This window comes from Paenibacillus sp. DS2015 (assembly GCF_050433705.1).
Taxonomy (GTDB): domain Bacteria; phylum Bacillota; class Bacilli; order Paenibacillales; family Paenibacillaceae; genus Paenibacillus_AQ.
In genome coordinates, this window is record NZ_JBNPWS010000017.1 from 1 (window position 1) to 115,343 (window position 115,343).

Here is a 115,343-nt window from a genome sequence, read left to right on the forward strand (position 1 = left end):
ACCATATATTTCTCTCCCCTCGGAGAGTATGTCGGCTATTTGTGGGGAATTTTCAACTGCTGATATTAGGTATTTTACAATTGATGTTCACAATACATCAAGTACCGAGAATTCGTATATAAGGACCTATAGATTCAGGAATTTTTAGATGGATAATTCGAGGAAGACGAATAAATCACCTAACATTGCATTACCACAGCGGTCGCTACGCTCCCTTGGTCACCAAGAGGAAGTTTCGTAGAAGTTAATTCAGGTGACACATCCAACCAGCTAAGTGGCTGAGCCACCCGAACCTACGGTCCTTAAGCCGGTTGGACGTCGTTAATGCGCGAACGTTATGTGTGATTCCTTCAGTGCCAATAACATGTTCCTCATTTGAAATTTATATAAGAATTCTTTGAAAAGCATCATATCAAAAGCTGAGAACAAAAAGGGAGTGAAAATTATGCAAAGAGCATTTATTATATATTTTTCAACTGAAAAGAAAAACAATCTTGATGAATTAAATCAATTATTGTCAGACGGATGGAAGGTACTTAATCAGAAACCAATGAGCAGCAGTAATCAAAGCAATGCTTCAACATCATTGGTAATATTAGAAAAATAAACTTGATAAGTAGAGTTTGAATGTGATTCTTGAATGCAGAATATTATCACTTAGGGTTGATTTAAAACCTGTCAAAAATTATATTTTTATGTAACCCGAGATGGCAGGAACTACACATAGAGTGTTTACGAAAAGCGGAGTCAGGCGGACAACCCTGCGAACTAACTGCGCAGCGGCCGGCACTAAGTGCCTTAAGGTTCTCGGGTTCGTGAATACAAGAACGTTATGCGAAACCTCTGCAGGCTTAATAAAACAATTTTCAGGAGGAATAAATGAATATTAGCGTTATTACTTACAATATTGACGGAGTAACATTTCAACTTAAGGAAGATATTGATTTTAGTTGGCTACAAAAATTAGGTTATGTTTTTGCAGTATTTGATCAACAGGATTCAGGTAATATTTGTTTTGGGGTGGAAAGAGAAGGGCAGAGGAAGTTTGTTAAATACGCTGGAGCCAGAACTGTTGAATATGAAGGAGATCCTACTGAATCAGTATCGAGACTGAAAGGCGCAATTCCAATATATTATGAACTTAAGCATCCAAGTTTAATAGAAATCTTGGATCATTTTAGTGTTGATGGTGGTTATGTTGCGATTTTCAAGTGGTTTACTGGAGAATGCCTTCATTCTCACTGGTCATTTCCACCTCCAGCCAAATACACAAATCCCAATTCTCCTTTTTATAAATATATACACTTATCAATCGAGCAAAGATTAAACTCATTTTGTAAATACTTATCTATTCTGAGATAGTTGTTAGCACACCGTTGGTAAAGTATAGATAATAATCTGATTCACTATCCTTTTCATATACCCACGTACTAGTTGTTCCCCATGAATAAGTATCACTTGATTGACTTTTGTACACTCCCCAAGATAAAGACACCATTTCTGTTGTCATCCCAATACTTATGATCGATTGCTTAATTTCATTCCAATGCTTCTGAGAGAATTTAAATCGTTTAAAAGGGTTGTCATTTTCAACAAAAAAACTTATTCTCGAACCATCATCTTTGATTATTGCTACAAGATTTCTTCCCTTATGGGTCAAATAAACGTTAATGTAATCTGAATCTTCATTTCTTTTCACAGCTGTTACGTCTACCTCTGCTAAATTATCTATACCATCATATATAGGATTTCCTGATAAATCTTCAACATATACATTAGTAGTCCATAGCCACGCCTTTTCTATAATTAAATCTTGGAACTTCTCATAAATGTCATTAATCAAAATCTGTACACTTACTTTATCCGTATTAACAACGATGGATTCTATGTATTGCCTACCCGAATATGAAGTACCATAGTTAACGGAAAGCTCTAACTTAAAAGCGCTCTTCACGAGTTGTAAAGGTATCATTAATCTCCCATCGATAATTTGAGTAGGGATATTAAAAAATTTCTTAACATTATTAATTTTTGCATATTTAGAATTGACCTGTATCTGTACATTTGTACTTAAATAACGTAATGAAATTTCTTTCTTTTCATTTACTAATAACTGTCCACCGATTTCTTTCATAAATTCTGCTGCTGGTATTAAGGTAGTACTTTTGATAATAACACCACTGCTTTTTAATACTGAAGACTTGGCCTGGTCTGCTGATACCATTCCGTTAAAGACAGTGCTAAAAACCATTAAAATTGCAATAATACTAAATATAAACTTCTTCATGGTTACCCCCACTAATAAATTTTCCTAAGCATACCATTATAAGATTAATAGATATATAGAATCTTTGTTAAAAGATGGGGAGTGAGCTATAAGAGCTAGAAGCTTATTAACGGACACAGAAGCTCCTGTTTACCCCCATAATTGGCAAAACACTTAGAATGATGTGAAATAAGATCTATGGTGTCCGTTCAATCGATGTCAAGCACTAATTTTGGTTTGGATCTATTGTTAAAGATAAGAATAAAATTTCTAATTTGCCTTTCTAAAGACCCTACCTTTTATTTAATTTAATCTTGGTTGGGCAAAGCGTTCTTTGATATACTTAAGAATGAAAGGGGATTAGTATGTTCATTCTTATAGGGTTAGTCTTCATCTTGTTATATGGTTTTCTTGTTTTTTATATCGGTTGGAGTGGTTGGAAATGGATGAGGCCGACACTTTCGCTCAAATTCAAAATTCTCTATATCCTCACAATAGTGTTTCTATCCACTTCTTTTATTCTGGCAAGATTCTTTAATAATGTTTATATTAGTGTCATCGGTTCGTATTGGCTAGCTTTATTCAGTTTGCTATTGCTACTATTGCCACTAGTACATATCACAGTTTGGTTGTTGCGACTGACAGTGCTCCCTAGACACCATGTTCAGAAATGGTCTGGATTCATTACTTTAATTGTACTAGTCTCGTTACTTTCATATGGTTCATTTAATGCTTTTAGCCCCATTGTCCGTACCTATGAAATCAACATTACCAAGAAGGTTCAATCCACTCCCTCATTAAATATTGTTATGGCTTCCGATATGCATTTCAATGTTCTCTCAGGGAAGAATCATGCGATTCGAATGGTAGAGGAGATTAACGCATTGAAGCCTGATATAGTTTTATTTCCAGGGGATATCTTTGATGACCAGATTGATCAGTACATTAGCCAAGGTATTGGGCCCATTTTAGCTAAAATACAAGCTCCTTACGGTGTATATGCCTCGTTAGGTAATCATGATAAATACAAAGGTACGATGGCTGAACTCATCGATGTCTTAGAACAAAGTCATATTCAGGTATTATATGATGAAGCCATACAGATCGATGACCGGTTCACCCTTATTGGTAGAAAAGACCACAGTGATCCAGACAGAATCGCACTTTCTGACATTATGCAAGGTCAAGATCCTTCGAAGCCCGTGATCCTTCTAGATCATCAACCTAAAGATTTCGATATTGCACAGCAGCAGGGAATTGATCTTATGGTTTCAGGTCATACACATCATGGACAAATCGCACCGGCGAATCTGATTACTGAGCGCCTGTTTGAGAACGATTGGGGACTTCTCCAGAAAGGTGAATTCCACTCCATCGTAACCTCTGGATACGGGTTTTGGGGTCCTCCCATTCGCATAGGTAGCCGTGCTGAGATCGTACAAATTAACGTTACATTTGGTAAATAATCATCAAGACAGGCAACCATTTCGATAGTGGCTACCTGTGGCATTCCTTCAGTTATGTAGAACAGATCTCCGATGTCCAATCAAAAAGACGACTTTACATTCAAAATTCAAATGTAAAGCCGTCTATTTTAAAAGTTATTAAAAAATGCAGTAGGTTTTTTATTCATGAAGTTTGTAGATTACAGGTTGTCCCATACTAGGAGGCGGAGGATTTACAATTATACGAGCGCGACGCTCATTTAGTTGTGTAAACCTTGAGCAGAAGCCCTCAGATATCTACTTAAGTTTAAAGTATATAAACGACTCTTCATATGGAATACTATAATCTCTATATCTAATTGCAAACAGGCTTTCTTTTCCTTTTAAAACGGGGAGTAACAGTTTACCTGAATATTGATAAGATCTACTTTGTCCGGGATAAAGTTTAACATTGTCACCTAAGATTTTGTCTAGGTTTCTGTCAAGTGAACCATCAAATCCGTAATCAGTTCCTCCAATAATGCTATCTTCACCCTTAACATCTTTAACTCCGAATACAGAAGGCTTCATGAGATTCAAAAATTCATAACCGAATTCTGACTTCTTACCTTTGGTCATAGTAGCATTCTTAACTTTTATACTGAGGTCTAGTAAGACGTAATTGATACCATCTTTGCCGTCAGGTCGTTTGAATCCAAGTTTTTCTACACCCGCATACGAAATGGGTGTAACTTTATTGATTTTCACTGAATACTGAACTTTATAAGAATTGTATTTCTCGTCCTTTAGGTTGTAGATATCAGCATATGTAAACTCCGTTTTTAGCTTGACAGGGTTTGAAAGAGTCCCCTGTTTTTTACTTGAACTAACATTACTTGCTACTACAACACTACTCACCTTTCCAATTTCGCTAACTTTTTCTACATTAGTACTTACTTCCCCGGCCTTGCTCACTTCGGCCCCATAAATAACCGAACTACTACCCACTAAAAATGACAACATCATAGTAACTAATAAAGCCTTCTTACTCAGAAATTTCATAATACACTTCTCCTTACTCTTATTTGATATAAATCTAAGGGTGGTTCCATATAATACAAATTCAACTAGTTGTGTCTAACTTGTAATATATCTTACATAAATACAAATGTAAACCTTAATAATTTGATCTCTGAAGTTTAGCTGAAACTCCTTGAGAGATATGTTAATAGGCATGGTATAACCCTACCGGAACTGTTGTTTCTATATATTGTTATATACTCATTTTTGAATTTAATTTTTAGTGATATAGTAAATGAAACCCAATAATTCGACGCCGACTACAATTTATTAGAAGTCTTCTTTATTAGTGGTTGATTGATCAAGTCCTTTTTATCATTGTACAAGATGAAGGAAAAGAGAGCGCAGTAGTCCTATTATTCTGTTGCGGTATGAAGCTATAAAACATACACTAATATGAAGTGAGAATCTTTAAGTTATAGTATATTTTTGGAGAGAAGAGATGGGTGAATGATACGAGCAGCAGATACAACAATGAAGGGGATAGACATTAGGAGAACAATAATTTTTGTTCTGGGTACATATATTATTTCTACATTATTCTCATTACCGCTGATCTTGGGGAGTATACGGTCGGGAGCTACTTATTATTTTCTTGTTGGACTAGCCAATTTTGGACCTTTTTTTAGTGCTGCGGGAGTAACCTTGTATTTTGAAGGAATACACGGAATAAAGGCTTTATTTAGACGGTTAGTCATGTGGAAATTTTCGATATATCTTTATTTGATTATTATACTCCTGACACCCGTATTGATGATTTCCAGCATATTTTTAGATACTATTTTTATAGGTTCTTTTACAGGTGCATGGATTACTATTCCTGCTACTCTATTAACAGTGATCGTGGCACCATTGGGTGAAGAAATAGGCTGGAGAGGCTTCTTTACGTCCAAATTAATTACATATTTATCTCCTATTACTCTTTCGGTTTTGCTGGGTATAATATGGGCGGGTTGGCATTTGTGGTTATTCTTATTACCAGGACAGTTTGCTATTCATTTACCGTTCCATCTATTCTTATTATCAGCTATCGCAGATACCTTATGGTATACGTGGTTTTTTATGATGGGGAGAGGGAGTGCATTTACTGGATTATTATTTCATACTTCTTATAATTTTAGTTATAGATGTATTAATCTGATGAACGGAAGTTATTTAAATACATATATAATCATGGTAATTATTGAATTGATTGGTGGAATCGTAGTTTGTTTTTATGCAAATAAGAAAAGAAACATACGTCGCTAAGGTGGGACTGAATCAATGATGAGTGATCGAGATTTCCATGATTTTATCATAACGACAATACCCACGGCTCGTGGGAAGGGGCGATGCTAAAAGCATATGCCCAGATCTCTTTTTATATATCAATTCGAGGAGATGTAGCTATGGATTATCGAATGATTAAGAAGGAAACTTTATCAGTATATGATATCGATCGTGGTTTACTGCCGATCAAGAAGAGCAGTTGACAGCCATACCGTAATTTTGATTACTATTCTTAATAGAACTGGGCTTAAGTAAATCTGAATTGCATTATCCCCATACACTAGACAGTGAAAAAGAGTTCATGATATTTTGGACTTAACATTGTTATAATTAACCGATAGACAACATGGGGGGCACGGTGATGGTCAGGAAACTATACAAAAATTATTTTAAAAACAACGTGTTCTTGAAAATGATCCTGCTTTATTCCGGCATTACGATCATTACAATTATTACCTTATCCTATTTGATGTTCCGCTCTATGTCTCAATCTATCGTAGAGAAAGAACTTGATATCCAGAAGAATGCGATGGAGAGTGTGAGTCAGTACCTAGACGCTAAGTATGTCGCTGTAAAAGACATGACGATAGCTACTTACCGCAATGAGTCATTGTCTAGTAATCTGTCGTATTTCTTGACACATCCATTTCAAGAGTATGCTCAACATAAGTTGGATCAATATTATAACGACAATGAAGACAAATCGACGGATGTGCTAGAATTTCTAAAAGGTCAGCTTAACAACGATGCGGATATACGGAACTTAATGTTATATAGTGCGGATCAGCAGAATTTATTCACCTTTGATCAGAATAAGCAATTTAATATGGTTTCGACAAATGCTGCTCATTCGTATATTCCCGATGTTATGGCGCAGGAGAGTAAGCATATTTCTCTGCCCAACGTGTGGGTTCGCAAAGCGATTAACCAGTGGGATTCGCGTCTATTCTCCGTCCGTGTACCGCTAAATGATAAAATGACGTTGAAAAATATAGGTCAATTATTAGTTTTTTATGATGCTGATAAGATTTCGAATGTACTGTCTAGTTATAAAGGTAAATTAAAAGGCAATATTGCAATTATATCGGTTGATGGGGGGGTATTGTATGACTCATCCTCTCAATATTATGAGACAAGTTATCCTTATGCAGATCAATCTGCTCTCTACAGCGACAAAAGTACCAAGCCGGCAGATAAGGAGATGTATATTAATAAGCTAATCTCCAACGAGGGTGGATATATCGTAATTGGTGTTGTACCAAAGAATGTTATTTCACAAGCTTACAATGGGTTGAGGAATACAATTATTATGATCAGTGCAATTTGTATTATCATCTCTATTGTTATTCCATCACTGTTCGTAGCTAATTATGCAAAGCGGACAAATGGAATAATTAAGTTCACACGGAAGGTGAAGAACGGTGATTTGAAGGCTCGAATTGAGGATAATGGTGAAGACGAACTCGGACAAATATCGAAGAGTTTCAACTATATGATGGATGACCTCAATCTCTACATCGATAGGGTATTTAAAGCGGAGATCAAGCAAAAGCATACAGAATTGGCGGCACTACAAGCAAGGATTAACCCTCATTTTCTATATAATACGCTTGAGGTTATCCGTATGCGAGCTATTTCTCAGGGGGCTGGTGATGTGAGTGAAATGATCTACATCCTATCTGTGTTGTTCAAAAGCCTTGTTCAGCAGAAGGAGATTCACTTATTCAAAGATGAACTGGAAGCATGCCGTCTTTATCTAGAACTGTTCCGAATTCGATTTAAGGATAAGTTCTCTTTCCAAATCGAAATCGATCCGATTCAATCCTTGAGAGTCGTTATGAAGATGTCACTGCAACCACTGATTGAAAATTACATCGTACATGGAATTAGAACTGAACGCATGGATAATCATCTATCGATTCGGGTGTTGCAGGAAATAGGATTCATCAAGGTAACTATTGAGGATAACGGACGAGGAATTGATCCGCAAAGGCTTGCACAAATAAAAGATTCACTGGACAAGCCGGAAGAAGAAGGAGGGTCATTCGGATTACGTAGTGTGCATACTCGTCTGAAATTATTATATGGTCCGTCTTATGGGATTGATATACAGAGTGAATTAGACAACGGGACGACGATAATCGTACGGTTTCCCGATATGGAAGGGAAAGGGAATCAGTATGTATAAAGTACTTATTGTTGATGATGAACCATTTATTCTTGAAGGATTGTATAACATTATTAATTGGGAAGATTTCGGAATGGAAATTGTTGGGCATGCAGAGAATGGGCATCTGGCAATGGATATTCTTAGACATACGCCTGTAGATCTGCTAATTTCAGATATCTCCATGCCAGTCATGAATGGGCTCACGTTGATTAGTAGTGCTCGAGAGATCCAACCTAATCTACTTGCGATCATACTTAGTGGGTTCAGTGAATTTAATTATTTGAAAGAGGCTATGAAGCTTGGGATTGAGAATTACTTACTGAAGCCCATAAATATTGAAGAGTTGAAGTCTACACTACAAACTGTGGTAGAGAAGTTGAATCTTTTAGTTGTGGAACAGTGGTTTGATAGTAAGGGCGTGCAAATACTAAAAGATAATATACTACACCGCTGGCTGAAGGGTTATATGGCTACGACGGAGTTCAATGAGCGGGCAGATATTCTTGGGATTCAACTTAAACGCCCTTTGGCTTCGGTGTCAATTATACGGAGTGAGAAGGCAGGCGACGAGGTATTCGACTTGATTGCGAAGTTGCTGGATACCGATGATTCATTCACACCATTTCGTGATATTGACGGGGACATCGTTATTCTTTCCACAATGGAGGTAATGGAAGAAAAGAAGTTGAAAGAACATCTAGAGGATATACATGGGCGTCTTTCTGCGATCAGTCCTGTTCGAATCTCTATGGGTAGTGTAGGATTTTCACTTCAGCATGCTTCTCGAAGTTATGTTGAAGCTAAAAAGGCATTGGAGTATTTCCTTATCTATCCTGAATGCTTGATTATGGATTATAGTGAACTTCCGCTTAGTGAAGGACCATTCAAATCGGTATTTCCTATAGACTGGCCAGAATACGTCAAGCTTATTTTGGCGAAAGAGACGGAATGTCTAGAAGAGCGAATCTGGGAGGATTTCGAAGAGATTCAGAGACTGGAAGGCATGACACCAACCCGTTTACAGGATATCGCTCTTGAAGTGATTATCCGATTCAAAATGGAACTAAAGGGAATTAATCGTAAGGAAGAATCTGAACCATTCACTTTGGGTTTTACGAAGGTTAGGGAAGCGGATAAGGGAACTGATCTGATCAAAGCGATCCAAGAGGTGGCTGTTTCCGTTATCGATGCGTTGGTTAGAGATGTGAAGAACCCGGTTGTTCAGCAGGTGCTGAAGGAAATTCATGAGAACTATGCTGGAGAGTTCTCCCTCAAGACATTAGGCACAGCCTACAATATCCATCCAGTGTATTTAGGTCAGCTGTTCCATAAGGAGACGAACGAGACGTTCACCGGATACATTAATAAATATCGCATAGAAATGGCCAAGGAGCAGCTTAAAACAACCCATTTGAAAGTTCATGAAATAGCTTCGAACGTAGGTTATTTAGAAAGCGGATACTTTTATAAACAATTTAAAAAGTATGTCGGAATTTCTCCGATTGAATATAAAGGGTTACTCTAGTATTTTAATTAAAATATTAGGGTTATAAGGATATATGAGGTACAAATTCAGTTTTATCTTATATTTTCGCGAAAATGGTTGTGCTGTCCTTATAAGGATGGGACAACCGTTTTTTCTTGTAAGAGTACATTATTTTCTTTAATTCCTACACGATTTATTAAGTTTCTCCTCTATTTGAAAGTGCTTACATGGACTAAAGTAAAGATAGCCGTTAAGCAAAGTGTGATATGCGAACAGAGTGTATAAAGATCAGCGAACTTACTGTAATGGCAATGGATGGATTTGTTGAGAAACACTACAGAACAGAGGGGGAACTATAAGATGAAGATGAAAAAGAGCTTTACGATTATGCTTGCCACGTTGATGGCTTGTACATTGACGCTTAGTGCATGTGGAGGGAATAAAGATAATAGTGCTAGTAACGGTGGAAGTGGAAGTGCCGAGAAGCCTGTAGAGCTGATTTGGTATACCATTGGTGCACCACAGAAGGATACAGACCTTGTTCTAGCCGAAGTGAATAAATATACGAAAGAAAAAATAAACGCTACCGTGAAGATGAAAATGATCGACTACGGTGATTATTCCCAAAAAATGCAGGTGATGGCGGCATCTGGTGAGCCAATGGATATTCTATTCACCAGCTCATGGGCCTTCGATTATGTACAGAATGCTAGAAAAGGTGCATTTACGCCTATTGATGATCTCTTGACTAAGCAAGGTAAGGGAATTACCGAAACACTGGATCCAGCATTCCTTGAAGGTTCTAAAGTGGATGGTAAGAACTATGGCGTTCCAGCCAACAAAGAGCTACCAGCATTGGAAGTATGGCGTTTCAACAAGGAACTCGTAGATAAATATAAACTAGATATTAGCGGTGTTAAATCATTAGAGAGTGCAGAGCCACTTCTCAAAACGATCAAAGAAAACGAGCCTAATGTTACGCCATTTGCTATTAACAAGGACTACGTTCCGTTGATGCCTTTCGATTACCTAATCGAGAAAATGCCGATGGCAGTAAAACTGGATACAACAGACTATAAAGTTCTAAACATGTTGGAAACCCCTGAATTGAAAGCTAGCCTTGCTACGATGCATAAGTACTACAAAGCAGGATATGTTTCACCAGAAGCAGCTACAACGACTTCAACAGATGATCTGATCAAGACTGGGAAATGGCTCACGGACCGTGCTTCTACTCAGCCGCTTGCAGATAACCAATGGTCAGCTAGTTATGGCTATCCGGTAGTATCCACTCCAGCGGGAGATTCTATCGTGTTTAACTGGTCCGTTATGGGTTCCATGCAGGCAATCTCAGCAAACTCGAAGAATCCTGAGAAAGCTATGGAATTCCTAAATCTACTGAATACGGATAAGTATCTCCGTAATCTGTTGGATTCCGGTATCGAGAAAGTTCATTATGAAAAAGTCGGCGATAATATGATGAAGAATTTAGCGGAATCTAAAAACTATGATATCCCTACATTCTCAATTGGTAACGTTCTACTTACTTATTTGAACGAGGGTGACCCTGAGAACAAATGGGATGAATTCAAAACGTTTAATGACGCAGGTAAAAATGCACCTTTGCTAGGGTTCAACTTTGACACTTCGAAGATCACAAATGAAGTTGCAGCTGTGATGAACGTTAAAGAAGAGTTCTGGTCCTCGCTAATGACAGGTACCGTTGATCCAGATGTATATTTACCGAAAGCGATGGAGAAATTCAAAGCTGCCGGATTAGACAAAATTATGGTTGAAGCACAAACACAAGTTGACGCATGGGTAGCATCTAAGAAGTAACAAGCACAGGAAGTTTGAATCAAAAAGAACCGGGTGCTTTCTAATTTCACCTGGTTCTTTTTTTTATATCGTTTTAACTCAAGTGGGAGGGATAATTATGATCGGTGGATTTCTAAAGAATCTTTTCAAGAATAAAGTCATGTTGCTTATGGTATTGCCCGGCACACTCTGGTTCCTCTTCTTTGCCTATCTGCCAATGTTAGGAACGATTATTGCCTTTAAGCAGTATCGTTACAGTAAAGACGGATTTTTGGCCAGTATTGTGGAGAGCAAGTGGGTGGGATTGGATAATTTCAAATTCCTGTTCAGTACGAATGATGCTTATATCATTACAAGAAATACGTTACTATATAACGTTGCATTTATTACGTTAGGTCTGATCTTGTCCGTAATTCTTGCTGTGATATTGTCTGAAATTGCGAATAAAAAGCTCGCTAAAGTGTATCAGACAGGGATGTTCCTACCTTACTTCTTATCATGGGTTGTAGTCGGTTATTTTGCATTCAGCTTTCTGAGTATGGACCGGGGGATGCTGAATCAAATTACAGGATGGTTTGGGATGGATCCAATTCAATGGTACTCTGATCCGAAATACTGGCCTTATTTCCTAGTTTTTATCTTTCTATGGAAGGCCGTTGGTTACAATAGCGTCGTCTATTTGGCAGCAATAATGGGGATTGATAGATCACTTTATGAGGCTGCAATGATTGACGGAGCCAGTAAGTGGCAACAAATTCGTAGTATTACGATCCCTATGCTGAAGCCGATCATTACGATCATGACGTTGCTTGCTATCGGGAAAATATTCTATGCCGATTTCGGGTTGTTTTATCAGGTTCCGCGAAATTCAGGTACACTGTACAGCGTGACTAACGTTATTGATACCTATGTATATCGTGGACTTAAAACGACGGGTGAAATCGGAATGAGTACAGCTGCTGGATTATATCAATCTGTTGTTGGTTTCATTCTTGTTATGACTTCGAACTATATTGTACGTAAAGTGGATAAAGATAGCGCCTTATTCTAGCACCTATGGAGGGAGTGAGTACTGTGTCAAAAAGAAAATCAAACGAAAAAGACATCCATCGCCTTAGAGGTACTTGGAATGTAGTATTCAATTTAATCGCCGGCATTTTTGCTTTCCTCTGTATATTTCCCTTTCTGTTTGTTGTCATCATTTCCTTTACAGATGAGGGGGCACTGGCACGAGATGGCTATCGATTGATTCCGTCCCAGTGGAGTCTGGAGGGGTACAGGTACGTATTCCAGAATGGAGAAGCACTGTTGAATTCCTACGGTGTGACAATTTCGGTCACGGTCGTTGGAACCCTGTTGAGTCTCTTTATCACTGCGTTATATGCCTATGCTCTATCTAGAAGAAGCTTCAAATATCGTAATTTTTTCGCCTTTTTTGCTTTCTTTACGATGTTATTTAATGGTGGGTTAGTACCTACTTACATTGTCGCCACTCAATTGTTGGGACTGAAGGATTCGTTTTGGGCCTTAGTTTTACCACTTGCCCTCAATGCGTTCTATATTATTATTTTACGTACCTTTTATACGACTAGTGTACCGGAAGCTCTTGTTGAAGCAGGTAAAATTGATGGGGCAGGAGAATTCCGCATATTCTTGACAATAGTGCTACCGCTTTCCCTACCGGGCCTTGCAACGATAGGGTTATTCAGTACACTTGGTTACTGGAATGATTGGTTCAATGCATTGCTCTATATCGACAACCCAAATCTAGTACCGCTGCAGTCGATGCTGATGCGGATCGAGACGAGTATGCAGTTCATCCTTCAAAATTCACAGAATAGCTCATTAAGTTTGGGTGCTATGCAAAATATGCCTCAGGATACTTCACGAATGGCGATGGTTGTGATTGCGACTGGACCAATTATCTTCGCATATCCTTTCTTCCAACGTTACTTCATTCAAGGTCTGACGATCGGTGCTGTTAAAGAATAAACTTATATATAGAGGAGAGATTGGAGCTATGATCTACCAAGACAGAAGTATTCCAACTGAAGAACGGGTAGAGCATCTACTCGGTCTTATGACTATAAAAGAAAAAGTTGGCCAGCTCATTCAGCCTTTTGGTTGGCAGACTTATGAACATAGTGAAGGTGAAGTTGTTCTCACAGAGGCTTTCAAAGCTCAAGTGGAGGACGGAGGTGTCGGTTCACTGTACGGTGTACTACGCGCTGATCCATGGACAGGTGTTACGCTGGAATCAGGGCTTTCTCCGAGAGAAGGTGCTGAGGCAGTTAATGCGATCCAGAGATATGCTATTGAGCATTCGCGCCTCGGTATTCCCATTCTGATTGGCGAAGAATGTTCACATGGACACATGGCCATTGGAGCAACTGTTTTTCCGGTACCGTTGTCAATCGGCAGTACATGGAACGTGGATTTATACCGTGAAATGTGCCGAGCTGTAGCTAGGGAGACAAGGAGTCAAGGAGGAGCGGTAACTTATTCTCCAGTGCTTGATGTGGTCCGTGATCCAAGATGGGGACGAACGGAAGAATGCTTCGGAGAGGACCCGTACTTGATCAGTGAGTTCGCTGTTGCCTCGGTAGAGGGACTTCAGGGTGAACGTCTGGATAGCGAGGACAGTGTGGTCGCAACATTGAAACACTTCGTTGCTTATGGCAGTTCAGAAGGTGGAAGAAATGCGGGTCCTGTTCATATGGGACTTCGAGAATTACTTGAGGTAGACATGCTACCGTTTAAGAAAGCTGTCGAAGCAGGGGCCCTATCAATTATGCCTGCGTACAACGAAATTGATGGTATTCCTTGTACGGTAAATACGGAATTACTTGAGTCTATTCTCCGCTCGGAATGGGGATTTGATGGTATGCTAATTACCGACTGTGGTGCAATTGACATGTTGGCATCCGGGCACGATACGGCGGAGGATGGTATGGACGCGGCAGTGCGAGCGATTTCAGCCGGAATTGACATGGAGATGTCTGGTGAAATGTTTGGTCGATATTTACTGGAAGCTGTTCGTCAGAATAAACTTGATCCAGCAGTGTTGGATCAGGCTGTACGGCGGGTACTCACACTGAAATTCAAGCTCGGCCTGTTCGAACAACCCTATGCTGATCCAGACAAAGCTGCCAAGATCATCGGTTGTGAGGAGCATGTCAGGCTTGCACGGCAGACGGCTTCGGAAGGGATTATTCTTCTGAAGAATGAAGGGAATACGCTACCTTTATCTAAGTCAGTCGGCAAGATTGCTGTGATCGGACCGAATGCAGACCAGGGATATAATCAACTGGGTGATTATACATCGCCACAGCCGCGTTCCAAAATAGTTACTGTACTGGAGGGCATCAGTAATCATTTACAGAATAATTCTGATCGTCTCTTGTATGCTCCGGGTTGCCGGATTAAAGATGGCTCTAAGGAAGGTTTTGAATATGCACTAACTTGTGCAGGGCAGGCCGACACCGTTGTTATGGTGGTTGGAGGATCAAGCGCTCGCGACTTTGGTGAAGGAAGTATCGACTTGAGGACGGGGGCCTCCAAGGTGACGGAGCATTCTTGGAGCGATATGGAATGCGGTGAAGGTATTGACCGGATGACCCTCGAACTTGCAGGGGTGCAGCTAGAACTGATTCAGGAAATTCATAGACTAGGCAAGCCAGTTGTTATTGTCTATATTAATGGAAGACCCATAGCTGAGCCGTGGGTAGACGATCATGCTCACGCTATTCTGGAGGCGTGGTATCCAGGACAGGAAGGTGGAAACGCCATTGCTGACATATTGTTCGGTGAGGTAAATCCATCGGGTAGGCTCACGATCTCTATTCCTAAACATGTAGGACAGCTTCCCGTTTATTATAACGGCAAGCGTTCACGCGGCAAGCGGTATCTAGAGGCAGATTCGCAGCCTAGGTATCCGTTCGGGTATGGTCTAAGTTACACGGAATTCAGCTATACAAATTTATCAGTAACAGCAGATACAATGACCCCGGAAGGAAGCGTAACCGTTGCAGTTGAATTGACGAATACAGGTCCGGTTGAAGGTTCAGAAGTTGTTCAATTGTATATCACGGATGTCGTCAGTACAGTTACAAGACCAGCAAAAGAGCTGAAGGATTTCTGCAAGGTTGCCCTGCAGCCTGGTGAGTCCCGGACGGTAGAATTCACAATTTCAGCACAGCACTTACAATGTATTGGTATGGATTATAAGCCTGTTGTTGAAGAAGGGTTGTTCCGGATACATGTAGGTAGGAATGTGAATGACACGCTAAGTACTGATCTAATGGTTAGGGAGGTTCTATAATATGGAACGTATTACACGATTTATTCGCGAATTGTCCGAGAATCAATGGCTCGAACAGTCGGAACTCAGTAACTGGGAGATTACCCGGACGACCTACAAACTGCCAGGGGAGTATGAAGATCGTGCTCTATACCCTGAGGGAAATGGATTGACCCATTTTCCTAGTGTGCAGGGGACGACCTACTTCTTTAGACAAGTTGTTGAGCTGTCGGAAGACTGGATGAATGGCGAAGCGGGCTTGTTGTTTGAATCGGGTGGAGAGGGTTTGCTCCGTATAAATGGATTGTCGCGTCAGGGACTTGATCGGAATCATACTTACGTAACGTTAAATCCGATATTACAGCATTCAGAAACCACCGTAAGAACCCTAGAATTAGAAATTGAATTATATGATCCGATTCCCGAACCAGTAGATCCTCTTAATCAGCAGGCCGTTATTCAGCCGCCGATTCGCTCGGTACGTAGTCTGCTTGTATTGCCTAATCTTCCGGTTCAAAGCCTGATGTATACGGTAACAGTGATCCGAGCATCTAGCGTTCTTTTACCAGAACAGGATTTCCGTCGTAATCGACTGATTCAAACGCTGTATGAAGCGATGGACACTTTTGTTGCGATGGACGAGAAGGAAATACGGGAAGGTAGTACAATCATATTGTTAGAAGAGAAATTGAAGCTACGTGTAAACGAGATTGGTGGGAATTCCGAAGGGATTCAGCATATGGTTGGGCAGTCGCATATTGACATTGCCTGGTTGTGGCCGGTTCGAGAGACGGTCCGCAAGACCAGCCGTACATTCTCCACTATTGATGCATTGATGAGCGAATATTCCGATTTCAAGTATGCGCAGAGCCAACCACTGCTCTTTTCTTTTCTCAAAGAGAACGACCCGGAGCTGTATGAACGGGTCAAAGCAAGAATTGCAGAAGGGCGCTGGGAACTCGTTGGTGGGATGTGGGTCGAGCCGGATCTGAATATACCAAGTGGTGAATCACTTATGCGACAGATGCTCTATGGACAACGTTTTTATAAAGAAGAATTCGGGATGACTTCTGATATTGAGTGGCTTCCGGATACGTTCGGATATTGTGCTTCGCTGCCTCAAATCTTGAAGCATGGCGGTGTGAACTATTTCATGACCACCAAACTGGGTTGGAACGACACCAACGTATTTCCATATGATCTGTTTCATTGGGTTGGAATCGATGGAACACCGATGCTTTCATATCTCAATCATGGAGTCAATGAGAATACGATGCCTAAGGATATCCATGATCATTGGCAGTCCTATAGGCAAAAAGATAACCATGATGAACAAATGTTATTGTACGGACACGGTGATGGGGGCGGCGGTGTAACCCGAGAAATGCTTGAATACATAGAGCGTGGTGAGCTGATGGTAGGCCAACCGGAGGTCCGATATAGCACAGCAGCAGATTTCTTCGGCGCGATAACAGAGCAGGATCCAAAGTTGCCACAGTGGCGAGGAGACCTGTACTTGGAGCTTCACCGTGGAACCTACACGACGCATGGACGGAATAAGAGAAGCAATCGTAAGGCTGAAATATTGTATCGTGAAGGGGAAGTTTGGAGTACTTTGGCGGCACCATTGCTGACACAGGCAGAAGAGCGTGAAGTCCAGGGCATCCTTCACGAGGGATGGAAATTGATTTTACTGAATCAATTTCATGATATTATACCAGGCTCCGCTATTACGGAAGCCTACGAAACATCTGAGAAAGAATATACGCAAATTTTCGAAAAAGGAAACAGTGGTCTTCAGTATGGACTAAATAAACTTGTTACTGATATAACAACGGAAGGAACAGGTACCCCATATCTAATCTTCAATAGCTTGGGTTGGGAGAGGGATACTGTTGTTGAGAGCGAAATAACAAGTGATAAAACGTGTGCTACATTCTATAATCATGAAGGTGAACGTCTGGATACTGATATGATACGTGGAGAAAATGGAGACAACGATAAATTGTCGGTCCGTGTATCTGGTATTCCGGCATTTGGATATAAGATAGTATGGCTTAGAGATGAAGAAATGATTGTCTCACCTGAGGCTACGGATCGACCGCTGGTAGATCACTGGGAGACGGCATTCTACAGCGTTCGCTTCAACGATAATGGGGAAATGGTAAGCTTGTTCGACAAGTTGGCCCAGAGGGAAATCGTGAAGGCTGGTGAACTGGCCAATCGTTTTTATTTCTACCATGACAGACCTACACTTTGGGATGCTTGGGATATCGACCCACGATATGAAGAACAGCGAGCAGGCGAAGCGGTGTTGCTTGAGAAGAAGCTGATTATGACCGGAAGTACACAAGATATTCTTAGGTTCCGCTGGCAGCTTCATCAATCTGAAATCACGCAAGATATCGTATTTTACCATCACGATTCTCGCATTGACTTTAAGACGCATGTTCGTTGGAATGAGTCACACAAGCTACTCAAAGTAGGCTTCCCAGTTGACATTGTGACGGAGAAAGCGACGTATGAGATTCCTTTTGGTGCGCTAGAACGACCAACACACCGCAACACGAGCTGGGAGCAGGCGCAGTATGAAGTTTGTGGCCACCGCTTCGCTGACGTGTCGGAAAGAGGATATGGTGTCAGTCTGTTGAATGATTGTAAGTATGGTTATGATGTTCAAGGCAGTACCCTTCGGTTGTCACTATTACGGGCACCTAAGTGGCCTGATATAACCGCTGATTTGGGTGAACATGAATTCACTTACTCGCTATATCCACATGCTGGAGATTGGAGAACTGCCCAGACGGTAAGGAAAGCAGCCGAACTTAATCACGTGATGCCTGTTGTTGTTAGCGAACCAAGGAAGGGAACGCTACCATCTTGCTTATCGTTCATTCCTTTCAAGAGTCAAGAAGTGGTATTGGATACCATTAAACCCGCAGAAGATGGTCATGGTGTCATTCTTCGGTTCTATGAATCTTCGGGTGGACGCGAGAATGTATCACTAAGTTGGCCTTATGCGCTTACGAATGTTTATGTATCGAACGCCCTTGAGGAACAATTTGAAGAACTGGAAATGATCGATGGAACCATTAAACTTCAATTTACCCCATATGAAATTAAGACTTTGAAATTAATCCCTAACTTATCATAAAGGAGTGAGCATGATGGAACAATTCAGACTTCCAACCATCTCAATGCCGAAGTTTCCACTTCCGCAGGCTATTCAAGAAGTTTTGAACGAGGCAGAGGAGAAGCTCGCTCATCGTCCTAAACTGCTACAACTGTTCAAGAACTGTTTCCCGAATACACTAGAGACAACGACCAAGCTCATGGATGACGGAACAACGTTCGTGATTACTGGGGATATCCCAGCTTCATGGCTTCGTGACTCTGTGGAGCAGGTCATGCACTACATCCCGTTTGCCAAGAACGATGCTGATCTTCAACGCATTATTAGTGGGTTAATCAAACGTCATATTCAATATATTCATATCGACCCATACGCGAATGCATTTAATGAGACGGCCAATGATTGGCATTGGAGTACGGCAGATATTACGGAAATGTCCCCGTGGGTATGGGAACGTAAATTCGAGATCGATTCTCTATGTTTCTCTATGCGTCTAGCTCATGCTTATTGGAAAGAAACGGGATTGACTGATATATTCGATGCCGGATTTAAGGCAGCTATGGTTAAGATATTCAACTTGTTTAAAACGGAGCAACGCCATTTTGAATTGTCACCTTACCGTTTTACACGTAATAACGGTATTCCAGAAGACTCGCTACGTAACGACGGAATGGGTATGCCTGTCAACTATACTGGCATGGTATGGTCTGGTTTCCGATCGAGTGATGATGCGTGTGACTTTCATTACAACATTCCAGGAAATATGTTCGCTGTTGTTACGTTGCGTCAGATGCAGGAATTCGCAGAATGGGTATTCCGTGATATTGGCTTGTTGGACGAGCTTAAAGCACTGGAAGAGGATATTGATCATGGGATCCAGCTGTATGGGATTTACCGTCATCCGACATTCGGACCAATCTATGCCTACGAAACCGATGGTTTCGGCAATTACTGCTTAATGGATGATGCCGGAACACCGGGACTTATGTCTATTCCTTATCTAGGTTATGTCACGGCAGACGATGAAATCTATCAGAATACGAGACGTTTTGCCTTAAGCAAAGAGAATCCATTTTATTATGAAGGTACAGCAGCTAAAGGTATCGGTAGTCCGCATACTCCGAAAGGATACATCTGGCATATGGCCTTGTCTATGCAAGGATTGACGGCTTCAACGAAGGAAGAGAAGCTAGAAATGATTGCAATGTTAGAGGCAACAGATGCGGATACTGGATTTATGCATGAAGGTTTCCATGTTGATGATCCGACTATTTTCACTAGAAAATGGTTCGCTTGGTCCAATAGTTTGTTCTCCCAGCTTGTCTACCAAGCGATGAAGGAGGGGCTTCTATGAGTAGACCTATCATCATATTCTACGATTCTGAATTTCCGATGTCTGGTTCAATACCTGATCATGCTCTTGAATCTATGCGTGGATACGGCACAATTGTGGATGGGGGTCACCTTGCAGAAGCACTTCGGGGAACTGAAGGTGGTTGTTTCATCAACCTGCATGCCCCGTATTTTCCGAAATCAGCATGGCCGGACATCCTTGATTATTTGAAAAGAGGCGCTGGGCTGATTAGCATCGGTGGCGCTCCTTTCAAACATCCCGTTCGTTGGGAAGGTGGACAATGGCATGTGGAAGTGGAGCAGACTTCTTATCATCAGGAGCTGTATATCCATGAGGCTCTACGTGTTGATTGTTCACGCATTGAATCGCTGATCGCATCCGATGTAATTCCTTTGCTTAAGGGTCAGGAATCCCTGTTCATGGCGAGTTCCGACACATGGAACCTTGTACCACATACGACGAAGACGAGCGATCTACCACATCAAATGGGTTCCTCGGGTCCGATGAGCACACGAATTTATCCGCTACTAAAGGGAATTGGACAAGATGGCAGGGAAATGGCTGCTCCAGTGGTACTGTGGGAGAATACGCTTGGTTTGTTTGGAGGTTCACGTTGGTTGTTCGTAAATGTCCCCGTGACGGCTTTCTTATGGGAACAAGAAGGTGTATCCGCGATATCCACATGGATTGAATTCTGCGCCAAGGGCGTTACAGAGATGTGGATTAAGCCCAATTACGGTTCCTATGAGTCAGGTGAACGAGCAATGCTGACGCTTCAAATCCAGCAGCTTGAACGGGTGAAGCTATCTTCGCAGAACGAAGAGGCATGGACGTTTACACTTACGGTCGAGCATGAAGAAGATGCGTCCCTGCGATGGGCCCAGAGTTTAGAAATGAAGTCCAATGCTGAACTGAATATGGTTCGTCTCCCTGTTCCTCTGGAAATTAGAAGCGGAATGTACCTGATTGAATGCCGAGCAGAAGCCGTGGATGGCGAAGTTCGCATATTACGTCAAGGGTTCTGGGGACATGCTCCCGAGCTACTGTCAGCAGGGGAACCGGTAACGAGTGGAAGAGATTATTTCATAAAGGACGGGCGTCCGCTTCCAGTCGTAGGTATGACCTATATGACAAGTGATGTAGCACGGAAATTTCTCTTCCTTCCGAACGTCGGCGTATGGGATCGTGATATGGCCCAGATGCGCAAGGCAGGGATTAACTGGATTCGAACGGGTATCTGGACGGCCTATCGTAATATGATGCAAGACGATGGTCATATCTCTGAAGACGTATTACGCGCCATTGATGCATTTATCATGACAGCGAAGAAGCACGATCTTCAAGTGACCTTTACATTCTTCTCTTTCACGCCGGAAACGTGGGGTGGGGTGAATCCTTACCTAGACCCACAAAGTGTGGAAGCCCAGAAACGATTCATTCGTTCTATTGTATCTCGCCATAAAGACACTTCGAATGTTGACTGGGATCTGATTAATGAACCGTCGATGTTTGATCCTGATCGTATTTTCTCAGATGGTCCGAGTTCATGTCATGACCGGTTTGAACAACAAGCTTTCATAGAGTGGCTCCAAGCGAGACATGGCGTAATTGAAGTGCTTCAGGAACGCTGGAACATGACACCAGCACAGCTCCCGAGCTTCGCTTCGGCAGAACTTCCAGAATCAAGAGAGATTAACTTCGATGTGCAGGATATGCACAATGCGAAGAGGGGAACACGCTGGCTGGATTACTGTTTGTTCTCTATGGATATGCACAACCGCTGGGTAAAACAGTTATCCGATACCATTAAGGAACAATGTCCGGGACATATGGTGACGGTTGGTCAGGATGAAGGGTTAGGGGCGCAACGTCCTTCGCCTTTCTTTTATGAAGAGGCAGTTGATTATACTACGGTACATTCCTGGTGGTTTAATGACTATCTGATGTGGGATGGCATCTTTGCCAAGACCCCGAATAAGCCAAACCTTATTCAGGAGACCGGTATCATGTACGTCGAAACGCCAGATGGACGGGCTAAACGTTCGGAGCATGAGCTACGTAGCCTACTGGAACGTAAGTACGCTTACGCCTTTGGGAGTGCTGGTGCTGGAGCTGTGCACTGGATATGGAACACGAATTTCTATATGGATAATGCAAATGAGTCCCACATCGGGGCGCTGAGAGCAGATGGAACGGAGAAGCCAGAGGCAAACGTATCTTATGATTTCGGTCAGTTTATAGAAAGTATCCGTGATGTGTTTGGTGATCGGAAGCTAGAAGAGATTGCAGCGGTGTTCCCTTATTCTAACGATTTCTCGAATCGTAAGTTGGCCTTTGCTGCTACAACGCAGCTTACCCGTATTCTTGCTTATGATCTCAAAATGCCTTTCCGAGGTGCTTCCGAATATCATCTGGATGACTTGGAAAAGAATCCAGTGAAACTTATTATGCTACCGAGCACGCATAACTTCGATGATATAGCGATGGAACAGCTGATTCGTATTGTTGAACAGACCGGAGCGGTGTTACTTGCCACTGGCCCACTTAACATAGATGCATACTGGCGACCATCAGAACGCCTAAGTGATATCCTTGGCAAGCACGAGCAACGAAATGTGCGCCGCGAAGAAGTGCTTGATCTGCAGGGCGAAGCGCTACCTGTCTCATTCGGTCACCGGCGCATTGCTGAGGTGATAAAGGAAGCACCCGTTCACGGTTCACAAGATAACTCCGTAGGAGATTCCGTCGTGAACATTCCACTGGGTAAAGGACGACTTATTTGGAGTCCGCTACCTATTGAACTGAGCGAGCGTAGCGACACGACAGCAGCTATATACCGCTATGCGATAGACGCTGCTGGTGTAGAGCGTGAGCTTGATTGGCTTAGTGGAGGCAACTTGCCTGGTGTTTACGGACGCAAGTTGAGCTTCAATACAGGTGCTCTCTTCACCTTCGTGTCGGAGTATGCTCTGGATGCGAAGATTGAGGTGAAGGACCCTGCAACCGGTAGAACCTACGCGTTTATGCTGGAACAAGAACGTTCTGTGCTGTTTGCAACGGATAAAGCCGGAGATCTGCTCGGCGTGTATCGCCCACTGGAAGTCGAGATCATCGTAACTTAAAAATCTCCATGTATATGCTAACTAACTGTGTATGGAGAATGTAATTCATATAAGGAGGTCTTCACTTTGGAAACAACACCAGGTAAATCGCGGACAGCACACATCATTTCCCATACCCACTGGGACCGGGAATGGTATCTGCCCTATGAGAAGCACCATGTGCGCCTCGTTCAGCTGGTTGATGCATTACTAGATAAGCTGGATGGAGATAGCGAATATAAGAGCTTTTACCTCGACGGACAAACCATAATTCTGGATGATTACCTCCAGGTACGCCCGGAAAATCAGGAGCGTCTGCAGAAATATATTACGGAAGGTCGCCTTCTCATTGGACCGTGGTACATTCTACAAGATGCATTCCTGACAAGCGGGGAAGCGAATGTACGTAATATGCAAATTGGTCATCAGGACTCGAAACGATACGGAGAACCATCGAAGATCGGCTATTTTCCAGATACATTCGGGCTTGTAGGTCAGACGCCGCAGTTAATGCAGCAATCCGGTATCACGAATGCCTTTTTTGGGCGAGGTGTGAAACCAACGGGATTTAATAATACCGTATCCGATGGAGGTTATGAGTCGTCTTTCTCCGAACTCATTTGGGAAGGGCCAGACGGATCCAAAGTGCTGGGAATTCTGTTTGCCAATTGGTATTCGAACGGAAATGAAGTACCTGTGGAGGAAGCTGAAGCGAAAGTGTTCTGGGAGCGGAAGCTTGAAGATGCGGAGAAATTTGCTTCTACAAGTGAGCTATTGTTCATGAACGGTTGCGATCATCAACCCGTCCAGTTGGATTTGCCAGAAGCGATCGAAACGGCAAGGAAGTTATATCCGGATATAACGTTTATTCATTCGAACTTTCCAGATTATCTTAAGGCAGTAGAGGGGGCAATGGATCGTAGTAACTTAACCTCTGTAAAGGGTGAGCTACGCAGCCAGCGGACAGACGGATGGGGTACCCTAGTAAACACGGCATCGGCTCGCGTCTATTTGAAACAGATGAATCAAGAAGGACAGGTTATGCTAGAGAAGTTGGCCGAGCCACTTGCTTCGTTCGCTCAAGTACTGGGCAAGGACTATCCGCATCATCTGTTCACTTATGCGTGGAAGACGCTGATGCAGAATCACCCACATGACAGTATTTGCGGTTGCAGTGTGGATGAAGTACATCGTGAAATGGTTACCCGCTTTGAGAAAAGCCGCCATGTAACGGAGACCATTGTAGATGATAGTAAGCAAGTGATCGCAGAAGCTGTGGATACATCCAATTTTGCTAAATATGGTGGAGACGTGCTTCCGTTTGTAGTCATGAACATGACGGGTTGGAGCCGCACGGGTACGGTGAGCATAGTACTTGACGCGGCGCGTCTGTACTTGAGAGAAGGTTTCTCTCTGGAAGAAACGGCCAACCGTATGAAGGAGGTTGACTTGAATGGTCGTGTACTTGTAGACGAACAAGGGAATATCTTGGCATACACGATGGAGGATTTGGGTCTTCAGTTTGGCTACGACTTGCCGGATGATATGTTCCGCCAGCCGTATATGTGTCGCCGAGTAAAACTTACATTCCAGTCAGCGGAAGTTCCTACGCTCGGTCTTCGCTCATACGCTTGGGTCCGTCGTACAGACGAATTGCCACTAGCGGTTAATTCCTTGATTCACGGAGATCGGGTATTAGAGAATGAGGCACTCAAGGTAGAGATCAAGGATGATGGTTCGTTTACATTATGTGATAAAAACATTGGCAAGACGTACAGAGATCTTGGTATGTACGAGAACACTGGCGATATCGGTAACGAGTACATGTACATGCAGCCAGTGGACGAACAGGCTTTGACGACAAAAGGTCTTAAGGCGAACATTACCATACTGGAAGATACACCTTACCGAGCTTCTGTGGAAATTAAGCATGACTGGGAGATTCCAGCTTCGGCAGATGAATTGCTTGACGATGAGCAGCGTGCACTGGTGTATTATCCTGAGCGTAAAGCACAGCGCAGCAGCCGTACCGTTATTATGAAACTTCGCACGGTAATCAGTATAGAGCTTGGCGGGAAGGGTCTTCACATCGAAACAACGATAGATAACCCTGCCAAGGACCACCGAGTTCGTGTGTTGTTTCCAACAGATATAAATAACACTGTGCATCATGTGGACTCTATGTTCGAAGTTCCTGAGCGAGATATCGAGCCAGCTACTGAGTGGTCTAATCCGAGTAATACGCAACATCAACAGGCCTTTGTCGATATCAGTGATGACAAAGCAGGCCTCACGGTCGCTAACTTTGGATTGAACGAATATGAAGTACTTCGGGATGGTCGTAACACGATTGCGATCACGCTGCTTCGTAGTGTGGGCGAACTCGGAGACTGGGGCTTGTTCCCTACACCGGAAGCGCAATGTCTCGGAAAACATACTGTACGTATGGAGCTTATCCCACACACCGGTAATGGTATGACTTCAGGTGCTTATGCAGAAGCGTACCAATTCCAAATTCCTTGGGTCGTATGTCAAACAGATATTCATGAAGGGGTCATTGCACCGGTATATACGCCATTTGAATGGGAGAACAAGGAACTTGCATTTTCCTCATTAAAAATGAACGAGGCGACTGGAGATATGCTTCTTCGGTGGTATAACATGAGTCAGGAGAAGACAGACCTGAGTTTAAGTTCGGCTATACCTCAGCACCACTTTTACAAAACGACGATATTGGAAGAGGAAAGTCAGCCAATCGCAAGCTCTGCGAACGGTAGTGTATCCTTACAAGTGGGTCCTTGTGAAATTGTAACGGTGGGTATTCGTAGATAGAAAGAGATTAAAATTGTCATTGTATGAGCGAGAATAAATAGGGGCTCAACCAAGTCATTGAAGATGAATTGGTTGAGCCCTTTTGGTATTTGTAATTCTAAAATCTATCTGAATAAAATGCTGAGTAGGTTAGACTTCGTTCCAGATTCGGTTTACGTTATTAAAGGCAATCTGGGTTCCTTTGCGGCATTCTTCCATGCCTTCGTATTCAATAGACATGTAATTGTCGTAACCGGATTGTTTCATGATACGCAGAATTTCATATAAATTGAGATCTCCTTGACCGGCGATTGCTCCGCGTAGGAATTCTCCTCCAGCACTATTGAACCAACCCTCGCCTGGGTTGCGGTAAGATGGACGAATGTAGAAGTCTTTAATATGCACCATCGATGCGTAATTAATATTATTCTTCACAGCGGATATTGGATTTTCATCCACACATACGAAGTTACCGACATCTAGGGTCGTCTTGAAATTCGGACGGTCTACCGCATGAATGAGAGCCTGTACACGGTCGCTGGCTTGTACGTAATAACCGTGATTCTCTACACTTGTCGTAATATCATATTGCTTAGCATGATCAGCAATGCGCTGGCAAGCATGAGCGATGCGGGCTAAATCTTCATTGAATCGAGCAATGGAAGTATCTTGGCGTGAAGCTACATCATGGCGCATTAGTTTTGCTCCAAGGCGATGGACACGATCTACTTCGCTAATGACACGTTGAATCTCCGCCTCATACGCTTCTTCTGTATCCGTGATGAAATTCGCTCCGATGGCATAATTGGAAATCGTGATGCCTACTTCTGTGGCTTTCTCGCGAATTTGATCTTCCAATTCGGGATTACTATCGAAATCAAATCCAATCGGAACGATTTCGATATGCTGAGCGCCAATGTCAGCTACCCAAGCAATAACGTCCTGAATAGACATGTTATCTGTGGCCATAGCTTGATATAAACTATAAGAACTAACTCCTAATTTCATGATGACTGCTCCTTTGTTAATATATTGGCCTTTAACCTCGATATGCTTGGATGAAAGAGACAGCTTTACGTATATCTTCTTCTGGATTCGTTCCGACTTCTCGTTCAATCGTTAAATAGCCGTTGTAACCAATTTCCTGAAGGGCTGCGAAGTAGGCTTTGAAATCAACTTTGCCTTCGCCAAGTGGAACTTCCTCAAAAGCAGCACCGGATGCAGCCATTTCAGCAATTTTGGCATGATCCATTGCACCGTAACCAAGATATCCATACACGTCTCTAGGGTCGACGGTACGTAGACGTTTGCCATCTTTGACATGTGTATGCACAATGTAGTCCTTCAGCGTCTTGACCCCTTCAACTGGATCATCACCAGTGACCATGACCATGTTGGCTGGATCGAAATTGACGGAGACCCCATTGGTATGCAGCGTATCTAGAAAATCTTTCAAATGAGCTGCTGGTTCAGGACCCGTCTCAATCGCGTAATAGGCATTCATGCTCTTCGCGTATATACCCAATTCGTCGCATGCACGTTGCATCGAGTCATAAATACGATCGTTCTTATCGTTAGGTACGATACCGATATGAGTGGTTACGATGGAACTGCCGAGTTCTACAGCCAAATCGAGAATACGTTTAGATTTTTCGATTTTGTCTGGGTTTACCTCGGCATCTTGGAATCCATGACCAGCCAAATCTCCGCAAAGCGCTGAAATTTCCAACCCTAGTCCATCGATATAACTTCGAAGTTCTCTGCGTTTAGCAGCGGTTAATGTAGCGGGGTCCATTTCGCCAGAAACGGCATAGATTTGTACGCCATCCGCACCTACTTCTGTTGCCTTTTTCAGTCCTTCAATAACACCTATACCAAAGCTATCTACAATGACACCGATTTTGTTGTTTAGGGTTAGATTCATCTCATTCTTACCTCCTGCGATTTAGAATTGAATTTCCCGGCCCTCAGCAGCCGATTGATATATGGCATTTAGTATTTTGATCATTTCTACGCCGTCTTCGACGGGACTGTTTGTTTCGATAATCCCTAAGCAACTGTCCACAAAATGATTGATCTCATTCTGGAAACTTCCTTGGAAATCGAATGCAGGTTGAGAGATTTGTGGTTCAATATTGATCATTGTATTGTGCTGTTCTGCCACGATCGATAATCTAGGCTCGACTTCGGCACCACCCTTCGTACCATACAGATTAATTTGGGCCGAATCTTGTTTGGCATGAAGTGAGAAGCTCACATCCACCAATAGGGAAGCGCCATTCTCGAAACGGACCAGTGCATTTGCCATGTCCTCTACGTCATTGCGTGTCGCGTCATAATCAGCGGCTTTATAGAAATCATAATTCTCTATATCTGAGCGGTTGCCGAGTTTGGAGTAAGTGTTACCACTGACTGATTTCACTTTCGGTTTGCCCATCAAGTACCAACATAAATCGATCACATGCACACCGATATCGATAAGAGGTCCTCCGCCCGAACGTTCTTTGTCAGCAAACCAGCCACCCGGATTACCGATACGGCGAATCATGCTGGCCTTGGCGAAGTAGAGTTCACCGAGATCGCCTGCATCGATAAATTTCTTTAATACAGAGATATTAGAAGCATGGCGACGGACATATCCGACCTGAAGCATCTTACCTGTTTCTCGTACAGCTTCTTCTATTCTTAGAGCTTCGTCCACAGTCTTACACAGTGGTTTCTCGCACAATACGTTCTTATCGGCTTCTAGTGCAGCGATACTTATCTCAGCATGTGAATTGTTCCATGTGCAGATGCTGACCGCATCTACTTCCGAGTTGGCAAGGAGTTCATGGTAATTCGTATATACATGAGGGATGTCAAATTTCTCGGCTGCTTTTCTAGCTCTTTCTTCGTTTAAATCGCAGACTGCCCATAGTTTCACTTTCGGGTTGGATTGATAGGCTAATAAGTGGGATTCGGAGATCGATCCACTTCCGATAAGACCAATTTTGATAATATCCATTATTTGCGGTTACATCCCTTCCGTTATCTGTACAATATTGTTATAATTAGCTCGTTGTTGTACATAGATATGTTCTATTTGTTCATCAAAGGTAAATTTAACATAGTTGTTTAAAGGGGAGAATGGTTGGAATGACAAAATATATGGATTATATGATCAGTAATCATCCTATCCGTGTATTTAATCCGATGGTAGATCCGAGTAAAAAGAGAATCAGATCACTAACTGTTGTAAATGCGGGACATTTACCTGCTAGAACACTTCAACGAATCGATGCCGATTTCAAATCTTGGGCTTTCGTGATGATTACGGGCGGAGGAGGTTATTATCAGGTGAACGGAGGCGAGAGACAGATCGTTGAAAAGGGAAGTTGGTTCTGTCTATACCCGGGCGCCGTCTTTAATTATGGTCCGCATAAGGATGGGTATTGGGATGAGTATTATTTCACCATGGAAGGAGCCAGAGTAGCAGAGTGGCTGGAGAATTGGCTTCTTGATCCTGATCTCGTCAAGCAAGCGGACATTGATGAACCGTATATTCATAAGATGGAATTGATGTTCATGCTCATTGATAGTGGTGTTCCGAGCAATCTAGATCGCGCCTCGATGATGCTTGAATCCTTCTTGTATGAACTTGTAGCTCAAGCGGATAAAAGTGAAGCCGGTAACCGAGGGAGCCAAGTTGTGAAAGTCATTGATGATATTTCCCGTTCTTTGCACTTATCACAAGAGCCTGCGGATATGGCGGCTAGGCATCACATTTCAGTGTCGACACTACGCAGAATCATTCATGAGTATACAGGATTTCCCTTAAATGAATTTCTTCACAGGCTCAAGGTCGCGGAAGCGAAGAATATCTTGCTCAACTCAGAGTTGACGGTTAAAGAAGTGGGTGAAGCGCTCGGTTATAAAGATACATTTTATTTCTCTCGGGTATTCAAACGTATAACGGGCCTTTCACCGAGGAACTACCGAGGGAGAGTCGGTCAGTAATGTTTTTTCTTCAATATTATGCAATCAATTTATAGTCAGACAGATGGAGGTAGAGCAATGAGAGTGTATTTTAAAGGATTGACGGCGAGCATGGCACAAGGTGTCGCTCAGTTGGCAGACATGTTGGGATTACAGATTGAGCATGGTGGCATGGTTATTGAGGTTATTCAGGAGGACGGTCCTCTGAGGGTTTCATGTAGCGGCGGTCAAGGAGTCATTCATTATCAGAATAAAATTCACTTCTATCGTGCGCTTGGGTTATTTATAGAACATGCCACAGTGGGTGATTCCTTTGAGATAGCAGAACAACCTAGATTCGATTTCAATGGGACGATGCTGGATGTATCTCGTAACGGGGTCATGCGTGTGAATACCATTAAGCAGTTTATTCGTTATATGGCAGTCATGGGTCTGAATGGGTTGATGATGTACACGGAGGATACTTACGAAATTGAAGAACTCCCGTATTTCGGATACATGCGTGGTCGTTACACAATGGAGGAACTGCGAGAGTTGGACGATTATGCCGATATGTTCGGAATTGAAATGATTGCTTGCATCCAGACGTTAGGTCACCTGCATCATGCGCTGAAATGGGACTATGCTGGACAAATGAAGGATCATCACGACATTCTCCTGCCTGGTGAGCCCAAAACTTATGAATTTATAGAGCAAATGATTACGACAGCGGCAAAGACATTTCGTTCGAAACGAATTCATATCGGAATGGACGAAGCGTTTCAGGTTGGACTTGGACGTTATTTGAGGGAGAACGGCTTTCGTGATCGCTTTGAGATTATGAACGAGCATGTGGGCAAGGTGCTTGCTATTACTACAAAGTATGGACTTCATCCGATGATCTGGAGCGACATGTATTTCAACTTACTTGCGAACGATTATCAAGGACAGTTATATAACATAAATGCCGATTTCTCTGATGATAATATGGATAAAATCCCTAAGGGTGTACAGTTTGTTTATTGGGATTACGGTAAAGGTGACGAAGCAGGTTACGAGAAAATTTATGACATGCATCTTAAGTTCGGGTCGCTCCCTATATTTGCAGGCGGGATTCATATGTGGAATTCCATAGCCCCGAATTACGGAAAAACATGGACAACGAGTCATCCGGCGCTGCGTGCAGCTAAGAACAAAGGGTTGAAAGAAGTGTTCTCCACCGCGTGGGGTGATAATGGTAACGAAACAAATCATTATGTCATTCTTGCTGGCTTGCAGCTATTTGCTGAGCATGGATATGGGGATGAGGTCGATGACGAACGTCTCGGACAGCGTCTAAAAGTTTGCACAGGTCTCGATTTATTTGATCCACTTGTTTCGCTTAAATATATGGATGAAATTCCGGGAGTCGATGAGGGGAATCACTGGATGGCCAATCCTTCGAAGTTCTTATTATGGCAGGATTTGATGACAGGATTGTTCGATGGGCATATCGATGAGGAGAGTGAGAAAGTGCTCCCTAAATACTATGCTGATCTGGAACAGAAATGGTGCACTTACAAGGAATCAATGCCTGCCCCGTTTGATAGTTTGTTCGAAACTTATGAGAAGCTTGCAGGCGTACTTGCCCTGAAATCTACATTAGGTATACGTATTAAACGGAGCTACGATGAAAGACAGAGGGATGAGCTTATGAATATTGTGACGATGGAACTTCCAGAGCTATATCGTCAAGTCGATGCATTGCGTGTTGCCCACCGACGTATGTGGATGATCACATACAAGGCTTTCGGTTGGGAAGTACTCGACATCCGGTATGGCGGCTTAATGGCTCGTATACAGTCAACAGGCGCTCGGATTATGGATTATGTGGAAGGTCAGGTAGAGGGATTGGAGGAGCTGGAAGTACAACGCCTAATCTTTGACCAGAACGGAATACCTAACGCACCACTGAATCTGAATGCGTCATATCAGGTGATCGTTACCGCGTCAGCATTGAATTAACACTAAACAATATTAATTAGATTTAGCATAATGATATGGAAGTCACTCATTGGGTTCTCGAGAAGACTCTAGTAATGATCTGAAGCAATGGGTCCATTTTTGCGGATACCCGTTGCTTCGGATTGTTGAGAGACAACTACCTTTTTTCCATGATGTTGATAGGAGTCGTAATCCCATGGGGAAAGTAAAAGTAATATCCATGAATGTGTAGCAGAAAATGTATACATCCATTACGTTCTCGTCCTATAAGTTTGTTTAACAAGATGATTGTGGTATTTTCGAAGCTATAAAGCTTGATTGGCTTTTTAACATACAATAACATCTCATCGGAGGTCATTATGGGACTATACGTTAAAGAAGCTGGAAATAAGAATGCTCCAATCCTTATATTTTTACATGGCGGGGGAGTCAGTGGCTGGATGTGGGACAAGCAGTTAGATTTTTTTAGTGATGATTACTATGTATTGATTCCTGATCTTCCTAGTCACGGTAAGAGTGGCAGCCAGCAATTTATTTCAATACATACAGTGGCCAAGGATATCATTAATATCATAGCTGAAAGAAAAAACGGTCAAGAGATTACGATTGTTGGATTTTCCCTCGGTGCTCAAATAGCTTTAGAGATTCTAAGTATGAAGGAGGATATCGTTGATCGGGCGATTATTGTGAGTGGGCTTGTAAAGCCTATGAAGGTTTTCAAATCCATTATGAAACCTATAACCCGGCTAATGATGCCGTTAGTTAAGAATAAATATTTTGCCAAGCTTCAAGCTAAAGTGTTATATATCGGTGAAGAATACTTTGATTTATATTACAATGATACTCAACAAATGAGCGTGGATGCGTTACTTAAGATCTTAGAAGAGAATATGTCTTATCAAATAGCAGATGGATTCATACATAGTACTGCAAGGATACTCGTGTTAGTCGGTGATAAAGAGAAATCAATCATGAAAAAGTCAGCTAGCGTTATTGCCCAAAGTAACAACAATTGCCAAGGATATATCCTGCCCAAAGTTGGACACGGCGTTTCTCTTGCTACCCCCAATTTATTCAATACAATAGTTGGAGCATGGATTAATGACAAAGAACTCCCGATGGAGATGAAGTCTATTAAATAATAGGTGAATGATAGTGGAGAAATAAAATACTGGACAAAGGAGGCATCTATATCATGATCATCATGATTAACGGAGCATTTGGATCAGGGAAGACTTCAGCAGCAAAGATGCTGCAACCCTTCATCCCGAATAGTATGATCTTCGATCCTGAGGAGATTGGATACATGGTTAGAAAGATAGCTCCAGAGGAGATAAGACTAGAAGAGGAACAAACAGATGATTTTCAAGATATAGAACTATGGAGAATCTTAACAGTTAACGCTGCAAGGGAAGTGAAACAAAAATATAACAAACATCTTATAGTTCCGATGACTATATATAAATCTATTAATTTCGATTACATATATAATGGATTCCAAGAAATTGACAAGGACCTATTCCATTTCTGTCTGGTTGCTTCTGAAGAGACAATTCAACAACGTTTAACAGCACGTGGGGATACGATAGGCGGATGGACATTTCAACAAATCCAGAAGTGTGTAGATGCCCTTAATGACAGAAGATTTGATGATCATATATATACCGATCACTTGGATACAGCGGAAGTTATTAAATTAATTTTAAATAAGATCACAGATAGATGAAATAATGATAGTCATTCATAAAAATGAAAAATGAATGGGGGCAACATCAAAGGGTGCAGAATAACAATCGGTTAGCCAAAGTATCTCTATACACTGGAATTATCTTGTTTCTGGCTACGTTTTTTTTGTTAGGCATATTTACATATGATAAGAAGGCAAATAGAGATATATTAATAGTTTACGATGAATACAGAGAAATAAAGAACCCACAAGATTATAAGGATCAATATGGAATAGATGATTATGATCAGTATAAATTTATTGTATTTGATCATCAGGATGAGAGATTTCAGATTCAGAGCTACCCAACGTATATTGTTGTTGATTCCAAATATGAAGAAGTGAAATTGGTTTCCAACGATATAAGAAAAGTAAATGAGTTTAATGAATAGTGAGAAGAAGATTTTTTTGAAAAAGGGAACTCAATGATTTGAATACGGATGCTTCTTATATTTACAAGTCGTGTAGGTGGACAAATTCATTTTTATGCAGGTCAAGTGTTTAACATCGGAGGACGAGGAGATTGTTTGATTTGGAAATTAATATTACACTACTTGATAAAAACCAGGACATTCCATACGAGTTGCTATTACTAGCAGATCCTTCGAAAAGTGTGATTGAAAGTTACATCCATAGAGGCATATGTTACTTGGCTTATCATGATAGTTACATTGTAGGGCAGTTTGTATTAATTCATACTCATCCACAAACCTTAGAGATAGTAAACATAGCGGTTAAGGAAGCATACCAGGGAAAAGGGATTGGAAGAAAACTCATAATAAAAGCTATTGAAGAAGCAAAACTATTAAAAGCAACATCAATTGAAATTGGAACAGGTAATTCAAGTATTCAACAATTAGGACTATATCAAAAGTGCGGATTTAGAATAACAGGAATAGATGTTGATTTTTTTATAAGGAACTATGAAGAAGAGATATTTGAAGATGGAATCCAGTGTAAGGATATGATAAGACTTAGGAGAGATTTGTAAACGCACACTTAAGGCGTATAGTGTGGATAAACCAATTTTAGAGGAAAAATATCACTGGATGCGTATAATTTCCGGTGTTTTGCTGCGAAAGTTTGTGAAACTTAAAAGTTTGGTTAGTAGCGATGGTTATATTTACCGATTGATTCACTATGGACACCGTTTTGATAGTGTTTATGTGTCATTTTACAAAGGGATTGGTGGGATTGCAGGAGCGATACTAGCAGGAGACAAAGACTTTACAAATCAATCAAAAGTATGGAAAAGACGGCACGGTGGAGATGTAATTAGCCTGTATCCTTATGTCCTGAGCTCCGAATATTATTTCAAACAGCGTGTACATAAAATGGGACAGTATTATGAAGAAGCCAAGGAATTAGCAGGGTTATATAATCAGTGTCATGGTGTCACGACTATGCCAGCAGAGCCTGTATCGAATATGTTTCACGTACACTTTGAAATGCCTCAAAGGCAGCTCGAGCCTATATTGATCCGGATTTATGAGTTAACAGGTATAGGTTTAATACAATTTCTAAGGGATACCAGTGAAACAAGCTGCTATTGTGAAGTGAACATTGGAGATCGTTATGCTAAAATACCCAAGGAAAAGGTAAAGATAGCATTTCAACGGCTAGCTGAGGAAATGAGAGTATAGCCGACTAAGATGGCCCCTTCACTTGAATAGAGGGACTACGATCTGCAGTGAATGGAAGAACCGGTTCTCTTTTGAGAACCGGTTCTTTTTTAAGTAGATGCAATAAGCACAAACATCGAATCGCACACGTACATTAACCTATAAATAGAACATACAACATGGGAGGAATCACGATGATCCTAATCTCGGGTAACGATAATGCAGAGTTAATAAGTACGTTACAGCTAACGAATTTAGAAAAGGATATTGTAAATAAAAAGAAAAATAGCCCAATCGTCTATCGTTATGATTCCCTAGAAGCATTAGAATTTGAGCTGCACATGAGAACGGAGATCGTGGAGGCAGCCAAAGCTTTGGATGCAAGTGAGGTAAGTTTTGCCACGTTCAAAAACTCCCGCTGCAATAACCAATTATGGTCACGCACAGCAAATGGGGGCTTCAGATTGAAGAATGGGATCTTACCTTCGGATGGCATCAATGATATTTTCAACAATGGACGTCTCTATGCCTTTGAATGTGCAACTGCAATGGTAATTGTTCTGTACAAAGCAACACTCAGCGCTATTCATAAGGACACATTTAATGCTTATTTTAAAAATTTGTACTTAAGAGATTGGGAATATGACAGCGACTTGCAGTTAAAGATGACAGAGCATAGGAATGAAGCTTTCCCTGGAGATATCATGTATTTCAAAAATCCAGACCATACTCCAGAATCGCCGGAATGGCAAGGAGAAAATAGCATTTTGCTAGCGGATAATTTATATTTTGGACATGGTATAGGGATACGAACGTCGGAAGAAATGATTGCATCCCTTAATAGCAAAAGAATTCCAAATAGCCAAACATCGGCCTATCTTTCGGATATCGTGCTATATCCTGATTTTGAATATCTGCGTAAACTATCTACAAGAGGAAATCTAGTCGTAACCCATACGTATATAGACAGTGCGATCGTTGCCAGAATAGGGACGCATATGTATATATGAATGAATACCAAAATATACTTTAGAAGGATCTCCACTAAAGGAAGTGAATGTCACGATGGAGCAAAACGCAGGTTTTTGGATCAGACTAGGTTCAATGTTGTTGGATGGAGTTATTGTAGGAATTGCAACGGCGGTTTTCTTGGGGATTACTCTTGGTGATGGAGACGCTAAAGAAAATGTGACAAAGCTCATCTCGTTCTTGTATTCCCTGACTTTACCAATATTCTGGAATGGATGTACGATTGGAAAACGCATATGTGGCATACGAATAAGAAAGATTGTCGATCTTTCGCCACCTAGCATTGGGACAATGCTTTTACGTAATGTTGTGGCTGGAATTGTATATGGATTGACTTTCGGCATAGGAGTAATTGTGAGTGTATTTATGGTTGCCCTAAGAGAGGATAAGCGGGCTCTTCATGATTTCATCGCGGGAACTGAAGTCGTAAGATCGTTTGAATAATATGACAATAAAATCACGTACACCATAGCTTAAATCATGTACCCTTTTCATTCGTAGCCCCTCCTTTAGAAGGATAGGGCTATTTTTTATTTTTTTGATCATTGTTAGCATTTCGAAGATTTAATTAATTTAAATATGAATGATCGAACATAGACTTTCATGAAATATTCTGAAAAGATTGAAACAATTATGAATTAATGTAAAAAAATGATTACTTTTATAATTTATTGTGCTATTATACCAATACAAACGTTTGCGCAAATGGAATATAACCCTTATTTACTATAATAAGGAATTATTCGGTGCCGCTGAAAGGTTTATAAGGAATAAAATGTATTTTACTAGAAACGCAATTGCTTTTTTATAAGGAGTTGGAGATATGAAAGCATTAGTATGGTCAGAAAGTAATATGTTGAAGCTAAGTCAAATGGATGAACCACAAATAAGTGTGCCTACAGAAATAAAAATAAAGATCCACCTTACAGGAATATGCGGTACTGATCTTGCTGTGATTACTGGAAAAGAGGAGGGAGTCTACGGTGTCACTCGTGGTCATGAGGCTGTGGGTACGGTTGTTGAAGTTGGTGAACAGGTTCAGAGTATTCGAATCGGTGATCGTGTGGTTATTGATCCTAACCAAAGTTGTGACCAATGCTACTTTTGCAATAAGAAACAGCCCCATCTTTGTGTAGGGAAGAATGGGATGGGAATGCCGATTGCAGGGTTGAATTTACAAGGGACCTTTGCTCAATATTTTGTGACAGAGCAACAATTCGTCTATCGAATTCCTGATTCGATGAGTTGGGAGACTGCCGTACTGATAGAGCCACTAGCCTGTGTACTCCATAACTTTCAAGAAGCAGATGTTCAGCAGGATGATTCTGTATTGGTCCTTGGCTCTGGGCCGATGGGTATTCTCTGTCAGTTAGTAAGCAAAAAGTTATCGGGATTTACTGTAGCAACGGAGATTAATCCTTACCGTCTTTTGTTTGCAGAGGGAATTGCTGATTATGCATATACTCCTGAGCAATTAGATGAAGCAAGGATTTCAAACCATATTTTAAAGCGGAAATTCGATGTTATCATCGACACGGTGGGAAATCAATTGGAATATGCGGAACGTTGGATTGAGCGGGGAGGAAGAATTATTCCATTCGGAATCAATGCTACCTATCAATTCACCTTTTCTCCAACAAAATATACGCAGAATGGCATAAAAATTATTGGGGCAGGCGAATATCGTTATATGTTTGAAAAAGCACTGCAATTTGCTGCTGAACTCCCTGAACTGGATTCTATCGTTACCAAAAAATATGAGCTGGATCAGCATGAGACAGCCATCCATGAATTATTAGGTTACAACTTGAATACGAAGGAACGTGTGGGTAACGAGACCTTGAAAACCGTCTTCATTCCATAAAATAATATATTCCATTAAGGAAGAAGTGGAGATTATGAGTGAATCTAAGCAACTGGAGAGAATCTTGCACTTTCTTTCATCCCCCAGTGAAAATGAAGTTCAAACATTTTGGATTCCTGCCCTTTGGAATCAATGTAGTTTCAAATCTATCATAGAAGAAAGCAATCAAGAGATTAAAGTTGATCCTCATTCGTTTTTAGCTGAGCATATTAAGTATATCTATGAGCTGTCCCGAAATTATAAGTTTAATGAGCAAACCGATTTAAATGATAGTGTTATATATTCTTCGCTCGTTCGTTATTCAACGGCATGGGATTACAATCACGACGGTGAAATCGAATCGGGAACATTTCTTCGCTTGATGATTCTACTGCCCCTTCTCAAGGAGATGGGCGTAAATATCCTATATTTGCTCCCTATTAATCAATATAGCAAATTGAACTTAAAAGGCGAGATTGGTTCCCCTTATGCGGTTCAAGATTTATTTAATCTCGACTCAAATTTACATGATTCTTTATTGGACGAGATGGATCATTTGACGATTCATGACGAGATGTCTGCCATGGTTGAAGCTTGTCATTTACTAGATATTAAAGTGGTTCTCGATTTCATCCCTAGAGTGACGGCGAAGAACAGTGTATTCATAGAAGAACATCCGGATTGGGTGTATTGGATTAAAGTGAGTGAACTGGAGGGCTTCGCTCCCCCTAAAATTCCAGAGCTTGGTTTGTTTGAAGAATGTACGCCTGACAAATTGGAAATAGTGTATCGCAGCAAGGAAACGGAGGAGTTTTTAAGCAAATTCTCACATCCTCCGAATGTTGTGAACCCAGATTTGTGGGAGGAACTGAAACAACGAACCGAGAAAACGGGCGAAGAGTTATTAACACTTGTGGAGCAGGAGATGGGAATCACGACATCCCCCGCACATTCCGATTGGATTAACGACGAGCAGCCAGTGTGGACAGATATCACATTCCTTCGTTTATATAAGGATGTCTCACCGCAAGTAACATCCTTTTTACAATCGGGTCAACCGCCGTACGTATTGTTTGATACGATCAAATGCAATTATTATCCGGCAGAGGAACCGAATCAAGAGTTGTGGGACATTCTTGAACAAGCTGTACGCTATAATCTAGAGAATTATGGCATTGATGGGTTTCGCATCGATATAGGCCATGTGTTACCTGTTCCATTGCTAGCGAATCTATTTCGGACGATTAAAGAAATACGGCCGGAGGCACTATTAATCAGTGAGGACTTGTTCAATCGTAATCATGAGAAGGCAGCTAAGACGGGATATAATATTATGTTGGGCAGCGGTTGGGACATCATGACCGATATCACTAGTGATAATCTGAACAACTATTTAAAGGAATTACCAGAATTAAAAATTCACGTATTTGCATGTGCAGAAACGGCGGATACGCCAAGAATTACAAGCCGGGGAGGCGTGAAGCTCGCGCGACTGATGGGCATATTTAATCACTTCTTGCCCAATGCCATTCCATATTTGACAACGGGATTTGAAATGAATGAAGAACAACCTTTGAATTGTGGTTTAGGTGATAACACCAATGGCGCAGTTATCCCGAGAGCTTTTTTTAATGAATTAAACATCAATTGGACGAACTCGAATCCCATGCTTCCGCTGTTAGCACAGTTGAACCAAAGTAAGAAACAATGGCTGCACTTACTTAAGCCGCAGAACTTTTTTATAAATGAGTCGGTAGATGATGTTGTGATTTATGGTTATAGCGATTGTCATGAAGTGCTACTTGGTTGCTTTAATCTGAATAGTGAACTAGCGGTGCAGTTGGAGTTAGATACCATTGTTCTTGGATTCACACAATTCGAAATACAAATTGATTCAGAGTTGGAATCGAAATGGCTTGGAAAGGTGGTGAATTACACAATATTACAACCGAGTCAGGCATTGATCATGTCATACAGAAAGGGAGAGAGATAAATATGATTCAAAAAGAGAAAGAAATCGTGATTTGGCACGAATTTGATGGTCCAGGAGATACATCTATTGAAGTGTTGGAGGAAATTTGCGCCTTGTATTCTGAACGCAATCATATCAAAGTGACGACTAAAGTCATGAGTCTTCACGAATTAACTCAAAAGGTTCGCGAAGTGGGAACAACAGGAGTTAGCCCTCATATGATCATGGTCCCTGAAGATATGGCTACGTATGCGGAAAAAGGATGTTATTCAGAGATGGATAGGAATCTTTTTAAAGATGTTTTATCCGAGGACATGCGCTCTACAATGCAGTATAACGGGGTTCAATACGGTGTACCCATTCTGACTGGTAATCACTTAGTGCTGTATTACAACAAAGAAATAATGGAGAAGGCGCCACAATCATGGGATGACATCGAACGCTTAGCAGACGCTTTGAAATCTAACAATATTATTCCGATCGGTGCTGACTTTAACCAATCATATTGGTTCATTCCGATTCTATCAGCTTTTGGAGGTTGGCCGATCAAGGATGACAAACCGAGTGTAGATACCAAGGAAATGAAGAACGCTATGCAGTTTGTTCGCAATAAGTTAGATGAGAATATAGTTGTAAGCCTTGACGCCTCAACCGAGCTTTTAGAGCAATTTATGGAAGGTAAGATTGGGGCCATTATTACAGGTGAATGGAATTATAACTATCTAAATCAACATATGGGAGAAAGGTTAGGGGTAGGAAGACTACCGGACATTCAAGGAAATCATTCGATTGCTATGACCTCTTCTATTGGTCTATTTTATCTTAATCATTCTTTGGAATCTGAGTATCGAGAGGATTTATTATCTTTTACAGCGTTTATGCTTAGTGAAGAATGCCAGTTAAAATGGGCCAATCAGGTACAGCGTATCCCAGCTAGTCAACGGGTATTGGAAAGTCTTTCGACGACTAGTTCTCCTAACAATAAAGAGATTCTATCGCTTATCCAATATAATCGTCCATTGCCAATCCATGACTCTATGTTTGCTCTTTGGATTGCACTGGATTATGGGCTCGATTTGTTAATTAAGGGTTATAGTATTCCTGATTCGATCAATCAGATAGTGGAGAAGCTGGGCCATCTTAATGTTGAGCCTGCAGAGAAAGTATCCACGTAGAGTAGATATACAATATAGAGAAGATAGGATAGAGAAGACATAGACAAGGGAGAGATAGATATGAAAATAACTGTATTCAGCCAAATATCGATAGACGGTAAATTAACTTTGGGTGCTGGTAATTCAAGTAAAGATTTATTTAGCTTATTAAATGAACAAGACATCGAATTCATCCATAAATTTCGCGGCAAAGTAGATGGGATTGTGGTTGGGAAAAACACCATTTTAACGGACAATCCTTTTCTAACGAATAGATACGAGATCAATAAGAACCCAGTTCGTATCATCCCGACATCAAGCATGGATATTCCCTTGGACAGCAACGTATTGACGGATGATGGGAGAACGATTGTCGTAACCACAGAGAACGGCAAGGATATGGAGAAGATTAAGCAAATACAGGAATTAGGTAAAGAATGCTTGATTTGCGGAACAGATTCAGTGGATTTCAAAGAACTATGTGTTCAATTAGAGAATAAATACGGTATAACAAGCTTGATGGTTGAAGGTGGCGGTTTTTTGAATTGGAAGGTCTTTGATAAGGATCTGGTTGACGAAATTGTTCTCATGCAGTTGCCCATCATTATCGGAGGAGGAACCAACGTCACCTTAGTTGATGGCGAGGGCTATGAAGAACTAACTACGACTAAGAAATTTAAAGTCGTTGAAATGCAACAACAAGAAAATTATACGCTGATGCGCTACTTAAAGGCAGTTTGATTATAGATATGGGAGACATTCGAAATGTTTAAATTAACAGGAGTTTACTCTGCTATTAAAGCGGTCATTTTTGATATGGATGGGGTATTAGTTGATAGCGAACCGATCTATTTTGAGATTGAAAAGAATAGCTTTGCCCATTTTGGCGTAAGGATCGAGGAAGCAGAACATCATTCTTATGTCGGTGTAACGATGGAGAGCATGTGGATACAAATAAAGGATAGGCATCGGCTTCAACCTTCAATAGAAGAATTACTTGCCTACCACCAAGACAATGTCATAGCGAGGATGTTGGATCATTCCAATTTGCAGATGATTTCTAATATAGAACGCTTGATCCTCTCGTTAATCGAACAACAGGTTCAGATCGCAGTTGCTTCATCTTCCTCTAGAGCTTTAATCGAGATTATACTTGCGAAGATTGGTTTGAATAATTATTTTCCGGTTATCGTAAGCGGGGAGGATGTGAACCGAGGAAAACCTGAACCTGATATATTCCTGCATGCTGCTGATATTCTAGACGTTATCCCCTCGTCGTGTTTGGTTATTGAAGATTCACATAACGGCGTCAAGGCAGCTAAGGCCGCAGGGATGTTATGTATCGGGTTTCTAAATGAAAATTCTGGTAAGCAAGATTTGTCCTCTGCGGACCAAACGATCCAAAGTTATGAGGAGTTATGGAAGAATTCTACCAGAGTAGATTAGTCATATATTAAATATGGAGCTGGAGTTGGTCACAAATGGATCCAGATAGAAAAAAAGACTTTTATAAAAATGTGTATAAAATAGCTATCCCTATTACTTTACAAAGCTTGATCATGTCGCTGTTGTTTTTAACCGATCAACTAATGGTGGGGCAGCTCGGGGATACTGCTATCGCTTCCGTAGGTATAGCTACTAAAATTTTTAGTGTTATCTCCGTAGTTCTGGCAGGTATATCAATGGGTGTATCGGTCTATGCGGCACAATTCTGGGGGAATAGGGATACAAAGAGTATTTCACAATTACTAGGGCTGGGTTTGTTCATTGGTTTGATCCTTTCGTTCTTGTTTACGCTACTTGTCTTCTTTAACCCGCAGTACATTGTGGGACTTTTTACTACTGATAAAAGTATTATAGACAATGGTTACATATTTCTACAACTTGTAGCGCTAAGTTATATTCCTACCATGCTTACCATGATGTATTCTTCTATTTTGCGAAGTACCGAGCATGTTAAATTTCCAATGTATGCTAGTGCAGTTACCGTTTGTATTAATGTTTTACTTAACTATTTGTTTATTTTTGGACACCTAGGTTTTCCTGCAATGGGTCTGAAAGGTTCGGCGATAGCTATGGTCATTTCACGTGTTATTGAGTGTATATTGATCATTGGGGCAGTATATAAATTTCGCTTACCGGGTTCAGTTGATTGGAGGAATCTCTTCGGAATCTCCAAACCGCTTACTGTTAAATTTTTCAGTACAACCTATCCCATCGTTTTGACTGAATTAGTATGGGTTCTCGGAGAAACGGTTTATGCTGTTATCTATAGTCGAATGGGTACTGTTGAAATGACTGCTATGACGATTACCTTTCCCTTACAAGGCTTAAGTGTTGGGTTATTATCTGGTTTGGCAAGTGCCGCAGGAGTTATGGTGGGCAATAAGTTGGGTGCAGGTGAAAAAGATGTTGCTATCGATTACGCGAAGAAATTCATACGCTTTGGAATCATAATTTCAATATCTTTAGGAGTCGTTATTGCACTTACCGCTCCACTATATGTGTCAGCATTCAATATCTCTAGTGAAGCCAATCAATTAGGAATTTATATTATTTGGGTATTTGCAGGCTTTTTATGGGTCAAAGTAGCGAATATGATTATAGCTGGCGGGATCTTGCAGAGTGGCGGGGACAGTAAGTTTGTGTTTGCAATGGAGTCGACAGCGACTTGGCTTATTGGGGTTCCTTCGGCTTTGTTATTATCCTTCGTATGGAAGCAACCTATCTTTTGGGTCTATTTAGTTCTCTCTTTGGAGGAGGTTGTTCGCTTCGGACTTGGTTTGACGCGGATCTATTCTAAAAAATGGGTTAAAAACTTAGTTGATGGGATAGCGGCTTAAGGAGTAAAAACGGCTTGAATTTTCTCTCCAAACCCTTTACAGTTACGTAATGACTGTTTATAAAGACAAAATTGTTGGAGGGTTAAGACATGCTTATTAACGTTAAAACGTACATCAACAAATTAGAAGTAACAGAGTTATTATCGTATGCGGTTTTCCCAGATGATAAGTCTTTGAAGGCTGCTATAGAGTTGTATGAAGGTAACGATTCGTTACAATTATATGGTTTTGAGGATGAAGAACTACTTGTAGGTCTAATCGGGTTTGAGATGGATGCTGGCAGAGTCATAACCATTAATCATATTGCTGTATTACCTGAGAACCGTTTGAAGGGATACGGACGTGGCATGTTGCTTGAATTACTTGAAGCTCAAAAACCAACACAAATGATTGCAGAGACAGATGAAGAAGCAGTTGATTTTTATCGCAATATCGGATTTGTGGTATACAGCTTGGGTGAAATTTATCCTGGAGTTGAGCGGTTTCGTTGTGTATATGATGCAGAAGAAGTTGAAGAAGAGGATTAACGAATGCGCATTGTATGGAAAAGGAGCTATTCCGAAGTCTTCATTGACTAGAGGGAAGGCTTCCTTTTTTACACTAGAATAATAGTGATTTTCTTTTTCATTTATTCATGGTAGGATGTATCCAATTGAATACGTTAGATCACTAGGGGTGCTATTTAGCTGAGACGGAAGTGTGATTCCAAACCCTTTGAACCTGATCTGGATTATACCAGCGTAGGGAAGTGAGCTTATACTTTGGTTGAACTATTGTTTGTTTATGTACATATATGTACGTAGGTAGACATTCACTTGGCTATGGATCTAAAGCTCCCTTCTCTATGCAGAAGGGGGCTTTTTTTGTTGTCTTTCTTAGTCATTGGGTTATATGAATTTTCTGCGGGAGAAAACGTGAATCGGATTAAAATCATGTAGGAGGTAGTGTGATGTGTGTGTGATGTCAACCCGAGAGCTACACATAATCTCAAATGGTCAGAATGAATTGGAACGCTTTGTGTGGATCGCAGAGCGAACTCATACTTATGTAACAGCATTTCATTTGCGGGAGAAATTTAGCACAGCGGCTACGTTATGGCATGGGGTTATGGCGTTAAAAGCAGGCGGAGTTCCCATACATAAAGTGATCATTAATGATCGTGTAGATGTGGCATGGGCGGCGCAGACAGGTGGTGTCCAGCTAGCTTATCATAGCTTGCAAGTACAAGAGGTGAGGCGCTCTTTTCCAGGATTGCGCATCGGGTGTTCCGTTCATTCTGTTGAAGAGGCCGATGATATGAGCAAGTATGGTGCTGATTTTCTCCTTTACGGACATATCTTCGCGTCCAATTCTAAGCTTAATCAGGAGCCTAGAGGGATCGCTTTGTTGAAGGAGGTTGTCGATCGTGTTCAAGTTCCCATTATTGCAATTGGTGGTATTCAGCCAGAACACGTGCAACAGGTCATAGGAACGGGAGCAACTGGCATTGCTATATTATCTGGCATTACGTCAGCGCCTGATCCTATACAAGCGGTGAAAGATTATCGAAGAGAGCTAGATGCAGGAGGAGGTAAAGGAAGGTGACGAAGTCTAAGTTCTGGGATGCCATTATTGTGGGTGGAGGAGTAATAGGCAGTTCTATTGCCTATTACATGTCTGCGAGAGGAATGAAAGTAGTTCTTATAGACAGAGATCGATTTGGGCAACAAGCCTCGATTGCGGCAGCAGGGATGCTTGCAGCACAGGCGGAGATTAACGAAGCAGGACCCTTCTTCGATTTAGCAAGGACTAGTCGTGCGTTGTTTCCTCCGTTGGCGAGAGACCTTCAAGCGTTAACAGGAATGGATATCGGCTTCACGCGCAAAGGTCTGCTCCGAGTGGGGATCACTTCTGCGGATGTAGAGGCGCTTCAACAGACCATTGCTTTTCAACACAGTGTAGGAGAACAAGCGGAGTGGTTATCTACGGAACAAGTCATCCAAAGAGAGCCAGAGATTTCTAGGGAACTACGAGGGGCTATGTTGGTGGAAGGAGATGGGCAAGTAGATGCTCCAGTATTATCGATTGCCTATGCGAAGGCGGCAGTAGCTTTAGGTGCAGATATCAAGGAATTTACGGAGGTAAGATCACTTCTTATAGAGCATGGCCGAATAGCTGGAGTGATCACAAGCGAAGAAGTACTTCGTTCTGATCGTGTCATCATAGCCTCGGGAATATGGAGTGGAGCGCTGCTGGAGCAGGTTAGATTGAATTGTCCGATTTATCCGGTGAAGGGGGAGTGCTTCTCTGTGCTGACAGACAAGCCGTTAATTTCTTCTACGATCTTTAGTCATGGGTGCTATTTAGTCCCAAAAAAGGGTGGCAGGATCATTGTTGGAGCAACTAGTAAACTTCATAGTTATGATCGAAAGGTAACCTTAGGTGGAATATCAACACTTTTAGAAGCGGCAAAGAAGCTTGTGCCAAGCATTGTGAATGCCGAATGGGAAAAAGCATGGAGTGGGTTACGTCCACAGACTCTTGATGGCTTACCTTATTTAGGTGAACACGAAACATATAAAGGGTTATATGTAGCTGCGGGTCATTATCGTAATGGCATATTGCTAAGTCCAATTACGGGGAAATGCGTTGCAGATTGGGCAGAAGGGAAGTCGAAGAAACACCTGTCATTAGAACCTTATCGAATTCATCGTCATCAGCACATTTCTCAAGAAAAGGTGGGATTTCCAACATGAAGCTACAAATAAACGGAGAACAGGTGGAAGTTCCTGACACGCAAGTGACTACGATCACTGAGTTACTTACTCATTTTAGATTGGATCATAAAGTGGTCATTGTGGAGTGTAATCAACAAATTCTGGAGAAATCTTCTCACTCAGAGACGTCACTGGCGGATGGAGACCGGATTGAGATCGTACATTTTGTAGGGGGTGGCTGACATGTTAAAGATAGGGTCCTATGAATTCAGCTCAAGGTTATTGCTCGGAACGGGGAAGTTTCCAAGTTTTGAGATTCAGAAGGAAGCGGTAGATGTATCGGAGTCACAGATTCTGACGTTTGCGGTTAGAAGAATGAATATTTATGAGGCGACTCAGCCTAACTTTCTAGAAATGTTGGATATTAGCGAATATACGTTGCTCCCGAATACAGCCGGAGCTAAGACAGCAGAGGAAGCTGTTCGGATTGCTAGACTGGCTAAGGCATCGGGTCTGTGTGACATGATCAAGGTTGAAGTTATAGGCGACTTTAAGACATTGCTACCAGACCCCATTGAGACGTTAAAAGCATCTGAAATGCTGTTAGCTGAAGGATTTATCGTCCTGCCATATACATCGGATGATGTGTTGTTAGCGAAGAGACTTCAGGATTTAGGGGTTCATGCTATTATGCCAGGTGCATCACCCATTGGATCGGGTCAGGGTATTATTAATCCTCTGAATCTAAGCTTTATTATAGAGCAGGCGACAGTACCTGTTATTGTCGATGCCGGGATTGGGAGTCCTGCTGACGCAGCGTTCGCAATGGAGCTTGGCGCGGATGGTGTATTACTAAATACAGCTATTTCGGGAGCTGGCGATCCAGTGAAAATGGCCTTGGCGATGAAGCTTGCGATTGAAGCAGGAAGACTCGGGTACGAAGCTGGAAGAATTCCGAAGAAACGATACGCATCAGCTAGCAGTCCGATGGAAGGCTGGAGTCCTAACTGAATGAGCGATGATTAAGGAAACGGCTGTTATCACCAATAGATTCAGATAGGCAGAACCCATATATATTAAGAATGGATGGACTGGAAAGGAAGAGAAAATGAAGGCAGAACATTCGTCTGAAATAGTAGAGGGCACACTAGACCACCCTTTACTTGAAACAGTTGAGCAAGAACCGATCTATCTGACCGTTGGCGTCGAGGAAAAGCTACCCGTAGGCAAAAATATTCTCTATGGCTTACAGCATGTACTTGTATCTAATGTGTGGCTTGATCCTGTATTTGTAGCTGCGCTCATCGGGTTACCGATGGCGTTAGCTGGTAATATGGTCAATGCGATATTTATCGCGGCTGGATTGGTAACGTTGGTTCAGGCTACGCGCCTTGTCAAGCTTCCTGTCGTGCAGGGCCCATCGGCTGCATTCGACTCTTTGATGATCTCAGCGGGTAGAGATAATGGCTTGGCTGCGGCAGGTGGGGGGATTATTCTCAGCGGAATCATTGTGTTCATATTAGCTATTACTGGAGTTCTAGGTCGTCTGAAGTCAATCTTTACGCCTGTCGTGTCCGGTGCAGTCATTTTCATTGTTGGAGTCGCATTATCCGGCTTTACGTTGTTTGAATTTCTGGGCGGTGAGCCTGGAAGTGAAACCTTTGCTAGCCCTTCAGTGTTGCTTATGTCGATTTCGACGGCACTCATAGTTGTTGTATTAACGGTTTTTGGAAAAGGGATATTACGTTCGTTTGCATTTCTAATCGCCTTACTTGTGGGGGATGTTCTAGCCTTCGGCTTAGGTCAAATTCATTTTTCCTCAGTGGCTGAGAAGAGTTGGTTCGGGATACCGAAATTTCTACCCTATGGTTCTTTAACGTTTGATTGGGTGACGTTTGCCACGTTCTTTTTCGCTTATATGGTAGCGGTTATTGAAGCGATGGGTGTATATCATGCGGCAGCCGATATGGTCGGTGTGAAGCTGGATGCCAAGAAGATTCGTTATGGGTTCTCAGGAGAGGCGGCCGGTTCGATCGCTTCCACACTTATAGGTGGTTTCCCAACGACAGCCTATGCTCAGAATGTGGGACTCCTACGTTTAACGGGTGTGGGTTCACGTCATGCGGTCACGGTAGCAGGTGTGATATTTTTGATCTTGGGATTTGTACCCAAGGCAGGTGCTTTATTGGTCGTTACACCTGCCCCTGTCGTAGGCGGACTTTTTCTGCCAGCAGCGGCTACATTAATTTATTCGGGTATTAGCATTCTTGCGAGAATGGCTAAGAATGAAGCGAATTTCACCATAGCAGGCCTATCCATCTTATTAGCCATTTCATTGCCTCCTATATTTGAAGGTGCGGCTGGCTTTACTGGGAAGTTTCTATCCAACTCCATCCTTGTAGGGGCAATAACTGCCGTCGTACTACAGCTCGTCCTTGTCAATATTCCGCATGGATTTAAGTTATTGCATATGAAGTTGATAAAGTCGAAGGAGTTGGGTGGATGAAGCCGGAATCAACGAGCATCACCAAGGAAATATTGCGATTTATCGAACAGTATGCTGAGCATACCTCAGCTAATTACGGTGAGCATCCAACGATGGAAGCGGACTATAACGAACTGGCATTACGGTTGTTTAACTATCAGTTTCAATTTAATATTCCTTATCGTAAATATTGCCAAGCACGGAGGAAGTCTCCACATTCGGTTAGGCAGTGGCAACAGATTCCTCCCCTTCCTGTGCAAGCTTTTAAAACATTGACTTTATCCTGTGAACCTGAGGAAGAAGCGGAAGCTATATTCATGACAAGTGGGACAACGAATGTCGATCAACGAGGACGAAATATCCATCCATGGCTACAAGTATGGGATGCTTCTATGGCTGCATCATTTAAGAGATTCGTGCTTCCAAGGCAAGACGGGATGACGATATTTGTACTTGTACCTAACAGCGAGCAGAATGCTCAATCCTCGTTGTCTCGTTATGTAAGTAGAGCGGTTCAGTTATATGGGACACCGATCAGTCGGTTCTTTTTTCAAGAGGGTAGTGGAATTGTTATGGAGGAATTAGTCGTAGCACTAATGGATATGGAACAGAGGGGGGAACCTATTCTGCTCATGGGAGCAACCTTCTCATATGTGCATGTCCTTGATTATTTGGAGGAACAGCGGCTTCGATTTACCCTGCCTAAGGGAAGTATTATATTTGATACTGGTGGCTTAAAGGGAGTAGCTCGTGAAATAACGACAGATGAGTTACACAAATCTCTGAGTATGGCTTTTCATGTTGATAGAGAGCAGTATTTGAATATGTATGGCATGACTGAGCTAAGCTCACAGCTATATGATCAGACATTGATTGGACCCACTTCCGATGTCGCGCTTTATGGGAACGACAAAGTTGGTCCTGGATGGATTAGAACACTCATCTTGCATCCAGATACGCTTCTTCCAGTGCAAGAAGGTGAGGTAGGTGTGCTAGCGCATTATGATTTAGCTAACTGGAATTCTAGTCTTGCCGTCCTGACAGAAGATTTAGGTTATTACACTAAGGATGGACTTGTGTTACAAGGTCGTGTGAAAGGCTCTGAGGCGCGCGGATGTTCACGGGTAGCTGGATCAATTAACGTAGGGAAATATAGCTAACAATGTAGAGGGGGGAGCGGATGATGATGAGTAATCAACTAGAATGGGATATTCGTTATCCTGCTTACGTTGTACCAAACGGGATAACATTCCAAGCCTATATAGAACGCATTATCGAGGATCCTGCTGGAAGATGTATTCTTCAATATCCTTGTCTAACGGCAGAGGAAATGACAGAAATAGCAACCCAAGTGACGAAGAATCGTGAGGCATATCTTAGTCAGCTAAGCACAATGGATATTGTCGATACCATACATAGAGCGGTGCAATTATGGCGTAATCCAGACTACGAGTTACGACAGAGAGCAGAGCGCTGGCTCCCCATCCTAACAGGCTACGATAAGGATATGATCTCTATCCAGCTCAAACGATTTATGCGTACCTTTCGCCGGAAAGAATTACTTCGATTTCTTGATGAAGAGTTAGATCCAAGTGCAGTTCTAGATGAATTTCGCCCACGTAAGTCTGGTGGAATGAGTAAGGCATATGGACCCAATCTAATCTATCATATTTTTTCTGGGAATGTCCCGGGGTTACCCATTTGGAGCTTAGTGATGGGGTTGCTAGTAAAGTCCGCGAATATTGGCAAGACATCCTCATCTGAGCCTTTGATGGCGGTATTGTTCACCCAATCGTTAAGAGAAGTAGACGCCCAACTTGCGGATACAATCGCTATCCTGCCATGGAAAGGTGGAGAACGTGATTTAGAGATGGCTGTCATCAAAGCCGCAGAAGCTGTTATTGCCTACGGATCGGATGAAACCGTTAATCAGATTCGCGCACAAGTACCATCCTATAAGCGATTTATTAGCTATGGTCATAAAATAAGCTTCGCAATGGTGGGAAAGGAAGCCTTAACGCCTGATCTTTTTCATGAAACGGTATCAAGGATTGCTGAGGATGTATCCACTTATGATCAACAAGGCTGTGTTTCACCGCATTCTATATTTGTGGAAGAAGGTGGGGCAATCTCATCCCAAGCATTCGCACAGCTTCTCGCTGCTGAGTTGCAACGTTATCAGATCAAGAAACCTCGGGCCGTGTTACTTCCAGAAGAAGCGCAAGCCATTCATACCGTTCGAAATCGATATGAGCTAGAAGGGTTGAATGGAGATGGGACTGCGGTTTATTCTAGTCCATCTGGAACGGAGTGGACGGTTATTTATCATGCCGATCTAGGGTTTGAGACCTCTCCTTTAAATCGGACGGTTCACCTATTTGGATGCAAGAGATTAGAGAGTGTTATTGCGTATCTAGTGCCTCATAGGCAATATTTACAAACTGTCGGTATAGCTGTGGAACCAGAACGGCTTCAGCAACTTGCCAATGCGTTAGGTATAGCAGGGGTGAATCGTATCTGTGCAATCGGACAGATGTCACGAACACCTGCGGGTTGGCATCATGATGGTCGATTCAACTTATTAGACCTTATTCGGTGGACTGATATCGAGTGGCGTGCAGAACAGCTGGCTGAACGATATGACGCTGACGTGGAATAGAGGGGGAGAAATCATGGATTTCAAGGGTAAGGTTGTGCTAGTGACGGGGGCTAGTCGAGGTATTGGAGCAGCTACTGCGAAAGCAATTGGAGCATTGGGTGCAACGGTTATCGTTAATTATTTAACAAGTGAGAAGAAGGCGGCTGGAGTTGTTGCTGACATTCAAGCTAGTGGTGGCGAAGCAATAGCGCTACAAGGAGATGTCACAAATGAGCGAGATGTAGAGCAACTGATATCGCGTATTATAGGGGACTATGGAGTCATTGATGTTGTAGTGAATAATGCGTTACGTCAGTATACATTCAACCCCAAAACACGGGAGACTGCTTGGAGTATTCAGTGGGAGCATTATCAGCAACAGCTTGAGGGCAGTTTAGGAGGAGCTTTTCATGTGTGTAAAGCAGCAATACCTCATATGAAGTGGCAAGGAGATGGGCGGATTATTAATATGGTAACGAATCTGATCGACTTTCCAATTGTACCGTATCATGATTATACGACAGCCAAAGCAGCGTTACTTGGATATAGTCGCAATCTTGCAGCAGAATTAGGCGTATTTGGAATTCGTGTGAACTGTGTTGCTGCAGGATTAACTTATCCAACGGATGCAAGTCGTGATACGACAGAGGATGTGAAGCAGGCAGTTATAGCACTGACCCCCCTTAAACGGATCGCTACGCCTGAGGATATTGCTGGAGGGGTATTAATACTAGCTTCGGATTGGTCCTCTTTTATTACAGGGCAATGTTTGCGAGTAGACGGGGGACTCGTGATGAACTAATGGCGCAGCCAGCGCGTACCGATACTCAATCGGTGCGCGCTCTTTGAGTTTAGCCTGAAACCATTGATAGTTATAAAGTAGATATAATCTTCAACTGCTTAATGTATCTCTGTTTCTGAATTACACTGATTAAGATAAAAATTCTCTGCTTTTAAACTAATTACCAGGTTGGAAGTCTTCCTCAATTACAAAAAAATGGTATATGTTGATTTCAAATATATGATGATATAATGTGTTTAGGATACTTTGGAACAATTTGGAATACAAGGGAAATTAACAAGACCTCTCAAAATAGGAGTCCTTAATAAGGTGGTGTAGCAATGAGCGATATGTTATTGGCCATGCTGGTGTGGGATGTGAAGGCGACTAATTTGAAATCACATCTTAAAAAACAAAAAATTAAGGGATACTTGGAAAGTGTATCAGACAATTTAATAGCAGTAGCTTCTAAAGAAATCACTGACAACGGTGAGAGTATGAGCCTTAGAACCTCAATCGAATTACAGACGCGCACGGTTTTATTAGTTCACACTGAAGATTATGGATGGGGGTTTAACGGTTATTTTAAAGGTGAGCAAACCGGTTCCTTTTTCCTGAAATATGATGCTCCTGCTGATCAAAACTTAGCAGAAAATACGTTACTTGATTTTGCAGCGAATCCTAGAAAGATAGTAGAGTTGTCAAACTGCTTGAATTCTGCACATGAGGAATCTATTTATGAAAATAGTTGGAACCTGTTCGCAGAAGTTCTTGGGATTGAAATTAGCAATGATTTTAATTTTGATTCTCTGGAAGGGCTCCCGGAAGGAATTCTCATACAATGCGGTATTGAGATTTCCACCCCCAAAAAATCATTTCTAAAAAAACTGATAAAAAAACATATGGAACCATCTCTGACGGAAAGTGGGTTCATATCAAATTCTACTACCATGTTGCCCTGTGATTTTGCGTACTTTAAGAATGTAGATGGTTTTTTTACAGGCATCATGATTAACAAAGATGAAGATAGTATTAATTCGCATCTGAAAACATTATATGGGGATGTACCTCTATTTTCTCCTGGCGAAAGATACTTCAAGAACGAGGATGAACTTGTCATTATTCTACAAGAGACGTCTTGTCAGTTTGAGAGAAAGTTAGATGAATACAAGGATCAAATGAGCTTTGATATTTTTGACTGTGGGGAGATATTTAAAGAGTATATGAATGACTATTTATTGACTAAAGGGTACCGAATGATTGAATCAAGTATTGATCAGTTGTCCGGAGGTAAGGTACTGTACAGGAGAATTGATGAAGATCATGATATCTCGTTCAGCCATTCGCTGTATTATTTAGGACTGGTCGCATCTTACAGCAAGGGGGATAATAAAACGAAAATTTATATGCGTGACGAAGCTGGGAATTATCTGAGTCGCAACTTCAAAAACCAAGCTGAGTATATTGAAATTTTAGAAAAATATAAATTAGCCTTAGACAAGCTGGAGCATTTAGCTTTTTAACGATAATCCTGTAGAGATAAAGACTGTTAAGTCGACTATATCTAGCAAATCCGCTAAGGATTTCAATGCGATATTTAGCTTAGGCTCCCAAATATTAAAGCGTGGTAATTACAAGTTAGAACAGAAAACCCGGCATTGATATAACCGGGTTTTCTGCTATTTTATTCAGGGAGGTGTCCTATGAGTGAATTAACAACGGCTATTCTAGTGCACAACCTAGAACTGTCGATTCTCGAGCAATGGGTACGTAAGAAGAAAAAAGAAGCCTTTCTGACTCAAGTGAACCAGGAATGGATCGGTTTGTTTATCGAGAATGATCTGCGGGCCGCAAATAAATGGGCTGGAAAGGTATCGGCAGAGTTAAAAAAAAAGGTGCTTTTTTTCGGCAACTACGACGAGTGGGGGTGGAGAGCCGACTTTTGGGAAGACGGAGTCCTTAAGGTTCATATAGATATCCCCTTTGAGCAACCGAAGAAAATGAAGCTTGAACCGTTACAAACGGAGGCCTGGCTTCCTTTTGCCGCAAACCGCGAATCGCTAATCCTTTTACATTCTTTACTTAAAACCAATCCGCTCGACCCGAATGGAGACAATCATTTTAAGCAGGCGTTTGCGTTGGAAAACCTAACCTTTATGTCTTTTGACTATATCAAAATGCTTGGTGACAACAAGCTACAGGAACAAGGAATCATTAGGGTCAATGGGAACAAAGCAAAATGGAGAGTGAATGAAGTCATCCTGGAAGTGTTAAAGGAACCACTGGAGAAGCACGGATATACTCTCCTGCCGGCCTCTAAAGGCGCCGATTTGGAAAAGGATGTTACTTTTCACAAGGTTATAGACTCCTATCGATACATGATTAGGATCGATAAAGTTGAAAATATAATCAGTAAAGAGATAAGGCTATTTTATTATCCTCCCTACTATATATGGGATATTCAGGTCTGGATGCAAGAGCATGGATATAAGCTGGAGTTTTCGTACGATAATGAAAGTGAACTCCGAACATCCCTACTGGAAATGCTACAGCACGTATTAACTAAGGGGATTCCGTGGCTGGAGTCTCTGCGGATCGAGAAATTCAACTTACAGGAGGTCTATCGCAATGTTCTTAATCCTTTTATGAATAAACACGGTTTTTATTTAAGGGAAGAAGGCGAGACAGCGGATAAGGAACAACAAGAGTTTATCTATCAGACAGCAGATCAAAAGTGGCGAATCTTGTTTCAGCATCAGAAGAATAGGCCCAAAGTTCATACTTACATGAAAAGGTATAATGAGATTATTAATAATACTTTGTATTATCCAGAGTCAAAGAACAGAAGTGATGGAGGAGACTTTTACTATAGAACATCACAGGAGCTAGGCGAGCAACTCATTGGAGCCGCAGGTGCATTTTTAAACTTACTTCAATATGAATCTACATTAGAATATAGTACAAATCTACGAGGGCAATTTTTTTAATGGCATTTAAGTATGTATTAAGCAAGTAAAATAAAGAGAAGCTCCTATATGACGTGGTGAATTTAAAGTTAACACAGAAAGCCGGGCATTGTTATAACCGGGTTTTCTGCTATTTTACGGATCTCAGCTTTTTGGACAACCGAAGATGGTAAATATTCTAAAGGTGACACATCCTCAGTTTTTATAATTGAAGTGAAGCTAACCCTTCTTCATTAACAGAAGATGTTGATATTGCCAAGTGTGTTCATTCGCAATAGCGTTACTCCTTGCACCCATGCGCGACCTGCCTCGATAGCTTTTCTGGGCTGATCATCTTGAGGGTACTTTTGTTCAAATTAAATGAACGATATGTTCAACACAGTCCGTAGCTTCGGCAGTAGTCCATAATCATTACATGAGTTTACTCTTTTGTACAACCATCGAATCCAAATAAATAACATCGTAACTGAAGCACGGAACAGTAGGGTTTGCCTTATTTTTTTTGTACTTTTTTTGTCATGAAAAGAGGAGGAATTTATTTATCTCGTATTCTAATAAAACCAATACAATGAGAAAATACATAGAATTTGCTGTATTCGAGGGTGGGAGCGTTGAAGTAACTGATGAAGATACAACTTCTCTGCTTTTAAACTAATTACCAGGTTGGAAGTCTTCCTCAATTACAAAAAAATGGTATATGTTGATTTCAAATATATGATGATATAATGTGTTTAGGATACTTTGGAACAATTTGGAATACAAGGGAAATTAACAAGACCTCTCAAAATAGGAGTCCTTAATAAGGTGGTGTAGCAATGAGCGATATGTTATTGGCCATGCTGGTGTGGGATGTGAAGGCGACTAATTTGAAATCACATCTTAAAAAACAAAAAATTAAGGGATACTTGGAAAGTGTATCAGACAATTTAATAGCAGTAGCTTCTAAAGAAATCACTGACAACGGTGAGAGTATGAGCCTTAGAACCTCAATCGAATTACAGACGCGCACGGTTTTATTAGTTCACACTGAAGATTATGGATGGGGGTTTAACGGTTATTTTAAAGGTGAGCAGACCGGGTCCTTTTTTCTGAAGTATGATGCTCCTGCTGATCAAAACTTAGCAGAAAATACGTTATTTGACTTTGCAGCGAATCCTAGAAAGATAGTAGAGTTGTCAAACTGCTTGAATTCTGCACATGAGGAATCTATTTATGAAAATAGTTGGAACCTGTTCGAAGAAGTTCTTGGGATTGAAATTAGCAATGATTTTAATTTTGATTCTCTAGAAGGGCTCCCGGAAGGAATTCTCATTCAATGCGGTATCGAGATTTCCACCCCCAAAAGATCATTTCTAAAAAAAATGATAAAAAAACATATGGAACCATCTCTGACGGAAAGTGGGTTCATATCAAATACTACTACAATGTTGCCCTGTGATTTTGCTTACTTTAAGAATGTGGATGGTTTTTTTACAGGCATCATGATTATCAAAGATGAAGATAGTATTAATTCGTATCTGAAAACATTATATGGGAATATACCTCTATTTTCTCCTGGCGAAAGATACTTCAAGAACGAGGATGAACTTGTCCTTATTCTACAAGAGACGTCTTGTCAGTTTGAGAGAAAGTTAGATGAATACAAGGATCAAATGAGCTTTGATGTATTTGACTGCGGGAAGATATTTAAAGAGTATATGAATGACTATTTATTGACTAAAGGGTATCGAATGATTGAATCAAGTATTGAACAGTTGTCCGGAGGTGAGATACTGTACAGGAGAATTGATGAAGATCATGATATAAGTTTCAGTCATTCGCAGTATTATTTAGGATTGGTAGCTTCTTATATCAAGGGGGAATTTGAAACAGTAATCCATATTCATGATGAAGCCGGGAATTCTGTGAGTCGTAACTTCAAAAACCAAGAAGAGTATATTGAAATTTTAGAAAAATATAAAATAGCGTTGGACAAGCTGGAGCATTTAGCTTAAATAGCATTGAATTAAACAACAACAAACCGGAAGCCGAACGTATCCAACGACAAAAAAAGTGCCAACATAAAAAAGGAAAAGCCCGTTAATGGATCATACCCTCTGTTAAGTAGACAAATAAAAAAAGCTATTCCTTCAGCGCGTGCCGATATTCAATCGGCGCGCGCTGTTTGAGTTTAGCCTGAAATTTCACTACCAGGATCTTGAACTCATCTGTATACTGCTGAGATATTTGTCCTCTTTTAACCATGAAAATATCCCCTCCAAGTTCACACTTATCCACATGACATGGGCCAGCGTATGTACTATTCCATATTCATGAACGTTTGATAATAGGCTCTACGAAAGTCTGTTGGCGTCATTCCCTCATATGCTTTGAATAATTTCATGAAATACTTCTCGTCAGAAATACCAACCTCATGGGATATTTGCTGTACCGTTAGATTACTTCGTGAGAGAAGCTCCTTTGCTTTTAACAGCTTTTGACGATGAATATACTCTTGTAAATTTATTCCCGTATGTTGCTTGAAGAAGCGGGACAAATAGTCACGGTTATAGTTGAAATAATTCGCCACATCCTGCACATGTATCTTTTCTAGGGCATGGACACGTGTCCACTCCATAATGTTTGATATTTGATGCTCCTGTTTCCCTCCTTGCTGTACACCTCTCAGATGTTGCAAAGCTTGTTCTGAAACTTCGATTAAAAGGGACGTAAGCAAATAATGTGTTGCATAGACGTTGTAGTCAGGTGAGTTTGCTACGTGCATGAGTTGACGAAATTGAATGTGGATTCGATCTATAATAGGCGGTGTAAAAAAGAAGGGTATGTAAATAAAAGTATTCTCGAGTGTATGTAGTGAATTTAGAGAATGACCAACTGCAGTTTCTTGCATCACAGCTTCTTCATCAACGATTTCTATCGATTCCTGACAGCAGAAATGTAACCAATCAAAGGCTAAACCTGGGTCGCATGCTTGATATCCTTCATGGGGACGATGAGGTTCAAGAAGCATAATCTGGCCAGGCGTGACTTCATAGCGTTCCTGCTCCTGTTGCATATATAGCGTTTCTTTTGTGCCAATAATCAGTTCATAAGTATCGATAATACGTTTCGCATGGCTCCAAGGTTGATCGGAGTGGAATTGCCCGCCTAGTGTGAATTGAAGTGGAGTAGAGATATCTATTTTTAGAAACCGCAAGTGAGTCACCTCTCTCATTATCGTTATATAAAGTCAATTTTGTCTACCTAAAGTATTACTGGGACTACCGACAAAGTCAATCCCTATATGATAGGATTTGATTATATATAATAGAGAGGAAGCGTGATTCCTAGTGGCGATGAAGTATAATTATGTACCTTTAAAAAATGTAAGGATTGAAGACTCTTTCTGGTCTGGATATGACAAGCTCGTTCGTGATGTTGTGATCCCTTACCAGTGGGAAGCGTTAAATGATCGGATTGAGGATGCAGAACCTAGTTTTGCGATTCGTAATTTTCGGATTGCTGCAGGGAAAGAGGAAGGGAATTTCGAAGGTTTTGTATTCCAAGATAGTGATTTAGCGAAGTGGCTCGAAGCTGTAGCTTATTCGCTTACGAGGCATAGTGACCCATCACTTGAAGCCATTGCTGACGAGGCGATTGATTTAATTGGTGAGGCCCAACAAGCAGATGGATATATCAACACTTATTTTACGATTGAAGCACCCGATAAGCGCTGGACCAATCTAACCGAGTGCCACGAATTATATGTAGCAGGACATTTAATAGAGGCGGCTGTGGCTTATTACAATGCCACGGGTAAAGTTAAATTTCTAGATATCGTTAGCCGGTTTGTTGACTATATAGGTAACGTATTCGGTACAGAGCAGGGGCAAATTCAAGGCTATGATGGTCATCAGGAGATTGAGCTTGCGTTAGTGAAGTTATATAAGGCAACGGGTGAGGCAAAGTACTTGCAGCTTAGTCAATATTTCTTAGACCAACGTGGGCAAGAGCCAAGTTTCTTCGTGGAAGAATGGGAGAAGAGAGGACGAAGTTCATACTGGCAACCGGAATTGACAGGAGAGAAATCACGGCCTGATTTGAAATACACTCAGAGCCATGCTCCCGTCCGTGAACAAAAAGAAGCTCATGGGCATGCTGTTCGTGCAGTATATATGTATACAGCCATGGCTGATATAGCGGCACAGTCTGGGGACGCAGGCATGCTGGCTGCCTGTCATATATTATGGGACAATATGGTTCACAAACAAATGTATATTACAGGCGGAATCGGATCGACTCATCATGGTGAAGCTTTTACGTTTGATTATGATCTACCCAATGATACGGTCTATGCAGAGACATGCGCTTCCATCGGATTGATTTTCTTTGCCCAGCGGATGTTGCAAATAGAGCCTAACAGTGAGTATGCGGATGTAATTGAAAGAGCTCTGTATAACAATGTAATTGGGAGTATGTCACTGGATGGTAAACACTACTTCTATGTCAATCCATTAGAGGTGTGGCCACAAGCGTCAGAGGGGAATCCGGGTAAACATCACGTTAAATCAGTTAGACAGAAATGGTTCGGTTGTTCTTGTTGTCCACCTAACGTCGCACGTCTAGTGGCTTCTCTAGGAGAATATTTGTATACAGTTAGTGAGTCTGAGCTATATGTTCATCAATATATTGGGGGAACAGCGAGCGCTAGTATTGCTGGACAGCATGTAGAGCTTCGTCAAGAGACGAATTATCCTTGGGATGGAAAGATCGACATCCATGTCTCTCCTGAGCGAGCAAGTTCATTTACACTTGGACTTCGTATTCCAGGTTGGTGTCAAAGTGCCACCCTTCGTATTAATGGTGAAGAGATCGTTCTGGGAGAAGTCGTACACAATGGTTACGCTCGAATGGAGCGAACATGGAGGAAGGGGGATATCGTACAACTTGAACTGAATATGGATATTCAGCTGATCCAATCCCATCCTGAGCTTCGGGCAAATGCAGGTAAAGTAGCGATCCAACGAGGCCCTCTCGTATATTGTGTGGAGGAGATCGATAATGGGGCACCTCTAGCTTCAATGACATTAACTACGAATAGTCAATTAACAGCAAGATTTGACCCTAATCTCCTTGGAGGTCGGATGGTTATTGAAGGAGAAGGTATGGTAGATGAACCCAATGACTGGGGAAACTGTTTATATCGTCCATTGAGTGCTTCATCTACATCCAAGCCCGTCAAACTAGTGGCTGTTCCTTATAATAGTTGGGGAAATCGCGAGCCAGGGGAAATGACAGTATGGATTAGAACTGCGAATACGAATACAATTTGAGAGGGTAACATCCTCCAAAACGGAACGCTGTTTCCACTACATTTTATTGTCAACGTAGATCACTTTCTTACATTTGCTCATCAGGGATGTAAGTGAGTGATTTTTTTTATCGTTAGGTTAATATTCGGAATTGACACAATTAACCAACTGGAATATAGTTCTATTACGGAATAATGGTTTGAGTGGTGAACTATTCTATCGTAAAACTATTTGAGTGGTGAACTATTGAAGTGGGAAAGGTGTGGCTAGAGAAGTGGAACATGAATCAAGGCATTGGATTGAACGATATATGACAGCATCGATGATTATGACTAAACGTTTTCAAGGAGAAATTAGTGGAGTGATTGGTCAGGAATTAACAAGTGATCAGTATCAACTTTTACGCTTAATCTATCTGGAGGGTGCAAACTGCACATCTACAGTTCTAGCAGAACAATTCTATGTAGGCAAAAGCTCCATTACAGCCATGACCAATCGTCTTGTTGAGTACGGTATGATTGAGCGGACAAGAGATGAATCAGATCGTCGGCAAGTTTATTTATCTTTGAGTAAGTATGGGCATAAGATTTATACGGAGGCAGAGTCACAGGTACAGAAGATGGTGTCGGACTATCTTGTTCATTTCACACAGCAAGATATTGAGACGTTTATTACCTTATATGAGCGGCTGGCGCATTTGGTTCAAGATACAGGGACAGGAGGAGAGAATAAAATATGAAAACCATACTTAAGGCTAGATGGGGAATTGTTGTACTATGGTTAATTGTAGCTGTAGTGCTGGTACTTACGGCACCACCGGTAAGTGATTTGATCCGTGAGAATGGACAAATCGATGTTCCGAATGGCTATTCTTCTACAGAAGCTACACGGATTATGGATGAGGTAGCTAAGGAGAGTGGGGGTAGTAAGGAAACTCAAATAGCTCTTGTGTTCCATGATGTGAAGGGGCTTGATGCTGCCGCTACACAAGCGATTAAGCAGGCGCTAGGTGATCTTGAGAACAACAAGGAGAACCTGAGCATTGAGTCGATTATTAATCCTTTTGAACAACCTGAGATTGCTAGCAAATTAATAGCCAAGAACGGCAATACCATCATGACTTCTATTACTGTGGACTTAAGTACGATGTCTATGAAAGAAATAGAAGCGGGATTACATACAGCTTTAGAATCGGTTAGTGTGCCTCATTATTTGACAGGTAAAGATCAGATCAGTGAGGATAGTATTGTAAGTTCACAAGCGGGACTAAAGAAATCGGAGTACATTACAGTTGTTTTTATACTCATCATATTGTTTGCCGTATTCCGTTCTTTTGTCGCACCTTTTGTGCCTCTTTTAACGGTTGGTATTAGCTATATTGTGTCACAATCCATCGTTGCTTTTTTGGTGGAATGGTTTGGTTTTCCAATCTCGACCTTTACTCAAATCTTCATGGTGGCTGTGATGTTTGGAATAGGGACGGATTATTGTATTTTATTAATTAGTCGTTTTAAGGAAGAGTTAAGTCAGCAAGATGATATACGCGCAGCGATAACGGAGACCTATAGGACAGCAGGAAAGACGGTATTCTTCTCTGGTCTTGCAGTGTTGGTAGGATTTCTTGCCATTGGTTTAGCGAAGTTTTCATTGTATCAATCGGCTGTGGCTGTAGCCGTTGGGGTCGCGGTGATGATGGTTGCTTTAGTGACCATTGTTCCTTTCTTTATGGCCGTGTTAGGTCGTACATTATTCTGGCCTATGAAGAAATCGATTGAGCATAAGGAGAATCAACTATGGGGGGCAGCTGGTAAATTCTCTCTGAAGCGTCCATGGGCAGCACTGCTCATTGTAGCTATTGTCGTTACACCTTTTCTAGTCACATATGACGGAAAGCTATCATTTAATAGTCTTGATGAAATTGGAGATCATTATGAATCCGTTGAAGCCTTTAATATTATCTCAGATAGCTTCGGACCAGGAGAATCCCTTCCAGGTCAAATTGTAATCAAGAATGATGATCGGATGGATACTACAGAATATATGGCTCTTGCAGAAGAGATTAGCCGTGAAGTCGAGAAGGTAAGTGGAGTTGCCGGGGTACGTAGTTTAACTCGACCTACAGGAGATGTCATTGAAGATTTCCAAATCCCTAAGCAGCTTGGAACATTGTCCAATGGTTTGGGTGAAGGTGGTAAAGGGATAGATCAGATCCAGACGGGTCTTGCTGAAGCAAGTCGTCAATTGAGTGATAATGAACCCAAACTGCAAGAGGCCGTTTCAAGTACAGGGAAATTGTCTGAGGGTACAGGTAAGCTTAAGGATGGTATTCGTGAGCTTGGTGTGGGACTTAGTAAGATTCAAAACGGGATTAAGGACGGCTCCATGGGAGCTGGAGAACTGAAGAAGGGCTTAGAAACAGCTAAGGAAAGTGCAGTTCAGCTAGCAAAAGCCAATGAACAGTTACTAGCTAGCTACGGTACAATAGAGAAAGGCATAAGCGCATTTGACGATGGTCTGAAACAAATAGAACAGCAAATGAATGGTGTAGCCTTTGGATTAAACCAACTAGATGCATCATTTACCAGCTTGGAGGTCAGTTATCCAGAACTGCTTCAGGACACAGATTATCTTACAATTAAGGGAACCGTAACGGAAACGGGTAAGGGTGCTCTAGCACTATCTGCTGGGATAACAAAAATGAGCAGTCAATTTGAGCAAGTGACCGCAGGATTGATTAAAGCGAATCAAGGATATGCGGAAGTATCTGCAGGGCAAACAGCGCTCTCTAAAGGATTCGATCAATTCATTAGCGGTATGGGCAAGCTTGAATCAGGATTAATTCAAGCTGCCGACGGCCAAGGAGAAATCGTTGGGCAAGTGCCTCAACTAGAGAAAGGGTTATCTGATTTACAGAATGGACAGGAGCAATTACAAGATGGATTCGGTCAATTAACAGGACAGATTAGTGAGTTAACGGAGGGACTTGATCAGAGTGCTGAAGGACTATCTCAAATCTCAGGTGGTATCACGACTGCGCAACAATTTCTAACACAGATTGAAGATGCTCCAGATCAAGAGTTCAGTGGATGGTATATTCCGGAAGAAATATTGAAGAATGCAGACTTCACACAGGTATTTGATACCTATCTATCTCCGCAACGTAAGGTTATGACTCTTGATGTTATATTTGCAGAGAATCCTTATGGTACGGAAGCTATCGGTAGTATAGAAGAGATTCATAACGCAGTAAATAGAGCCGTTGTTGGGACTAAATTAGAGAATGCTGAGATCGCTATTCATGGTGTGACAAGTACTTTCGCAGATTTACAACAAATATCGAATGAAGATTACAAGCGGACGGTTACCTTGATGCTTGTAGGAATTTTCATTATTCTTGTGATTATGTTGAGATCTATTATTATGCCGTTATATCTTATAGGTTCGTTAGTGCTTACCTACTTCACGGCACTAGGTGTGACAGAAGCGATCTTCGTAAATATGCTGGGTTACACGGGTATTAGCTGGGTAACGCCGTTCTTCGGGTTTGTAATGTTAATGGCGCTTGGGGTTGACTATAGTATCTTCCTGATGGATCGGTTTAATGAGAATAAAAGTTGGAATGTTCAAGATTCGATTCTTCATGCCATGCGGAATATGGGGACTGTCATTCTATCTGCAGCTGTTATATTAAGTGGCACATTTGCTTCTATGTATCCATCGGGCGTACTGTCAATGCTACAAATAGCAACAGTCGTTCTTGTAGGACTGGGGTTATACTCACTGCTGATGCTTCCGTTCTTCGTACCTGTCATGGTGAAGATATTCGGACGAGCAAATTGGTGGCCATTCCATAATAAACAAGAAGAGAGTTCCGAGAATAGATCGATTCATATGTAGATAGATATTAGATATATAAATAGAATAGATCTAGATAAATGATAACCAGAAGAGGCTCCCTTTGTTAGGGTAGCCTCTTTGGTATTTATTTTGAAAATAAATAATTTCAGTATGTTCGATTGTCCGTAACGAGAAACATCTATTATTCATAAATTAATAGTGCAAGGTTTACATGAACGAAAGTGAGTAAAATCAATTCGAGGGGGGATCAAAGATGGTGTACCATTACACGGCTATCGGTGATTCTTTAACAGTTGGGTATGGGGCTTTGCCTGGCAATGGATTCGTACCCACATATCGAAGACTTGCCGAGTATCATCTTCAAACTTCGGTAACTTATGATAATTTGGGAGTTATTGGGTTGACTACCCAAGGGCAATACGATCTGATAAGTCGAAACTTAACCTTTAGGCAATCGTTACAACAGGCAAATATTATTACATTGTCAATTGGTGGGAATGATCTAATCAGAGCCGCTAGAACAACAGGTGTAACATCTCAACATTTCAACAAAGCACTTGCTCACTGTCAGACGAATTTCGAGCATATTATCAAAGGGTTACATCAGATAAAGAGAAACGGGAATCAGCGCTATATCATTCGAGTCATTGGTTTATATAACCCTCTTCCCCAAATAGAAGAAGCGTCTTATTATGTTCAGAGGTTCAACCAATATATAGAGCGGTTTCAGAGCGCGACGTTAGAAGTGGCTAATATATACCCTCTTTTTTATGGAAGAGAAAGAGAGCTATTATCGCTAGACCATATTCACCCTAATAGTCGTGGCTATCGTATCATTGCAGATCAATTAAATCGTTTGGGATATAGACCCTTGAGTTAAGCGGTCTATATTTCAGTGATTTCAGACCACTAGGTCAATTTTCTCAAAAGACTCAGAACGGCCCATTTGCGTTCTTGACGTTTTTTATACTTCGGAAGCGTACGGTAGATATCAATAGATTCTTGAAATGCAGATTTGGCATCTTCTTTACGATCTAATGCTTTATACATCATACCTAACAGATAACATGCCTCGCTTGAAGAAGATTGAATCGTTTGGAATTGCCGGACATAATGCTGAGCTTTATCACGATCTTGATTCTGATAGACTCCTGCTAATCTGAGATAAGGTTCCCCATACTTGACTTTAGGGTTAATATCTAGCCCTTTAAGAATGTAGACTTCACCCTGATCGATAGACCCTAAATTTAACAACACCGTGCCTAGATCGCTCCAGTATTCAGCAGAATGTTCATAGGGTTCTTGAATCTTCTCCAATATGGGCAATGCTTCTTTGTATTTTTTGCGCTCCATGAGTAATCGAGCTAGCTGATATTTAGAAGAAACGTCGTTGTAATTTAGAGCAATTTCACTACGGAGTTTGGAAATCTTACTCATCCGCTTAAAGGGCTTTGTGATACTGGGAAACACCCCGACATAGCGACGGTCCAGGAGATAAACAACTACAAGAATAACAAGTAACGCTAGAAATGGATTCCCTAACAATCGCCATAATAAGAAAAAACCAATAAATTTCATGAATTCCCTCCATAATGATATTAGTAAAATAGCTCTCTTGACTGACTATAGTTGAGATAAGGCATTCCTGACACTAAGAATATACTTAGATGATTCGAGCGGATTTACTCCTCGTCTTGTGCGGCTAATGGTCGTATCTTCTGGACATTCCTTGTATCCTGCAAAAGAACAAACCATGATGCCTTTACCTCCAGTCATAGAACGTAGCTTTATTGGATATTCAAGTGAGGAAGCTACGGGGACAACGCCTTCCACCATGAATCTTCCCTGAAGAACAGAGGGGGCTTCGAAATCTGCTCGCATGTGTACTAGATCGCTAAGTATTTTACCACTGTAGTCTTCGGGTGTAGTGATTCGAAAGTGCAACATAGGTTCTAGCAAAGTAGTCCCCGTGTGATCAAGTCCGTTCATGATCCCCATAGGCGTGGCAACCACAAAATCAAGCGGATGTGTGTGCCATACATGATGTTGTCCTTCTGTTAATGTGATCTTTAGGTCAGTTACTTCCCAACCCTGGAGACCTTGCTGCAGAACTTCTGGAATGCGTCTTTCTACTTCATTCTGATATCTAAGTAGAAGATCATCACTACGAACCTGTGAGCTATAGATCAGGCCACTTCCACGGGGTAAGGGCTCGATGGTGAAACGAAGGATGGCCCAACAGGGTTTAGGCATAGTATAGGCAATATATCCCTCGCCTCGCTGACTTGGAGTTTCCTTATAAATGACAGAGGGTTGGTCGAATATGATGTGCAGACCGAATCTACTTGCGAGCAGACTGGTTAGAATCTCTAGTTGAATAGCACCCATTACTTTCAGATGAAGTTCACGTTCTTCCGGATACCATTGTAGATCAAGTAAAGGATCTTCATCTGTTAATTCTTGCAACGCTTCTACCAAAGCGGGATAACGTGTCGGATCTTGTTCATGGACCTGAACGGTTAGCAAGGGCACGGCCATAGATGGAGAGGGAGGGACGCCATGTGAACTACCCAGAATATCACCGATATTGGACTGGCTAAGTCCGTAGACTGCTGCAATGTCACCGGAACTTATTTGTCCTATATCTACAAACTTACGGCCGTCGAGCTTACGTATTTGGGTGATTTTCTCCTGTACATTTTGGGTTATGTTGTGTACGGAATCTCGATTTCTTAACTTTCCATTATATAAGCGTACGAAAGAGGTACGTCCCATCGTCTTATCGCGTTCTATTTTGAAAATAACCCCGGCTAACTCTGCCTCATCATCACCGGCCGCGGCAGGAAGATACTGAACAATCGCATTCAGTAGTTCAGTAACACCAATGCTTCGCTCAGAGGCCCCAAAGCAGATAGGAAATAGCTGAGCCTTTTGACTGAGATCTTGAAATTTGCTTAAAATCTCATGCTCAGGAATCACTTCACCGTCGAGATAGCGAAGCATGAGTTGTTCATCTTGTTCAATGACAGACTCCATTACGCTTTGATTAGACATTCCAAATCGAGAGATCTCAGTTAGATTAGTAAACAAAGAATTAATTTCAGTAAATTGCTCCCCCTCTCCTTGAGGTACATTTAAAGGAACGGCAAAAGGTGTAATCAGATGCTGGATCTGTTTCATAATATTCATGACATCTACGCCAATCCTATCCATTTTATTTACATAGATGAGGGTTGGAATTCCAAGTTGCTTCAGCGCCTGCCAGATCGTCTCCGTCTGAGATTGAATGCCTTCAGCCGCGGATACGATTAATATAGCTCCGTCCATGACACGTAGTGAGCGTTCCACTTCGGATAAGAAGTCGACATGTCCCGGTGTATCCACTAAATTAATATATACATCCTGCCAGACTATGGAGGTTGTGGCTGATCGGACTGAAATTCCCCGCTGCCGTTCCACTTCTAGGTTATCGGTCTGTGTCGTTCCCCGATCTACACTTCCTAAACTTCGGATCACACCACTTGTGTAGAGCATATGCTCGGTAGTTGTTGTTTTCCCTGCATCAACATGTGCAAATATACCGACGTTTCTTCTAGATTGAATAGTCATGTAAGCAGCTCCGTTAGAAAACAATTATAGTAATTTTTATTATATCATAGGCTCATATAGGTTGTTATTAGAATCAGGTTATTTACCATATCATTAGAATTGATCCATGAGCTAAGTAAAATTTAGTTCCTTATAGTAATATGAAGATTGTTGAAAAAATTCTACATAGGAAGTTATATATCGTATATAGTAGCTTTACTGTATGGATTAGAAACGAGGGGGAGTCTCATTGGATCTTCATTTAACGAAACAAATTGAGTTTATTCGCGAAGTAGATCGTCTCAAAACTATTTTTCGGCAGTCATATATTATGGATAAGTCTAGACATGAGAACGATGCTGAGCATTCTTGGCACATCACATTGATGGCTTGGGTGCTACAAACCCATACCTTGGATCGCGAGGTGAATCTTCTTCATGTTATGAAAATGCTCCTTATTCATGATCTCGTAGAGATTGATGCTGGCGATACCTTCGCCTATGATGTGGCAGGGCAGGTAGGGAAGTTTGAGCGTGAAAGGGATGCAGCTATAAGAATCTTTGGATTACTGCCAGAAGAGCAGTCCAACGAGATGATGTCACTATGGCTTGAATTTGAAGAAGCCAATACATCCGAAGCTTGTTATGCTGTAGCGATGGATCGTATTCAGCCATTGCTACATAATTATTACACGCAAGGTAAAGCTTGGAGGGAACATGAGGTCACTGCGGACCGTGTGCTTGCACGAATTCAATTTCTACGTGACAATATGCCAGGGTTATATCAAATGACCGAAGAGCTCATTCATGATGCAGTTGAGAAGGGGTATCTGTTACCCGCTAGTCTATAAGAGGTTGTTCAAAAAGACATCTTTTGATCACGAAGCATATCAAGAGGCCTAATCGACGTCGAATATTGAATTCAGCCGGTCTTTCCGGTGCTCACGTAGGTACTGCCTACGCTCCGCTCCTCACTCCCTTGCTTCATCCAATCTTCTCGGTGCTGAAAAGTCGACTTTTTGAACTCGCACTATAAGAAACACAACTCAGGCATATTCCACATCGAGTGGAATATGCCTGAGTTGTGAGCTGTGATCGGAATATAAAGTTGTAGTTAAATGCACGAAAGCTGCCTCCTGTTAGATTAGGCAGCTTTCTGAGCACTACATTTATTTCACTTCTAGAATTTGAACACCACGACCTGCAATTTGAACGGTTCCTGTAAGGTCCGTCTCTGTCAGGAGGTCACGGAATTGAAGTGAACCTAGCTCAACCGCTTGTTCCTCCGCATTGTGATTCATGACGAATAAGAAGTCTTGACCATCTTTGGAACGACGACTTACCTCAACCCCAGCAGGTGTTACCAGTAAAGGCGTAATTCCTTTGGCATCACATATGGATTTCAAGAGCCCATCTATGAAGTTATCTTCTGGGTCAGATGCAACATACCATGCTTCCCCTTTACCAAACTTATTGCGAGTTAATACAGGCATCCCCTGGTAGAAATCTTCTCCGTACTCCGCTAATATGTCTGCACCTTCACTATGCAACAAATCACATAATAGTCCACAGCTGTAGTCTCCTTGAAGGTCCCCTAAACTGTCTTTCATTACAATCTTATTGCGTTTGTCTGGGAATAAGGCATCGATCTCTTCTACCCAGATGCCTAGCATCTTACGAAGCTCTCCCGGATAACCACCAAGCGTGACTAGATCGTTCTCGTTAACGACACCACTGAAGAAGGTTGTTAAGAAAGATCCTCCCGCTTGTACGAAGTCTTCCAATTTCTTAGCTAAGCCTGGTTTAACCATGTATAGGACAGGAGCTATGACGATGTCATATTTACTAAGGTCACTATCTACACTAATAATGTCTGTGGAGATGTTACGACGGAACAGAGCCGCATAATATTTGTGTACTTGATCTAAATAATTGAGTGCAACGGTCGGACCGCTAGATTTCTCCATAGCCCACCAGTTATCCCAATCGAATAAAATTCCGACTTTAGATTCAGTTACAGCATCCAATGTCTTGTCACCAAGCAGTTGTAATTCTCTGCCTACTTCTGCTACTTCACGGAATACACGTGTATGCTCGTGTCCAACGTGCTCAATAACTGCCCCATGATACTTCTCACAAGCACCTGCTGAGCGGCGCATTTGGAAGAACATAATGGTATCAGCACCATGGGCTACGGCTTGATAGCTCCATAAGCGCATAACGCCTGGACGCTTCAGTGAATTATATGCCTGCCAGTTCTGCTGGCTTGGTGTCTGTTCCATCAGCATGAAAGGTTGTCCGTCTTTCAGCCCACGCATAAGATCATGTGCCATAGCTGTGAAGCTTACTGGAGTATCTAGGCCTGGGTAGCTGTCCCACGATACGATATCCATATGCTTTGCCCACTTGAAGTAGTCTAGAGGTTTATAAGCACCCATTAGATTCGTAGTAACGATGGAATCGGGAATAATAGCTTTAATAGCATCATGTTCCAAGCGGTAGCCGTGCAGAATGTTATCTGAATTAAAGCGTGAATAGTCTAAGGAAATTCCTTGGAACGTAGAACTGTTATTACCCCAATGCTCACTTAGGTTTGTAGGAGGTACAATTTCTTCCCAATCGTAGAAAGTATGTCCCCAGAAGTTGGTGTTCCAAGCTTTGTTAAGATTGTCTAGTGTACTATATTTTTCTTGTAGCCATATGCGGAAGCCAGCAGCACAGTTATCACAATAACATTCACCACCGTATTCATTAGATACGTGCCACACCAGAATGGCGGGATGGTCTTTATAACGTTCTGCTAGTTTGTGAGCAATACGCTCGGAGTATTTCAAGTATGTGGGGCTGCTAGGACAAGAATTATGACGTCCACCGAATTTACGGCGTTGTCCGTTGGTATCGACGCGCAGTACATCAGGATATTTGGTCGCCATCCATGCTGGATGTGCTGCGGTACTTGTAGCCAAGCATACATATACACCGCTTTCGTACAAGCTGTCTATGAGTTGATCAAGCCATGTAAAATTGTAAGTATCTTCATTAGGCTGATTAAGTGCCCAAGAGAATACATTGATCGTAGCTATATCGATTCCTGCTAATTTAAACATACGTAAATCTTCCAAGTGAGTAGCATGGTCGTACTGCTCAGGATTATAGTCCCCACCGTAGAACATTTTAGGGAGTTTGTTGCTAATCATGTCCTTCACCTCTTCATATAAGAATAATACTATAATATATCATTTATATTCCCTTTAAAATATAATAATAGTATGTTCATATATAATAATACGGAAGTAGGTGGTGTCATCATTGAGTCCATAGATAATATTCACATGCATGCGCAGCATCGTCGATTTTTTGCAACCTCACGAGAACAACAACTTCCACTTTATATGGAGAGTATCGGATTTAATCCAGCCCAAGAAAGATTCAGCAGACCCCGTGGATATTTATACTATCATTGGTTACAAACGATTCGTGGGGAAGGGAAATTTACTTTTGGAGGAACTACGTTACTGATGAAAGAAAATACAGGTGTCCTCTTATTGCCTAACGAACCCCATCAATACGAACCTGTATCCGAAGTATGGGAAACGATGTATATTACTTTCTTAGGTCCACAGGTAGCTGCTATATTATCATCGTTGGGATTGAATCTTTCATCCTATTATCAGTGGGATCAACCTAGTGAACTTACAACATATGCCTCAGAGGTGTTAAATTCTATGGCAAGTGATCGAGATGTGTCGGGGCTTGATGCCTCTGGAGATTTATATCGATTCCTTATTGTTCTGAAGAAGCATGGAAGAATTAATAATCTTCCGTCCGTTTCTCATGCGGTTGAGCGGCTTATGCCTGTTCTTGCTTTAATGGAACAAGGATTTGATGATCCAAATCTGGGATTGGATGATATGGCGATAGAGGTAGGCCTTAGTGCAAGGCACTTAAACACACTGTTCAAACAAACCTTTGGAATGACGGCCTATGCGTACTTTATTCTATACAGAATTCGAAAAGCGAAGGAATTGATGACGGCTTACTCAGATATAACGGGTAAAGAAATCGCTCAACGCGTTGGCTTTCGTGATGTTAGCCACTTTGTAGCCACATTCAGGCGAATTGAGGGAGTAACACCCGAACAATTCCGTAATCTTTATTAACATGGAATAGAGAGGTGAATCCAAAATGATCAATAGATAACTTTTTGAAGAACCTCTTTTATAGAGTAAAAGGTAGCCCGTCCTCTTCCGAGGAACGAGCTACCTTTTTAGTTTTCTATTGAGTGCCACACTCTCAGATTAAATCATGAATGAGACGAGAGCGTTATTGTTCTCTCCGAGGTAGGTCACGCCGTTGTTTGGTCAGCAAGTGATAGCGGTGAAGGATACGAACCATATTTTTGCATCTGTGCAAGCCGAAATGGGGAGCTTAATCAACCAACTAGGATCTGTAACGGCATCCATTGAGGGGTTGAGTCAATCCCAAGAGATATAGGGAGGATTAGAGAGCGCGGAGGACGTGGGAATACTAGATTTCAGTTGTATTCTTCTGAATTATTTACACTAAATGGAATTTATTAAGGCTGTGTACTGTTTCTACCCTTATGGTAGAATGGAAATGATTTCATGCATTTACCTGAGGATGTAACGAGAGGATGTTTATTTATGACTATACCCTTATGGTCTGACTATGTTTCCTATCTTGAACACAATAGTGGGGGCAAGCCCTATTTAACACCTTACCTTATTGAAGGAAGTTCAAGTGCTATGATCATTTGTCCTGGGGGAGGTTATCAGCATTTAGCTAACCATGAAGGAGAACCTGTGGCAAAATGGCTAAATGATCACAATATTTCTGCCTTTGTGCTAACTTATCGTATTGCGCCTCATCATGAACCAGCTCCACAGATGGATGCTAGAAGGGCAGTAAGATATGTGCGAAGACATGCCGACGAATACGGGATAGATCGTAATAAGATTGGTATTCTCGGATTCTCAGCAGGTGGGCATGTGGCTGCGATGACAGGGATTGTGTTTGAATCGGGGGATCCTGAAAGTGATGACCCAGTGGAGAGAGAAAGTTCACGTCCTGACTTGATGGTACTCTGCTATCCTGTTATTACTATGAAGGATTTTGGACATCGGGGTTCCTGTGAGCAGTTGCTTGGAATATCGCCTAGTGAGGATAAAATTATACAATATAGTGCGGAAATGCAAGTGACTGCCGACACACCACCAACCTTCATATGGCATACGGCTGATGATGGAGCTGTTCCTGTTGAGAATAGCCTTCAGCTAGCGTTATCTTTGAGTCATTCCAATATTCCATATGCGCTTCACATATTTCCAAAAGGTAAACATGGATTGGGACTAGCGACTGATATTCTTGATGTATCTGTCTGGCCTAGTTTGTGCATGACGTGGCTTAAGAATCAAGGAATGTAATTTGTGTTCATAACATTTAAGTACTTATATAACTAGGAGATGAATTTATTATGCAACTTAGCAAGCAAGATACGCTTTTATTTATTGGAGACTCGATTACGGATGGCGGGCGTACCTTTCCTGTAGGAGAGGGTGGATTTGGACAGTTAGGTTATGGGTATGTGACTCAAGTGGATGCTTTATTAAATGCGGTATATCCAGAGCTCTCTATTCGCACATTGAATACAGGTATAGGTGGAGATACCATACGTCATTTGAAAGCGCGTTGGGCAAAAGACGTAGTGGATCTTAGTCCAGATTGGTTATCGATCATGATAGGAACGAATGATGTGTGGCGTCAGTTCGACAATCCACTAAATACGGAGGAGCATATTTATCTGGATGAATATGAACAGACACTTCGCGAGCTTGTTGAGGGCATCCGTCCTTCTTTGAAAGGGTTAGTTCTTATGACTCCGTACTATCTTGAAGCTAACTTGAATGACCCTATGAGAGCTACAATGGATGTATATGGGGGCGTAGTTAAGAAAATTGCTCATGAATATGAGGCTATCGTTGTCGATACGCAGAGTGCCTTTGATGCACTTTCGGAACATGTATACTTGTCATCATTAGCTAACAATTGGGATAGAGTACATCCTGGGCAACGAGGCCACATGACAATTGCACGTGAATTTCTACAGGCCGTTGGATTTTCCTGGGATGGAGATAATAACTAAATTGTGATGTGAGGAGCTGTATGCATGATGATGGGGTCGCTCGAAGTCGTATTCGATGCTAAAGCTATTCTAGGTGAAGGACCAAGTTGGGATGCCATTAATAATAGGCTCTTATGGGTTGATATTGAAGGTCACCAATTGCATATTCATTACCCAGAGAACGGGCATAATGAGGTATACACCCTGAATGAGCAGATTGGAGCAGTGGTTCCTTTCCTTCAAGATGAGGTTATAGTGGCGTTGTATACAGGATTCCATAAGTATCAATTATCCACTGGAACACTAACGTTGATCTCTAATCCAGAGGGACACCTACCGAACAATCGATTTAATGATGGTAAATGTGACCCGCAAGGTCGTTTCTGGGCGGGTACGATGAGTCAGGATGGAAGTATAGCTGCAGGGTTCTTATATTGTCTTGATCATGATCTTACAGTTCGTAAAGTCTTAGAGGGTATTTCTACATCTAATGGATTAGGTTGGAGTGCTGATGGCACTCATATGTATTACATAGATACACCTACTAGGCAGGTGGATATTCTTGACTATAATCAAGAGACTGGATCGGTCAGTAATCGCAGGATGGCTTTTAAGCTTCCAGCGGGAGCGGGTTACCCAGATGGGATGACTATGGATATAGAAGGGATGCTCTGGATCGCTGAATGGGATGGGGGACGGGTCGGTCGTTGGAATCCACAAACGGGAGAATTACTGGGTTCCATTGCCATTCCGGCGGGTCATGTCACTTCATGTGTATTCGGTGGGGGATTTTTGGACGAGTTATTCATCACTACAGCGCGTATTGGACTTAATAATGAAATTCTTGATGAACTTCCGTTGTCAGGATCGCTTTTTCGAATTAAACTTGGCGTGAAAGGTCAACCTACATATCCCTATATATCCTATTAATGGGTTTTTTTCATAAGATTATTTATCGGAGTATATAAAAATGAAGTTTCATCCGATAAATATCTTGAGGTGATCGATTTGGCCAAGAAAGGGCAGACGTTTAATTCCTATAGTTTTGATATCAAAAAGAAGGCTATTGAAATGCGATTGCAGGGTAAGACTAAGAAGGAAGTTGCTGCAGCGCTAGATATCGCGGATATCGGAAGATTGAAGGTATGGATGAGGAGATATCGCGAACAAGGAGATTCTGGTCTTGTGGATCAAAGAAAACGAGTTCAGAACATACAGGAGTTATAATCTGTTTAATGTGTGGAATAGGCAGTACATATGAAGCCCTGAATAAGGGCTTTTTTCTTTTGAGGAAATGAGAGAAATTGGGGTAATGACTAGACCAATGGAGTTCGTTGTGACATATCTTAAAATATGCTAAAGGGAAAGGAGGAACTGGAATGAGCGAAGTAGCGGGTTATGGTTATGCCCCAAATCCTTTTACATCTACAGGTGCAATTTTAGTTCTGTTTATCTTGTTGGTTATTATTTCCAGTACGTTTCTTTACTAAAAAATAATAAATCGCGTATTCCTTTAATAGAAAGGAGGGCATCTCATGGGTGGATGTGTTGGCGGCGTAGGAGTTTCACCTTTTAGTTCCACAGGAGCTATCTTGGTACTCTATATTTTGTTGGTTATTATCTTAGCAGGATTAGGAAAAGGATTCTGTTAATAACTTGTACTAAGGAGCTGGAAGCATTGATATGCTTCCGGTTTTTTGTGATGAATATAAAGCTCCAGAATGCCCATCTTTCTTAGAATGGGTTGAAGCTTAAGCGGAGAGGTGGTAGCATGATCCAGGAATATGACAATGAACGGAGGGTAATGATGGGGACTTTTAAGATTGTTAATGAGTTCGTGAATGAACAAGTTAGAGGTGAACAAGCGAATCCTCAGGATACTGAGGAGGTTATGGAGCTACTTATTCTCACGGCGAAATGGTTACATAGTCAAGGGTCTAGGCAATGGAGCGGATTATTGGAAGGACAAGATAGTCATAATATGGCAGGTTGTATATCTCAGGGTGAAGTATTCTCGTTTAGACAAAATAATGAATTAGTCGGAGTCGTTATTCTGATGCAACAGCCTAGCCCATGGGATATTGATCTTTGGGGGGAGAGCGCCTTAGACTCTCGAATATCTATATATTTACATAGATTAGCTATCAAACGGACTTCTGCGGGGCAAGGACTAGGAAAAGATATTCTCCACTGGGTTGAAAAGGATATTGAATATAATAATAAAGATCGTATTCGTCTTGACTGTATTGCTGATAATGAAACACTGAATCGTTTTTATCAACGAAATGGTTATACCTATATAGGAGAGGTTAAGGGATACAACAAGTATGAGACTCTGCTCAATAAGAATATTTAAAAACAATCAAGAACAATCAGGAACATATATTTTATAAATTGTGGGAAACCTAAATTAACTAATGTGCTCAACAGAGCCAATAGCTTAGGGATAGGTATAGGAGTTGCCGATGAAATAGGTGGCGTGTTACGATGAGGGTGCGTTCCATACTGTTGATATTGGGTCAAGAATAGGACGATTTAAGAAAAGTTTAGATATTCCCACTATAATAATGATGAGGTGACCTGATGAAAGACGAATTAGCAAAAGCATTAAACGAACAGATGAATTTTGAGTTTTATTCAGCTCATGTATATCTTGCTATGGCTGCCTACTGTTCAGCGGAAAGTTTGGATGGATTCTCCAATTTTTTCACTGTGCAGGCAGAAGAAGAACGGTTCCATGCAATGAAAATATACAAGTTCCTCAATGATCGAAGACATCGCGCAACAATAAGTGCTTTGCAAGAACCTAAGAATGAATATTCTTCGATGCTTGATGTTTTTGAACATGGGTATTCACACGAGAAGCAGAACACTAAGAAATTCTACCATTTAGCAGATTTGGCTACGAATGAACGTGAACATGCTATGATATACTTTTTGAAATGGTTTATTGATGAACAGGTTGAAGAGGAATCATTGTTTGATAATATTATTCAGAAACTTAAGCGTATCGAAAAAGACAGTAACGCATTCTACATGCTCGATGCAGAATTCGCGAAACGTTCATTTACACCTCCAGCAGAATAAGAGAACTATATATGCAAAATGCCAAACAACTTCCTTACTTAAGGGAGTTGTTTGGTTTATTTCTATATAATAACCAAATTCCGTTGTTTGGTGAGTTCATCGGATGAAAGTTGGACTATTTTAACTGAATTTTAGTTGTTTACCGGATAGCCCTCCCCATAGTCAGAATTCAACATAAGCTAGGGTGTACTCTAAACCAAAGGAGGAATGATTGATGAGTGAGAATGGTTGTTGTGGGAATGTTGTTAGCAACAATAATGTTGCAGGATATGGTGGTGGCTGTGGTGTTGGAGGATTTGGAACTACAGGTGCAGTTCTAGTTCTGTTTATATTGCTAGTTATTATTATAAGTGCATTCTGTATCTAATTCATTCAATCAAATGACCGAACTCTAAAGCTCCGCGGGTTACTTACCTTGCGGGGGTTTACTCTATTTATGGTAATGAATTCTTTGGAATGCTTAGAAATAAAGTTCTATGAATGTTTTTTTTGGAATCGTATACATTATTTTTGGGTTCTATATTATATTCTTTGGATATCATCTATAATGATTAAATCATAATACTAAATTTATAAAAATAATGCACTTTTATAAATCAGACACGGGGGATTTTAACAAATGATCAATGTTACACAGATCAGACTAGAGCAGTTAGATTACATAGGATTAACGGAGGCAGAACTGCAGATATTATCCGCAAATCATGATGTTTTTGTAAAAGTAGTGGATGAAGTAGTTAATCGTTTCTATGAACATATTGAGAAAAAACCGGATCTTCAAAGGGTCATTGATCAAGCCACATCTCTTGAAAGATTAAAAGAAACTCAGCGTGAGTATTGGATGTCTCTGACAACTGGCGTAATAGACGAAGCCTATATCCAAAAGAGAATTGCTATTGGCCTGGTACATTCTCGAATAGGCTTGTCCTCAAATTATTATCTCGGTACTTATATGGTGTATTTAGATATAGCAACAGACATTCTACGTCAGATTTTGCCTGATCAATGGATAACGGTTACACATGCCCTCAGCAAGATGTTTAATCTGGATTCTCAGTTAGTCCTTGAGGCTTATAATAAGAAGGAGCAAGAGAAGCTCTATAACTTAGCGGATCAACAGGATCAGATTCTTCAAACGGTCACGGAAGTGGCGCAAGAGTTAACAGGTATGATTGCAGAATTGTATGGCAACGCAGGCTCCATTGCCGAAACGGCTAAAGTGGCATTGGATTCTCAAGAAATGGCACATGACTTGATGGTGCAATTAGGTACAGAGGTGGGTCAGATTGAGGATATGGGTGTATTGATCCGTGAAATTTCTAATCAAAGTCATCTACTTGGGTTGAATGCAGCTATCGAAGCGGCACATGCAGGCGAATTTGGACGGGGGTTCAATATCGTAGCTGATGAAGTTCGCAAATTAGCCTCTACTTCCCGCAGCGCCCAAGAGCAGATCCAGACGAGGGTGGAAGCTATTATGCACAAACTTAGTAGTGTTCGTCTTGTATCGGATAACACGTTGGACAACATGAAGATGCAAGCAGCAAGTTCAGAGGAACTTGCGACCTTTGTAAAAATGATAGAAAAGGTTGCTGAAGATTTGGAAATGCTTCAGTCTAAAAGAAGTGGAATCTAAATGCTAATATTGAATCGTGGAATGAGAAAAAGCCTCGAAATATATCGAGGCTTTTTCTCATTCCATAAACAATCATATTGAAGTTATTGGGTCTACATAGGGTCTACATTTTCATGTCTGTTATCGAATAATAATGTCGATATTATTGAAGAAAAACTTATGTACCAAGAGTTTATGATAGGAAAAAATTTGGACGCCCCTTGCAGGGCGTCCTCATGGGAGAGGAGAAACCGGTCGAAGAGCTATGGGGAAACGTAATTCTTCTCCACGGTTGTCTACGACATTCTTTGGATGTCGATAATTAAAGCATGCCCGTGGAGAATCCTTTTTATACATAATATTTCTAAATAACGACGCGAAATGGCAGTTCATTTTTCATTATCCATCATAATGTGGTACGATATCGTCATAAAAATGCTGAGTCAAGCATTGGATCTTAAGCATAGGATGGGTGAAAAGGCTAGTGAGAGTTGTATCGGGAAGTGCGAAGGGAAGAACCTTGCAAAGTGTTCCCGGATTGGGAACAAGACCAACGACAGATAAAGTTAAGGAAGCTGTATTCAGCATGATAGGTCCTTATTTTGAGGGTGGAACGGTACTTGATTTATTTGCTGGCACAGGTGGTTTGGGAATTGAAGCATTGAGTCGTGGAATGGAACATGCCATATTTGTAGATATGGACCCCAAGAGTATTGAGACTATAAGAGCTAATCTCAAGAAAACAGGAATGGAGAATCAAAGCGAAGTTTATCGAAACGATGCGGCGCGAGCACTGAAGGTGCTGGAGAAACGCGGTGTTGCTGTGGATGCTATATTTCTAGATCCCCCGTATCGGATGACGCAGGCGGACGAGCTTATGCAACAGATGCACGAAAGAGGACTTCTTCAGGTTAATGCAACGATCGTCGTTGAGCATGATTCGAAATATCAGTACCCAGATGAATTGAATCACTTCATATGTATTCGTAAAGCTCTTTATGGGGAGACAGCAATCACGATATACCGATACCAACTAGAGATGAATCGAATCGAGGAGGAACAACATGAATCAACAGAATAATTATCCACGCATTGCAGTGTATCCCGGAAGTTTTGACCCCGTTACCTTGGGGCATATGGACATTATCATGCGCGCCTCTAAGCAATTCGATATACTCATCGTTGCTGTGCTGAACAATCTTAGTAAGAATGCTTTGTTTTCCGTTGAGGAGCGCAAAGAATTATTGAAGCAAGTGACAGCTGATATTCCTAATGTACAGGTGGACAGTTTTCGAGATTTATTGGCGAATTATGTTCGGGGGAAAGATGCCCGTGTGATTGTCCGCGGAATTCGTACAGTTACGGATTTCGAATATGAGCTACAGCTTGCTTCAACGAATCATAAATTAAATCCAGATGCTGAAACAATTTTTATGATGACTAATCCTAAATATTCCTATCTGAGTTCAAGTCTAGTGAAAGAAATTGCACACTTCAATGGTGATTTGACCGAATGGGTATGCCCCGCAGTAGGTCAAGCGCTACATGCCAAGTTTAACGGGAACGAGCAGAAGTAAATAAGGTTATCATCAGTGAGGCTGTAAGTAAGCATCCTAGTATTAGCCCTTGCCACTCTATGAGTAAGGGTATTTTTGCCCACATATTAGGAAGTTCTAATGAATGTCGGGGGACATCTGAGGTTGTAACAAATGTAGGTTGAATATCCCTGTTTAATTGTTCCAAAGTTCTCCATACAACGAGAGTAACTACAAATGCGTATCCCCCATGTAGCAACTTGGCAACGGTGTAGGTTAACCATCCGATTCCGGCTTTTTTAAGTAGGGAGACAGACTGGAGTATGGCGCATAGACCGCTCCAACCTATGAAGGCTGAGAGAAGAGACCACTTTAGGATAGGCGAAAGGATGGAGTCTGTACTGAGCGCTTTGGCACCTAAGTGGACTTCAAATAATCCAGCTACGTAATAGGGTGGAATTTGGGGTAGTATAAATAAGCTGACAATATGAACGATGACTGCAAATATAATGATATACCCACCAACAATCATAAGAGTCTGAACGGCGTGTGCGACAGCTTCTCCTAGTAATTTACCGAAGCTACGACCATCGCGGATACGGGCCTGTTCCATGGCTGTTATGACACGGCTAATGAGTGGAGGACGAGACGGATTCTTCATGGAATTTGGGGATATTGAGCTACTCGTTGCAGTGCCACGCTCGCTTCGACTGAACATTCTTAACGTAAGAAAAGCAAGGATACCCGCTAGCCAATGAATTGCGAGCAGCCAATAACCGGCAAGAGGATTTCCAATTAGTCCTATACCAATGACTACGATTATCGTCATAGGATTGCAGAAGTGTGATAACATAGCGGATTTACCAGCCTCATTATGGCTTAGTTCGCCTTGTTCAACTAATTGCATAGTTGCCTGTGCACCACCAGGGTATCCTGTTGTTAACCCCATGACCAGTGGCCATCCAGTTGCGCCAGGAAGACCGAATACTTTTCTCATTAGTGGTTCAAGCAACACGCCCATACCGTGTGCCCAACCATATGCGATCAATATCTCGGATAGAACGAGAAAGGGAAGTAGAGCGGGAAATACGATATGCCACCATAGGGAAAGTCCTTGAAGTGAAGCCTGAAAAGTGGGCTCTGGGGAACTGACAATGGCAATAACGAGTAGGATGGAAAGTGCACCTAACATCAATGTGACGACTGGAGCAGAGAATAGATATCGGAGACTTCTTATCATGAGCATCACCTCTTTAAATGAACAATATATATAAATACAGAACAAGCTATCGTTCATTTCATTTTATGCAGATAAGAGTCACATAAGACCAGCATGGTGTGTTAGTCATGGAAGGGAGAATAAGATGAATAAATTTAGAGACTCGTTTGTGTTTAAGTTATTCTTATACATAGTGATGGTTGTGATGCTAGTCTACTTAGTTGTATTTATGCCAACGCCGTATATCATATATCAGCCAGGAAGTGCGGAAGAAGTACAACCCATGATCAATGTAAAAGATGGGGATACGACGGAGCAGGGAACGTTTATGATGACCACGGTATCCGCTAGATATGCCAATATTGCGTTACTAGCCGTTGCGTCCTTTAACTCTAACGCAGAGATCGACAAGAAAGAGTCAAGATTAGGTGAAAAAAGTGAAGCTGAATATGCTGCGGAACAAGTCTTCTATATGAGCAATTCGCAATCATCCGCAATGGAAGCGGCTTATAAGGAAGCTAAGGTTGCCTATAAGATTTTACCTGAATATCTATTTGTGTTCTCTGTACCGAAAGAAGCGGATAATAGTAAGTATTTCAATCCGGGTGACAGAATCACTGAGGTGGATGGAGAACCTATTTCTGATAACGTTGCGCTGACTACCCTGCTAACCAACAAAAAAGTGGGGGATATTGTATCCATTAAGTTGAATCGTGGTGGGGAGTCTTTGGTTGAAAATGTACCCTTAGTTTCCATTAAGGATGGATCTGAGACTCGTCCAGGTCTAGGAATTATTATCGCTACAATGCAGAAAGTAACGACCGATGATCCTGGTAAACAAGTGGAGTTTGTAAATACTCAAGTTGGAGGGCCTTCTGCTGGACTAATGTTTACAATGGAAATTTATAATCAGCTAACAGAAGGCGACTTGACCCAAGGATACCGCGTAGCAGGTACGGGGACAATCGTCGAGGATGGAACGGTAGGACCAATCGGTGGGGTTAAACACAAGATTGTTGCTGCAGATAGACAGAATGCTGAAATCTTTTTTGTGCCAAAGGATAACTATGAAGAGGCTAAGGCAAGAGCAGATAAGATTCACACGACCATGAAGTTAATTCCAGTCTCTACTGTAGAAGATGCGTTAAGCTATATGAACAATCTCGAAGCTAGACCCTGATGGGTGGTTCGAAGAAATCACGGAATGTTTCCCGATTATTCAGATGATGGTAGGCATTGGCATATACGGCTGACGCCTGTAGATCACGTTCTAAGTGACTGTGGCTATGATTAGATGGTTTTACTACAATCGGTAGTGAAGCCGTCTTTTTCATTTGTTTAAGCAGTTGTTGTCCGTTATGGTTAAAGCCCAGCATTCGTAAATATTGAGGTCCTTTGGCTAGTGAGTTCGAGGACATTTCCTGTTTCGTATGATGGAGCAGAATGTGAGCAAGCATCCGTTGAAGCTTGGTATGCGTGTAGCGTTTTGTTTTTAAGCTATGTAGCAGGTCTCTGACGGTGAGATTTACAACACTGGGTAGTAACTTCTTAATACGGTATTCTAGGCCCTCTGTGACCTCATGGAACTGTACTAATTCAGATGTACTTTGTGTAAGTAACTGATGCATCAGTGGTTGCCTGAATGATTCCCAACTGATAGGACCACGGCCAGCATCAAATTCTTTACGCATAGTGTCAATGGTATATGAGGGTACGTAAGGAGCAGCGGCTTGGAAGTCTTGTTCTAATACAAGGCGTCTTATTGCAGTAGCACTAGCAATGCTGGAATTCGAAGGTGTGGAGTCATGATAACCAGCACTCTCTCGTGGGATTGTGTAGGGAACGATATCGCTCCGTAATCGCTGAAGTGCAATCAGATAATGTAGACCAAGGGTGTGATTGGGCTGTTGTAATAAGGAGATGATATCCTCCTGTTCGAATGGATCATTAGAGAGGTTGCCAGCTGCTACACTATACGCTGTGGGATAATTCATTCCCAGGTTAAGAAGCCTGGATATCTCCTGCTTCAAGGACTCGCTTTCAGTAGCTAGTTTACGTGATAGGGGGAGCAGCAGCTCCAGTGTCCCGCTCTCAGTCCCGAAGCATAGGCTATCAACAACCCCAGTCGCCTCTAGCAGGGATACAGCTCCGAATGCGAACCACTCTGCAGGTTGCACCGCATATACTGTTGGAAGCTCAATCACGAGGTCTACTCCCATGGCTAATGCCATGTCTGTCCGGGCATACTTACTTATGAGTGCGGGTTCACCACGTTGCAGGAAAGGACCACTTAGAATAGCAATCGTATGTTCGGCACCCGTAATTTCTTTGGCTCTGTTATAATGGTGTACATGACCGTTGTGTAATGGATTGTATTCTACAATGATGCCTACAGTACTCAATTAATGCTCAACTCCTCATAACAGATGTGGTGTGATAATATTACTACAAGGCTTTCTTTTAGAAATATAACACAAATTCGGTCTATTTTCGAAAAATAATGCTACAACATATTGGTGTTACCTGTTGACAAACATCCACATATCTCGGTATAATAAATTTTGTTTGTTTGGAGTGATAATGATGCATTTTGAATTTCGTCAAATGGTTAAGATGGAAGGGCCCCTACAGATCCACGAAACAGTGGACATAGATCGCGCAGTGGAAGGCCGAAGAGATATTATAGCTGCATCACCCGTTCATGCGGACTTGCAAGCTACCTTTTTAGGCACTGACCTGATAGATAGTATGGTAGAGGTTCAAGGTAAGCTCACTGGACATGTTGACATGGTGTGTTCACGCTGTTTGACATCAGTCCACGAACAATTAGAGATTCCGTTTCATGAACATTTCAAGCTGGTGAAGCAGTCGGAAGAGCTTCAGGATGAAGATGACGAGACCATTTACGTGGATCATGATATGGTGGATCTTATCCCATTTGTGGAAGAAACTTTTCTATTGTATTTACCACTGATTCCACTCTGTAAATCTTCCTGCAAAGGATTATGCCAGACATGTGGAACAGACTTGAACCAAAGCAGCTGCAACTGCGACACGAGAGTAGTTGATCCACGGCTTGCAGGGCTGAAAGATCTATTTTTTAAATGATGTAAACATTCATCCCAATAATGGGTTGATTGAAATAAGGAGGTGTTAACATGGCAGTACCTCAACGGAGAACTTCCAAAACCCGTCGTGACAAACGTCGTACGCACTTTAAATTGACGGTGCCGGGTATGGTGAAATGTGAACAATGCGGAGAACTAAAACTTTCTCATCACGTATGCAAAGTTTGCGGAACATACAAAGCAAGAGAAATTATCTCGCAATAATTTACAAACAAGTAGTACTTCATCTATGGTGAGGTGCTATTTTTTTTGAATTCATTTGGAGTAATCACCTGGGGTGATGCAATTCTCAGGAGAGGACTTTCTTTTTTGCGCAGCATGATTTATACTTAATATTAGTACCTGGTTCTAAGATGCAAATGTGTATTGGAAATATTAGAAAGCTCTTAACTTCACTATTCACTATTTAATATTTTATCGGTAAACGAATGCCTTCCTTTGGGCAGGTTGAGTCGTTTATCTTATATAAAGCCTTTCTTAATCACATCTGAATCGTAAGGAGGTGTACCGTCATAGAACGTTTATCCAAAAAACAGCGCCATCAAGAGTTACTTTTACTCATCGAAGCGAACCCGTTTGTTACGGACCGTGAGCTGACGCGAGAACTGAAAGTGAGCATTCAGACGATCCGTCTAGATCGAATGGAGCTTGGAATACCAGAACTTCGGGAGCGGATTAAACAGATGGCGGAGCATTCGTACGACCAAGTCCGCTCATTGCCTCTGAATGAAGTTGTGGGAGAAATTGTGGATTTACAGCTAGATAAGAGTGGCATCTCTTTGTTTGAGATTGGTGAAGAGCATGTGTTCTCAAGAACACTTATCGCACGTGGTCATGATATTTTTGGCCAAGCTAACTCCCTTGCGGTAGCTGTTATTAATGATGAGATCGCATTAACAGCTTCAGCAGATATCCGCTTCTTGCGATCCGTACATCTAGGCGAGAAATGTATCGCTAAAGCATATGTGAGGTCTATGGCAGGTCAAAAGGGGAAAGCTAAAGTCGAAGTATTCACCTATGTGGGTGAAGAAATGGTCTTTCAAGGCAATTTCCTAATCTATAGATCTGCGGGAGAAGACAACATTGAGGGAGGAATGCAGCATGAAGATCGCCATTGATGCTATGGGTGGGGACCATGCTCCTCATTGTAACGTAGAAGGAGCACTTGCAGCCGCCGCTGAGTGGAAAGATATACATATTATATTAGTTGGGGACCAGAGTCAGATAGATCCTCTGCTAAAAGGTAAGGAAGTACCTTCTAATCTCAGTGTTCACCACGCTAGTGAAACGATTGATTCTGAGGATGAACCCGTTAAAGCCGTTCGTCGTAAGAAGGATGCTTCTATGGTGGTGGCTGGTCGGATGCTAAAAGAAGGTACGGCGGATGCTATGATATCTGCTGGAAATACAGGTGCTCTCATGACCACTGGTTTACTAGTGGTGGGTCGTATGGAGGGTATTGAACGTCCGGCACTAGCACCTATGATCCCTACGTTAGATGAGCGTGGTGTACTAGCTTTAGATTTGGGTGCCAATATGGACTCTAAAGCACTACACCTAGCACAGTTTGGCTTGATGGGTAGTTTATATCGCCAGAAGGTACAGGGGATCGCTAAGCCTCGTGTGGGTCTTTTGAATGTGGGGACTGAACCGGGAAAAGGAAATGAGTTAACGAAGGAAGCATTTCCACTTTTACAAGAAATGCCGATTCATTTCATAGGCAACGTTGAGGCTCGCGATATTATGTCCGGTAGTCATTGCGATGTACTTGTTTGCGACGGTTTCGCGGGTAATATCTTATTGAAGACGCTAGAAGGTACGGCTGGTAGCATGTTTACTTTGCTCAAAGAACAGTTCAGTCAAACATGGAGAAGCAAGATCGGAGCCGCGTTGTTGATGCCTCAATTGAGAGGGCTGAAGAAGAAGCTTGATTATAAGGAACATGGGGCAGCGCCCCTGCTGGGTTTACGTAGTCTCGTGATGAAGAGCCATGGCTCTTCTGATGGTAATGCTATTAAGAATGCTGTTCGCCAGACAAGAGTTGCACTAGAGAATGAGCTAGTTCAAAGTATATCTAAGGAAATTACTAGGAAATGAGTGACGTTATGAGTAATCTTAGACCCGTAGGTATTATTGGTACAGGGAAGTATGTTCCAGAGAAAATATTGACTAACAGTGATTTAGAGAAGATGGTAGATACGAATGATGAGTGGATTGTTAGTCGCACAGGGATCCGTGAACGACATATTGCGGCACCTGATCAGGCGACTTCCGACTTGGCTTATGAAGCAGCTTTGAAGGCACTAGAATCTGCGGGTATGACTGCAGATCAGCTAGATCTAATTATCATAGCTACAGTGACACCGGATACTATTTTTCCATCAACAGCATGTATTGTACAAGAGAAACTAGGTGCCAAAAAAGCAGCGGCCTTCGACCTCTCGGCAGCTTGTTCAGGATTCGTGTATAGCCTAGCTACGGCTACTAACTTTATCCGGACAGGAATGTATAATAACGCACTGATTATCGGTGCTGATTGTTTGTCTAGAATTACAGATTACACGGATCGTAATACCTGTGTATTATTCGGTGATGGAGCGGGAGCTGTTGTCATTGGAGAAGTGCCTGAAGGACGTGGATTCCTCTCGTTTGATCTAGGTGCTGAAGGTGCTGGAGGTGGCTTACTTAAACTTGAAGCTGGTGGATCTAGATTACCTGCATCAACAGCAACGATTGAAGATAAGCAACATTTCATATACATGAATGGACGCGAAGTATTCAAATTTGCGGTACGAATCATGGGATCTGCGACAGAGTCTGTATTGAGCAAAGCTGGGAAGACCAAAGAAGATATTGATTTGTTTGTACCGCATCAAGCTAATATTCGAATTATTCAATCCGCTATGCAGCGCTTGGATTTACCCCCAGAGAAATGTGTAATTAACGTCGATAAATATGCCAATACTTCGGCTGCATCCATTCCGCTTGCGCTTGTTGAAGCAGCTGAGGAAGGGCGGATGAAAGAAGGAGATACCGTCTTAATGGTTGGATTTGGTGGCGGATTGACATGGGGAGCTTCGGTATTAGTCTGGTAGCAACACGATAGACTCGGTGAGGAGATGTACAATGGGGAAAGTAGCGTTGGTGTTTCCAGGGCAAGGTGCACAATCGGTAGGTATGGGCAAAGATATTTATGATACTGTAGCAGAAGCTCGGCAAGTCTTTGAATTAGCCGATCGTTCTCTAGGATTTTCGCTAACTTCGATGATTTTTGAGGGACCTGACAGTGAGTTGAAGAAGACTTTTAATACACAGCCTGCTTTGCTGGCTACAAGTATTGCTTATTTGGAGGCTCTTCGAGGTAAGGGCATCCAAGCTGACTTTGTAGCAGGACATAGCTTGGGTGAGTACAGCGCACTTGTAGCGTCGGGCGTTCTTTCGTTAGAAGAGGCAGTATCTATTGTGAGAGCACGTGGTCAATACATGGAGGAAGCTGTTCCAGAAGGACAAGGTGCGATGGCTGCTGTTCTTGGTGCAGATCGGGAAAGTCTGACGAGTCTTTGTGCAAGCATTACCGAGACAGGACATGTTGTGGAGCTTGCGAATATCAACTGCCCAGGGCAGATTGTTATTTCTGGTTCACAAGAAGGTGTCGCTGCTGCATGTGAACGGGTGAAAGAAGCCGGTGGTAAAAAGGCGATCCTCCTTGAAGTGAGTGGTCCTTTTCACTCTTCCATGATGAAGGAGGCCGCTGAGCAGCTTGAAGTTAGACTGAGCTCTGTACAGTTTAATGACACAACAATTCCGCTTGTCGCTAATGTGACTGCACAGCAAGTTAGAAGTGGTTCAGACATTCGAGATCTGTTAGTGAAACAAGTGTTTTCGCCTGTTCTGTGGGAGGATAGCATTAACTATCTGATCCAGCAAGGTGTGGATACGTTTATCGAGATTGGTCCGGGGAAAGTATTGACAGGACTTATCAAGAAAATCGATAAAACCGTTACAGTGATTAACATCAATAATTTGGAAAGTATTGAATGAAATTAGTCGTATACTTGGGGAAAGGAGGAATTTGTAATGTCCAAACCTTTAAGTGGACAGGTTGCACTTGTGACTGGAGCATCCCGTGGAATAGGCCGTAGCATTGCTCTAACTCTAGCTGGAGATGGAGCTAACATCATCGTGAATTATTCTGGAAATGAATCCGCAGCACAAGAAGTGGTGGCAGAGATCCAAGCTATGGGCGTAGAAGCTATTGCCTTACAAGCAAATGTTGGCAAAAGTGAACAAGCTGAGAATTTGGTGAAAGAATCCATCAACGCCTGGGGACGTCTAGACATCTTAGTGAATAATGCTGGGATTACTAGAGATAATTTGATTATGCGTATGAAAGAAGAAGAGTTCGATCAAGTGATTGAAACCAATCTCAAAGGTGTATTTAATTGTTTGAAGGCAGTCACACGGCCCATGATGAAACAACGTTATGGTCGAATTATTAATATCTCATCTGTAGTAGGTGTTCTGGGGAATGCTGGGCAAGCTAATTATGTAGCAGCGAAGGCTGGTGTAATTGGTCTTACCAAGTCATCCGCTCGGGAGCTTGCATCACGGGGTATTACAGTCAATTGTGTGGCTCCTGGATTTATCGATACTGATATGACTAAGGAATTATCAGAGGAAGTACGTACTAAGCTCTCAGCGGATATCCCGTTGGCAAGACTGGGTCAACCAGAAGAAATTGCGAAAGTAGTTGCTTTTTTAGCGTCTGATGGTGCATCATACATGACGGGCCAGACACTACATGTGGATGGCGGAATGGTAATGTAGCATTTTGAAAAGAATTCTCGTATAATACCAAAGAGGAGGTGAACCGGATGTCCGATGTATTGGAGCGTGTAAAACGCATCGTTGTCGATCGTTTAGGTGCTGACGAAGCTGAAGTTACGCTAGAATCATCTTTTAAAGATGATCTTGGCGCTGATTCTTTAGACGTTGTTGAATTGGTTATGGAATTAGAAGATGAATTTGATATTGAAATCTCTGATGAAGATGCAGAGAAAATTACAAGTGTGGGTGAAGTTGTTAACTACATACAATCTCATACCTAATTGAACCATAGTAAGTCCCGTACCTGATTACATATAGGCGGGGCTTTCTCCTCATTTTGTGAAGTACAATAATATGGCATATGCAGTTTATATAGAGGTGGGTGTATTTTGAAACATAGAGTCGTGATAACAGGTATGGGTGTCATGACATCATTGGGTAAAGATTTAGATACATTGTGGGACAACCTGATGGCAGGGAACTCCGGTGTGTCCCAAATTGAGGCCTTTGATGTTAGTGACTACGCTACACAAATTGCTGCTTCGGTGAAAGATTTCAACCCAGAGGAATACGTTGATCGTAAGGAAGCTCGTAAAATGGATCGTTATGTTCAGTTTGCGGTGGCTGCCGGTTTGAGCGCAATAAAGAATAGTGGTCTTGATATTAAGAGTGAGGCTGACCCTAGTCGCATTGGTGTCATTATAGGTTCTGGAATTGGGGGCCTAGGGACTTTTGAAGATCAGCACAATGTGCTGTTACAGAAAGGACCCAAACGTGTAAGTCCATTCTTTATCCCAATGATGATAGCAAACATGGCTTCAGGTCATTTGTCTATTCTTGTTGGAGCTAAGGGTCCTAACACGACTACCGTAACCGCTTGTGCATCAGGTTCTCATGCTATTGGGGATTCATTCAATTGGATTCAGAATGGTGAAGCTGATGTCATGATCTGTGGTGGTGCGGAAGCAACGATTCGCCCGACGGGAGTAGCGGGGTTCTGCGCTATGCGTGCTATGTCAACTCGCAATGATGATCCAAGTAAGGCGAGTCGTCCGTTTGACAAGGGACGTGATGGGTTCGTCATGGGAGAAGGGGCTGGAGTTATAGTTCTTGAATCCCTGGAACATGCGCAGAAGCGCGGTGCACACATCGTGGCTGAAGTGATTGGTTATGGCCTTAGTGCTGATGCTCATCATATGACAGAACCGGATCCTGATGGTCCAGCTCGTTGTATGAAGATGGCTATCCGTAATGCGGGCATTAAGCCAGAAGATATTGATTATATTAATGCGCATGGGACATCAACACCGGTAGGTGACAAATCGGAAACGAAAGGCATTAAGATGGCACTTGGTGATCATGCCTACAAGGTAGCCGTTAGTTCAACAAAGTCAATGACGGGTCACTTGCTCGGAGCTGCTGGGGGAGTAGAAGCGATCATCTGTGCTCTTTCGATACAGAACCAGACGCTGGTGCCTACCATGAACTTGGATGACCCGGACCCGGAATGTGATCTAGACTACGTTCCTAATGTACCGAGACAAGCTGATATCCAAGTTGCTATGTCTAACTCATTTGGATTTGGTGGTCATAATGCGACTATCATTTTGAAAAAATATGATGTTTAAGGAGACGGTCTGTTGAGTGGAGATCTGAAACAATTACAGCAGCAACTTCATATTCAATTCCACAATAAGTTGCTATTGAAGAAGGCCTTTACCCACGCGTCTTATGTCAATGAGCACCGTTTCAGTCAGCATCAGGATAACGAGCGGTTAGAGTTTCTGGGAGATGCGGTATTGGAGTTAACAGTATCGGAGTATTTGTACAATCTCTTTCCAACCCGTCCTGAAGGTGAACTTACGAAGCTTCGTGCCGCGATTGTATGCGAGCCGTCCCTTGTTAAGTTTGCGGTGGCTCTAGATTTTGGACAATATGTATTGCTAGGTAAAGGTGAAGAACTCACGGGTGGTCGTACTAGACCAGCGCTATTAGCAGATGTGTTTGAAGCTTTTATTGGAGCGTTGTATCTTGATCAAGGTCTTGAAGCTGCACGGAGCTTCTTGGAACTTTATGTGTTCCCTGAAGTATCTGCGAGTGGAAAGCAGCAAATGAGCGATTACAAAACAGAACTTCAAGAACTGACACAGCAACATAATATGGGGCTGATTGAGTATCGGATCGTTGAAGAGCGTGGTCCTGCTCATGAGCGTGAATTTGTTTCTGAAGTGTATATGGGAACAGAGTGTCTTGGAAGAGGTAGCGGACGTTCGAAGAAAGAGGCTGAGCAGCAAGCTGCGGCAGTTGCGCTTGGTCAGTTGAAGCTTAAGGAATTCTGATGATTAAGTGCATTAGTTATTTCTAACTAAAGAGCAAAGAGTAGTCTCAAACCAGGGATGAATGCCTGTGTCCACAGACCACTCTTTGCTCTTTATTATGAATATGAATATATGATTTCTAGATAGTATTTTCAGAAGAAGAACTTATGGTATTATAGGATTTAGAGGTGATTTAGGGAATATGTTTCTGAAACGGATTGAATTGACGGGTTTCAAATCTTTTGCCGATAAAACTGAAATGGAATTTGTCAGAGGTATTACGGCAGTGGTGGGTCCGAACGGCAGCGGCAAAAGTAATATTTCCGACGGCATCCGTTGGGTGCTAGGGGAGCAAAGTGCTAAATCTTTACGTGGCGGCAAAATGGAAGACATTATTTTTGCAGGTAGTGATGCGCGCAAAGCGGTCAATTTCGGCGAGGTGTCTCTAACACTAGATAATGAGGATCATGTACTCCCTCTTGATTTCAGTGAAGTAACCGTTACGCGCCGGGTTCACCGTAATGGAGATAGTGAATATTTAATTAATAAGCATTCCTGTCGTCTGAAAGATATTACGGAATTATTCATGGATACCGGTATTGGTAAAGAGGCGTACTCTATTATTGGTCAAGGACGAATTGAAGAAATTTTAAGCACACGCTCAGAGGATCGCAGAGGGATATTTGAAGAGGCTTCTGGGATCGTGAAATATAAATCGCGTAAAAAAGATGCTATGCGTAAGTTGGATGAAACGGAGCAAAATTTACTTCGGATTCATGATTTAGTGACTGAATTAGAGGATCAAATAGGTCCGCTGAAGGAACAGTCCGAGAAGGCAGTTCATTATAAACATCTTCGGGATCAGTTGAAAAACAAAGAAATCTCGATGTATGTATATCAAATTGAACAAATTCATAGTAGCTGGAGTGATGCCAATGCGAAACTCTCCGTGTTACAGGAACAACAGTTACAGGTATCTACCGTAGTTTCCGCGCATGATGCGAAACTGGAAAGTGAACGCTCAGAACTACGCAAGCTTGAACAAAAAGTAGAAACGCTTCAAAGTGATTTATTGCAATTTAGTGAATCTTACGAGAAGAGTGAAGGTTATGGAGAAGTTCTTAGGGAACGTAAGCGAAACCTTGAGGCGAATCGGGAGCAGTTGGCGGACACTTTAAATACGGGTGATGAACGTTTTGAAGGTAAGAAAGCAGAGTTAGCTCTTTTACAGGATAAGTTAGAAGCGTTACAAGAAGAACTTAAACAACTTCGTATTCAGTTATCAGGGGAGGAAGCTAAGCTTACTTCAGTTACAGGTGGAATTAGCCAGCATGAAGAAGAAACCTTAAAGGGCTCTTTGCTGGATCTGATGAACGAAATGGCTCAAGCTCGTAATGAAATTCGTTATGCGGACCAGCAGAAGGAGACCCTTTCTCGCCGAATGAATAGGGCAGTGGAAGAGACCGACAAATGGACTTTGCAGAAGGATGAATTATTACAACGTAAGAAACAAATGGATTCATCCATAGAGAAGCTCGCGAATGAAATTAGGGAACTACGCGGAGGTTATATTACTGCGAGTGAACGCTATCAATCCGTGCAACGATTGCTTGAAGAGAGTCAAGGTGCACTACGTAAATGGGAACAGAAGCGAGAAGCGCAAACTTCGCGCAGGGATACCATGAAGGAAATGCAAGAGGATTTTGAAGGCTTCATGTTGGGTGTTAAAGAAGTATTGAAGGCTTCACGCAAATCCATTCTTAGTGGTGTACATGGTGCGGTAGCTGAGTTAATTACGGTTCCAGAGAAACTGGAGCTCGCGATGGAGACCGCGATGGGGGCTTCACTTCAGCACGTCGTGATGGATAATGAAGCCGTATCCCGACAGGCGATTGCATTCCTGAAGCAACGTCAGCTCGGTAGAGCAACTTTTTTACCTCTAGATGTTATGCGGGCTCGCAATATTTCAGCAAGTGATCGTTCAATTATTGAGGGAGCAGAGGGATTTGTTGGCATTGGAGCAGATTTGGTTCAGTATGATGCTAAGTATGCTCCAGTTGTAGGGAGTTTACTTGGAAATGTTATTATTGCTGAATCACTTGAGGATGCTAATAAGATTGCCTCGCGTTGTCAATATAGATATCGAGTGGTAACCCTTGAGGGGGATGTCGTTAACGCTGGTGGTTCCATGACAGGGGGGAGCCAGCACAAGAAGAATAACAGTTTGCTTAGTCGTAAACGTCAATTGGATCAACTAGATGAAGAAATTAATGAGACAGAGAAGCAACTGATTAAACTTCAAGAGAGTATTCAGCAATTGAAGATCCAGATGACACAAACGCAGACACAATTGGACGAACTGCGGCAATCTGGTGATGAGAAGCGGATGGAAGAGCAACAAGCTGCTGGAGATTTGAAGCAACTAGAGCATGAACTTCGTCATGTTATGGAACAGGTCGAGATGGCAGGACAAGAGAAGAAGAGTTTCTCACAAGAAGAGCAAGAACTTGCACTTAGCCGTGAAGAAGCGGTGAAGAAGCTTAAACAACTCGAGGAACAAGAGCAGGCTACTCATCAAGCTATACATGCGGCTGAATTCGCTCGCAAAGCTAGTGAGTCAGCTAAAGATGAGCTTCAAGGTCAGTTGACTCAGATGAAAGTACGAGAAGGGAAACTGGATCAAGAGTGTTTCTCAATTGAAGAGCAACTTCGTAGGCTGAAATCTGATTTTAACTCGCAAGATAAAGATTTACGTCAGACCAAAGCGATTCTTGCGACAATTGAAGCCGATCTGATCACGAATGCTAAAGAATCTTCTCAGCAAATTCAGGATTTAAATCATTATAAATTGAATAAAGAAAGATCCTCTGAACAACTTGACTTCGCAAGAGCTTCACGTCTGCAACTTTCCAAGAAACTAGAGATGGAAGAGAATGAGACGAGAGAGCAGCGTAATCAGCTTCGAGGGATAGAAGATCAGCTTCGTCAGACCGAGATCAGTGTTAACCGTCTAGATGTGGAACTGGACAACATTCTGAAGAAGCTCAGTGAAGATTATGAACTGAGCTACGAGCTAGCCAAGCAGCGTTATCCTATCCCTGATGATGTTCCAGCTGTTCAGAATGAGGTTCGGGAGTTAAAACGTGCAATTTCATCTCTTGGAGAGGTTAATCTGGGTGCGATTGAGGAATATCAGCGCGTAAATGAACGATACCTATTCTTAACTGAGCAGAAGGATGACTTAATTGGCGCGAAGACAACGCTATATGAAGTCATTCGTGAAATGGATGATGAGATGTCCAAAAAATTCAAATTTACATTCGATGCTATTCGTCGTGAATTCGGTACCGTATTCTCCAAGTTATTTGGAGGAGGAAGAGCTGACCTAGTGTTGATCGATCCGGAGCATATGTTGGACACGGGGATTGATATTGTGGCTCAGCCGCCAGGGAAGAAGCTGCAGAACCTTCAACTACTCTCTGGGGGTGAACGTGCGCTAACTGCAATGGCACTTCTATTCGCGATACTACAGGTGAAGCCTGTACCTTTCTGTGTACTGGATGAAGTAGAGGCCGCACTTGACGAAGCCAATGTTGTTCGTTTTGCTCAATATTTACGTGAGTTCTCTGAACAGACGCAGTTCATTGTTGTTACCCATCGGAAAGGTACAATGGAGGAAGCAGATGTACTCTACGGCGTTACGATGGAAGAGGGCGGAGTCTCTAAGCTGGTATCGGTTAAATTAGAGAATGAAGAAGCTGAGATTGCTTGATTAGGTAGAGTATAGAGATGGAGGGAATATATGAGCTTTTTTAAAAGGTTAAAAGAAAATATTTCAAACAAAACGGAATCAGTTACGAAGCAATTCCGAGACGGACTTGAGAAAACCCGCAAGGGCTTTGTTGAGAAAGTATCTGATCTTATGATTCGTCGCAAAAAAATAGATGAAGAATTCTATGAAGAGTTAGAAGAAATTCTAATTGGTGCAGATGTAGGGATCAACACGGTCATGAAATTAATTGATGAGCTAAGAGTTGAAGTGAAAAAGCAAAAGATAGAGAATGCGATGGAGCTTCAGCCTATTTTATCTCAGAAGTTGATGGAACTGCTACGTGGGGATAACGACAATAAGATGAACGTGAATACGGATGGTATCACCGTTATTCTGTTCGTAGGCGTAAATGGTGTGGGTAAGACGACCACCATTGGCAAAATGGCATATCACTTCAAGCAAGAAGGTAAAAAAGTGTTGCTGGCTGCTGGAGATACTTTTCGTGCAGGGGCTATTGAACAGCTTGAAGTGTGGGGACAACGTGCGGGTGTAGATGTGATCAAGCAGCAAGCAGGGTCAGATCCCGCAGCCGTTATGTTTGATGCGATTCAAGCGGCTAAACAACGTCAAGCCGATGTGCTAATCTGTGATACAGCAGGGCGGTTACAGAATAAATCGAATTTAATGGATGAACTTAATAAGATCTTCCGAGTGATTCAACGGGAGATTCCAGGTGCTCCACATGAAGTATTGATGGTATTGGACGCAACAACCGGTCAGAATGCACTAAGCCAAGCGAAGTTGTTCGGTGAGAAAAGTGGTGTGACAGGGCTTGTGCTCACGAAGCTAGACGGTACGGCTAAAGGTGGAATCGTAGTGGCCATTCGTCAAGAATTGAATATCCCTGTGAAATGGGTAGGTCTAGGCGAGAAAATGGAAGACTTACAACCCTTCGATTCAGAACAATTCGTGCATGCATTATTTGCAGGGATGATTCAAGAGAGTGAATCTGAAGAAGAATCGGACGAGGACTCTAAGTAGAGATAACTAAATTACACAAAGTAAGAGAGAAGGCATTCGCGGAGTATACAGCGGATGCCTTTTTTGAATAGTAGATGTCCCTTTAAAGCGGGAATCGAGGTTAGTGCTTCATTTTTCGTCGAGTGGAAATTCTAGGTATAAGAGGTGTATAATTTAATTATCTAGAGAAGAAAAGAGAGGATTTTGTTTATGGCAAATACACATGTTTACACTCGCCGTGAGGAAGTGGCTAATGCAATCACCCATGGGATTGGAACGGTCCTTAGTATTGCGGCGCTCGTCCTGCTAATTGTCTTTTCAAGTATTAAAGGTACGCCATGGCATGTTGTGAGCTTTACGATCTATGGTGTTACCATGCTTTTGTTATATTTAAACTCAACGCTTGTACACAGCTTAAAAGAGGGCAAAACCAAAGATTTATTTGAGTTTTTTGATCATTCATCAATTTATCTTTATATAGCTGGGTCGTATACTCCGTTTATGTTAGTTGCGATTCGTGGTTCTTTAGGTTGGACGTTGTTTGGGATTGTGTGGGGGTTTGCAATTTTAGGATGTTTGTTCAAAGCATTCTTCGTCAAAAAATTTCTGTTTATGTCCACCATTTTTTATATCATTATGGGTTGGATGATCGTCATCGCTTGGGTACCTCTTACTGCTGCTGTTCCTACAGGCGGAATGGCACTGCTGGCTCTGGGGGGAATCATGTATACGCTCGGGACTGTGTTTTACGTGTGGAGAGGGTTTCCATTTCACCATGCCGTCTGGCATTTGTTTGTATTAGCAGGAAGTGTACTACATTTTCTAGCCGTATTCTTATACCTTTTACCTAATCAATAAAGGGTTACTAAGGCATATACATTCTTGTTTAATGTGAAGTTTAGATCATACCCATGCAGTTTGAAAGATGACAAGGATAATCACTTGACATCTTTCTTTCTTTTATGTATGATTAGTGACGTTGAAGATCTGTAAAGTGTTTTTCCTTGACGAAGGGAGTGCCCCTATGATGAGTCAAGATGATCGGCTCGAGAAGACAAACCGAATTAATCAGTTGTTTGATTTCTATGAACACCTACTTACAGATAAACAACAGATGTTTCTGAAATATTATTTCCATGATGATTTTTCCCTTGGGGAAATTGCAGCTGAGTTCAATATTAGTCGGCAAGCAATCTATGAACACATTAAACGTGCGGAACATGTTCTTGAGATGTATGAAGAGAAATTAAGTCTTCTACAGAAATATGAACGCCGCAATCAAGAGCTGGATAAGCTTCGCGAGATACTTAAAGATTGTGATCTTAACCAGGAACACACATTAAAGATAACTCAGATTTTAGATCAATTACAGATCTATGAATAAAGCGTAAGGGAGGTGGCAGCGAATGGCATTTGAAGGATTAACCAATCGATTACAGAACGTGTTCAGTAAACTTCGCGGCAAAGGTAAAGTGTCAGAGGATGATGTGAACGAGGCGATGCGTGAAGTACGCCTTGCTCTTTTGGAAGCGGACGTTAATTTCAAAGTGGTGAAAGAATTCGTTGCCAAGGTCAAAGAGAAGTCCATTGGTAAAGAAGTGATGGACAGCTTCACACCGGGCATGGTCATTATCGATATCGTGAATAAGGAAATGACCGAACTTATGGGTGGCACTCAGGCCAAGCTTGCTAAGTCTAATAAGCCACCAACGGTTATTATGATGGTCGGTCTCCAAGGTGCGGGTAAGACAACTACTTCAGGTAAGTTGGCTAAGCTCCTTCAGAAACAGAATTCTCGTCCATTGCTCGTTGCAGGTGATATTTATCGTCCTGCTGCTATCAAACAGTTAGAAGTTCTAGGTTCACAGATTAATGTTCCTGTTTTTTCATTAGGTGATCAAGTGAGTCCTGTTGAAATTGCTAAGCAAGGCTTGAAATTTGCTGAGGATAACGGACATGACTATGTGATTATGGATACGGCTGGACGGTTACACATTGATGAAGAGTTGATGGAAGAATTACGTCTGATTCATGTAGCCATTAGTCCTGATGAAGTACTGCTTGTTGTAGATGCAATGACAGGGCAAGATGCTGTGAATGTAGCTGAGAATTTCAATACACAATTAGCGCTTACAGGTGTTGTTCTTACTAAGCTTGATGGAGATACACGTGGGGGTGCCGCACTTTCTGTCAAAGCTGTTACGGGTTGTCCTATTAAATTCGCAGCAACGGGTGAGAAAATCGATGCTTTAGAACCCTTCTATCCAGATCGGATGTCTTCTCGGATATTAGGTATGGGCGATATGCTCTCGCTAATTGAGAAAGCTCAATCTAATATCGATGTTGAGAAAGCAAAGGAAATGGAACGTAAAATGCGTAATGCAGAATTTACGTTTGATGATTTCCTAGAGCAAATGGATCAAGTGAAGAAGCTTGGACCATTAGATCAAATTATGGATATGATCCCTGGTATGGGGAAAATGAAACAAGCTAAAGATATTAAAGTTGATGATAAGCAGATGGGTCGAATTGAAGCTATTGTCTTCTCAATGACGAAGCAAGAAAAACAGAACCCCAATATGATTGATCATAATCGTCGTAAACGGATTGCAACAGGTAGTGGTACAAATATTGCTGAAGTGAATCGCCTGATCAAACAGTTCGATGAAATGCGTCGTATGATGAAGCAATTCTCGGATATGATGGGACCTAAAGGCCCCAAAGGAAAAGGAATGAAACAGCTGAAGGGCTTAGCTGGTAAAGGCGGTATGAAGTTTCCGTTCCGTTAAGCATAACTATTTAATTTATTGAAGGAGGTGAATTTCATGGCAGTTCGTATTCGTCTTAAACGCATTGGAGCACATAAAGCGCCATTCTACCGTATCGTGGTATCCGATTCTCGGTCCCCGCGTGATGGTCGTTTTATCGAAGAAATTGGTTACTACAATCCGATCGAACAACCGGCAGTAGTTAAAATCGATGAAGATAAAGCATTGACTTGGCTTCAAAACGGTGCGCAAGCATCCGATACAGTTCGTAACTTGCTTAGTAAAGCAGGAGTAATGCAAAAATTCCATGACCTTAAGTTACAGAAATAATAACTGATTGTGAGGGTATCTATGGAAGAATTAGTTAGTGTTATTGCTAAGGCTTTGGTGGATCATCCTGAAGATGTGACCGTCAAGACGGTGGAGAAGGATCATCTTGTTGTCTATGAATTGTCTGTTCATCCTGATGACGTAGGCAAAGTCATAGGGAAGCAGGGTAGGATTGCTAAGGCACTGCGCACGGTCGTCACATCTGCAGCAGTTAAAATGGAAAAACGTATAACCGTGGATATTATATCTTAAGATATACAAAAGTGGGTTAGGATGCATGTCCTAACCCTTTTTCGTACATGCTGAAGATGATACAATAGGTTTAGAGTGCAATATTTGCGCTTTGTCTTTCATTATAGAGACCTCATTTATGGGTCCAGTTAAATATTGGGTATAGACTTTGAAGTATAGTCTCCACTTGGTGGAGTTATTTTAGGAGGGTCATATGTCAGAGGAATTATTAACGGTTGGCAAACTTGTCAACACTCACGGAATTAAAGGCGAAATCAAGGTATTATCCCATACAGATTTTCCTGAGCAACGCTTTGCTAAAGGGAAACGATTGTTGCTTATTCCGACGGTAGGTAACTCTTTTTGGATTACCATCGATTCTGTACGTGTTCATAAGGAAATGTACATTCTGAAAGTAGAAGGATTCAACAACATTAATGAAGTAGAGAAATACAAGGGTAGTGTTCTTAAGGTATCCAAAGATGATGTAGTGGAATTACCAGAGAATGAGTACTATTTCCACGAGATTATTGGCTGTACCGTATATACAGATGAGGACCAAGATAAGCCGCTGGGTGTGATTAAGGAAATCCTTACACCAGGTGCAAATGATGTATGGGTCATTAAGACATCAACAGGTTCTGATATTCTGATTCCTGTTATTGATGAAGTTGTACTGGATGTTGATGTGAAGAATCAAAAGGTTAAGGTTCACCTCATGGAAGGATTGTTGTAATCATGAAGGTAGATGTCTTGACCTTGTTTCCTGAAATGTTCACAGGTGTGTTCGGCAGTAGTATTTTAGGTAAAGCGAATGATAAGGGGATCGTGTCGTTGAATGCGATTAACTTCCGAGACTATTCGCTTAGTAAGCATCATACAGTAGATGATACGCCTTATGGCGGAGGCGGAGGCATGGTGCTGAAGCCCGAGCCTATTTTTGCTGCGGTTGAAGACCTGCTCACGAACAGCCTGAAACGTCCAAGAGTCATTTTGATGTGCCCGCAGGGAGAAACGTTCACCCAGCAAAAGGCGGAAGAATTATCACAGGAGGAACATCTGATCTTTGTGTGTGGTCATTACGAAGGGTACGATGAACGTATACGGGAGCATCTGGTGACAGATGAGTTATCCATTGGAGATTATGTGCTTACAGGTGGTGAACTTCCTGCCATGACCGTTATTGATTCCGTGGTGAGACTTCTACCTGGTGTACTGGGAAATGAGACGTCAGCGATGACTGATTCCTTCAGTACAGGATTACTTGAATATCCGCATTATACACGCCCCGCAGAGTTTCGTGGGTGGAAAGTGCCTGATATGTTATTAAGTGGGCATCATGCTAATATAGAAGTATGGCGTAGAGAACAGGCTTTGAAGCGGACTTTTACACGTCGCCCCGATCTACTTAAGAAGTTGACACTTAGTAAACAAGATCATAAATATCTCGAGCAACTAGCAAAAGAATCTGAGTGAGTAAAAGATTCTTCATCATAAGAGGAGGATAACAATGGATTATCAAACTTATTTTCACGACTTAAGAGAGCAACATCTAGAGGAACTTAAACAATGGTTATCGATTCCAAGTATCTCCGCATTGTCTGAACACAAACCTGATATGATTCGGGCGGCTGACTGGTTGGCGGATGCACTAACTCAAGCAGGTCTCGAGAATGTGGTTATTCATCAAACAGAAGGTCATCCGATTGTATATGCGGATCATTTACATGCCCCGGGCAAACCTACGGTATTAGTCTATGGACATTATGACGTACAACCTGTGGATCCACTGCACTTGTGGGAGACGCCTCCGTTTGAACCTACGATCCGTGGAGATAAAATCTATGCTCGCGGAGCAACGGATGATAAGGGTCAAGTTTTTCTACATATTAAAGCGGTGGAAGCGATCCTTAAACAAGAGAAAGAGCTTCCTGTTAATATTAAGTTCTGTATCGAAGGGGAGGAAGAAGTAACCAGTCCGAACTTGCCTTCATTCTTAGAATCACGCCGTGAGGAAATGGCAGCAGATGTGGTGTTGATCTCTGATACGTCGTTACTTGAAAAAGGTAAACCTGCCATTTGTGTGGGATTACGTGGACTTTGTTCTCTAGATGTTCAGATCACGACAGCCAATACGGATCTTCATTCGGGTTCCTTTGGCGGGGGCGTTCCTAATGCATTACATGCGATTGTTTCCCTGCTGTCTACTCTTCACGATGATCAAGGTCGAGTGAGTGTAGAAGGATTCTATGAGGATGTGCCTGCACTTTCCCCTGAAATGAAAGCTGAGTTTGTGAAACAAGCGATAGATGAAAATAAACTTCAGCAGGATTTGGGTCTTGATGCTCTCTATGGCGAAGAAGGTTATTCTTTTGTTGAAAGAACGGGAGCTCGTCCAACACTTGAATTAAACGGGGTGTATGGTGGTTTTCAAGGAGAAGGATCGAAAACGGTTGTTCCCAAAGAGGCACATGCCAAGATTACTTGTCGTCTTGTAGGATATCAGAAGCCGCAAGATATTCTGGATAAAATTGAACGTCATATTCTTGCCAATGTTCCAGTAGGGGCTAAGGTATCGGTTACACAACGTGAAAAAGGTAATCCGTTCACGATTGATCCATCTACACCGATGTTGCAGACGGCTGCAAATGCCTTCAATCAGGTATACGGGGTTCGTCCTGTGTTTACTAAAGATGGGGGATCTATCCCTATTGTTGAGACCTTTGGACGCTTGTTAAATGTTCCAGTTGTATTAATGGGGTTCGGACTGCCGGATGAGAATCTACACGCACCGAATGAGCATTTCAATCTGGATAACTTCGATAAAGGACTTCTTACGATTGTGGAGTTTTTGAAACAAGTCTAAGTGATAAGTGCGGTATAGGTATGGCTTATATGATAGTCAGCCGGTACGACGAACGCGGGAGTTGCACAGGTAGTATATGAACATAAGAGCCACGGGAGTCAGATGTGATATTCACATCTGACTCCCGTGGCTTTCTATAGTGTTAAGATATGATTCTCAGGAGGACTTGTTATTGTCATCTGGGATTTTAACGATAGACGTGAAGATATCGTACCGTTCTTGTGCTTCACTCTTCTTGTTCTGATACTTGGTATGAAATTCGTTAATCCATTCAAGAAATTCATCGGCTTGCTCAGCCGTTAAGTAGACTTCGGAATTCGCTAATTGTCCATAAGGTTTATCGACATTACTCAAGCTAAGAAACTTATTTTTACTTTTGGTATAGATATCTTCAAGTAACTGTTGAGCCTCTGATATAAATACATGCTGCACAGCTTGATCAATTTCACTACGTTTAATGCTAATATTACCTTGAAAAGGTAGATAATATTTAGCTGTAATACCGTTGATTTGTCTGGTATGGTCAAGTGTAAGCAGGCCAATGCTTATTAGTTTTTTGGCATGGTAGTATACTTTAGCCGGGACTTCTCCCATGAGATCAGCAATTTCCTTGACTGTCGCGGGTCTGTCTATTTTCTGAAATTCATTCATGATATTCAACCTGTAAGGGTCCGAATATATTCTGATCTCCTCAAGGGTTTTTAGTGTTATTGTGTTCAACCACGTGCACCTCAGTCATAAGATCCTGTATTTATGCATACTCTGCACGTATTCATTATAATCTGCGGATGGATAAAGCACAAAGAGTTAATCCTATCAAATGTTCATGAAATCCTTCTGTCTCACTAAATAAATAGCTGGAATCATAAGGATACTTCCTAAAACGAAATATAGCATATGCACAGGTATGTATTCTGCAATAATTCCTGCTAAGAGACTTCCTACAGGAATAGCACAGGTGCAGACCATATTGAATAGCGACCCTACTCTGCCAAGCATTTCTTTCGGTGTAACTTCCAACAAATAAGTGGCTGTTGGTGTGCTTACGAGGGGGACAGCGATGCCCATGCCGAAGCTGAAGATCGCAGCCGAGTAAAGGGGATAGATAGGGAAGGTAACCGGAATAAATAATAGGGCGTAATTGACGCCTAGAATAATGAACCCACACACAATTAGACTACTCTTCTTAAAGGATGAACCTTTGATACTAAGCCATAGTCCACTAACAATCATCCCTGTGATCAGAGAAACACCTAATATAGATAGTCCAATAGGTCCTGCGTGAAGTAATTCCTTCACATATACGGTGTTCAGGACATTAAACGGGGTAAGGCACAAGTTAACAAAGGTAGCTACACACATAATGATAAGTAAAAGTTTATGAGCTGTAATGAATTTGAATCCGATTTTGAATTCCTCGAAATAGGTTGTTGGTTGTGTGCTCAATGTGTTCGACTGAGAAGTGGGGTCGGCGGGTACTGCGACACAACTGATAAGTAATGCCGAAATAATGAAGGTTAATCCATCTATGATAAGGGCCCCAGATACACCAACGAATCCGATAAGAGCACCAGCGGCAGCAAGTCCGGCTAATTCGGCAATCCGCGCAGAAGTGGAAGAAAATGAGTTTCCCCTGAGTAGATGATGTTTAGGTAGAATGCGAGGGACTAGAGACATTTCTGCAGGAGTAGCAAAACATTCGAATGTTGAATTGATAAAGGTGAACATAAATAAATGCCAAGGTTGTAGAATACCTTGCCAATATAGCAAGCCTGTAATGATTACTACAAAACCTCTACTTGCATCGGCGATCATGACAATCAACTTTGGATTCCAACGATCTACGAGTACACCTGTAAAAAGGCTGAATAGTATTCCAGGTACAAAATTAATGGCAAATAATGTACCCATGAGAACCTTGGATCCAGTGAGCAAATAGACCATCCAACTATAGGCAATAGAATCAATGGAATCACCAAAGCGCGAAATGATCTTGGCAGCAAGAAGGTACATAAAAGGTGTGTTCTTTTTTAAATCGCGTAACCCTGTTTGCTGGGCTAAAGAAACGTCTGGCATGGGATCACTCCTATAAAATTTAGTTAACGTTAAAATTATTTTATCGTTATGTTTATTTTAATGACAATCAAATTATTGTCAATACTTTTTGTTGTTTCTTTCAAATGTCATTCTATTAGGTAGGGTAAGAATAATTCTTGCATGAGGTGAGAAACTTATGTTATAATTACTCCTGTTGTGTATGACTACGGTGGTCCTCTGTTAATAATGAAAGAGAATTAATTTCTCTGGAAGAGGCAAGAACACCTGTATGGAAGGAGGGAATTCTAATATGAATATCCTACAAGCGATTACTCAAGAACAACTTCGCACTGATTTGCCAAACTTTCGCCCTGGAGATACTTTGAAAGTACATGTAAAAGTTATCGAGGGATCTCGTGAGCGTGTCCAATTATTCGAAGGTGTTGTAATTCAACGTCGTGGTGGCGGAATCGGTGAAACTTTTACAGTACGTAAAGTTTCTTACGGTGTTGGTGTGGAAAGAACTTTCCCACTTAACTCGCCTAAACTCGAGAAAATTGAAGTGGCTCGTCGCGGTAAAGTACGTCGCGCTAAACTCTTCTATCTTCGCGAACTACGCGGTAAAGCAGCGAGAATTAAAGAAATTCGCCGTTAAAAAGCGAACAACCTTAAGGGGCTTGATTTCAAGTCCCTTTCGTTTTAGGATAATAAGGGCATACAATGATTTATGCCCCTCATTTATTTGAATTTTCAGCTCCGATGAGGAGCTTTTCTTTTCGGTATAGCCCCTATACCTTGTCGTAATAATGAGGATCAGGAGAGGGTGGTGCACGCAATGCAACAGGATATTGAAATTCAACAAACACAAGATGATATAAAAGATCATGAGGATAAGGATAAACCAACCAAAAAAAGGAATAATGAAGTCATAGAGTGGCTCAAGGCTATTATCATCGCGGTGGTATTAGTTGTTCTCATCCGTTGGTTGCTTTTTAAACCATTTATTGTGGATGGTCCTTCCATGCAACCTAATTTTCATACGGGTGAACGTGTGATTGTGAATGAGATTCTATATGACATTCGTGAACCTAAACATGGGGAAGTGATTGTTTTTCATGTTCCTTCGGAAGGCAGAGATTTCATTAAGAGAGTAATTGCGGTTGCTGGGGATACAGTTAAGGTGGAAGGCGATACGGTACTTGTGAATGGTGTACCTGTTAATGAAACCTACATACAAGGTGCGATTGATGAAGCCCATCAGCAGAATAAATTATATAATGATAAGGATTTCCCGAATGATGAAATTCCAGAGAATATAGTGCCCGAGGGCTACGTATTTGCTATGGGGGATAATCGTTCAGATAGTAAAGATAGTCGAATGATTGGATACGTTCCTCTAAGTGATATTGTAGGCCGAGCAGATGTTATTTTCTGGCCAGTAAAAGATATCGAATGGATAAACCATTAACACCTGTGGAAACATAGGCTAGTTGTGGCTAAGAATATGAGGTGAAGACGGTGACGACGATTCAGTGGTTTCCAGGTCATATGACCAGAGCACGCCGCCAGATTCAAGATAAATTAAAGCTAATTGATTGTGTTATAGAGCTTATCGATGCACGTCTTCCACTATCGAGTCGTAATCCGATGATTGATGAGATTCTCTTGGGTAAGCCAAGACTTATTATCATGAATAAAGCGGATTTAGCCGATTTAGAAGTTACGAGAAAGTGGCTAGATTATTTCAAAAAGCAAGGACATGTAGCGTTTCCTGTCGATGCTTCTACGGGAACTGGCGTGAAAGAGATTCCGGCTCAACTTAAATTGTTGATGAAAGCAAAAATAGATAAACAAATTTCTAAAGGTATGAATCCAAGATCTATTCGTGCGCTTATCGTAGGGATACCGAATGTGGGTAAATCGACGTTGATCAACAAGCTCGCGGGTCGGAGTATTGCCATTACTGGTGACCGTCCAGGCGTAACGAAAGGTCAACAATGGATCAAAGTAGGCAAAGAAATGGAGTTGTTAGATACTCCTGGGATATTGTGGCCGAAATTTGAGGATATGAATGTAGGATATCGTCTAGCGGTTACAGGTGCCATTAAAGAAGAAATTATGAATTTGGAAGACATAGCTTTCTTTGCTGTCAAATATCTCTCTAAATATTATTGGGAACCGATGAAAGAGCGGTTCGGTCTTCAGAACGAAACTCCGATTGATCCAGAGAGTTCCGATGAGATTATCAAGGTATTAGAAGATATAGGGCGCAAACGTGGCTGTTTAATGAGTGGTGGCAGAGTCGATATCGAGAAGGCTTCGCGTATCTTACTTCATGATTTACGTGCAGGAAAAATGGGCAGATTCTCTATGGAAGAACCCTTTTGATCAAAGTTATGAAGCCACCGTTGATTCGGTGGTTTTTTTGTTATAGAAAAGATTGAATTTCGCTTGCAGAAGAGAGGCTTGTTAAGGATGTGCAGGTACTTCTTGATATGGTAAGCTAGATGTTAATAGAGTTTAAGAGGTTACACTTTAGTGCTGAAAAGCCGACTTTTTGAACACGCACTTTGAGCGGCTTCTAGACTAATATCAAAGGTAGTAGATTATAGAAATGGTTACAACAATGATTGTGGACTTATGGAGGGATAATCGTGCGCAAGATAGTAGAGAAGGAAAGTGAAAGTATTGTTATTGATATGTTACAACATGAGAAAAAATGTATGGAACAGTCTTATCGACACGTTGCAGGTATAGATGAGGTGGGAAGAGGTTGTCTCTTTGGTGATGTGATTGCAGCTGCGGTCATTCTTCCCGAAGGGTTATTGATTGAAGGTGTGGATGACTCGAAGAAGTTAAATGAGAAGAAACGTGAGTATCTTTATGATGTCATCAAGGAGAATGCTTTGGCCGTGGGAGTGGGTTACGCGGATGCCGCCACTATTGATCTTATTAATATTAAACAGGCATCACGTCTAGCCATGAAGAGAGCACTTGAGAGTTTGTCGCTAGTACCCGATTATTTATTAGTTGATGCGGAGAAGGTAGATGTGGATATCCCACAACTTTCTATCATTAAGGGTGATGCTAATAGTCAATCCATAGCAGCCGCATCTATCATCGCGAAAGTAACACGGGATCGTCTGTGTCAAGGGACATGGGAAGCGATGTTTCCTGAGTATGGTATTGCGGTACATAAAGGGTATGCAACTAAATTTCATCGTCAGCAAATTATGGAGCTTGGACCTACGAAGATGCATCGACGAAGTTTCCTGAAAAATTTAGAAGTAGAGCAACAAACGTTATTTTGAATAAAGAAACTTAAGCTAAGTCTGTTTAGCACCGATATAGAGAGAAAGAAGCGATAGGGAACGGAGGACGTATTGTGAACATCGGATCAATGATGCGCGGGCTGCTTGGAGATAGTAAGGTCGGAGATGTTAAACAATTAGAAATGAAGACGGGACAAGTGGTTAGAGGTGTTGTTCTCAGTGTCTCTGAGGATGGGCAGGATGCTGTCTTACAGATCCAAGGAGTCAAGGTTCAAGCTAAGCTGGAAACGCCTTTACAGCAAGGACAGGCTACCTTGTTGCAGGTGCAGCCACCGGGAGAGGATGGCATGGTGGTTATGAAGCCATTAAGCCAATCGCCATATACGGCAATTCCTGCTAGTTCTATAGGTGATGTACTCAAGTCTGTTGGATTATCAGATACAAAGGCTAATCGCGAAATGATACAGACCCTTCAGGCTAGCGGTGTGCCTATAACCAAGGAGAATGCAGTTCTGTTTAGCGGTGTGTTAATGGCGAAGCCCGTAGCTGTTCCTGTTGAGCAATGGATTCAATCTGCGGCGATTGCGTTCCAGCGGGGGTTACCTATGACGGGTGAAAGTGTAAAAGGATTGCAACAAGCTGTATTTGGCCCTCCTTTGCATCAATTGCTTTCGGGTCTTGGAGAGCAGCTTGCTGCGCTAGTATCCAATTCGCAAGGGATAACTAATGGTATGAATGCTGATTTGGCTACCGTTGCTGCTGCGAAGTCACAGACCGGTGTAGCAGCCCAAGTCGTTGCCGAATCGACATCTGCTGCCGTTAGCAAAGAGGGAGCTACGGTTGCGGCGCCGGTGAGTAGCGCCGCAAGTTCCACGCTGCAGCCGCTGTTAGCGAAGCTGCAGGATGTGCTGCAACAGCTGCGTGGCACACAGCAGCTGAGTGCAACAGCCCCGGCGGCGGAAGCCGCGCCAGGGCAGGGGTCCACCCCCGCCGCGGCTGCGCCCAGCGGCGGCAGTTCGCCCGGCGCTGCGCAGCAGCCGGGCACGGCAGCCGGCGTGGTGGCTACGCCGCCGGCAAGTGCAAGTGCTGCCGCTCCCTCCGGGATAGCGGCAGGCACAGTGCCGCCGACTACGACTACGGCGGCACCTCTTGGCGAAGGCGCTGCGCCTTCGCCTGCATCCGCCCCAAGCACCCACGAAGATACACCGTGGGTGGGGCGGATGCTGAAGCTGCTCGGTGCGGAGCACGAGCAGCAGGCTGTCCGCGGCGGCGCGAGCATGCCGCCGCAAGCCCCAGCTGCCGCGGCGGGGAACGCGCGGCCAGGTAGCGTAGCTGTGGGGCTTGCATCAACGCCGGAAACGGCGCCAACGCAAGCGCAGCCAGCGACAAGCAGTGCACAGGCGTCAGGTGCAGGTACTACACCAGCATCTGTGCCAGCTCAACCAACGACAGCTTCGCCGTCGCAAGCATCGGTAACAGGCAATACAACCGCATCTGTTCCAGTGAGCGGGAATGCAGCCGTGCCCGCATCAGCTCAAGCAATCCCAGCTACGCAACCTCAAGGAAATCAGGCACTGACTACGGAAGCAGGAATAGCTGGAGCTACACCGACAAATCCTGCACAGGAAGCGATAAATCGTGTGATTACGCCCTTGTCTTCGCAAGGAAATCCAACATTGGGATCTGAAGCGATGGTGCGACCTAATGTGGAGGCATCGAGCTTAAATCAGGATACGTTAAAAGGGCTTTTATTACATGTGCTGGAAAGAAATGATGTTCCGGTAGCTCTAAAAGAAGCTGCACAGCAGCTAATACAGCATATGACAGGTCAGCAGTTGCTACTGAATACCGATCGAACGGCCCCCTTTGCGCAAGTGACGATGTTTATACCTTTTACTGGAGAGGATGGTCAGGAGACGGCTTCTGTTCATATTCAGTCTAGACGAGGCAAAAAAGGCGAACTAGATGCATCCAACTGCCATCTATGGTTCGATTTAGATATGAAAAATTTAGGCACAACACTTATTGATGTACAGGTAGTTGATAAAATAGTCAGCCTAAAAGTACACAACGACAACACTTGGATAACTTCCTTAATTGAGGATCGAAGAGAAGAAATTTCAGAAGCGATTGAATCGGTTGGATATCAGCTATTAAGTCTTAAATCCGAACCTCTCCCTGTACCAACTATCGAACAAATAGATGGTAAACAGAGTAGTGTAACAACTGAATTTACTCCTCCAACATATAAAGGAGTGGACATAAAGATATGAGTGAAAAGGCGCAGGAAGAGCCGAAGATATCTATGAAAAAGGCAGTAGCATTAAAGTATACCCCAGGCGAATCGGAGGCGCCGATTGTGGTGGCTAAAGGTCGAGGGAAATTGGCAGATACGATTCTTGAAAGGGCAAAGGAACATGGCGTCCCCGTACAAGAAGATGCTGCTTTAGTTGAAGTTCTTTCGCAGCTGGATTTGGATCAGCAAATACCGGCCGAGCTGTACCAGCTAGTGGCTGAAGTACTATCGTATATTTACCGTGCAGATAGTTTGGCTAGGGAAGGAAGATTCTAGCTCATGGATGAACAAGATCATACAAATACTCGCAAGCAAAAAGGAGCCGCGGCTGAAGAAGCGGCTGCACGCCATTTAATCGTCGAAGGATATCACATTCTAGACCGCAATTGGCGTTGTCGTAGTGGTGAGCTGGATATAGTAGCTTGTAAAAACAATGTGATTGTTATAGTGGAAGTTCGCAGTCGGACGGGGGATAATACACAGTTTGGTACACCAGCAGAGTCTGTGAATGCTCGTAAAATAAACCAAGTTCGTAAAACGGCAGAAGTCTATTTGTACTATAAACAAGTCGAAACACAGGATATTCGTTTCGATGTTATGGCAGTAAATTTGAATAAAGATATGACGGTACTGAAGCTGGAGCATATCCTTCATGCATTTTAAAAGGGCGATTATTTACTTACATAAGATGCCAGATTAAAGCTGGTGATATCGATGTCATTTTGCGGAGAATGTCATGACTTACAGTGTGTTTAACCCTAGATGACACCAACATGAACGGTGCGCATAGTCTGACTGCTAACACGGTAAATAGACCTCTGTTTCGTTCGTTAGTAAAGTTAGGATTACAGTTTCATCCCTTTCCTTCATATTTATTAAATTAATCTTCTATAAAAACTGAATCTGGAGAGGTCCTATTCGTATAAAGGACCTCTCCAGATTCAGTTTTTTGCCTTCTTGTAATGTTATCTAATCCTGTTCAATCGTTTATTTTAAATTTCAGATGGTTAATAAGGAATTACAATTGAAGGAGGTTATGAACAAATGACTCAATTAATCATAGGCGTATTTACGACGAAACAGGATGTTTCTCTAGCCATTCAGAATCTTAAGGAATGGGGAATTGATGAAAAACGAGATATTTCTGTTCTTTCTCAAGACATAAGAGAACTTAACGTGGTTAGCGAAGACGTAGGTACAAAGGAGCCACAAGCTGGGTTAGGCAACAGTGGCTTATTATCAGGAGTAAAGGACCTCGCCTCTGACTTAGATATTGTGCCCCATGAAATCGCAGTGAGCGGACCTGCAGCTTCGAAGTTAGCGGGAGCTAGTATGGGTGCAGATACAGATGATTTCGTAGTAAGACTTATGGATATCGGCATTCCTAACAAGGATGCACAGAAATATGAAGATTGTCTTCTGCAAGGAAATATTATACTGCTTATTACTGGCGATTCTGTGATAACGGAAGAGGTTGAGTCGATTCTAATATCCCATCATTCCCTGCCTATATAAAGAATAAGAAGGGCTATTTACATTGACCTTTCCTCCATATTAAGCTGTTGTCTGTCTAGATTACGATACTGTATGGCTTCTGCAACATGATAGGCTTCAATATTAGCCTTGCCTTCAAGATCTGCAATGGTGCGTGATAGTTTAATGATTCGATCATATGCACGCATACTGAGGCCTAAGGCTTCAAGAGTCTGCTGAAGCATGTCAGCTGTGTCTGTTCGAAGTGAGGCCTGCTCACGTAATTGACTACCCGATAACTCGCTATTCCATGAGAAAGGGAACCCTTTGTACCTCGAGAGCTGAATAGCATGTGCTGCCACGACCTGATCTTTCATTTCTTGTGAGGAAAGGCCAAATTTCTCGCGGCTCCATTCTTTGGGTCTTGGAACATCCACTTGGAGATCTATTCGATCGAGGAGGGGACCGGATATTTTGGAACGATACTGCGTTATGCGTGCTTCACTACAAGTACATCGATGTTCCGGATGATCGCTTCCAAGATAGCCGCATGGACAAGGATTCATTGACGCAGCCAGCATGAAATGAACAGGAAATGTGATGACAGCCTTCGCTCTGCTAATCGTTACAGATCGTTCTTCTAAAGGCTGACGTAATACTTCAAGTACATGGCGTGAAAATTCAGGTAATTCATCTAGAAAAAGAATGCCGCGGTGAGCAAGACTAACTTCACCTGGCTTGGGGATGCTTCCGTCACCAGGTGTTATGATATAGGTGGTGGCTTTATTTACTACAGTAATCAGTATTTATCTTTTTCATATCTCCTGTTTATCTCTCTAAATATAACATGAAGCTGGTTCACAGCATTGGTTATCTCCTGTATTATATCCTCATAAATCTCTTGTTTTAGTTTGATTTCTTTATGCTCATATATTTTATCTTCATAAGGGAAAGCTGCAGAAACAAACTCTCCAATATCTGTAGTTTGGTTATCGTAAAAATCAGGTATTTCAATGATTAATGGTTCCTTGTAATTGTCGAGGAAATCTCCATATAACTGTATGTTCTCATAATAATCCACAATCATATTGTCAATATTAGTTAGCTCATCGAGATGGTGATCCATGAATTTATATGGATTAGGATATTCATAATGGAATCTCCCTTCTTCGGGGTTTTCATAAGTTTCAAATCCTTTATTTCCATAACAATGTCTAAGTGCATGTTCAAAATTATTTAGAATAATGTTTTTAGCAATTGGGTAGTGCTTTATCTTATTAAATTCTTCGACTAAACCTGTTACTCTCTTCAAGTTCTCTTTTAATTTTTTTGGTAAGAAGACATAAGGACTTTCTAATAGTTGATCAATGACTGGAAACTCAAACTTTTTATTCAAACTGCTCCAATTAGACTTTTTTGTATTTTGGTTTAATAATTGATTTAGTTCATTTGTAATAGGAATATAAATTTCCTTTTTTCTTTCTAATGCAGACTTCTGTTTTGAGTTATATGTATTCACATTAAGAGTTACGAATACCGTTAGCAGACCCCCTAAAACAGTACTTATCAATGTTTTGAATAAATCGGATTGGGACTGTTCGGGCAGTTGGAAATAAAGATATACGAAAATACCTAGAACAATAGGAAGCAAATACAAGATATATCTAAGTGATTTTAACATTAACAACACCTCATAATGATCTAATTTTATCACAGGTATACATTCTGCAGAAATCGACAAAATCCCTTCTTTAAAGGGTTCTCTAAGTATATTATCGAAGTTCTTAATGTAACGGTACAAATGTATATAAGAAACAGGTTAGACCGACCAACGCACCCATTCGGATGAACACCTAAGGGGCTAATATTATAAACCCGCAGTCAGATCAATTATATGGAATATTAGAAGGTGATCTGAGCTTGTTCCTATTGCGGGAGACTCCAATTATTATTCGATGGGAAGCATATAGTGGGATTAAAAATGAGGCATATTGGTATTGGTCAGCAAATGAATCAAGGGGAGAAAAGTTATCTGCGATACTGTCCGATGCTATCCGGAAAGAATCCGGGAAGCAAAAGGAGCATTTGCCCCAATTTTGTACACGACCTGTCCATTTGCGAGTAACATCCATCGTGGCCAAGCAGAGCATTTTGAGTAAGGAATCATCCGTGGGGAAGCAAATAAATACGGCGGCGTACTTCTTAACAGTAACATTAAAATGAAGACATAAAAGTAACAGCATACTAAATAATGGAGTTCAATGAGGGGTGAATCAATGAGAGTATTCACAAGATTTGGAATTGAAAGAACTAATTCAGAAGGAGTTATAATTTCAACAAGTTACAATTTAAAAAAAGCAGAAGATTTTTATTATGTTCTTGTTGGCTTAGAACTATTAGATTTAAAAAGTTTTTTGAGTGATATGGAAATTAATATTCAAAATCAAAAAGAGTATATGCTTAAACATGATTCAAATGCATTTGAGTTTCTGAGTTCAAACGATTTTAACTATGCACATAGAGTAGATGTTCGTTACCCGTATTTACTAAGAAATTCAGCCTTTATTAGTACTTACAGTTTATTGGAAAGTGCTTTGAATGATATTTGCAATCATTATAAACAAAAAAAATACGTTCATACGGATATTAATAAATTCAGAGGTGCAATTATTGATAAAGCTAAAAAGTTTATAAATATTGATATAGGTATTCCAACAAAACAAATTGAATGGAAAAAAATGGATCATTATAGGCAAATACGTAATTC

Annotated in this window: 105 protein-coding genes, 3 pseudogenes and 1 riboswitch (1 of these 109 running past the window's edge); of the genes and pseudogenes, 92 read left to right on the forward strand and 16 right to left on the reverse strand. The window is 41.8% G+C overall.

Features of this window, described 5'->3' with window-relative positions; all coding sequences use genetic code 11:
• Positions 1-445 precede the first annotated feature (445 nt).
• Positions 446-607 (forward strand): hypothetical protein, encoded by a 162-nt coding sequence (locus tag J2T13_RS15230; protein ID WP_429372707.1) that lies wholly within the window; start codon positions 446-448, stop codon positions 605-607.
• 272 nt (positions 608-879) lie between these two features.
• Positions 880-1,332: pseudogene (locus J2T13_RS15235) on the forward strand (serine/threonine protein kinase); the annotation flags it as partial.
• Between the two features lie 16 nt (positions 1,333-1,348).
• Here J2T13_RS15235 and J2T13_RS15240 read toward each other — a convergent pair.
• Positions 1,349-2,287, reverse strand: coding sequence for a stalk domain-containing protein (locus J2T13_RS15240; RefSeq protein WP_429372709.1), 939 nt, complete (start codon positions 2,285-2,287; stop codon positions 1,349-1,351).
• Positions 2,288-2,631: 344 nt separating this feature from the next.
• Here J2T13_RS15240 and J2T13_RS15245 point away from each other — a divergent pair, with 344 nt between their 5' ends.
• Positions 2,632-3,732, forward strand: a complete 1,101-nt coding sequence (locus tag J2T13_RS15245) for a metallophosphoesterase (protein WP_429372711.1) — start codon at positions 2,632-2,634, stop codon at positions 3,730-3,732.
• Between the two features lie 276 nt (positions 3,733-4,008).
• Here the strand turns inward: J2T13_RS15245 and J2T13_RS15250 are convergent, their stop codons facing one another.
• A complete protein-coding gene (locus J2T13_RS15250; protein ID WP_429372713.1) occupies positions 4,009-4,752 on the reverse strand; it encodes a hypothetical protein in 744 nt (247 codons plus the stop codon).
• A 468-nt stretch (positions 4,753-5,220) separates the two neighbouring features.
• Between J2T13_RS15250 and J2T13_RS15255 the strand changes: the two genes are divergently transcribed.
• From J2T13_RS15255 to J2T13_RS15310, 12 genes are all read left to right on the forward strand, one after another.
• Positions 5,221-6,018 carry a CPBP family intramembrane glutamic endopeptidase gene (locus J2T13_RS15255; protein ID WP_429372715.1) on the forward strand — a complete coding sequence of 266 codons (798 nt, stop codon included), beginning with the start codon at positions 5,221-5,223 and terminating at the stop codon, positions 6,016-6,018.
• A gap of 83 nt (positions 6,019-6,101) precedes the next feature.
• A complete protein-coding gene (locus J2T13_RS15260) occupies positions 6,102-6,242 on the forward strand; it encodes a hypothetical protein (RefSeq protein ID WP_429372717.1) in 141 nt (46 codons plus the stop codon).
• 158 nt (positions 6,243-6,400) lie between these two features.
• Positions 6,401-8,227, forward strand: a complete 1,827-nt coding sequence (locus J2T13_RS15265) for a sensor histidine kinase (RefSeq protein ID WP_429372719.1) — start codon at positions 6,401-6,403, stop codon at positions 8,225-8,227.
• Positions 8,220-9,734 carry a response regulator gene (locus J2T13_RS15270; RefSeq protein ID WP_429372721.1) on the forward strand — a complete coding sequence of 505 codons (1,515 nt, stop codon included), beginning with the start codon at positions 8,220-8,222 and terminating at the stop codon, positions 9,732-9,734. The genes J2T13_RS15265 and J2T13_RS15270 overlap by 8 nt, the downstream gene beginning before the upstream one ends.
• A gap of 321 nt (positions 9,735-10,055) precedes the next feature.
• The gene (locus J2T13_RS15275) at positions 10,056-11,534 is read left to right on the forward strand and encodes an ABC transporter substrate-binding protein (protein WP_429372722.1); all 1,479 of its coding nucleotides are present in this window, start codon (positions 10,056-10,058) and stop codon (positions 11,532-11,534) included.
• Between the two features lie 97 nt (positions 11,535-11,631).
• Positions 11,632-12,564 (forward strand): ABC transporter permease, encoded by a 933-nt coding sequence (locus J2T13_RS15280; RefSeq protein WP_429372724.1) that lies wholly within the window; start codon positions 11,632-11,634, stop codon positions 12,562-12,564.
• A gap of 5 nt (positions 12,565-12,569) precedes the next feature.
• The gene (locus tag J2T13_RS15285) at positions 12,570-13,505 is read left to right on the forward strand and encodes a carbohydrate ABC transporter permease (protein ID WP_429372726.1); all 936 of its coding nucleotides are present in this window, start codon (positions 12,570-12,572) and stop codon (positions 13,503-13,505) included.
• A 28-nt stretch (positions 13,506-13,533) separates the two neighbouring features.
• Positions 13,534-15,834, forward strand: coding sequence for a glycoside hydrolase family 3 N-terminal domain-containing protein (locus J2T13_RS15290; protein ID WP_429372728.1), 2,301 nt, complete (start codon positions 13,534-13,536; stop codon positions 15,832-15,834).
• A 1-nt stretch (position 15,835) separates the two neighbouring features.
• A complete protein-coding gene (locus J2T13_RS15295; protein WP_429372730.1) occupies positions 15,836-18,967 on the forward strand; it encodes an alpha-mannosidase in 3,132 nt (1,043 codons plus the stop codon).
• Positions 18,968-18,980: 13 nt separating this feature from the next.
• Positions 18,981-20,300: a glycoside hydrolase family 125 protein gene (locus tag J2T13_RS15300; protein ID WP_429372895.1), complete on the forward strand. Its 1,320-nt coding sequence runs from the start codon at positions 18,981-18,983 to the stop codon at positions 20,298-20,300.
• Positions 20,297-23,422 carry a beta-galactosidase gene (locus J2T13_RS15305; protein WP_429372732.1) on the forward strand — a complete coding sequence of 1,042 codons (3,126 nt, stop codon included), beginning with the start codon at positions 20,297-20,299 and terminating at the stop codon, positions 23,420-23,422. Before J2T13_RS15300 ends, J2T13_RS15305 begins: the two co-directional genes overlap by 4 nt.
• 66 nt (positions 23,423-23,488) lie before the next feature.
• Entirely contained in the window at positions 23,489-26,233 is a 2,745-nt protein-coding gene (locus J2T13_RS15310; protein ID WP_429372734.1) for an alpha-mannosidase, read from the forward strand.
• A 129-nt stretch (positions 26,234-26,362) separates the two neighbouring features.
• On the opposite strand, the gene J2T13_RS15315 is transcribed toward J2T13_RS15310, so the two are convergent.
• Genes J2T13_RS15315 through J2T13_RS15325 form a run of 3 tightly spaced genes read right to left on the reverse strand, consistent with a single transcriptional unit; the run spans position 26,363 to position 29,216 of the window.
• A complete protein-coding gene (locus J2T13_RS15315; protein ID WP_429372736.1) occupies positions 26,363-27,220 on the reverse strand; it encodes a sugar phosphate isomerase/epimerase family protein in 858 nt (285 codons plus the stop codon).
• Positions 27,221-27,251: 31 nt separating this feature from the next.
• Positions 27,252-28,136: a sugar phosphate isomerase/epimerase family protein gene (locus J2T13_RS15320; protein ID WP_429372738.1), complete on the reverse strand. Its 885-nt coding sequence runs from the start codon at positions 28,134-28,136 to the stop codon at positions 27,252-27,254.
• Positions 28,137-28,157: 21 nt separating this feature from the next.
• Positions 28,158-29,216, reverse strand: a complete 1,059-nt coding sequence (locus tag J2T13_RS15325) for a Gfo/Idh/MocA family protein (protein WP_429372740.1) — start codon at positions 29,214-29,216, stop codon at positions 28,158-28,160.
• A 131-nt stretch (positions 29,217-29,347) separates the two neighbouring features.
• On the opposite strand from J2T13_RS15325, the gene J2T13_RS15330 reads away from it, so the two are divergent.
• The 27 genes and pseudogenes from J2T13_RS15330 to J2T13_RS15460 all read left to right on the forward strand — a co-directional run bounded on the left by J2T13_RS15330 (position 29,348) and on the right by J2T13_RS15460 (position 57,898).
• Positions 29,348-30,208, forward strand: a complete 861-nt coding sequence (locus J2T13_RS15330) for an AraC family transcriptional regulator (protein ID WP_429372742.1) — start codon at positions 29,348-29,350, stop codon at positions 30,206-30,208.
• A 57-nt stretch (positions 30,209-30,265) separates the two neighbouring features.
• Positions 30,266-32,170, forward strand: coding sequence for a beta-N-acetylhexosaminidase (locus J2T13_RS15335; protein ID WP_429372744.1), 1,905 nt, complete (start codon positions 30,266-30,268; stop codon positions 32,168-32,170).
• Positions 32,171-32,508: 338 nt separating this feature from the next.
• Positions 32,509-33,291, forward strand: coding sequence for an alpha/beta fold hydrolase (locus J2T13_RS15340; protein WP_429372746.1), 783 nt, complete (start codon positions 32,509-32,511; stop codon positions 33,289-33,291).
• A gap of 53 nt (positions 33,292-33,344) precedes the next feature.
• Positions 33,345-33,875 (forward strand): AAA family ATPase, encoded by a 531-nt coding sequence (locus J2T13_RS15345; RefSeq protein WP_429372748.1) that lies wholly within the window; start codon positions 33,345-33,347, stop codon positions 33,873-33,875.
• A gap of 23 nt (positions 33,876-33,898) precedes the next feature.
• Complete coding sequence (locus J2T13_RS15350) at positions 33,899-34,267, forward strand: hypothetical protein (protein ID WP_429372750.1); 369 nt, start codon at positions 33,899-33,901, stop codon at positions 34,265-34,267.
• 146 nt (positions 34,268-34,413) lie between these two features.
• Entirely contained in the window at positions 34,414-34,866 is a 453-nt protein-coding gene (locus J2T13_RS15355) for a GNAT family N-acetyltransferase (protein ID WP_429372897.1), read from the forward strand.
• A 160-nt stretch (positions 34,867-35,026) separates the two neighbouring features.
• Positions 35,027-35,518: pseudogene (locus tag J2T13_RS15360) on the forward strand (low specificity L-threonine aldolase); the annotation flags it as partial.
• Positions 35,519-35,691: 173 nt separating this feature from the next.
• The gene (locus tag J2T13_RS15365) at positions 35,692-36,507 is read left to right on the forward strand and encodes a protein-glutamine gamma-glutamyltransferase (RefSeq protein WP_429372752.1); all 816 of its coding nucleotides are present in this window, start codon (positions 35,692-35,694) and stop codon (positions 36,505-36,507) included.
• 55 nt (positions 36,508-36,562) lie between these two features.
• On the forward strand, positions 36,563-36,970 hold the full coding sequence (locus J2T13_RS15370) for an RDD family protein (RefSeq protein ID WP_429372754.1): 408 nt from the start codon (positions 36,563-36,565) through the stop codon (positions 36,968-36,970).
• Between the two features lie 379 nt (positions 36,971-37,349).
• Entirely contained in the window at positions 37,350-38,390 is a 1,041-nt protein-coding gene (locus J2T13_RS15375; protein ID WP_429372756.1) for a zinc-dependent alcohol dehydrogenase, read from the forward strand.
• A 34-nt stretch (positions 38,391-38,424) separates the two neighbouring features.
• Positions 38,425-40,362 (forward strand): alpha-amylase, encoded by a 1,938-nt coding sequence (locus tag J2T13_RS15380; RefSeq protein WP_429372758.1) that lies wholly within the window; start codon positions 38,425-38,427, stop codon positions 40,360-40,362.
• 2 nt (positions 40,363-40,364) lie between these two features.
• Positions 40,365-41,516 carry a sugar ABC transporter substrate-binding protein gene (locus J2T13_RS15385; protein ID WP_429372760.1) on the forward strand — a complete coding sequence of 384 codons (1,152 nt, stop codon included), beginning with the start codon at positions 40,365-40,367 and terminating at the stop codon, positions 41,514-41,516.
• A 60-nt stretch (positions 41,517-41,576) separates the two neighbouring features.
• On the forward strand, positions 41,577-42,236 hold the full coding sequence (locus J2T13_RS15390; RefSeq protein ID WP_429372762.1) for a dihydrofolate reductase family protein: 660 nt from the start codon (positions 41,577-41,579) through the stop codon (positions 42,234-42,236).
• A 24-nt stretch (positions 42,237-42,260) separates the two neighbouring features.
• Positions 42,261-42,941, forward strand: coding sequence for an HAD family hydrolase (locus tag J2T13_RS15395; protein ID WP_429372764.1), 681 nt, complete (start codon positions 42,261-42,263; stop codon positions 42,939-42,941).
• A gap of 35 nt (positions 42,942-42,976) precedes the next feature.
• Positions 42,977-44,338: an MATE family efflux transporter gene (locus J2T13_RS15400; protein WP_429372766.1), complete on the forward strand. Its 1,362-nt coding sequence runs from the start codon at positions 42,977-42,979 to the stop codon at positions 44,336-44,338.
• An 89-nt stretch (positions 44,339-44,427) separates the two neighbouring features.
• Entirely contained in the window at positions 44,428-44,865 is a 438-nt protein-coding gene (locus J2T13_RS15405; RefSeq protein WP_429372768.1) for a GNAT family N-acetyltransferase, read from the forward strand.
• A 134-nt stretch (positions 44,866-44,999) separates the two neighbouring features.
• A riboswitch (TPP riboswitch) is annotated at positions 45,000-45,102 on the forward strand.
• 196 nt (positions 45,103-45,298) lie between these two features.
• On the forward strand, positions 45,299-45,922 hold the full coding sequence (locus J2T13_RS15410) for a thiamine phosphate synthase (RefSeq protein ID WP_429372899.1): 624 nt from the start codon (positions 45,299-45,301) through the stop codon (positions 45,920-45,922).
• Positions 45,919-47,073, forward strand: coding sequence for a glycine oxidase ThiO (gene thiO / locus J2T13_RS15415; protein WP_429372770.1), 1,155 nt, complete (start codon positions 45,919-45,921; stop codon positions 47,071-47,073). The genes J2T13_RS15410 and thiO overlap by 4 nt, the downstream gene beginning before the upstream one ends.
• Positions 47,070-47,276 carry a sulfur carrier protein ThiS gene (thiS, locus tag J2T13_RS15420; RefSeq protein WP_429372772.1) on the forward strand — a complete coding sequence of 69 codons (207 nt, stop codon included), beginning with the start codon at positions 47,070-47,072 and terminating at the stop codon, positions 47,274-47,276. Before thiO ends, thiS begins: the two co-directional genes overlap by 4 nt.
• A 1-nt stretch (position 47,277) precedes the next feature.
• The gene (locus J2T13_RS15425; protein ID WP_429372774.1) at positions 47,278-48,045 is read left to right on the forward strand and encodes a thiazole synthase; all 768 of its coding nucleotides are present in this window, start codon (positions 47,278-47,280) and stop codon (positions 48,043-48,045) included.
• Positions 48,046-48,142: 97 nt separating this feature from the next.
• A complete protein-coding gene (locus J2T13_RS15430) occupies positions 48,143-49,540 on the forward strand; it encodes a solute carrier family 23 protein (RefSeq protein WP_429372776.1) in 1,398 nt (465 codons plus the stop codon).
• A complete protein-coding gene (locus tag J2T13_RS15435) occupies positions 49,537-50,679 on the forward strand; it encodes a CoF synthetase (protein ID WP_429372778.1) in 1,143 nt (380 codons plus the stop codon). Before J2T13_RS15430 ends, J2T13_RS15435 begins: the two co-directional genes overlap by 4 nt.
• A gap of 20 nt (positions 50,680-50,699) precedes the next feature.
• The gene (locus J2T13_RS15440; protein ID WP_429372780.1) at positions 50,700-52,178 is read left to right on the forward strand and encodes an acyl-CoA reductase; all 1,479 of its coding nucleotides are present in this window, start codon (positions 50,700-50,702) and stop codon (positions 52,176-52,178) included.
• Positions 52,179-52,191: 13 nt separating this feature from the next.
• Positions 52,192-52,959, forward strand: coding sequence for a 3-oxoacyl-ACP reductase (locus J2T13_RS15445; protein ID WP_429372782.1), 768 nt, complete (start codon positions 52,192-52,194; stop codon positions 52,957-52,959).
• Positions 52,960-53,279: 320 nt separating this feature from the next.
• Positions 53,280-54,461, forward strand: a complete 1,182-nt coding sequence (locus J2T13_RS15450) for a hypothetical protein (RefSeq protein ID WP_429372784.1) — start codon at positions 53,280-53,282, stop codon at positions 54,459-54,461.
• Positions 54,462-54,641: 180 nt separating this feature from the next.
• Entirely contained in the window at positions 54,642-55,925 is a 1,284-nt protein-coding gene (locus J2T13_RS15455) for a hypothetical protein (RefSeq protein ID WP_429372786.1), read from the forward strand.
• 803 nt (positions 55,926-56,728) lie between these two features.
• A complete protein-coding gene (locus J2T13_RS15460; protein ID WP_429372788.1) occupies positions 56,729-57,898 on the forward strand; it encodes a hypothetical protein in 1,170 nt (389 codons plus the stop codon).
• A gap of 127 nt (positions 57,899-58,025) precedes the next feature.
• Here the strand turns inward: J2T13_RS15460 and J2T13_RS15465 are convergent, their stop codons facing one another.
• Together J2T13_RS15465 and J2T13_RS15470 are read right to left on the reverse strand one after the other, a co-directional pair.
• The gene (locus J2T13_RS15465) at positions 58,026-58,148 is read right to left on the reverse strand and encodes a hypothetical protein (protein WP_429372790.1); all 123 of its coding nucleotides are present in this window, start codon (positions 58,146-58,148) and stop codon (positions 58,026-58,028) included.
• A 55-nt stretch (positions 58,149-58,203) separates the two neighbouring features.
• Positions 58,204-59,100, reverse strand: a complete 897-nt coding sequence (locus J2T13_RS15470) for an AraC family transcriptional regulator (RefSeq protein WP_429372792.1) — start codon at positions 59,098-59,100, stop codon at positions 58,204-58,206.
• A 139-nt stretch (positions 59,101-59,239) separates the two neighbouring features.
• Between J2T13_RS15470 and J2T13_RS15475 the strand changes: the two genes are divergently transcribed.
• From J2T13_RS15475 to J2T13_RS15490, 4 genes are all read left to right on the forward strand, one after another.
• Positions 59,240-61,216 carry a glycoside hydrolase family 127 protein gene (locus J2T13_RS15475; protein WP_429372901.1) on the forward strand — a complete coding sequence of 659 codons (1,977 nt, stop codon included), beginning with the start codon at positions 59,240-59,242 and terminating at the stop codon, positions 61,214-61,216.
• Positions 61,217-61,457: 241 nt separating this feature from the next.
• Complete coding sequence (locus tag J2T13_RS15480) at positions 61,458-61,934, forward strand: MarR family winged helix-turn-helix transcriptional regulator (RefSeq protein WP_429372794.1); 477 nt, start codon at positions 61,458-61,460, stop codon at positions 61,932-61,934.
• Positions 61,931-65,092: an MMPL family transporter gene (locus tag J2T13_RS15485; protein WP_429372796.1), complete on the forward strand. Its 3,162-nt coding sequence runs from the start codon at positions 61,931-61,933 to the stop codon at positions 65,090-65,092. The genes J2T13_RS15480 and J2T13_RS15485 overlap by 4 nt, the downstream gene beginning before the upstream one ends.
• A 214-nt stretch (positions 65,093-65,306) precedes the next feature.
• On the forward strand, positions 65,307-65,933 hold the full coding sequence (locus J2T13_RS15490) for a GDSL-type esterase/lipase family protein (protein ID WP_429372798.1): 627 nt from the start codon (positions 65,307-65,309) through the stop codon (positions 65,931-65,933).
• A gap of 29 nt (positions 65,934-65,962) precedes the next feature.
• On the opposite strand, the gene J2T13_RS15495 is transcribed toward J2T13_RS15490, so the two are convergent.
• Together J2T13_RS15495 and J2T13_RS15500 are read right to left on the reverse strand one after the other, a co-directional pair.
• On the reverse strand, positions 65,963-66,631 hold the full coding sequence (locus J2T13_RS15495; RefSeq protein WP_429372800.1) for a tetratricopeptide repeat protein: 669 nt from the start codon (positions 66,629-66,631) through the stop codon (positions 65,963-65,965).
• Between the two features lie 45 nt (positions 66,632-66,676).
• Positions 66,677-68,662 (reverse strand): GTP-binding protein, encoded by a 1,986-nt coding sequence (locus J2T13_RS15500; RefSeq protein ID WP_429372802.1) that lies wholly within the window; start codon positions 68,660-68,662, stop codon positions 66,677-66,679.
• 229 nt (positions 68,663-68,891) lie between these two features.
• Here J2T13_RS15500 and J2T13_RS15505 point away from each other — a divergent pair, with 229 nt between their 5' ends.
• Positions 68,892-69,491, forward strand: a complete 600-nt coding sequence (locus tag J2T13_RS15505) for an HD domain-containing protein (RefSeq protein WP_429372804.1) — start codon at positions 68,892-68,894, stop codon at positions 69,489-69,491.
• Between the two features lie 318 nt (positions 69,492-69,809).
• On the opposite strand, the gene J2T13_RS15510 is transcribed toward J2T13_RS15505, so the two are convergent.
• A complete protein-coding gene (locus J2T13_RS15510; RefSeq protein ID WP_429372806.1) occupies positions 69,810-71,837 on the reverse strand; it encodes a beta-galactosidase in 2,028 nt (675 codons plus the stop codon).
• A gap of 129 nt (positions 71,838-71,966) precedes the next feature.
• On the opposite strand from J2T13_RS15510, the gene J2T13_RS15515 reads away from it, so the two are divergent.
• From J2T13_RS15515 to coaD, 14 genes are all read left to right on the forward strand, one after another.
• A complete protein-coding gene (locus J2T13_RS15515) occupies positions 71,967-72,800 on the forward strand; it encodes an AraC family transcriptional regulator (protein WP_429372903.1) in 834 nt (277 codons plus the stop codon).
• Positions 72,801-72,993: 193 nt separating this feature from the next.
• Complete coding sequence (locus J2T13_RS15520; RefSeq protein ID WP_429372808.1) at positions 72,994-73,134, forward strand: hypothetical protein; 141 nt, start codon at positions 72,994-72,996, stop codon at positions 73,132-73,134.
• A gap of 170 nt (positions 73,135-73,304) precedes the next feature.
• Positions 73,305-74,084 (forward strand): alpha/beta hydrolase, encoded by a 780-nt coding sequence (locus tag J2T13_RS15525; RefSeq protein WP_429372810.1) that lies wholly within the window; start codon positions 73,305-73,307, stop codon positions 74,082-74,084.
• Between the two features lie 50 nt (positions 74,085-74,134).
• Positions 74,135-74,803 carry an SGNH/GDSL hydrolase family protein gene (locus tag J2T13_RS15530; protein WP_429372812.1) on the forward strand — a complete coding sequence of 223 codons (669 nt, stop codon included), beginning with the start codon at positions 74,135-74,137 and terminating at the stop codon, positions 74,801-74,803.
• Positions 74,804-74,827: 24 nt separating this feature from the next.
• Positions 74,828-75,712 carry an SMP-30/gluconolactonase/LRE family protein gene (locus J2T13_RS15535; protein ID WP_429372814.1) on the forward strand — a complete coding sequence of 295 codons (885 nt, stop codon included), beginning with the start codon at positions 74,828-74,830 and terminating at the stop codon, positions 75,710-75,712.
• 69 nt (positions 75,713-75,781) lie between these two features.
• Positions 75,782-76,009 (forward strand): helix-turn-helix domain-containing protein, encoded by a 228-nt coding sequence (locus tag J2T13_RS15540; RefSeq protein ID WP_429372816.1) that lies wholly within the window; start codon positions 75,782-75,784, stop codon positions 76,007-76,009.
• A gap of 152 nt (positions 76,010-76,161) precedes the next feature.
• A complete protein-coding gene (locus J2T13_RS15545) occupies positions 76,162-76,272 on the forward strand; it encodes a YjcZ family sporulation protein (RefSeq protein WP_429372818.1) in 111 nt (36 codons plus the stop codon).
• A gap of 45 nt (positions 76,273-76,317) precedes the next feature.
• Positions 76,318-76,434: a YjcZ family sporulation protein gene (locus J2T13_RS15550; protein WP_429372820.1), complete on the forward strand. Its 117-nt coding sequence runs from the start codon at positions 76,318-76,320 to the stop codon at positions 76,432-76,434.
• 119 nt (positions 76,435-76,553) lie between these two features.
• Positions 76,554-77,138: a GNAT family N-acetyltransferase gene (locus J2T13_RS15555; RefSeq protein WP_429372822.1), complete on the forward strand. Its 585-nt coding sequence runs from the start codon at positions 76,554-76,556 to the stop codon at positions 77,136-77,138.
• Positions 77,139-77,365: 227 nt separating this feature from the next.
• Entirely contained in the window at positions 77,366-77,869 is a 504-nt protein-coding gene (locus J2T13_RS15560) for a ferritin (protein WP_429372824.1), read from the forward strand.
• Between the two features lie 214 nt (positions 77,870-78,083).
• Entirely contained in the window at positions 78,084-78,236 is a 153-nt protein-coding gene (locus J2T13_RS15565) for a YjcZ family sporulation protein (protein ID WP_429372826.1), read from the forward strand.
• A gap of 252 nt (positions 78,237-78,488) precedes the next feature.
• Positions 78,489-79,505 (forward strand): protoglobin domain-containing protein, encoded by a 1,017-nt coding sequence (locus J2T13_RS15570; protein ID WP_429372828.1) that lies wholly within the window; start codon positions 78,489-78,491, stop codon positions 79,503-79,505.
• 463 nt (positions 79,506-79,968) lie between these two features.
• Positions 79,969-80,565, forward strand: coding sequence for a 16S rRNA (guanine(966)-N(2))-methyltransferase RsmD (rsmD, locus tag J2T13_RS15575; RefSeq protein WP_429372830.1), 597 nt, complete (start codon positions 79,969-79,971; stop codon positions 80,563-80,565).
• A complete protein-coding gene (gene coaD, locus J2T13_RS15580) occupies positions 80,549-81,061 on the forward strand; it encodes a pantetheine-phosphate adenylyltransferase (RefSeq protein WP_429372832.1) in 513 nt (170 codons plus the stop codon). The genes rsmD and coaD overlap by 17 nt, the downstream gene beginning before the upstream one ends.
• Here coaD and J2T13_RS15585 read toward each other — a convergent pair.
• A complete protein-coding gene (locus J2T13_RS15585; RefSeq protein ID WP_429372834.1) occupies positions 81,039-82,259 on the reverse strand; it encodes a nucleoside recognition domain-containing protein in 1,221 nt (406 codons plus the stop codon). The genes coaD and J2T13_RS15585 overlap by 23 nt on opposite strands.
• Before the next feature lie 124 nt (positions 82,260-82,383).
• Between J2T13_RS15585 and J2T13_RS15590 the strand changes: the two genes are divergently transcribed.
• Entirely contained in the window at positions 82,384-83,418 is a 1,035-nt protein-coding gene (locus J2T13_RS15590; protein WP_429372836.1) for a SepM family pheromone-processing serine protease, read from the forward strand.
• Here J2T13_RS15590 and J2T13_RS15595 read toward each other — a convergent pair.
• Positions 83,408-84,640, reverse strand: coding sequence for a nucleotidyltransferase (locus J2T13_RS15595; protein WP_429372837.1), 1,233 nt, complete (start codon positions 84,638-84,640; stop codon positions 83,408-83,410). The genes J2T13_RS15590 and J2T13_RS15595 overlap by 11 nt on opposite strands.
• 178 nt (positions 84,641-84,818) lie before the next feature.
• Between J2T13_RS15595 and J2T13_RS15600 the strand changes: the two genes are divergently transcribed.
• The 20 genes from J2T13_RS15600 (at position 84,819) to J2T13_RS15695 (ending at position 103,498) form a co-directional block, all read left to right on the forward strand.
• Entirely contained in the window at positions 84,819-85,346 is a 528-nt protein-coding gene (locus tag J2T13_RS15600; RefSeq protein WP_429372839.1) for a YceD family protein, read from the forward strand.
• 50 nt (positions 85,347-85,396) lie between these two features.
• Entirely contained in the window at positions 85,397-85,570 is a 174-nt protein-coding gene (gene rpmF / locus J2T13_RS15605) for a 50S ribosomal protein L32 (RefSeq protein WP_429372841.1), read from the forward strand.
• A 308-nt stretch (positions 85,571-85,878) separates the two neighbouring features.
• Entirely contained in the window at positions 85,879-86,484 is a 606-nt protein-coding gene (fapR, locus tag J2T13_RS15610) for a transcription factor FapR (RefSeq protein WP_429372905.1), read from the forward strand.
• Positions 86,468-87,463: a phosphate acyltransferase PlsX gene (gene plsX / locus J2T13_RS15615; RefSeq protein WP_429372843.1), complete on the forward strand. Its 996-nt coding sequence runs from the start codon at positions 86,468-86,470 to the stop codon at positions 87,461-87,463. Before fapR ends, plsX begins: the two co-directional genes overlap by 17 nt.
• A gap of 8 nt (positions 87,464-87,471) precedes the next feature.
• Positions 87,472-88,461, forward strand: coding sequence for a beta-ketoacyl-ACP synthase III (locus tag J2T13_RS15620; protein ID WP_429372907.1), 990 nt, complete (start codon positions 87,472-87,474; stop codon positions 88,459-88,461).
• Positions 88,462-88,492: 31 nt separating this feature from the next.
• Complete coding sequence (fabD, locus tag J2T13_RS15625) at positions 88,493-89,407, forward strand: ACP S-malonyltransferase (protein ID WP_429372845.1); 915 nt, start codon at positions 88,493-88,495, stop codon at positions 89,405-89,407.
• Between the two features lie 36 nt (positions 89,408-89,443).
• The gene (fabG, locus tag J2T13_RS15630) at positions 89,444-90,193 is read left to right on the forward strand and encodes a 3-oxoacyl-[acyl-carrier-protein] reductase (RefSeq protein WP_429372847.1); all 750 of its coding nucleotides are present in this window, start codon (positions 89,444-89,446) and stop codon (positions 90,191-90,193) included.
• A gap of 47 nt (positions 90,194-90,240) precedes the next feature.
• Complete coding sequence (gene acpP, locus J2T13_RS15635; protein WP_044877691.1) at positions 90,241-90,474, forward strand: acyl carrier protein; 234 nt, start codon at positions 90,241-90,243, stop codon at positions 90,472-90,474.
• Between the two features lie 108 nt (positions 90,475-90,582).
• Positions 90,583-91,821, forward strand: coding sequence for a beta-ketoacyl-ACP synthase II (gene fabF, locus J2T13_RS15640; protein WP_429372849.1), 1,239 nt, complete (start codon positions 90,583-90,585; stop codon positions 91,819-91,821).
• A gap of 12 nt (positions 91,822-91,833) precedes the next feature.
• Positions 91,834-92,532, forward strand: coding sequence for a ribonuclease III (rnc, locus tag J2T13_RS15645; protein WP_429372851.1), 699 nt, complete (start codon positions 91,834-91,836; stop codon positions 92,530-92,532).
• 181 nt (positions 92,533-92,713) lie between these two features.
• On the forward strand, positions 92,714-96,283 hold the full coding sequence (gene smc / locus J2T13_RS15650) for a chromosome segregation protein SMC (RefSeq protein ID WP_429372853.1): 3,570 nt from the start codon (positions 92,714-92,716) through the stop codon (positions 96,281-96,283).
• A 30-nt stretch (positions 96,284-96,313) separates the two neighbouring features.
• Positions 96,314-97,324: a signal recognition particle-docking protein FtsY gene (gene ftsY / locus J2T13_RS15655; RefSeq protein ID WP_429372855.1), complete on the forward strand. Its 1,011-nt coding sequence runs from the start codon at positions 96,314-96,316 to the stop codon at positions 97,322-97,324.
• 189 nt (positions 97,325-97,513) lie between these two features.
• Positions 97,514-98,161, forward strand: a complete 648-nt coding sequence (gene trhA, locus J2T13_RS15660; RefSeq protein ID WP_429372857.1) for a PAQR family membrane homeostasis protein TrhA — start codon at positions 97,514-97,516, stop codon at positions 98,159-98,161.
• Between the two features lie 169 nt (positions 98,162-98,330).
• On the forward strand, positions 98,331-98,687 hold the full coding sequence (locus J2T13_RS15665; RefSeq protein WP_429372909.1) for a putative DNA-binding protein: 357 nt from the start codon (positions 98,331-98,333) through the stop codon (positions 98,685-98,687).
• A 22-nt stretch (positions 98,688-98,709) separates the two neighbouring features.
• Entirely contained in the window at positions 98,710-100,092 is a 1,383-nt protein-coding gene (gene ffh, locus J2T13_RS15670) for a signal recognition particle protein (protein WP_429372859.1), read from the forward strand.
• A 36-nt stretch (positions 100,093-100,128) separates the two neighbouring features.
• Positions 100,129-100,401 (forward strand): 30S ribosomal protein S16, encoded by a 273-nt coding sequence (gene rpsP / locus J2T13_RS15675; protein WP_429372861.1) that lies wholly within the window; start codon positions 100,129-100,131, stop codon positions 100,399-100,401.
• A 21-nt stretch (positions 100,402-100,422) separates the two neighbouring features.
• The gene (locus J2T13_RS15680) at positions 100,423-100,653 is read left to right on the forward strand and encodes a KH domain-containing protein (protein WP_429372863.1); all 231 of its coding nucleotides are present in this window, start codon (positions 100,423-100,425) and stop codon (positions 100,651-100,653) included.
• Between the two features lie 193 nt (positions 100,654-100,846).
• The gene (rimM, locus tag J2T13_RS15685; RefSeq protein WP_429372865.1) at positions 100,847-101,368 is read left to right on the forward strand and encodes a ribosome maturation factor RimM; all 522 of its coding nucleotides are present in this window, start codon (positions 100,847-100,849) and stop codon (positions 101,366-101,368) included.
• 2 nt (positions 101,369-101,370) lie between these two features.
• Positions 101,371-102,108 (forward strand): tRNA (guanosine(37)-N1)-methyltransferase TrmD, encoded by a 738-nt coding sequence (gene trmD, locus J2T13_RS15690; RefSeq protein ID WP_429372867.1) that lies wholly within the window; start codon positions 101,371-101,373, stop codon positions 102,106-102,108.
• 34 nt (positions 102,109-102,142) lie between these two features.
• Positions 102,143-103,498 carry a dipeptidase gene (locus J2T13_RS15695; RefSeq protein ID WP_429372869.1) on the forward strand — a complete coding sequence of 452 codons (1,356 nt, stop codon included), beginning with the start codon at positions 102,143-102,145 and terminating at the stop codon, positions 103,496-103,498.
• Between the two features lie 156 nt (positions 103,499-103,654).
• On the opposite strand, the gene J2T13_RS15700 is transcribed toward J2T13_RS15695, so the two are convergent.
• The gene (locus J2T13_RS15700; RefSeq protein WP_429372871.1) at positions 103,655-104,218 is read right to left on the reverse strand and encodes a helix-turn-helix domain-containing protein; all 564 of its coding nucleotides are present in this window, start codon (positions 104,216-104,218) and stop codon (positions 103,655-103,657) included.
• 96 nt (positions 104,219-104,314) lie between these two features.
• Positions 104,315-105,574 (reverse strand): MFS transporter, encoded by a 1,260-nt coding sequence (locus tag J2T13_RS15705; RefSeq protein ID WP_429372873.1) that lies wholly within the window; start codon positions 105,572-105,574, stop codon positions 104,315-104,317.
• Between the two features lie 271 nt (positions 105,575-105,845).
• On the opposite strand from J2T13_RS15705, the gene rplS reads away from it, so the two are divergent.
• The 8 genes from rplS to J2T13_RS15745 all read left to right on the forward strand — a co-directional run bounded on the left by rplS (position 105,846) and on the right by J2T13_RS15745 (position 112,618).
• The gene (gene rplS, locus J2T13_RS15710; protein WP_429372875.1) at positions 105,846-106,190 is read left to right on the forward strand and encodes a 50S ribosomal protein L19; all 345 of its coding nucleotides are present in this window, start codon (positions 105,846-105,848) and stop codon (positions 106,188-106,190) included.
• 192 nt (positions 106,191-106,382) lie between these two features.
• Entirely contained in the window at positions 106,383-107,003 is a 621-nt protein-coding gene (gene lepB / locus J2T13_RS15715) for a signal peptidase I (RefSeq protein ID WP_429372911.1), read from the forward strand.
• 50 nt (positions 107,004-107,053) lie between these two features.
• Positions 107,054-107,923 carry a ribosome biogenesis GTPase YlqF gene (gene ylqF / locus J2T13_RS15720; RefSeq protein ID WP_429372877.1) on the forward strand — a complete coding sequence of 290 codons (870 nt, stop codon included), beginning with the start codon at positions 107,054-107,056 and terminating at the stop codon, positions 107,921-107,923.
• Between the two features lie 266 nt (positions 107,924-108,189).
• Entirely contained in the window at positions 108,190-108,846 is a 657-nt protein-coding gene (locus J2T13_RS15725; protein ID WP_429372879.1) for a ribonuclease HII, read from the forward strand.
• Between the two features lie 74 nt (positions 108,847-108,920).
• Entirely contained in the window at positions 108,921-111,080 is a 2,160-nt protein-coding gene (locus J2T13_RS15730; protein WP_429372881.1) for a hypothetical protein, read from the forward strand.
• Positions 111,077-111,379, forward strand: a complete 303-nt coding sequence (locus tag J2T13_RS15735; protein ID WP_429372883.1) for an EscU/YscU/HrcU family type III secretion system export apparatus switch protein — start codon at positions 111,077-111,079, stop codon at positions 111,377-111,379. Before J2T13_RS15730 ends, J2T13_RS15735 begins: the two co-directional genes overlap by 4 nt.
• Positions 111,380-111,382: 3 nt before the next feature.
• Positions 111,383-111,766 carry a YraN family protein gene (locus tag J2T13_RS15740; protein ID WP_429372885.1) on the forward strand — a complete coding sequence of 128 codons (384 nt, stop codon included), beginning with the start codon at positions 111,383-111,385 and terminating at the stop codon, positions 111,764-111,766.
• A 381-nt stretch (positions 111,767-112,147) separates the two neighbouring features.
• A complete protein-coding gene (locus J2T13_RS15745) occupies positions 112,148-112,618 on the forward strand; it encodes a hypothetical protein (RefSeq protein ID WP_429372887.1) in 471 nt (156 codons plus the stop codon).
• Positions 112,619-112,635: 17 nt separating this feature from the next.
• Here J2T13_RS15745 and J2T13_RS15750 read toward each other — a convergent pair.
• Positions 112,636-113,334: pseudogene (locus J2T13_RS15750) on the reverse strand (ATP-binding protein); the annotation flags it as partial.
• A 41-nt stretch (positions 113,335-113,375) separates the two neighbouring features.
• Positions 113,376-114,290 carry a hypothetical protein gene (locus tag J2T13_RS15755; protein ID WP_429372889.1) on the reverse strand — a complete coding sequence of 305 codons (915 nt, stop codon included), beginning with the start codon at positions 114,288-114,290 and terminating at the stop codon, positions 113,376-113,378.
• Between the two features lie 206 nt (positions 114,291-114,496).
• Between J2T13_RS15755 and J2T13_RS15760 the strand changes: the two genes are divergently transcribed.
• Positions 114,497-114,799 (forward strand): hypothetical protein, encoded by a 303-nt coding sequence (locus J2T13_RS15760; protein WP_429372913.1) that lies wholly within the window; start codon positions 114,497-114,499, stop codon positions 114,797-114,799.
• A 53-nt stretch (positions 114,800-114,852) separates the two neighbouring features.
• On the forward strand, positions 114,853-115,343 hold the 5' portion of the coding sequence (locus J2T13_RS15765; RefSeq protein ID WP_429372891.1) for a hypothetical protein. It continues 205 nt past the right edge of the window; the window shows 491 of its 696 coding nt (coding positions 1-491); it begins with the start codon at positions 114,853-114,855; its stop codon lies off the right edge, out of view.

Bases quoted from the DNA above. Each gene is read 5' to 3' on its own strand.
- J2T13_RS15305 (WP_429372732.1), top strand. From the start codon at position 20,297: ATGAGTAGACCTATCATCATATTCTACGATTCTGAATTTCCGATGTCT.
- J2T13_RS15445 (WP_429372782.1), top strand. From the start codon at position 52,192: ATGGATTTCAAGGGTAAGGTTGTGCTAGTGACGGGGGCTAGTCGAGGT.
- J2T13_RS15740 (WP_429372885.1), top strand. From the start codon at position 111,383: ATGGATGAACAAGATCATACAAATACTCGCAAGCAAAAAGGAGCCGCG.
- J2T13_RS15590 (WP_429372836.1), top strand. From the start codon at position 82,384: ATGAATAAATTTAGAGACTCGTTTGTGTTTAAGTTATTCTTATACATA.
- J2T13_RS15585 (WP_429372834.1), bottom strand. From the start codon at position 82,259: ATGATAAGAAGTCTCCGATATCTATTCTCTGCTCCAGTCGTCACATTG.
- J2T13_RS15500 (WP_429372802.1), bottom strand. From the start codon at position 68,662: ATGACTATTCAATCTAGAAGAAACGTCGGTATATTTGCACATGTTGAT.
- J2T13_RS15280 (WP_429372724.1), top strand. From the start codon at position 11,632: ATGATCGGTGGATTTCTAAAGAATCTTTTCAAGAATAAAGTCATGTTG.
- plsX (WP_429372843.1), top strand. From the start codon at position 86,468: ATGAAGATCGCCATTGATGCTATGGGTGGGGACCATGCTCCTCATTGT.
- rplS (WP_429372875.1), top strand. From the start codon at position 105,846: ATGAATATCCTACAAGCGATTACTCAAGAACAACTTCGCACTGATTTG.
- J2T13_RS15525 (WP_429372810.1), top strand. From the start codon at position 73,305: ATGACTATACCCTTATGGTCTGACTATGTTTCCTATCTTGAACACAAT.
- J2T13_RS15265 (WP_429372719.1), top strand. From the start codon at position 6,401: ATGGTCAGGAAACTATACAAAAATTATTTTAAAAACAACGTGTTCTTG.
- J2T13_RS15465 (WP_429372790.1), bottom strand. From the start codon at position 58,148: ATGGTTAAAAGAGGACAAATATCTCAGCAGTATACAGATGAGTTCAAG.
- J2T13_RS15370 (WP_429372754.1), top strand. From the start codon at position 36,563: ATGGAGCAAAACGCAGGTTTTTGGATCAGACTAGGTTCAATGTTGTTG.
- thiS (WP_429372772.1), top strand. From the start codon at position 47,070: ATGAAGCTACAAATAAACGGAGAACAGGTGGAAGTTCCTGACACGCAA.
- J2T13_RS15385 (WP_429372760.1), top strand. From the start codon at position 40,365: ATGATTCAAAAAGAGAAAGAAATCGTGATTTGGCACGAATTTGATGGT.
- J2T13_RS15555 (WP_429372822.1), top strand. From the start codon at position 76,554: ATGATCCAGGAATATGACAATGAACGGAGGGTAATGATGGGGACTTTT.
- J2T13_RS15380 (WP_429372758.1), top strand. From the start codon at position 38,425: ATGAGTGAATCTAAGCAACTGGAGAGAATCTTGCACTTTCTTTCATCC.
- J2T13_RS15330 (WP_429372742.1), top strand. From the start codon at position 29,348: ATGACAAAATATATGGATTATATGATCAGTAATCATCCTATCCGTGTA.
- rpsP (WP_429372861.1), top strand. From the start codon at position 100,129: ATGGCAGTTCGTATTCGTCTTAAACGCATTGGAGCACATAAAGCGCCA.
- trmD (WP_429372867.1), top strand. From the start codon at position 101,371: ATGAAGGTAGATGTCTTGACCTTGTTTCCTGAAATGTTCACAGGTGTG.
- coaD (WP_429372832.1), top strand. From the start codon at position 80,549: ATGAATCAACAGAATAATTATCCACGCATTGCAGTGTATCCCGGAAGT.
- J2T13_RS15400 (WP_429372766.1), top strand. From the start codon at position 42,977: ATGGATCCAGATAGAAAAAAAGACTTTTATAAAAATGTGTATAAAATA.
- J2T13_RS15315 (WP_429372736.1), bottom strand. From the start codon at position 27,220: ATGAAATTAGGAGTTAGTTCTTATAGTTTATATCAAGCTATGGCCACA.
- fabD (WP_429372845.1), top strand. From the start codon at position 88,493: ATGGGGAAAGTAGCGTTGGTGTTTCCAGGGCAAGGTGCACAATCGGTA.
- J2T13_RS15350 (WP_429372750.1), top strand. From the start codon at position 33,899: ATGAAAAATGAATGGGGGCAACATCAAAGGGTGCAGAATAACAATCGG.
- J2T13_RS15300 (WP_429372895.1), top strand. From the start codon at position 18,981: ATGGAACAATTCAGACTTCCAACCATCTCAATGCCGAAGTTTCCACTT.
- J2T13_RS15600 (WP_429372839.1), top strand. From the start codon at position 84,819: ATGATGCATTTTGAATTTCGTCAAATGGTTAAGATGGAAGGGCCCCTA.
- J2T13_RS15335 (WP_429372744.1), top strand. From the start codon at position 30,266: ATGAGAGTGTATTTTAAAGGATTGACGGCGAGCATGGCACAAGGTGTC.
- J2T13_RS15490 (WP_429372798.1), top strand. From the start codon at position 65,307: ATGGTGTACCATTACACGGCTATCGGTGATTCTTTAACAGTTGGGTAT.
- J2T13_RS15550 (WP_429372820.1), top strand. From the start codon at position 76,318: ATGGGTGGATGTGTTGGCGGCGTAGGAGTTTCACCTTTTAGTTCCACA.
- J2T13_RS15255 (WP_429372715.1), top strand. From the start codon at position 5,221: ATGATACGAGCAGCAGATACAACAATGAAGGGGATAGACATTAGGAGA.
- J2T13_RS15285 (WP_429372726.1), top strand. From the start codon at position 12,570: ATGGAGGGAGTGAGTACTGTGTCAAAAAGAAAATCAAACGAAAAAGAC.
- J2T13_RS15665 (WP_429372909.1), top strand. From the start codon at position 98,331: ATGAGTCAAGATGATCGGCTCGAGAAGACAAACCGAATTAATCAGTTG.
- J2T13_RS15230 (WP_429372707.1), top strand. From the start codon at position 446: ATGCAAAGAGCATTTATTATATATTTTTCAACTGAAAAGAAAAACAAT.
- fabG (WP_429372847.1), top strand. From the start codon at position 89,444: ATGTCCAAACCTTTAAGTGGACAGGTTGCACTTGTGACTGGAGCATCC.
- J2T13_RS15270 (WP_429372721.1), top strand. From the start codon at position 8,220: ATGTATAAAGTACTTATTGTTGATGATGAACCATTTATTCTTGAAGGA.
- J2T13_RS15260 (WP_429372717.1), top strand. From the start codon at position 6,102: ATGCTAAAAGCATATGCCCAGATCTCTTTTTATATATCAATTCGAGGA.
- J2T13_RS15570 (WP_429372828.1), top strand. From the start codon at position 78,489: ATGATCAATGTTACACAGATCAGACTAGAGCAGTTAGATTACATAGGA.
- J2T13_RS15320 (WP_429372738.1), bottom strand. From the start codon at position 28,136: ATGAATCTAACCCTAAACAACAAAATCGGTGTCATTGTAGATAGCTTT.
- ffh (WP_429372859.1), top strand. From the start codon at position 98,710: ATGGCATTTGAAGGATTAACCAATCGATTACAGAACGTGTTCAGTAAA.
- J2T13_RS15325 (WP_429372740.1), bottom strand. From the start codon at position 29,216: ATGGATATTATCAAAATTGGTCTTATCGGAAGTGGATCGATCTCCGAA.
- rpmF (WP_429372841.1), top strand. From the start codon at position 85,397: ATGGCAGTACCTCAACGGAGAACTTCCAAAACCCGTCGTGACAAACGT.
- J2T13_RS15455 (WP_429372786.1), top strand. From the start codon at position 54,642: ATGAGTGAATTAACAACGGCTATTCTAGTGCACAACCTAGAACTGTCG.
- J2T13_RS15705 (WP_429372873.1), bottom strand. From the start codon at position 105,574: ATGCCAGACGTTTCTTTAGCCCAGCAAACAGGGTTACGCGATTTAAAA.
- J2T13_RS15475 (WP_429372901.1), top strand. From the start codon at position 59,240: ATGAAGTATAATTATGTACCTTTAAAAAATGTAAGGATTGAAGACTCT.
- J2T13_RS15695 (WP_429372869.1), top strand. From the start codon at position 102,143: ATGGATTATCAAACTTATTTTCACGACTTAAGAGAGCAACATCTAGAG.
- J2T13_RS15430 (WP_429372776.1), top strand. From the start codon at position 48,143: ATGAAGGCAGAACATTCGTCTGAAATAGTAGAGGGCACACTAGACCAC.
- J2T13_RS15425 (WP_429372774.1), top strand. From the start codon at position 47,278: ATGTTAAAGATAGGGTCCTATGAATTCAGCTCAAGGTTATTGCTCGGA.
- J2T13_RS15290 (WP_429372728.1), top strand. From the start codon at position 13,534: ATGATCTACCAAGACAGAAGTATTCCAACTGAAGAACGGGTAGAGCAT.
- ftsY (WP_429372855.1), top strand. From the start codon at position 96,314: ATGAGCTTTTTTAAAAGGTTAAAAGAAAATATTTCAAACAAAACGGAA.
- J2T13_RS15390 (WP_429372762.1), top strand. From the start codon at position 41,577: ATGAAAATAACTGTATTCAGCCAAATATCGATAGACGGTAAATTAACT.
- smc (WP_429372853.1), top strand. From the start codon at position 92,714: ATGTTTCTGAAACGGATTGAATTGACGGGTTTCAAATCTTTTGCCGAT.
- J2T13_RS15405 (WP_429372768.1), top strand. From the start codon at position 44,428: ATGCTTATTAACGTTAAAACGTACATCAACAAATTAGAAGTAACAGAG.
- J2T13_RS15435 (WP_429372778.1), top strand. From the start codon at position 49,537: ATGAAGCCGGAATCAACGAGCATCACCAAGGAAATATTGCGATTTATC.
- J2T13_RS15245 (WP_429372711.1), top strand. From the start codon at position 2,632: ATGTTCATTCTTATAGGGTTAGTCTTCATCTTGTTATATGGTTTTCTT.
- J2T13_RS15365 (WP_429372752.1), top strand. From the start codon at position 35,692: ATGATCCTAATCTCGGGTAACGATAATGCAGAGTTAATAAGTACGTTA.
- J2T13_RS15495 (WP_429372800.1), bottom strand. From the start codon at position 66,631: ATGAAATTTATTGGTTTTTTCTTATTATGGCGATTGTTAGGGAATCCA.
- J2T13_RS15250 (WP_429372713.1), bottom strand. From the start codon at position 4,752: ATGAAATTTCTGAGTAAGAAGGCTTTATTAGTTACTATGATGTTGTCA.
- J2T13_RS15510 (WP_429372806.1), bottom strand. From the start codon at position 71,837: ATGATTAGCAACAAACTCCCTAAAATGTTCTACGGTGGGGACTATAAT.
- J2T13_RS15295 (WP_429372730.1), top strand. From the start codon at position 15,836: ATGGAACGTATTACACGATTTATTCGCGAATTGTCCGAGAATCAATGG.
- J2T13_RS15240 (WP_429372709.1), bottom strand. From the start codon at position 2,287: ATGAAGAAGTTTATATTTAGTATTATTGCAATTTTAATGGTTTTTAGC.
- J2T13_RS15620 (WP_429372907.1), top strand. From the start codon at position 87,472: ATGAGTAATCTTAGACCCGTAGGTATTATTGGTACAGGGAAGTATGTT.
- J2T13_RS15450 (WP_429372784.1), top strand. From the start codon at position 53,280: ATGAGCGATATGTTATTGGCCATGCTGGTGTGGGATGTGAAGGCGACT.
- J2T13_RS15735 (WP_429372883.1), top strand. From the start codon at position 111,077: ATGAGTGAAAAGGCGCAGGAAGAGCCGAAGATATCTATGAAAAAGGCA.
- rimM (WP_429372865.1), top strand. From the start codon at position 100,847: ATGTCAGAGGAATTATTAACGGTTGGCAAACTTGTCAACACTCACGGA.
- J2T13_RS15375 (WP_429372756.1), top strand. From the start codon at position 37,350: ATGAAAGCATTAGTATGGTCAGAAAGTAATATGTTGAAGCTAAGTCAA.
- J2T13_RS15460 (WP_429372788.1), top strand. From the start codon at position 56,729: ATGTTATTGGCCATGCTGGTGTGGGATGTGAAGGCGACTAATTTGAAA.
- J2T13_RS15545 (WP_429372818.1), top strand. From the start codon at position 76,162: ATGAGCGAAGTAGCGGGTTATGGTTATGCCCCAAATCCTTTTACATCT.
- J2T13_RS15680 (WP_429372863.1), top strand. From the start codon at position 100,423: ATGGAAGAATTAGTTAGTGTTATTGCTAAGGCTTTGGTGGATCATCCT.
- J2T13_RS15745 (WP_429372887.1), top strand. From the start codon at position 112,148: ATGACTCAATTAATCATAGGCGTATTTACGACGAAACAGGATGTTTCT.
- J2T13_RS15395 (WP_429372764.1), top strand. From the start codon at position 42,261: ATGTTTAAATTAACAGGAGTTTACTCTGCTATTAAAGCGGTCATTTTT.
- J2T13_RS15535 (WP_429372814.1), top strand. From the start codon at position 74,828: ATGATGATGGGGTCGCTCGAAGTCGTATTCGATGCTAAAGCTATTCTA.
- J2T13_RS15275 (WP_429372722.1), top strand. From the start codon at position 10,056: ATGAAGATGAAAAAGAGCTTTACGATTATGCTTGCCACGTTGATGGCT.
- J2T13_RS15345 (WP_429372748.1), top strand. From the start codon at position 33,345: ATGATCATCATGATTAACGGAGCATTTGGATCAGGGAAGACTTCAGCA.
- trhA (WP_429372857.1), top strand. From the start codon at position 97,514: ATGGCAAATACACATGTTTACACTCGCCGTGAGGAAGTGGCTAATGCA.
- J2T13_RS15340 (WP_429372746.1), top strand. From the start codon at position 32,509: ATGGGACTATACGTTAAAGAAGCTGGAAATAAGAATGCTCCAATCCTT.
- J2T13_RS15485 (WP_429372796.1), top strand. From the start codon at position 61,931: ATGAAAACCATACTTAAGGCTAGATGGGGAATTGTTGTACTATGGTTA.
- acpP (WP_044877691.1), top strand. From the start codon at position 90,241: ATGTCCGATGTATTGGAGCGTGTAAAACGCATCGTTGTCGATCGTTTA.
- J2T13_RS15565 (WP_429372826.1), top strand. From the start codon at position 78,084: ATGAGTGAGAATGGTTGTTGTGGGAATGTTGTTAGCAACAATAATGTT.
- J2T13_RS15530 (WP_429372812.1), top strand. From the start codon at position 74,135: ATGCAACTTAGCAAGCAAGATACGCTTTTATTTATTGGAGACTCGATT.
- J2T13_RS15560 (WP_429372824.1), top strand. From the start codon at position 77,366: ATGAAAGACGAATTAGCAAAAGCATTAAACGAACAGATGAATTTTGAG.
- J2T13_RS15440 (WP_429372780.1), top strand. From the start codon at position 50,700: ATGATGATGAGTAATCAACTAGAATGGGATATTCGTTATCCTGCTTAC.
- J2T13_RS15410 (WP_429372899.1), top strand. From the start codon at position 45,299: ATGTCAACCCGAGAGCTACACATAATCTCAAATGGTCAGAATGAATTG.